This window comes from Methylovorus sp. SPW-M1, from assembly GCF_053848825.1.
Map to the genome: position 1 here is coordinate 2,585,386 of NZ_CM132626.1, position 115,343 is coordinate 2,700,728.

The following is a 115,343-nucleotide window of genomic DNA, read 5'->3' on the forward strand; positions in this document are numbered from 1 at the left end:
AAAGATCGCTGCGTCCCTCATCGGCTATTTTTGTATCGTGGCAAACGCTCATGCAAGTCGAATGGAAGTGATAAAGAGAGAGTAGGACACCTGTCACGCCCAAGGAGTTAGAGGTTGTGACATACCGCCTCAATGTTGTGGCCGTCCGGACCAATGACAAAGGCAGCGTAATAGTTCTCGTGATAGTGCGGACGCAAACCCGGGGGGCCGTTGTCTTTTCCACCTGCTGCAATTGCCGCAACATGGAACTCGTCAACCTGCCTGCGATTCTCCGCAGTAAAAGCAAGATGCATATGAGACGGCTGGGTATTGGTCTCAGAAAGCCACAGAGAAGGCTTCTTGTTTCGACCAATTCCTACGCTGGAAGGCCCTTCCATTGAGACTTCAACCCCAAGCGGCTTAAGCGCTTTAAGATAGAATGCCTTACTCTCGGCCAGACTTGTGACACCAATACCGATGTGATCGAACATTGCGGCCTCCGCATAATAAGTTTGAGATTATCTACTTCCATCCCAACCCAACGAGTTTAATCGACCAAATATTTGAGTTAGGGATATTATTAAACACCCACTTGAATGTCAGGTTAAGCATTTTCTGGCAATAGCGGGTATGCCATCGCTAACGCCCTGGCGAGCGAGGGCGCCAAAGTCATCATCAATGGCAGGACGCAGTCAGGGGTGGACAAAGCAATTGCTGAAATCAAAGCCGCCACCAATACGGATGTCCTTGGTTTCGCCGGCGACTTGAGCACGGCAGATGCCGCCGATGCACTATTCAAACAATATTCCAATGTAGAAATCCTGGTGAATAACCTGGGTATTTTTGAGTCCAAGGAATTTGAGGATATCCCTGATGCCGACTGGATACGCTTCTTCGATGTGAAAGTGCTGAGCGGTATACGCTTGTCCCGCATGTATCTGCCCGCCATGAAGCAGGCCGACTGGGGCCGCATTATCTTCATCTCTAGTGAAAGCGCTGTGCAGATACCCACCGAAATGGTTCATTACGGCATGACCAAGACCGCTCAGATCGCCGTATCAAGAGGTTTGGCTGAAACCTTGGCAGGCACCGGCATTACCGTTAACTGCATATTGCCGGGACCGACCAGAACACGCGGCGTGTTGGATTTTGTCGATGCATTATCAAAAGACGGCCAGACCTTTGAGGAATTCGAGAAAGAGTTCTTTGAAAAAGTGAGGCCAACATCGTTGATCAAGCGCTTTGCCAGCCTTGATGAAGTCGCTTCTTTAGTGGCCTATATCGCCAGCCCACTGGCATCTGCAACCACCGGCGCAGCCTTGCGCGTAGAGGGTGGATTGTTGAAAGGTGCTTTTTAAGTTTTTTAATACTTGTTTGCTTGCGAAGTCTTCTTGCCTTGCAGAGCGTCCAGCTTTGATTGGGCAAGGGGGCGGTGCTGGCAGCCAAGCCTGGCTTGTCAGGCTGCCAGCATTTCCCTTTATCAATTCACATCACAACAATGTCGCGGCTAGATGCCTGTTTATGCTTTACGGCGACGCGCTACGAACCCTGCCAAGCCCAGCCCGGCCATTAACATGGCATATGGCTCAAGCTCGGGGACGGCAGATACCTGAGGGATATCGATATCGGCGCCCTTGTAATAATGATTGGCATTGATCTGGATGTTGGAATTCCAGGCGCTGACAATCACATTGCCATTGATCTGACCGCCGCCGCCAGTCACGGTAGCAAATGGCGCAAGAATAGAGCCATAGACACCGACATTGTTGAAGCTCAGCGTGGTGGCATCATAAAAGTTAAACAGCACGTTGTAATTGCTGAAGCCATTGGGTGAGCCTCCCTGAAAACCGGCAAAGGTACCTGATACATTAACAATGATGGTTTGATCCGCCGAGAGTTGCGCGAAGTTTGAATAGTTAACGTTGTAAAGATCGTTGCCTGCTACGTTAAATACCTGCACGCCGGAACTGCCATCGCCCTTGAAGGTGACACCGCCGTATGCATAATCCACGGAACCGTTGGCATTCAATTTCGACAAGCCCGACGATAATGCCAATAGCGCGGCTTTTTCAATGGCGAACGAAACAGGCGCACTGCCATTCACTATCGCATTTACATCCAGGCCCGCCGTGGTAGCCGTGCCAGCCACATAAGCGTTTCCATGCTTGATGGAGCCATTGGTAAATCCAAGATTATCACCCACTACCAGCGCGTAACCGTTATAGGCTTTGTTGTTGGCATTGACGCTATATGAAGTGACATTCATATTACCGCCCACCGCAACAGCGCCTTCGGTATCACTCGCATTACTCGAAAAATCATTGAATACAAACGCATTGAATTTACCTGCTGTTCCCAGATCAATTGCGGCGGATGCGTTCATTGCAAAACCCACCATACTCATTGCTAGCACAACCCCGTTTACTAATTTATACATACCATTCCCCGTTTATTTGTTGCGTTAAAAATCTTTAAAATCTTATCTAAGCTTAGCTTAGAGCGTGCCTAGAACATTGACGAACCAGCCGCGACTTCGATACGAAAGGTTGGTTAAATCATCGGAATAATCGGTGAAGTTATAGCCGACGCCCGCCTTGACGCCTTTCCCCATATGCCGATAGATGGCGAACAAGGCGCCAGCCTTCGCATCCTTGGCTTCAGTCGCGCGCAGGTTACGCACTTCCACCAGCGCATCCCACTCCTTTATAAAATGCCAGTCGGCCCGCAAGATCATGAGATCGGCCCGACTGGAAAACCAGTCGCCATCAACCTTGTTGTCTTTCAGCTCACCAATACGGAAGGCATATTTGGCCCCGATTGAGAGCCATGGCTTCACATCGTAAATAGTGTCTACGGACAATACCTGACTACGCTGGGCGTAATCTGCCACGCTGCCCGATGGCGCCAGTTGTCCTGGCGAGGGCAAGTTATAAAAATTGGTGTATTTGAACAGGGTGTTCCAGCGATCATTCTGCACTGGCCGATAGGCAGCCCCGGCCACCAATTCATGATAGTCGCCATCATAAAAAGCACCGCGGCTATTATTGGAAACCGACACATTTGCCTTGCCCAGCAAGCGCCATTCTGGCGTGGACTGGTAACCCCAGGTGTTGCGCATCAGCCAGGTATTGCGTTCACCAGCCAGGTTGCTATCCTCATCGCGGAACTCAAGATTACCGGCATATTTTGTACGGTCCCGCTTATAGGCCACCGAGAAGCTGACCGCTTTTCGCTTGAGATCGCCAGCCAATGGATCAGACACCGTGCCCATTTCGCCTTTGGCACCAAAATTCCAGTAATCATTGGCCGCAAAATCCAGGCCAAACGCATTGATAAGGCTTTGCGGACCGGCGCCATTGGTCATGCGCGTTTCCCCGAACACGCGCATTTCGTCTGTTACTTTATAGCTGGAGCCATTTACAAAAGATCCTTGGCGCCCACGATACAAACTGTCAGGACGCTCAGTCTCCACAATATAGTTGGTGTAGGCATTGCTGCGATCAGACAGCCGGTAATCCGCCCCCAGCCGCAATCCTGGCCCCATATTACCTTGCGAGCCTTCCGCCAACAGCTTGATGCGCTCGGTCATCTGCCAGCTCATGCCAAGGCCGGCGCGGTTGTTGGCATCGCGCGTCTCGTCATGCACCACCGTGCCCTGCACATAGCCATAGGCCGCCCAATCTTCTTTTTCGCCGGGTTTGCCATCTTCTTTTTCCGGCGTGTAATCGAGCCGCACTTGCGTATCGGTCCTATCACCCGTCTGCGAAAGCAGGCTGCTAGCATTGGGTACATTCACATTACGATTATCCTGGCGCACGGCAACCCCGACCTGCCATTGCGGGCTCAGTTTTTCCCGCACTCCAACTTCCATGGCCACGCTGTCTAGGCTATCCGACTGGCGACTATCGCCCTTGGCATCCAGTTGAGTGGTTTCGGTCAGCTGTACATTGGCCTTGAAGCCCTGCTGTGACAGCTGCTCGCCGTTGTAAACGATCTGCCCCGGTGCCGAAAATCCGCGTTGCCGCTCCTGCACATAAGCACTGACCTTGCCCTTGTTCTTGTCGGTAATCTCGGCGAGATCAACACTACCTTCAACGCGGTAGGCATTGGCATCCATGCGCGGCGCCATCAACCCGCTAAAGGCAAAACCACCATCCAGCGAGGTTTGCGCGCCATCCCCTGCGCCTTCGGAGCGCGCCGTTTCCAGCTTGATAAAGGTGCCGGGTTTATACCGGATAGTGGTATCCAGGCCGCTGAGCTTTTGCTCGCTTAATCCTTCCCCTTGTTTATAACCGCTGACACCCACCTGCCAGTTATCGTTGATCCACTGGCTGGCCCGCCCGCCGACGGATACGTTATCTACCGAGGTCAGGCCCGGCACGTATTCGTAAGAAGTCACCAGATAAAGCGCATTGCCATTCAGCGAAGAAGTGCTGATCAGGCTGGAAGCGCCACCGGTCGAGTTGAGCGGCTGGTTAAGGGTAATGCGGCCTTGAATGTAGTTGATTTCATAATCCTGCGCCGGAGCCAGCAGCTTGCGCTCGATCACCAGGCCAGAATCACGGTCGCGGACTTCTACCCACACGCGCTCAGAACCCATGGTGAGCAGCTGATGACGCAAATAGTAGAGCGAACCGCCCGTGCCCCGGAATTCATCGCGCGCGCCCAGGGTGCCAGGGTCTGCGGCAAAGCCATCGACTTGCGTGCGTTTTTCGCCATAGGTCGTGGTCTCGGTAGAGCGATAGCGTGCATTGGCGCCATATAGTCCACGCGAGTATTGCAACAACTCGGTGCCGTTCCATGTGGTCTTAAAATTCCCCCACATGACATGCGATTCGCCTCGCGCCAGCTTGACGTAAAACTTGCCCTGGGTAGGCGCATCATCCACCGTGGTGCTGTCATCCCCATACACAGGGTAATAGAGGTCTGGGTTGATATTGCGCAACAGATAGCGCGGATCCTTGGAAGAGAAGTTGCTGAATAGGTCTCCCAAAGGTTGCTCACGCGTATCCGCCGATGCCGTAAGCAAGTACTCGCCCTTGACCTTGCCCTTGAGATAGAAGGCACCGCGACCATCTACATAGGTGGAGCCATCGTAATGCTGCTTGTCGCCGGTAACCAGCTGGGCCGGACCGCTAACGCGATTATTGCCTGCGGTGAGGTCACCCATGGCCACGTAAAACCAGTCATCCTGGGCAATATTCAGATTGCGCCGGAATGTACTGAATTCGCCAGTCGGCTCTATCAGCTTCACCTCAACCGTATTGGGGCCGCCAGGCATGATCTGCTTCATGGCAAACTTGCCAGTCGAATCGACGGGGATATTCAAGCCAAAAGCTTCGATTTGCTGGCCGGGCTTGAGGCGCGAGCCATTCACGGTGACCGTGCCACCTTTGACCGGAATATTGCGCAGGCTGAGGCTGTTTTCCCCATAGCCGATCAGCTCTTCCTTGCCGGGCTGCAGGTCAGCATTCAGCGGCGCGCGATTCAGCAGTTGCAGCGGCTTCAGCGCGCTTTCGTCGTAGCGGCCCTGCGCGTCGTATACCCGCAGCAGATACATCACCTGATCATCACCGGTGAGCGGTGTTGTATAAGTGATCGTGCCATTCCAGTTCACCGGAAGAATTTCCAACGGCGTTTCCTGCACCTGCTGCCCTGGACGGAATAGCCGGATCTCGGCTTTTTTGATCCATGGCAGATAATTTGCCCAAGCCCGGAAGACGGCTGCCTGCCCTCGCTCCACGCCGTTGGGGGTCACCCACACATTCATTTGCGGCACGGTGGAGAGATTGTCGTAACGCACCTGTATATCGGATTGCTCCAGGGCAACATCGGTACAACGCTGGCGGTCTGCCTCAATCGGCGCATCATTAATATCCACCGGCTCGCCATCCACCGTCACCCGAAACGGCAAGGCAGCACGTTTGGCATTGATGGCCTCGCATGTTCCTCTCGGCAGCACCGGCGCTGGCGGTCGCGCCGCTTCCACGGTCTGGTTAAACCATATGCGGATTTCAACGCGCCGGTTCATGGCCATGTTTTGCGGCGTATCGTTGCTGGCCACCGGCTGGCTTTCGCCATAGCCGGTCAAGCTGATGCTGGAGTTTTCTATCCCGAGCTTCTCTTTAAGATAGGCCGCCACGGCCAGCGCCCGCGCTTCAGAAAGCCCCTGATTGTTGCGGAACAAGGCACGCGCATTGGCAGAAAGCCGCTGGTTATCGGTATGCCCGGCGATATCAATCCGCACACCGGGTTTGCCTTGCAGCTCCTGCACCAGCGCATCCAGTGCCACCAATGCATTTGCCGTCAGCTCGGCTTTGCCAGAGGCAAACTGGGCGGCGCCCTGATTTTCTATCAATACGGTGCGCACTTCAGGCGCTGCCGCTGGCACATTGGCAGCGGCGGCTTTCATGGCTTCCAGCACACTACTGGTAATGCCGGAAGGCAATGGGTATGCCACCGGGCCTTCGACCTCCACCGGCGAAGTTAGCCCCAAGGTCTCAACCCGCGCATTGTCGACGCGCTTGCCGGTTTCCTGCGCAAAATCCGGGGTGGGACGTTTGGCCGCAGGCACCATGGCCACTACCTCGTCAGCCTGCACCTGCTGAATCAGCAGGCTGATGGTGACCGCAATGGCGCGGCGTTTCATGTGATGTGGTTTGTAGCTCATGGCTGACCCTCCAGCGCAGTTTCTATGACCAGCGGATACGCCGGCTCCTCCTTGTTTGCTTTGGCGCGCTGTTTCCACAGCTCACGCATGGCATTCGCCACGGCATCAAGCCTGCGCTTGGCCAATTTGCGATCGCCATCGCCAGGGTCATAGGCCAGACGGAGGATGGAAGGTCGTTGAGATAAACGCTCAGCCAGCGGGGCAAGCGATTGCTGCCACTCTGCAAGCAAGTCGGTTGAGGACGCCGCAAAGGCGGCATTGGAGAGATCAACCCGGATAACGCGGTGTATGGTCGCGCCAAAGTTGAGCTTCGCCATCTTGCCGCGGGTCACCCGGACATCGCGCGGATTTTCAGTGGTCACCCGATAGCCGGAAGGCAGCGTGCGCTCATCCAGTTTCATGACGAAATTGCTGCCGTGGTCGCTTTCAGGAATATCGGCGCAGGCCACATGGAACCGGCCTTCGGCATCGGTGGTGACCAGCAGACCGCGTACAGTGACTACCCGCACATTGGCAATGCCGGGCTCGCCTTCATCCTGGTAGCCATTGGCATTTTTATCGTCAAATACCTTGCCTATGATGTCTGAGCAATCAAAGGTAGGGTCGGGAGTCACCCGTACGGTGGCATTGGCCACATTGGAAACCAGGGTGCCAACTGCGGCATTCTGCCCCCATGCCTGATTCACATACTCACCTTCACCCACACCGGTACCCACCACCAGCATCAGCTTGTAGATTTTGCGTTCGCCGATGGCAAAGCTCTGGTTTTTCCAGGTCAGATCGCGGCCGGTGCTGATAGGCTCAAGCGAGCTGCCATTCAGCGAGGCCGATCCACTGCGGTATTTAAAGCCGGCAGGAATCCGGTCCACGATATCAATGCCGGGGATAACCGTTGCCAATGCATTGGTGACGGTGACGGTATAAGGCACCAGATCACCCTTGGCGACATTGACCAGCGGGGTGGTTTTGCTGACGATCAGTGCGCCAGCCAGGATAGGGTCCAGCGGCAGGTGATTGTTAACCACATTGGCCGAGCGGTTTGGCCCCAGGGTATTCGTGATATTGAAGCTGGCGTAATAAAGCGTAGTCGCCTGGTCTGCCGTCGAGATGGCGCCTGAATTGGCCGGGCAGCTCGCCGGATTATGCAATGTGGCCCCGGCCGCTGGCGCCGCATTTGTCGTTTGCATCAGGGCAGGGTCCGGGCTGTTATTGACGCCCAAGGTAGCCGTACAGACCGGTATCAGCGTTGACAGGCCCGGCTGGAAGCCAGCAGGCGCGGTAATCGTCAGGCTGTAAATTCCATTCGGCGCCGTCGAGGTCAGCAGGAACTGGTAGCGACCATCCGCGCCAGTAGTAACGGTGGTATTGCCGCCTACCAGATGCGTGGCATTAAAACCGGCAGGCCCGTTGATGGTGACTTGCGCGCCTGGCACTGGCGCCCGGGTAACGCTGTTATAGACCACGCCAGCAGGGTCCAGCGGCAAGCTCTGGCCGAGGATATTGTCGCCATTTTGCAGCGTCAGTCCGCTCAAAGTGCCATCCGTCATGGAGGCGCCAGCCGGATTCGCTGCCGGATTGACGCTGCCATTGGTGTAGCTTGCGCCGCTCTCGTTGGGAACCGCATTGCCATAAATGACACCCGTGGTCGGGTGGATAAAGCGCACCTGATAGCCACTGCCAGGCGTCAGGCCTGCAAACACGTAGGCACCGGTCTGATCGGTGGTGCGGCTGTCGACCAGGGATCCGTTGCGCAACAATTCAACTATCCAGCCCTGTTGCGGAACATCAATGCTCGCGCCACTGCTCATGGCACGGTCATGGTCGGAATCCAGCCACACGTGCCCGCTCAGGTTGGCGCTGCCGCTGGCGGCCGGTGGTTCGCCAAAGTTATAGCCGGTCGCACTGCTGGTCAGCGGGACAGTAAAGGTGTCGGTTCCTGCTGGCAGAACCGTACCGGATGCATGGGCAGGCGAAACATTGCCCAGCGAGCCGACCTGGTCCTTGCCGTCGGTGAATCCCGCTGGCTGGGTTTCCGTTACGGTATAACCCGCCGCATTCGCTGGCGGCAGACCGCTGAATACATAATTGCCCGATGAATCAGTCACCACGGTACAACTGGTCAGCACGGTGCAGATATCGACACCCGCCGAGGTTGTCCCGGCAATGGTCAGCGAGACCCCGGGGATTCCAGGTTCACTGACATTCTGCAGGCCGTCGTTATTGATATCGGTAAAGACGCGGCCACCCAGCGATAAATTGTTTACCGCAATGTCCGAGCGCACCGTGGTGGATTCAGTCTCCTGGTTATTGCTTGGGTTGCGGTCGGTCTCATTGGCAAACACCGTGGCAACCGTGTTGTGGATATCGCCGCCGGTGGCCGGGGAGGAAAGCAGACGCACACTCAGGTAACGGTTGCGACTGGAGGCATTCGCCAGCTGGCTCTCGCTGCCGGTGTAAACACAGGAAATAGTCAGTGTGGCCGGGCCGGTAACTTCGCTGCCGATATTGTTGCAAATGCTGCCGGAAGGAGGACCAAAGGCTGCGCTATCCCCCAGGAAGCGGATGGTTTTACCACTGGGTGGCGTAATGGCATAGGTAAAGCGCACACCGGTCGCCAGCGACGGACCGTTGTTAACCAGGTTTACGGTATAGATGACGTCGTTCTGAGCATTATTGCCACCATCCGTCGTGTCATAGCCCAGCGGATCTACATTGTCTTTGTTATTCACCAGCAGATCGACATCTGCGGCTTGTAGGGTCACGGTGGCGGACTGGCTGTTATTGCCGCCGTCAGTCCCGGCAACATTTTCCGCGGTGGTGGTGGCAATGGTGGCGGTGTTGGGAATCGTCCAGGTATCTGCCGTTTGCCCGCTTTTCCAGTTGGGTCGCACCACCATGGTAATAGTGCGTTGTTCCCCGCTATTAAGGTTGCCGCCAGCGCATGTCAATGTCGCAGTCCCCGGGCCGTAACTCTGGCCCACGGTCAAGCCACTGCAGCTGGGGCTGCCCGATGTCCAGCCTTGAGGCGTGATGGAAACCACGGTAAACCCAGGGTCGCTCGCGGCGACAGTGAATGTGTCTGTCACTGTCACGGCGGCGGCTGGTGAAGGCCCGTTATTGCGGAAGGTCAGGATGTAAGTGACATTGGTACCGGCTTCGGTATTGGCGGGCGTCGGTATCTTGGACACCATTTGCACATCGGCAATGGGGTCGATATTAATGGCGACAGAAGCGGTATTGTTGGCGGTGTTGGTATCGCCTTGCGTGGTCGAGTTCACCGTTGCCGTATTGGTAAAGCTGCCCGCATTCAGGTTGCGGGATACGGGAATGGAAAAGCTGACGGTATCGCCATTGCGCAGAATACCCGCGGACTGGGTACATTCCATCACGCCTGAGGCATCCACCGCGCAGTTGAACGTAGCGCTAGAGCCATTCGTGTAAGCAGGCGTGACGGTGACAACTGGCGTAGGCGTATCGCTGCGATAGCCAGGAATCGGATCGCGCACCACGATATCCTGCGCATCCACCGTTGCACTCAAATTGCGCACGGTCAACAGGTAAGTCATGGTGGATTCATTGAATTCCAGCCGGCTATTGGTTCCGCCAGCAGTGGAGACGGTTTTGCTTATCGCCAGGTCAACCGAGTTGGTTGCCTGCGTCACACTGACACTCGCGCCCATGGTCGGCACTGGGAACCAGCAGGTCTGCCCAGACGCGCAGCTGACCCCGGCATTATTGGTCGCGGTGTAAGCCGAACCCTTGATTTTGGACTGCGTGATGATGTTCAGCTGATTGGCGCTGGCGCCGGAAGCCACCGTTCCGCTATAGGTACAGGTAACAACTGAAGCGGCTGGATCCAGCGTGGCGCCACCAGACGTGGGGGTGCATGACCAGTTGCTGCCGCTGAAACTGACGAAGGTCTCATCGGCGGTATTGATGGTATCGGTGACGATAATGGTGTTTGCCGCGGCTGCCGTGGGGCCCTGGTTGGCCACACGAATAACGCTGGTGATGTTCTGCCCTTCAGCCACCGGGTTGGGGCTACGGGTTTTGTTGATGGAAAGACCAGCACCATCCGGAGACACATTGAGATTGACGCTAGCGCTGTTATTGCTGAGTACCGGGTCCGTGGGGTTACCCGCATTGTGCGCAATGGTGGCCGTAATGCCGTTATAGGCTTGCACACTGGTGACTGTGGGCGCCTTGGCGATAATCGTAATATTGTCGGTACGGGCGGAGGCAAAGTTGCCGGTACTCACGCAGCTGACAAGATTGCCTGCATCAACCGTGCATGCCCCCCAACCGGCCCCAATCGGAACCGCAGACACATAGGTGAAATCAGCGGGCAACTGATAAGTAACGGTGACGCCATTAGTGGCATCACTTGGCCCCAGATTCGTCGCCTGCAGGCTGAAGGTCGTGTTCTCATTGGACCTGGCCGGAGATGGAGAAGGCGAATTCTGGGTAATGCGCAAATCGGCGCCTGGATTGATGACAACACTGCTCGCCAAGGCGTTGTTATTGGGATCGGGATCGCCCACCGAGGAGCTGATGCGGGGAGCAATCTGCGCATTGCCAGACGCAGCTCCTGTCACTTTGGTCACGAGATTCAGGCCGGAAAAACTGGCGCCATTGGCCAGCGCAGGCCCATTACAAGTCACATTCTGCCCATTGGCAGAGCAGCTGAACCCGGCCCCGCTTCCCGAAACAAAGGTCAGAGATGCAGGCAACGTCACACTGACCGCACTGTCCGGCGCACTATTCGGCCCCTGATTATCCCCACTCAAGGTCCAGGTAATGTTGCCTCCCCCCGCAACAGGATCTGGGGAACCGGCCCCAGCGGTTAGGCGCAGATCGGCGCCGTTATTGATGGTGGTATTTTGCGTGGCAGTATTGTTGCCAGAATTGGTTTCAGAAGAACTGGTAGCGACCGTCGCCTGCACATCCACCGTACTGCCGGTCGATGCCGAGGTACGCAGCAAAAGACTTAAATTGGCGCTATTGCCGCCAAGCAAATTGCTGCTCAGTGAGCAGACAATATTATTGCCAGAGGTGACGCTGCCTGCCGCCGGGCAAGTGCCCCCAGCAAGCGCGCCTGACTCATAAACGACCGTGGCAGGAAGAGGAATGGAAATCGTGACGTTAGTCGCGGCTTCATCGCCATTATTACTGGCTACGATGGAGTAAGTGACGACGCCTCCGCGTACCGCAGGGTCAGGGGTATCAGTGAAGGTTGATACCAGTACATCGACAGCGGCTGTCGCTATTAATGGCATCATGAATATGAATGCCGCGACCCCACGCATAACTAATGCACAAGGTGATTTCTGCGCACACGCGCCACTCTTCAGTCCTGCCCTCCCCATACCACTCTCCCTAGCAAATACCTATAAATCAAGGACTATCCAAAACCAGAGCGGCTGAATCCAAATTCCGCTTAAGCTCTGCCGTAATGTCTTTTTTTAAAAGGAGGGTGTATATAGAGTTAACAATTGTTAACAATTGCATCGGTATTTATTTTGCTTAAGCCCTTTATTATTGTGACCGGTATCACGTTTTCTCAAATCCAGTCAGCGAGTAACAACCAAGGGATAAGGCAGGGTATGCGGTTTGCTGTGTTAGACGACAACATCATTGAGCTGGAACTCATTCAAAAATCCATCAAGGCTATCGAACACGACAGTCATGCATTCATGACAGGGGAAGACCTGATGCGGGCATTCAGAAGGGAAAGCTTTGACTTTTTGATTGTGGATTGGGAGTTGCCTGGTATATCTGGGCTTGAGGTTATCCAGTGGGTGCGCAAGGTCAAAAAAAATCACATCCCGATTCTGATGGTGACCAATCGGCAGGATGAACGTGATGTCATCAGCGGACTGTCTGCCGGGGCGGATGATTTCATGTGCAAGCCTATCCGGGTAGGCGAGCTGATTGCACGCATGCGCGCCCTTATTCGCCGCATGCAACCCGTAGCCGAGGCGCCAAGTTATATCTGGGGGAAATACATATTCACCCCAAGCTCATCCCAGGTCGAATTCAACGGCGAGCCCCTCACCTTGAAAAACCGTGAATATGCCTTGGCATTATTTTTATTTAAACATCAAGGGAGACTGTTTTCCCGTCAGCATTTGCAGGAAGAAATCTGGGGGACCAATGCCGCCGATGTGAGCTCGCGCTCACTGGATACCCACATTTCGGCCATACGGAATAAATTGAAATTAAGAGCCGAGAACGGTTATCATTTATCTTCAATTTATGGATTTGGATACCGACTGGAGAAACAAGCTCCAGATGAGTAGAGGCTGCTCGTTCCGATTCGTCTTTCATTTAATTTGCCAATAGAACCGGACCTCATCACCTATGGCCAGTTATCGCCTGAAGCTGCACATATCGAAATCGAATTTCATTCTGCTCCCGTTTCTTGCCATCGGCTGGGTGCTTCCGCAAGTGGCCCAAGCCGCCGAAGATACGCTCTATCACATCCATACGGTGCAAGCGGGTGACAATCTGTACACACTGGCCAGCCAGTATGCCGGGGCGGCAGAAAAATGGCGCGACATCCAGACCCTCAACGGCATCAAAAATCCTTTCCGTCTGGTGCCGGGCTCGACCTTGCGCATCCCCCTGCCTGAACCGCAACTGCTGGTGACGTTTGCGCAGGGCGAAGTCCACCTTGTTAAAGATAATGCGAGCCAGACACTGGCTATTGGAGATAGGCTGGCGGAAGGAGCTGTGGTCAGCACCGGCGACAATAGTTACCTTTCGCTGCAGTTTCCGGATAACTCCATGGTGCGGGTGTTATCCAGTTCTCTGGTGGAAATAAAAAAAGTGCGGCATCAGGGCAAAAACTGGATACGCGTTCTGGAACTCAAGCATGGTTATGTGGATATCAACGTTACACCACGCAGTCATTCATCAAAGCAGCAATCCCCTTCATTCGAGATCATTACACCTGGCGCTGTCGCAGCTGTCAGAGGCACGCGCTTTGACTGGGATGTGGATGCCAACAACTATAGTACGAGCGGTGTGACGGAAGGCATCGTTGCCATTTCGCCACGACGCGCAAACGCCAAAGCCCGCCAGATTCAGCTAAAGGCAGGATCGGGCCTGATCGTCTCCACCAGCGGCGATGTCGGTAAAGTTCGCCCACTGCTGGCGCCTCCCGATCTGGATAGGCTGGTGGATGGATCAAGCCCTGATTTCACCCGCATTTCCTGGCCTCCGGCAGAGCAGGCCTCAGCTTACAAAGTCCGAATTACCTCTGGAAATATTGATGATGTTATTGTCAATATGGAATCCCAGAAACCTGATATACGCCTGGCTCTTCCCGGTGGCGAGTATGCAGTCAGTGTGCGTGCTGTAGATGCCGATGGGGTAAATGGCTATGAGGCCCACCGCCCATTGAGTATCAACACTCACCCATCTCCACCACTCATTCTTGCGCCTGCGCCTGGCGCCATCCTGGAAAAGAATCATGATCTTGCATGCACCACCGTGTATGGCGCATCGCAATATCATATCCAGGTGGCAACTGATCCGGCATTCCAGACCTTGGTGGTGGATGAGTCTGAACTTCCGGTATGTCGACTCAGCTCAAGCTCTTTAGAAGATGGTATTTACTATTGGAGAATGCAGGCGAGCAAGCCCAGCGGTGAGAGCGGCCCATATAGTTTGCCCGCCCGCTTTCAAGTCATATCTGCTCCTCAGACAGCCTCTTCTGCCAGTGAGCACTCCTCACTTTACTGGGTGACCGAGAACGGCGTTAGTTATTCAGCAAAAGTGAGCAAGCAAATTGAATCGCTGGAGCTTGCGGAGGAAGTCATGCTGCCCGAACCATTACTGAACATTGGAAATCTGTCGCCGGGGCATTACTTTATGCGTCTATATGCAAGAGATGAAAACGGACTTGCCGGCATAAAAACCGAGCCTCGGGAGTTTGACGTTAGCGCCCCTGATACGCCTGAAATCGAGCGTACCTGGTTCGACAAGTCGAAATAATTGCCCCACTTACCCAGAGTGCTTACTTCGTATTGGCAGCGCTTTAAAGCTCATATCCTGTTTACCGGATTACTGGGTTTGATCGCCCTGTGGTCGCCCTATGGTCAGCTGCAGAAACTTAACCGCGTTATCCAGGATTCGGCTATTGCAGCAGCAAACAGCACTCCGGATAACGAGATCATCATTGTCGCGATTGATAACCCTAGCATTGAAAATCTCGGCAGGTGGCCCTGGAGAAGAGCCTGGCATGCTGAACTCCTCAACCGCATTGGTGAGGCCCAGCCCAAGGCCATAGGTTTTGATGTACTGTTTACCGAAAGCGACAGCCAGTTCCCGGGCGATGACTCGCTGTTTGCCGCAGCCATTGCAAGAAATCCACCTGTGGTTCTGCCGCTGTTCCTGCAGGTCCAGGGTAACTTGAGCAATACGGTCAGCCCTATCCCCGAATTGCAAAAAAATGCCTCTGGATTGGGAGTGGCCAATATTGATATTGATGATGATGGCGTCGTGCGCCGGATTCCAGTACGTAAAGCTTCGCCAAATGCCGCACCACCATTTGCTTTAGCAGTGTATCAGGCCGCTCATGGCCGTATGCAGGGAAAACCTGCAAAAAAACAATTGATTCCCTTCGCTGGTGGTGGTGGAACCTTCCCGCAAATATCTTATGTGGATGTGTTGCAAGGCAGGGTTTCTCAGGAAGTTTTCCGTGGCAAATATGTTCTCATAGGCGCCACGGCAGAGGGCATGACCGACCTCTATGCCACGCCCACCCACAGCAATTTCCGTCTTATGTCAGGAGTGGAAATAATCGCCAATATCCTGAACGCATATGTGCAACAGACGGACCTCAAACCCGCCCCTGCCTGGTTGAATATCTGCATGAATGCAGGCATCTGCCTGCTTGCCTTGTGTGCTGCATATTTTATGCGGCCGAGGCAGGCCATCCTGTTTACCTTGTTGCTGGGAATCCTGCTGTGGGTGATGAGCACGGTCGCCGTCTCGTACCTGGGGCTACTGCTTAACCCTGCGGCTGCGCTGCTGGGCTTGCCGGGACTATATATATTCTGGAGCTGGTACCGTCTGGAAGTTGCCACACGCTACCTGATCAAGGAACTGGATACCCTACATCAAAGCGGTCTGCCCTCCTTAGACACACCCATACGGCTGCAGGACTTTTTAAGTCGCCGCATTGCGGCGCTAGAAGGTGCCACCCTGCAGTTGCGTACGCTGCACAGATTTGTAAAAGATGCGGTGGATGCTCTGCCTTATCCGGTACTGATTGCGGATGAAACTGGCATTGTCAGAATTGCTAATCAGGTTTCAAGTCAGCATTTTGATAAACCACTACATACACTCACAGGTCAGCCCCTGCATGATCTTTTGCTGGATACATACCTGCTGGGTACCGACATACCCATTCTGCCTTTGCATTTGAATGGCGATGTTCCCCATGCATATGCTGGAGAAGCCATCGATCACAAACAGCGTCGGCTGATGAGTGCCTGCACGCCTATATATGCATTCAGTCAGCAACATAGCGGATGGATTGTTACACTCATCGACATTTCAGCACTGAGGCAGGCTGAGCAAATCCGCGAGGAAACATTCCGCTTTGTAGCCCATGATATACGAGCTCCACTATCGGCCATTATTTCACTTCTGGAACTACGCAAGCTGGAAGCAGGCGACCAAAATCTATCCCAAATTGAGTCCTTGGCTGAAGAGGCCCTATCTCTTGCTGACGGCATCCTGGATGTTTCAAGAGCGGAAGCGGGGGAATACCATTTTGAACTGATCAATGGAGTCGATGTGCTGGAGCAAGCCAGCCAGGATATGTGGGGGCTTGCCAGGAAAGCAGATGTTGAGCTTGTGCTGAATTACCCACCAAGCGTGCCAATATGGGCTGACCCCATCCTGTTGAAGCGGGCACTGGTAAATCTGATTAACAATGCGATCAAATATAGTCCGCCGAGGTGCACCGTGATATGTGGGATTGATGTTTCAGATAATACCGTATGCTTCTCAATTCAGGATATGGGATCGGGTATCGCTGAAGAAAACCTCGGACAGTTATTCAAGGTTTTTGGACGTATCCGCAACAAAATGAATTCTATGCCGCAAGGTAAAGGGTTGGGACTAGCATTCGTGAAAGCAGTGGCAACTAGACACAAAGGCAGAGTCTGGGTGAAAACTTCGTCTAATCAGGGTTCAATCTTTAATCTGGAAATTCCTATGTCAAGTTTAACCCCATCACCTCGTATCTGATACCCTTCATGGGACTTACTCCGTTCTGTTTTGGATGTCTCGCTCATCATTGACGCGGCGCAGTTCCGCCTTAAGGCGACGGATTTCTGCTTGCTGGTTGGAAGAATGCTGTAGTTCGTCTTCAGGGGCGCTGAATCGCTTGATCCGGGGATAAATGCTATGGCTGAGATTGTTTCGGATTTTTTGTGGCTGGCTTTTTCTAACCCACAACACAAGTCCAGTCACCGATAAAATAACAGTAACTACGCCAACGATACTTATCAATACACGTCCTGGCAGCCCTAAAACTTGACCACTATGCATCGGGAACTGCAAAGCTAAGAATCGATCTGCACACGTACCACTCTCATAGCCTCTGCGCCCTTTTAAGATGCCCGTGTCGGCGTCAATAAAAATTTGCTCAGCCTTCACTGCAAATGGCTTCACCCTATGCCCTCTTTCCTCAAACGCTACTCTGTAGACATGAAGTGCAGGCATGTACATCACGAATGAAACTTCCATCTTCTTCGCCGGTGCAGGCAAGAGATCGCTTGCATAAGCAACCGCCTGAGAAAAATCCAACCCAGGGTTTGAAACACTATTAACTTTAGGTAAAGCTTTGCGAGGATCTGGAGTCATGTCTCCAAAAAAACTAACTATCGGCCTAAATATTTCAGCATTCAGATTAAAAGAGACCCCACTCATAGCCAATATGAAAAATATTGGAAAAAACCACAATCCGCTGGCCCTATGTAAATCAAAATTGAATCTGTGCCGACTAGCATTTCGTTTAATGCCCCATGATGGCCGCCACCGCATAATCCACGACTTATGAGGATAGTCGTCAGAAGCTAAGGGCCTTGAAGACTTTATCGCAGGGGGTAACGTTAAGTAGAGTCCGACGAAACAATCCACCATCCAAATTAGAGCAATGCTGCCTAATAGCCAGAAACCCCAACGATCAGGTAAATATAGATTGGAGTGCAATCGAAACATCATTGGCACAAAGTATTTTCTATCCAATGAAAACAAACCTCGCTCTCTTGAGCCGAGTATTTGCCCTGTAAATGGATTGACGTAAACCTCAAGGACGGCGTTTGATTCTGCTTTAACATCCACCCTGATGCTCTCGTTTATATCCCGTTTTATAGCTATTGTGGAGATAACTGCCTCTGGATACCCGTTTCTAACATGAGCAGCCAGTTCGTCAAGTGACAGTGTGGGTGTTGATTGCTCGACGACATTGAATAAGTCTGGGTTTAGCCAAGAATCCAGTTCGTGATCAAAAGCGATGACACTGCCACTTAATCCAGACACGATAAGAAATAACGCTATAGTTAAGCCGACGTAGCGATGAAGCCTGACAAAAATTGGCCGGAGCTTTTGTTTTTTTTCAATATCAGGCTTCATCTTCAAACTAGAAATCTACCGTTGCCGAGAGCATGACCGTACGAGCATCTCCCAGAGTCAAACCGCTTGCTGCGGCAGATGACCAATAGCGTTTATCAAATGCATTTAGAACATTCGCGCGAATCGTTACGGGGGTTTTAATATTCTGCACTTTATATCGTGCGCCTAAGTCAAACCTTACCCAGTCGGGGATTTCTTGTGTGTTTGCGGCATTGAGATATTGTGAACTGGTATATATAGAACGCGCTGTTAATGTAAGCCCAGGAGCACTCGCAATATCCCACTCACCACCTAAATTAGAACTAACCTTAGGGGTGCCCGGAGCCGTATTGCCATCATTGGCTCCACCTGTGGTTTTGGTAAGTTCTCCGTCCAAGAACATCACACCGGCTTGTACTCTCACCCCAGAATATGGCTCACCAAACACATTCAATTCGGCACCTTTGTTTTGTTGTTCACCATCAACCGCAAATATCAGAGTCGTTGGGTTGGTAAAACCGCTAGGCTGCTTAATTTTAAAAAGACTTGCTGTCGCAATCAGCTTTCCAAAATCTACTTTTACGCCAGTTTCAACCTGTTTAGTTTTTGTTGGTGCAAAAATATCATTTAGATTGACAGCTCCTGCAGTAGGGGTTGGGCCTTGAGTCAAAGCCTCAATATAGTTTGCATACAAGGAAACACGCTCCCATGGTTTTACCAGTATCCCAACCGCCGGCGTCAATGCATCCTCATCATAATGGGATGATCTAGCGCCAGTCGTTGGGTTATAAGCATTTACCTGGACACGCTGCAAACGCCCCCCTAACGTCAACTGAACCCTCTCCTGCAAAATGGATAAAGTATCAGAGAGGGCTATACCCGACAGTCGCGTTTTATTAATAATCGGCATATGGTCGGACAAACCACCCAGAGCGGGCTCAGCTCGTTCAATTGGATTGAAAATATTAGACTGAATATTGGCAAAATTTTGTCTTGCATTGCCATATTCAAGGCGAAAATCACTCATACTGAAATTGACATGATGTTTAATGGCGCCAGTTTCGAATTTGCCATGCAAGCCTGTTTCCGCAGATAACGCATTCTCTTTATACAAATATTGGAATGGTTGAGTGGTAAAGTTGCCATTCGCATTATTAATACTGATATTGGCTCGCAGAAAGTCATAGTCGCCGCGTCGAGCGCCAATGGCGGCATAGGCACTTAGATTGGGCGAAATATCATACTCACCTCTCAATACACCATAAGTATCTCTTGAATTGGCATATGTCCATGATGGAGCAAAGTTACTATCTACACGGCTAGCCGAAGGAGCTTTCAGTGTGCTCGCTACTGCAACCCTTTCTAATGGGGCATCGACATTACGCTCCTGATGTACGAGATCTGCAAAAAGTCTCAGCGACTCCCCTCGAAAATCTAAAGCAAGCGCATTTACACTCCGTTTGACGGCTTGATGCTTAAGTGGCGTATCTCCATCCTGGTATACGCTGTTGAATCTAACTCCGACACTATTATCCGGCCCAAAACGTCGACCAATATCAACCTGCCCACCAAACTGACTGTCTGAAGCATAAGTACCAGTAACTTGCGTCAGAGGCTTATCATCAGCCCGCTTTGGAACAACATTAATCGTACCGCCAACGCCACCACTTGGTGCCATCCCATTGAGCAATGCGTTGGGACCTTTAACGATCTCAACTCGCTCTGTTGCCTCGACCGGAACAGAGTATGTAGGAACTATGCCATACAACCCACCAAAAGCGACTTCGCTATTAAGCACTGTAAAACCACGGATCGTGAATTGATCAAACCGACCTGCAGAAGGGTTAATATTTCGTACAGAGGCATCATTCAGTACAATATCGGCCACCGTACGCGCCTGCTGATCCTGAATTGTTTGCGCGGTGTAACTAGTCACGCTGAATGGCGTATCCATTAAGTCTTTGTTACCAAGCAACCCCATCCTTGCACCTCGGGCCAATTGGCCGCCAGCGTATGCTTTAGGTAATTCGGTCGGGGAAGCTTCACTAGCTGCTTTCACCTCAACGACTTGCAGCTCTTCGATTTCTTCTTTTTTTTGTACCTTATTTTCATCAGCCGACACCTCTCCCGGAATTGCACTGAATAAAGTGCTTACAATAAAACTAACTCCATAGACTCTTTTTTTCATAATATTTTCCTGATGGTAATTCACTGAAACTGTTAAACGGGGGGCTAGTTGATATGGCTATTTAGGGGAAATAAATATGCAGAGGATGGGCATGCCGTAAAAAATCATGATGCGAAATGTGCCAAGCGTATGCCCCTGCGTGAGAGAACAAGACTACGTCGCCGACACGTATTTGATCCACCATGGCATTAGTCGCCAGCACATCTTTCGGGGTACAAAGCTGCCCGACAATAGTAACTGTTCGGGCTTTAACTTCCGGCCTGGGATAAGGTTTGTCCCATGTGGAGACAGGGATTATGCTAAATGGGTGACTGTGCCCTTGCGCATATGGCGTACGAAAATGATGTGTCCCCCCCTTCACGACAACATATGCTCTATCACCGGAGGTTTTTACATCAATAACTTCTGCCGCATATGCACCACAAAATCCAGTGATGTAGCGACCAAACTCAAAACGGATTCTAGGTTGGAATAGCGAGTCTTCATTACTGGATTGAAGTTGATTGACCCCTTCAGCGAATACAGCCCAATCAAATTGCTGATCAAGTGCTCGATAATTAATACCTATCCCGCCGCCAACATTAATCTGCTTAATGGAAAGGTCAAACTCTCTCCCCCATTCTTTTGCCTGCCGGATATAAGCAGATAAGAGCAGCAAGTGCTGACGAGCATCTAACTGGTGCGAAAGAAGGTGAAAGTGAAAGCCCTGAAACACCAAATGCCCTGCATTCCGTTTTATAAGCTGCAGGCAGTGTGATAAATGCTCTATGCCAATCCCAAATTGAGTTGGTTTACCTCCCATTACCAGAGAGGTAACCTTTAACTCCTCCATGTATGGGTTTACACGTAATAAGATAGAAACTTGGCGATTTAAACTACTCGCAATATAAGAGAGCCGCTCTAATTCATATAAGCTTTCCACATGCACAGTCACATTGTTTAACACAGCCAACTCTAGCTCACTATCCAACTTACCCGGCCCACTGAATATCAATGGGATATGAGGAAAGTGTGATCGAACCCATTGAATTTCACCGCCAGAGGATGCTTCAAAACCATCTACCCATTCGGCTAGCGTAGATAAGATTGGAATGTCCGAATTTGCCTTGATCGCATAGAAAAAATCGATATTTTTAGCAAGGGTCTTCCGAATATGCGCTGCATGGCATGAAAGCGAATTCAAGTCATATAGGTAAGCACATACGGGCTCGCGCGAATTAACAAGCTCGGTAATGGCAGATGTGAATTTCAAAGCATCTAGCATCATTGGTGCATTCCCAATGGATTGGCCAGGCTCATGTATCCCGCTACTTTATCGGGTTGCTTCATGAAGCGATTGCTAAGGTTAGCCTTTGTTGGAAACGCTTCTCCGTTTAGTAGGCCATCAATGCGGGGTTTGGACTGTTCTGTTCCATAGTGCATCTGGAAATACTCCAAGTGCCCTCTAACCTCTGCCCACAATAATTGTTCCAACTGAGGGTTGCCGAAGCTTAGCTGATGAATAGCTTCGCAGAAATTATTAACAAAGAGGCAATAACTAATACGATTCCACCCTTGTTCTGCAGAATACCAAAGGCTTTCACGAGCTCGCGCACTGATTCCTGACAGCTTATGCTCGGGATATTGCTCAGGCAGTAATTTCACCCCCTCAAAATCGCGTAAAAACACCTGTGTCGGCCAGTGGTTAGAGAGGCCAATCACCACGTTCTGTAAATGCGGTTCAAAAATTACACCATATGCAAAATAGCATTCAAGTATCGGGTACATGACTTGTTGGACGTATGAAGAGAACCACCTCAGCATCACCTGTTCATAGTCTTTACCCTCATCGGAACATAGACTAGACAGAATTTGTTGAAGATATGACCGGCCAAGAGAGTGATTCCCAAACAGGGAGCCCGCCAATAAGGGCGTAACCCCATTTTTCAGATTACTTTGGCCAAATCCTTTGCGTAAGATCAGCCCGAAACCCTCCGTAACCTCTTTATTTGCTATTGCATTTGCGTCTTTAAGATCCACCGATAAGAACGCTGGCTCCTCAAGAATAGCCACTCCAGGAAATTTTGTAGCCAGCTCATCGATCAATGACGTCATGATCTGATTTACCTGCAATGCGCTTTCCAACTCATATACCGCATTTTTCCGAACGCAATTGGTTAACCGAACATGTAACGAGAATTTGAAGAAATATGGATTACCTGGCTGATATAACGTACGCACTGATGAGGTAGGGAAATATTTATCTCCCGCCACGCCTAAATCTTTCAGCTTGCCTTGATCGATAGCTGATTTGACGAGCGGATTATCAAGTAGCCACTTTGCTTGCCAAGGATGGCTCGGAACAAGGTAATACTCGCCACCATATATCAGACCTTCCGGAGCTTGCCGTGCAATGATGTCTGTGCAGGCCTCATCCAATGTTGACCTTTGATAAATAAAATCTTTATGTACGGCAAAGTAATGTAAAGAAAACCCTTGGCCAAACTCTGGCGAATAGTTATAGAGGTCGACCTCATTAAACCCCTGTCGACTTTTAGGCGCAGGATGAAATGGATGGCCATATATCAGCGACTGCTCTGAGCTTAGATACGCTAGCAATGGGTCTAAAGGCAACGCTCCTTCTCTCGTTTCCTCAAGAATGGCGGTTGTGACATTGACACTATCTTCAATTTGAGCCAACAACTCGGCATTGAATTCTTGTCCATGTTTAATGGCGAGGTCTTGAATGATGAGCTGAGCCAAGCTTCTCCAATCCAGCTGACTCCAGGGTTGTCCAGTTACTTTGCAATAAATGGAAGAGGTATATATAAAGTTCGCGGTCGGAGAGTCTTCCTCAACCGCAACAATGATTTTGGCATCTACTCTCTCCATCAAAATCTCTAACACTTCTTTTTTTGAGAATGCCGACCTTATAGAAAGTGGCCAACTCGTTGAGTCTTGCATTCGACACAACCTGATTGAATTTTCTGAAATACCAACCTCTCGGCAATAGCAATTCAAAAGTGTTTCCGCGCAGCGTTGTCCAGCGATTACATAGGAAGCTGATACGAAAGGGGATTTGTATGCAAGCGTAGCCATCATGTCTCCTGAGCCAATGTTGGTGAATCAAGGTCGAGAAAAATTAAAGAAAACCCATAACAATGAGATTGTCATGGTCGTACCAGAAATCAAAAATGGTGTTTTAATCCCAGCAATCGCTACGGAGAAATCACCCACAACTGCACCTAAAGCCATGGCACAACGACCGGTTAACTCAAATCTAAAAAATGCTTTCGTTGATCCTGTTACTCTGGCAACCCTTACTAGATAACCATTAATGCCTGTATAGGCTAAAAATGTGCCAACCCCGATTAGGACCTGCGAGCCAACGACTTTTTGCCAAGATTGGAAATACCATTGGCAAGAAAATCCAATTATCACGAGCAGAAAACCCATGCATAAAATGTTGAACTCCCTCAGCCGACGAACACGCTTTAAAAAAGGGACGCAACATAAATATGCCAAGCTAGGAATAGCGAACACAACACCAAGAAACGCATCGGAAATATCTTTGACGTCAGTCCGCAAATACTCAATAAAATGGGGAGCTGAAACTGTGACTGAAAACAAAATGAGTACTTGGGCGATATACGGCCGCCATACTGAAAATGTGAATCCCTCAGCAATTGGCTTATTATCTGTATCAGCGACTTTCGCGCTGATTTGTCCATTTCCTTGAGGGAGAAGAATTGCCAATAGCAATGCTGTAATAAAAGCGAGTGACGACAGAAGTAAGTAAACCTGGAGTGGAGATCCCAGATGAATAATCACCACTCCCAAAATGGCAGGGCCCACCACAGCAGCAACCCTGGTGATGATCTGTAACGCACTAATACCAGTAACTAACTTTTCCTCTTTGATCCAGCAAGCCAAGTAGCTACTTGAGGTAGCAAAAGTGGGAGCGACGGCCCCCTGCAGAACAAGGCCGAACAAAAACATCTCCGCATTTGGCGCCATTGCAGTAAGGAACATAATGGCAGCGACTGTCGTATAGCTGACGAGAAGAGCTCTCTTTTCACCCATCGCAGCGGTAAGCTTTGTTCTAATAGGGTATCCCGCAAATGCCGCTATTACTGGAGCTGCATAGCACAGTCCGAGAAACGACAAGCCATCCTCGAAACTCCCTTTGAGAATAGTCGCTAGAAAGGGGGGAATACTGAATGCAACAAACATGGCCGAAAAGTGACTTAGCGTAACCAGCCGTAGCAAATATCCTTCCCGATCACGGATCGCGCGTTGCATATTTAATGCGGCACTATGCAGCACGATGCCCTACATCGCTTCGCTTTAATGGGTTTTCTACTGTTTGATATGCATTCCCTACACCCGCCTCGAAAATTTTACGTCGCGCGAACTGGCTAATTCTTATACGAGGCTGGAATAAATCCAGAGAAACATATCTTTCTTCTAGGTCAGGAAAACTTAGCTGATAACGCTCAATAGTCCGCGAGACCATTCCCCAAAAATCAGTCTCGTCCAACGCGTATTTTGCATTTAGAAAATGGGCAATCTCGGCAACATGCACAAAGAAAATTGCATCATGCAAGTACCAAACCACCTCTTGGGGAGTTGCATCTAACACAGACCGCTCGCCGGGAGTGAGCCTATATTCAGGCGCGTCCAAAAGCATCGGACACGTTTCTGGAGCCTGAAGATAGTCACGTGCGAATCTAATACCCCCCGGCAAGTCTCTCACAGCCGCCCTTACAGGCAATCCATCCTGGAATATCAGAATTGTGTTTTGCGCGTGAGCTTCGAAGCCAATCCCATGGGCATACAATAAATGCATAAATGGCGTAAGAAGCACATCAAGGAGACGCTCCACCCAAGGAATTAATCCATGCTGCCTTATCCAGTCATCTGAGACGGATTTTCCTTTGGCATCTGAAAAACATAATGCCGTTGCTGGAATTGCAAATTCTTCAGGCTGAATATAGTGGTAAATGCTTTCGCGCCAGATAGTACCGATAAGCCCAAATTTTCTTTTCTCAAGAGCCTGGGGCAGATGAGACTTATCATCGTAAATTCCAGCCACCTCCTTAATAAAGGAGAAGCCAAGGTCGTCTCTCAAGTACGGGTCATTGTCCAATATGGACGCCAGCCATTGAGAAACCATCGCGCTGTTTGCAACGTTGTGAGGAGAAAGTAACCTATCCGCAGATGTGTTAATAATCGATAACGCAACTTTTACGGTGTAAGCATTCTTTCTGGTTTGATTAGACAGGGACCTTAAAGACTGCTGCGGGCTATAACTGTCAGGATGCGTGCCAAGAAATATTAGATCGCCGGCAGCAATATCATCCACATACTCAAATACTAATTTTTCTTGCCATTGCCACGGATGCACTGGCAAGAAAATGTAATCCTCAATTTTTTTCCCGGCCTGCAGAATCTGCTGATTAAAATACTCTACGCTTGGTTCTTGCAACTCACTGGCAATCAGTTGATCAATATTTACGCCATCGATGGTATAGATGCGCGCTCGGTTTCGGAGGATTGCGATCCAATTAAAATTAACCAGCGCTCCAAAATCATTCGTATAAGCTTCATTTTCCCCTAGGCTGAATCCAATCCGGGATTTATAGCAGGGGTGGTAGAGATGCCCATTGAATACCGCGCTTTCATATGCATCAAAAACATAGCGTTCGAGATTATTGAGATGATCAATGTCGAGATTTGCATTGAACTCAAGCGCAGCCGCATCCTTCGCAACCGTATTATTGAGCTCTGCAATAAATGCGCTAAATTTGGCCTCATCACAAGCAATGGTTTGGTCAACCTCAGCTAAAAATAATGCAATCGATGGAGCTTCACCTGCAGTATCTTTTGAGAGTCTAATAGTTGGACCTTGCAATCTAATTCTGCCGTAGCTCGCAGACACCACCCCCTTTGACACATATCGCACTTGGTTACCATTGGCATCGATCGCCTCAACATGGAATTCCATTTCTTCTGGTGTGATCTGTGTTTTTGAATGGGTAAGGATGTTTTCAAACAACATTGCCTCAATCAGTTGCTTGAGCGCGCGCCGGCGTGCTGCAACGTAGTACACATTTGCCGCCCGAGTCCCGATTTCTTGATCATCCATGCTGAGTCCTCTCTGTCTAACGCATTACAAGAGCAATCACATTCCGCCCTAGCGAAGCAAGACAGAATGTAAATCAATGTAAAGAATGCTAATGATAATAATTATCATTAAATGATGCAACCGAAGTTTAGCCTCAATCTGTGACAATTTAGTGAAGGAAGACACCCCAAGGAGATTCTCCTACCTGGATGTTCTTAATATTCACGTCTTTAGCCGTATCGATAACTGAAACAGTGTTTGATTTTCCATTTGCGACGTAAAGCTTACGGCCATTAGGGGTGATCGCCATATTCCATGGTCGCTTTCCCACTGGGATCGTAGCGATCACTTTATTGGTCAAGGTATCTATAGCGGAGACGGTGCCGTCACCGCCATTGGAAATGTAGACTTTGCGGCCATCGGGGGTAACCTTGACTCCATTTGATCGGACCCCGACTCCAATACGAGTAATGATTTCGTGAGTGTTTGTATCGATAACGACAACTAGATTTGAGTTCTCACAGGCGATATATGCCCGTGAACTATCAGGAAGAAATCCAATTCCCCTAGGCCTAAGTCCAACTTGTAAAAGTTTAATAGACTTTTTTTGAGCGACATCCACAATATCGACATGCTCAGCCTCCTCTGCGGTGACATACAACCATTTTCCATCAGGACTGAACTCAGCATGTTCAGGGTTATTCCCCTGCATTTTGATTTTATATATCTCTTGGTGAGATAGGGTATCGACAAGAGAAACACTGTCATCCTCCTCATTTGCAACAACAATCAACTTTCCATCAGGGGAGATTCCTACTCCTTCAGGGGAAGACGCTAATTGGGTTGAAGCAATAGGTTTATTCCTTATTAGGTCCACAATCACTAATGCATTATGTGGCTGGTCACTTACATACATAAATTTACCATCCGGAGTAATGGCTGCCCCTCTCGGCTTATCCCCCACCTGGAAAGTCAATATCACCTGGTCAATGGCAGTATCAATGACGGAGATCGTCCCATCTCGCTCATTAGTCGAGTATGCAAGAGGCGCTGTCCAGGCAGTGGTAATCCAGCAAGTGAAAAACACACCAAACACATACAAAAATCGAATAATAGAACTCACTAACAACCTCCGCGGTTAAAAGAATTACCAAGTAAATGAATAGGAAGTACTTAACACCGCCCCTCTAGCCGCGACATGGGTAACATCCCCTTCCAGAAACTGTTGCGACTGGGGTGTGTAATAGTCGCGGTTCAACAAATTTTCGATTCCGACAAACAAAGTTCCTTTTGCAAGTTTGATTGAGCTAAACCAATCTAAAGTGGTATATCCATTTACTTCATATTGGGCAAAATCAGTGCTATCGCCAAATCGACTGCGATGACCGCTTACCAACATTTGGAGTCGATTTGACCAATTCGGAAGAGTTTGATGTTCAACATATGCTGTGAGCTTAGGAGGGCGAATACGCTGATTGTTGAGGTAGATATACCCTTGACCATCATTTTCGGGATTATTTTTACCTTCTGAGTAAGTGAGCGTTCCTCCAGCTTTTACTTTTTCACTGAGAATCCAATCCAAGGTAGCCTCAACACCGTAAATTTTTTCTGGGGCTCGTAGAATGCTGGCATTGAAGCTCGGGGGAGGGTTTGCACCTAAATCGGAAACATTGTAAAAGAATGCAAGAGTGGCGCTGACTTGATTCCAATCTCCTCGTATCCCAAGTTCATAGTTATCGACGATCTCAGGCGCCATATGGAGTTGTTTTACTGAGGTGCCGCCACTTCCCGTTCTCAAGCGCTGCCGCACATCGGGCAATGAGAAACCTTGAGAGAAATTGCCATAAATATTGAGGGCATCGTTGAGATAATAAACGGCGCCAAGGTTATATAGCGAGGCAGAAAAGGAGGGAGACCCACCTTCAATCGGGCGATTCGTTAAAGTAATGTAGCTGGGGATATCAAGGCGCACCTCTTCATGCCGAACGCCGCCACGCAAAACCCAGTAATCAGATGGTTTGTATTCACCCTGTGCAAAGACTGCATAATTATTTTGGGTATACGGACAAAGCCAACATCGCTCTAAGCCTGTATTTTGAAAAACGAGTCCGCCACTGGAGGAGTAAAGGTTGAAATCTTTTTCTTTAACTGTTTGTTGAATTTTCTCATGGGACGCATCCGCGCCCCAGAGCACCGACGCTTTATTTTCAATGATAGGGGTATTTATTTCGACACGTCCCCCAGTTTTTTTGGAAGTAATGGTATCTTGATAGACAGGCCCAAATCCATCAAAAGGGACACTTCGGGCAAAGTAATCTTTATGGTAAAGCTGGACATGAAGTTTGCTACCAAATACATCTTTGTTGTTATAGTCCAGCCCGCCTGCCAGATTACGCACACCAACCTCATCATCAAGCTTAAATCCACTAACAGCGCGCGCTCTTGCACCGGTTGTCACATTGTGCTGAGTTGGGTCACCAAAATAGTTGGTATCTTGTGTATTACGAAACAGATTAAAATTGGCCGATAATTTCTGATTATCGTCAATATCAAACCCTAACTTACCAAAAAGATTGTATTGCTTGGTATCTGACAATCCACCATCTCGATGTGGATTTGGCACTATTCGGTCACCCTCTGCGTCAAACCAACCACCATTCTTTTGAATAGCAGCACTTAATAGATAAGAAAGATCATCGCGTTTACCGCTAATACTATGGTTGATATTCCCCCCTAGACTATCACCAGGATGTGAAAGGGAAACATTGGCACCGATCGTCGTATTATTTACTGGAGCACCACTGGTAGGGTTCTTGGTAATAATATTAATAACACCCCCTGTGGCGGCATCTCCATAAATTGCCGTAGATCCCCGTATGACCTCGATTCGCTCAATCATGGACGGATCAATGACCGAGAGGTTCTTTCCCGGGTCAAATAATGGATTTTGAGGCACGCCATCGACCAAAATGGATGCCTTACGACCTCGGAGATTTTGACCATACTGACTCATAGACTGATTGCCAACCGAGAATCCAGGAACAAGCTTACCTAATGCAGCACCCAAATCGCCATTTGAGAGTTGCGTTTGTGCTTGGATCTGAGCACGTTCAATAACAGTCATCGTCCCGGGGATAGATGCCAATGAAGCTTCGGTACGTGTAGCCGTGACGACTATTTCAGGCGTTTTCACATTAATAGGTGCTTCGCTATTTGTATCCACCAATGTTTCTGCATGTGCGTTGACACCTATTACAGTCACACACGTAGTGGCAAATACCATTACCTTACTTCTCATACCGTCCCCTTATTATTTTATTGCGTTATAAAATTGCCAATTGCATATGGCCAAGACAATCCATCAATTTCGCCAATTTTTTTATAAGAAATAGCATCAAAGATGGTGATGCTATTTCCTTTGACGTTTACTTGATAAATTTTGTTAGCTTCTGAAGAGTAACCAACACCTCTAGGAAATTTACCCACTTGCTGGACATGACTTACGAGATTATTTCTGGTATCAATAACGTAAAGCATGTCATCATCAACTGATGGGGAGTAAATTTCGGAACCATCAGGTTTTATACTCAATACATGGGGACGATGACCAACCTCAATGGTTGTAACCTGACGACCAAGTGTCAAATCAATAACTGAAACAGTGTTCGATCTAGAATTCGCCACGTACAATGTTTTACCATTGGGATGAATAGCAATTCCAAATGGACCTTTCCCCACTTTTATAGTCGAAATAATTTCATTGGTAAGAGTCGATATTTCGGAAACTGTATCGCTACCAAAATTTGTAACGAAAATTGTTTTTGAGGATGGGTCCACAGTAATACAGCGCGGACTAATCCCAACGGATACCGTGTTTACGACTTCATATTTAGATGTATCAATAATTGATAATGTGTTCGAATGTGCGTTTGCCACATAAGCTTGCATCCCATTTGGCAGAACAGCGATTCCTACTGGATTACGGCCTACCTCAACGGTAGCCATGACTTTTTTATCCAGCATATTGATAATACTGACATTCTCAGAATCAACATTACTAACATATGCAGTATTTGTACTTGGATGCAAAGAAATGCCCCATGGGCTAGTTCCGACTTTTATACGATGAGTAATTTGATTAGTGGCCAAATCAATAACAACGACATTACTTCGACCAAATTCCGTGATGTATGCTTCTGCAGCTAGACCTGATGAGTAAGGAATAACTAGCATTAGAGAAATCAGGAAGAATGCTGGAGTAATGAAAAATCCAAATACGGAAATTAAAGCCATTTGTATTTTCCGCATTTACTATCCATTCCGTTTTATTACATTTATTTACACCTTTTCAATTTAACCAACGAGAGGATAATTAGCAATCCAATACACCAGGATTAAATCCCTAATACATACGGGAATATTTCCCATATAAATTAAGGATGCTGGATTTGTATTTAGTTGAAGATGAAGAGTCTTGGCAGGGAAGAGTGGTAACAGATAATGAAGTTCGTACGGAATCATCTGTAAAGTCTGGCCGTTTACATAAAACTCAATTTTCGCCCTGATACGGCTTCGGAGCGAAGATTAACTAGTATGGTTGGGATAAGGTAGATAAGTAAGATAGTGACAGAATCTGGAAACCCAGACGAATTCAATGCCGCATAGTGCGGATGGTGCAACGCGCTTCTTGGAATCCATCTAACGAAAAATACTTACGGCGCAGCTTATGAATCAAACTACAGTTGTCGCTGCCTAAATAATTAGGCATTTTTTATTAAAAAAACCCAAGGATAACCATTTAAGTTCTCAGACCTTTTTAATTAATCAGCATTCCATACAAGTACTCATCGCCAGTCCCGCTTGACTGATGGGTTAGCCGCTATCATAGGCATGACCGCACCGTAATTACCTCGTTGTTCAAAGAATAACCGATACCATCAAAACCCACTTCGCTTGTTCGAACGTATGAGCTTTTTCAAATTTTGGGTGACGATCGAGCGTTGGGAATACCAATAGGTATTGGCATATAGCTTATGCTTCATGGCAAAGCTCGCCACACGCTCGTTTTCCATCATAAAAACATGACGCCCATGTAATCCTACCCAAAGTGGGTGCATAGCAATCCCGTCGTAGTGGCAAAACCTCATCAATGCTTCCTCGGCGTTAAAGGTACCAATCTCATCAAATAGCCGCCTTTGAGCAAGTATTAAGATTTCCAGCATACGGGGCTCAACTTGCCTCGTAATGTTTCCGAGATCGTGACCACATTCACCGCAAACACGAATAGAAGCTCTAATGCCAGCATGTTTCCCAAACTTCCCTGACTTACTTAAATCCACAAACTGATGACAATTGGGACATCGCTCCTCCAATATCCTGTGATGCTGAGTACAAACATACGAAAATGCATACCGCCAGGTTTTCCGAATATATGGTGTGGCATCGGCTATGAGGCACTCAGGGCAATAACGGTAGATTGGCCTGGTATTCAATGGATCAGCAAACAAACATACCACTTGTGACTCGTTTAATCCGGTAAAACTATTAAGAGTCGTATCGACCAGGAGCTCAACCGGCACATTAGTCAATGATTTGCTAATACGCTCAAAATCAATTGCATTTTTTTTATAGTCGAGTTGCCAAGGGGAATACTTGAGCTTCCACCTTTCTTTGAGATATTTGTTACTCAATCCCCCACTAGTCTGCACACGCCATACCCAGGAACTGAAAACCTCACCCGGCAAAATGTCGGGCAAGCCCAACATTCGGTAATTTTCGATTTCCCATGACTTATCGCGTTGTGCAAGTTTTGCCTGGAGTTCATGCCATTGACTGAGTACTTTGTGACGGTCAGCCATATTCAGAAGGGCAACCTGAGTTGTTGTTCGTAAATACATGCCGGGTGACGCCTGCCATAGGCAAGCCAAATTGCTTGGACATATTGTTCGTAACTTTTCGTGAGAAATCTCAGCTCAGGTTGATCAAGACTGGTGTTGAAATAATGATCGGCCGGTGCCAGAACACGATGGCAGTCAACCGCGGTGAACCCTACATTCAATCGTTCAAGCAGCAATTTTCCGATTGAAAATCCCAATATATTTGGCCATTCACTTAGATAGCCAAATGTTTTTTCGGCCATATGGGTTACGGTAATGGATGCTGGTTTCTTTCTGCCGTGCCCCGTTCCATATGCGCCCACCTCACTCAAACAATGTCCCAGAAACCAAACCGTCTTGCACATACCATCCAGGCTGAGATTCACTAGACGTTCGATCACACCGGTTGATAGAGGGATGTTCGACAATAATGTGGTATCACCGCCAGAACGGTAAGCAAGAAGCCTTGCCAGATTCACTGCAGCAGAGTTGTCGGGGATTTCATGCAAACTCGCCAAATGCTGGCCACAACCGCAATATTCCGGCCGCTTCCGATTCCATTTCAGTAAACGCCCACATTTCAGGCAACGCTCAATCAGGGCAACTCCATGCTGTGCACACACATTGTAGAGGCTGAGACTCCATATCCCCCGGAGGTATGATGACTCTCGAAGGCAAATCGGACAGACTTTTGCACCCCGATTGTCGATAAAGACAGATCGCGTAATCCATTCCTTGCCAATCTGCCATCTGGGTTCACCATGCTGCCATTTTTCGATACCGTCCAAGTGTTGGATTTCATCTAGGCTATTGCGGCAGAAATAGGCCAGTTCCTCAATGTATTGCATGTGAATATTGCGGCTTCTATCTCGCCGGATACGGAACAGAATTTCATCCGGGCCGAGCAGATGATTTTTCAGCGCTACCCTCATGAGAAATCCTGTGAGACTTTCGTCAGGGTAAGGCTCGACGCGATGCAACAGCCGATTGTGGATCATGGCAGGAAAGGATTTTTTGCTTGGGCAAATGTCCATTCATGGGCTTGGTGCAAATGTTCCAGCTGAATAGACACATGTGAATTGATCGAGGCGTATTTCACTGCCTTGCATAAGATCGTTTTCAGCAATCTGAAATTTCCCATACAAGACTTGAACATCTTTTCAGAAAGCTCAGGTGAGTCCAGTCCTGATGGATGAGCCATTGGTATCGCCTCATCCAACGCACGTAACACACCGATAAAATGATCATCGTAATCAAACGGCTTGAGTTTGAGCATACCTGGCCAGCGGGTGGAAGCCTGCGAATCAACCTCGAGATATTCATTCAAGCCTTCTGTCCCGGAAAAGATGAATGCCACCGAGGACTGATCGTATAAACGCTTCAGGAAATCCCCGATGGGACCACCAAAGCGATCCTTTGTCCTTTTGGATGAACTCAAACGAGCATCTATTGAGAACCGCCGAACGTCTTGGTATGGATCGACGAGCAGTTCGAAGACGTGCACTGAGTTTCCTCATGAGTCTTCCCAGAAAGTGCGGGGATACCGATGCTGATCGGCTTGCCTGGATTGCCTGTGTGCATGAGGAGATGGAACGACTGGGTCTGCCGCTACCGGCCGGTGTGACCGTGCGTAATTTCTTTCGGCGTCCAACCAACGGGCAATGGTCGAACCATCTTCAAATGCCGATCGATCTTGGCCTTGCGTGTGCCAATATTCACGAGGCGAAAGGCCGTGAGTACGGTGCAGTGTGCGTCGTGATTCCACCCGATCGTGCTCCTGAAAACCGGAGTGAAGCTCTTTTCGAGTCGTGGGAAGCGCGCGCCGACGCAGAGGCCAAGCGCGTGCTCTACGTTGGTTTGACGCGTGCCCAACATTTGGGTGCACTTGCTGTGCCAATCGTCTTCGCCAATCGTTGCGTTACGCTGCTGAACGCTGGGCAAGTACCATACACAAGAATGGACTTGTAATCCTTCAGGGTTTATTCACTCAGCAATCAATCTTATCTAATATCTGACCGAGCCTAATAACTCTATATATCTTAAGATCTTAATTAAAGATACATTTCTGATTAAAAATACATGGAATTTGAAGTCTTAAGTTAATCTGCAAAAATCCAAAGATAAATTGCAAACGACACAAAAAGATCCCTCCCCTCTCTTGAAAAAACCCACCCCCGCCCTTATTATTAGCACTCTATAGGCATGAGTGCTAACAGCATCCATCCCGACCCGAATTCTGATCAACCCAATGTCAAAAAATGACTTTAATCAAGGAGAGTAACTCATGGCAATTCGTCCTTTGCATGACCGCGTGATTGTTAAGCGCTTGGAAGAAGAACGTAAAACAGCATCCGGCATCGTCATTCCAGATACTGCTGCTGAGAAGCCCGATCAAGGCGAAGTGATCGCTGTTGGTCCTGGCAAGAAAGATGACAGCGGCAAGGCTATCGCTCTGGATGTGAAAGTGGGCGACAAAGTGTTGTTCGGCAAGTATGCAGGCCAGGCTGTGAAGGTTAACGGCGAAGAAGTGCTGGTACTGCGTGAGGAAGACATTCTGGGCGTTGTTGAAGCTTAATTGCGACGCATCCCTTAACCGAATCTAGATTCAGGAGAATTAACAATGGCTGCAAAACAAGTAATTTTTGGCGATGAGGCACGTGCCAAAATCGTTAACGGTGTGAACATTCTGGCAAATGCCGTTAAGGTAACGCTGGGTCCTAAAGGCCGTAACGTGGTGCTGGAGCGCTCTTTCGGCGCCCCTACCGTGACCAAGGACGGTGTATCCGTTGCCAAGGAAATCGAGCTCAAAGACAAGCTGGAAAACATGGGCGCACAACTGGTGAAGGAAGTGGCTTCCAAGACTTCCGACAACGCTGGTGACGGCACCACGACTGCTACCGTACTGGCTCAAGCCATCGTACGTGAAGGCTTCAAATATGTAGCTGCCGGTTTCAACCCAGCTGACCTGAAGCGTGGTATCGACAAGGCCGTTGTGGCGATCGTGGAAGAAATCAAGGCGATCTCCAAGCCAACCACAACCAGCAAGGAAATTGCTCAAGTGGGTTCCATCTCCGCCAACTCCGATGCTGACATCGGTCAGATCATTGCGGATGCCATGGACAAGGTAGGCAAAGAAGGCGTGATCACCGTGGAAGACGGTTCCGGCCTGGAAAACGAGCTGGACGTGGTGGAAGGCATGCAGTTCGACCGCGGTTACCTGTCGCCTTACTTCATCAACAACCCAGAGCGTCAAATCGCCCTGCTGGAAAATCCATTCGTGCTGCTGCACGACAAGAAGATCTCCAACATTCGTGACCTGTTGCCAGCCCTGGAGCAAGTAGCGAAGTCTGGCCGTCCTCTGCTGATCATTGCAGAAGACATCGAAGGCGAAGCTCTGGCTACCCTTGTAGTGAACAACATCCGCGGCATCCTGAAGACTGTGGCTGTCAAGGCTCCTGGCTTTGGTGACCGTCGCAAGGCCATGCTGGAAGATATCGCCATCCTGACCGGCGGTACCGTGATTGCTGAAGAAGTGGGCCTGAAGCTGGAAAGCGTAACCCTGAACGATCTGGGCCAAGCCAAGCGCATTGAAGTGGGCAAAGAAAACACCACCATCATCGACGGTGCTGGCGTTGAAGACACCATCAAGAGCCGCATTGACCAGATCAAGAAGCAAATCGAAGACGCTACCAGCGACTACGACCGTGAAAAACTGCAAGAGCGCGTAGCCAAGCTGGCTGGCGGTGTTGCTGTGATCAAGGTTGGCGCTGCTACCGAAATCGAAATGAAGGAAAAGAAAGCACGTGTGGAAGATGCATTGCACGCTACCCGCGCTGCTGTTGAAGAAGGTATCGTGGCTGGCGGCGGCGTTGCTCTGCTGCGTGCTCGCGCTGCCATCAAGGAACTGAAGGGCGACAACGCCGATCAGGACGCTGGTATCAAGATCGTGCTGCGCGCGATTGAAGAGCCTCTGCGCCAGATCGTGGCTAACGCTGGTGACGAACCATCTGTTGTGGTTAACAAAGTACTGGAAGGCAAGGGTAACTACGGTTACAACGCTGCCAACGGCACTTACGGTGACCTGGTTGAACTGGGCGTTCTGGACCCAGCCAAGGTAACCCGTTCCGCACTGCAAAATGCAGCTTCTGTTGCATCCCTAATTCTGACAACCGACGCACTGGTTGCAGAACTGCCTAAGGAAGACGCGCCTGCGATGGGCGGCGGCGACATGGGCGGTATGGGTGGCATGGGCGGCATGATGTAATCAAGCCCTGATGCAGAGGCTGCAAGCCTCGCCATCAAGTAAAAAGCCCCGGGAAACCGGGGCTTTTTTTATGGTCTTTGCGATGAATTGAATGCCATGTCCAGCCGCGCTATCGTCATGACATCAGCCTTGAATGGCGAAGCTGACTCAGGGCGCCGGATTTGACGATGAACTGGCCGCCCCCTGTTTCTGGATGGCAATCACCATCAGCACCCCATTCAGCCGCTCGGCGCGAAACACCACCTGATCGCCCTCTGCCAAGCCGTTCAGCATGGCTTTATCCTGCGCGACAAACACCATGGTCATGCCCGGCATCCCCAGGTTTTTGATATCGCCATGGCGTAGAGTGATGGTGCCTTGCTCCAGATTGATCTTGCGCACTTCGCCCTGGGTGGTGCTGATGTCGGCATCTGCGGCAGCAGTCGCCGGTGCATCATGCGTCATGCCCTCATGCGCGAATACCGTTAGCGGCAAGGCCATCATGCCGATCAGGTTAAAAGTCCATAAAACACGAATAACGGGTTTGCTCATAATTAACTTCCATTCAGGTTAATGCTGCATCTGGTCGCCGGGTTTGCGCACCTGTACTTCAACGCCACCGTGGGCGTCGGTGTCTGCGGGGCGCTCAACTGGCGGAAGATCGTTTTCCACTTCCCAGGCCACGGTACCGGCGGGGTGCTGGTAATGGCCGGGGTCGCGATAATCATGTTTAGCGATGCCCTTGCGGATTTTGACGGTGGTAAACATGCCGCCCATTTCCACCCCGCCAAACTGGCCCTGGCCCGACATCATCGGCAAGGTGTTGTCAGGCAGCGGCATTTGCATCTCGGCCATATCCGCCATGCCGTGCTGACCCATGGCCATGTAATCCGGCAACAAGCCTTGCAGTTGCTGCTTCAGATCGCGCTGCTCCACGCCCAGCATGGTGGGCACGTCATGCCCCATGGCATTCATGGTGTGATGGCTTTTGTGGCAATGAAACGCCCAGTCGCCCGGCGCATCCGCCTTGAATTCCAGCGCCCGCATCTGGCCCACAGCTATATCCGTCGTCACTTCGGGCCAGCGGGCGCTGGGCGGCACCCAGCCACCATCGGTACCGGTCACCATGAACTCGTGCCCATGAATATGAATGGGATGATTGGTCATGCTGAGATTGCCAACGCGGATGCGCACGCGGTCGCCCTGATTCACCACCATGGGGCTGATACCCGGAAACACCCGGCTGTTAAACGTCCACAGATTGAAATTCAGCATGGTGTTGATGCGCGGTGTGTAAGCACCGGGGTCAATATCGTAGGCATTGATCAGGAACACAAAATCGCGGTCCACCGCCATGGTGGCGGGGTTTTTCGGATGCGTGACCCAGAAGCCCATCATGCCCATCGCCATCTGCGTCATTTCATCGGCATGCGGGTGATACATAAAGGTGCCCGCCCGCTGCGCGACAAATTCATAGGCAAAAGTCTTGCCGGGCTTGATGCCTGGCTGGGTCAGGCCAGTGACGCCATCCATGCCATTGGGCAGGCGCTGGCCATGCCAGTGCATGGAAGTATGCTCGGGCAGGCGATTGGTGACGTAAATGCGCACGCGGTCACCCTCCACCACTTCGATAGTGGGGCCGGGGCTCTGACCGTTGTAGCCCCATAAATGCGCTTTCATGCCGGGCGCCAATTCGCGCACCACCGGCTCGGCCACCAGATGAAACTCCTTTACGCCATTGCGCATGCGCCACGGCAAGGTCCAGCCATTGAGCGTGACGACCGGGTTATATGGGCGGCCAGTATCCGGCATGCGTGGCGCCTGGGTGTCGGCATCGCTCACCGAGATGATCTCCGGTAACGCCGCCATGGCGACCTTGCTGACCGTGGCGGCGGTGGCCGCCATTCCCGCCAGACTGGCCCCTTTGAGAAAATCACGCCTAGACACCATATCGTTATCCTGTCCTGTTGATCACTTGCGCCTGGGTTGAGCTGGCTTTATTGGGCGACCATAGCCGGACCTGGCGCGGAAAAATCCGGCTTGCCGATCAAGGCCATTTCCATATCGCTTTGCGACAGCCAGAAATCGCGCAAGGCCTCGATGTAGCTGTTGACGCTGGCAATCTGCGCCCGTGCATCCGCCAGCAAATCAAACACGCTGACCAGCATGCCGTTATAGCGCAGCTGGTTTTCTTCGGCGATTTTCTGACGGATAGGCACCACACTATCGCGATAATGCCGGGCAATATCGTAGCTGGCACGGTAACGCCCATAGCCCTCACGCACTTCTGATCTGGCTTCCACCGCCACCTGTGCCAGCTGGTTCACGGCCTGCATGTAGGTGGATTCCGCCCTCGCCACGCGAGCACTGCCCCAGTCAAACAGGGGAATCTCCAGCGAAATCTCCACCCCATTTTTGTAGGGATCCGAGCGCCGTCCTTCCAGCACGCGGGCAGGGCCCAGCTCCAGCACATTGATAAACCGCGTGGTTTTGGTGAGGCCCAATTGCCCGGCCAGGGCTTCGGTTTGCAGCTTCATCATCTGCACATCCATGCGCTGTTGCAAAGCGGTCTGCTCCAGATTGGCCGCCTCTTCTGCATGCGCGGGCAAATCCGGCATGCGCTCGGGCAAGGTGTAATGCGGGTGATCCAGGCCCATCAAGCGGGTGAGTTGCTCGGTGGCCTGCAAGCTGGCCTGGCGGGCACGGCTTGCGCCTAAGGTCGCATCGGCATAAAAGCCCTGTTCACGCGCTTCATCCAGTGTGCTCCAGTTGCCGGCCTGCTTCATGCGCTGCGCCAGCGTGGCACTGGTCTCGGCCGCCCGCATCACCTGCTGCATGTAGCGTTCGGATTGCGCGGCAGCCAGCGCGGTGAAATACGCTTTGCGGGTAGCAGTCGCCAATCGCAATACCTCCAGCGATACCTGACGCTGGGTTTGCTCAAAGCGGCGACGCTCGATGGCGGTGGCCTTGGGCATGGTCACCAGCGAAAAAATATTGAAGGTCAGCGCCTGTTCGATCTTGTATTCGCCGTCGCGGCTGGCGCGCAGCATGGAAAAGCGCGGATTGGGCAAGCGCCCGGCCTGCACCAGATCAGCTTCTGAAATACCCAGTTCGGCATACGATGCCTGCAGGCCACGGTTATTCAGCAAGGCAATCTGCACGGCATCGTCCACGCTGATGGGCTGCTGCAACAGTTGCGCGATACGCTCATCCAGAGCGTGACGCTCGTTTTCAGACTTGACCCAGCGTATCTCCTTACCGGTTTTGGCTTTCACTGTGGAAGCCACCTGATCAAACCCGCCATCACGCGAAAACGTGGCGCAGCCGGGCAACAGGCTGACAAGCACCAGTGGCAGCAACAGCCGCACACTTGCCATGCGTATCATGTCAGCGCGGGGCGAGCGGATAGACGAGGACAATTTCATGCTGACCAGCATGGCATGGTTGACCCGACAGCCAGCTGACATCCAGATTACATTTTTGTCATCTTGCTGCCAGGCAGCATGGTTTGCGGCACAATCACTGTCTACACCACTACCTGACCACTCCATGCGAATTCTTGTAGTCGAGGATGAACACAAAACCGGCGAGTATTTGCGCAAAGGCCTGACCGAGGCAGGATTTGTCACGGACCTGGTTCATGATGGCCTGGATGGGCAGCATATGGCGCTGGCTGAACACTACGACCTGATCATTCTGGATGTGATGCTGCCACGCGCCAGTGGCTGGCAGATCATCTCCGCCCTGCGTGAGGCGGGCAAGCATACCCCAGTGCTTTTTCTGACGGCGCGTGACCTGGTGGAAGACCGGGTAAAAGGCCTGGAACTGGGCGCCGATGACTACCTGGTCAAACCGTTTGCCTTTTCCGAATTGCTGGCCCGTATCCGCACGCTGTTGCGTCGCGGCAGAACGCGCGAAGCCGATGTGCTGCAAGTTGCCAATCTGGAAATCGATGTACTACGGCGGCGCGTGCAGCGCGATGGCAAGAAAATCGAGCTCACGGCCAAGGAATTTGGACTGCTGGAATTGCTGGTGCGTCGGCGTGGTGAGGTGTTGTCGCGCTCGCTGATTGCCTCGCAAGTGTGGGACATGAATTTTGACAGCGACACCAATGTGATCGAGGTGGCCATGCGGCGCCTGCGCGCCAAGATTGATGATCCGTTCGAGCCCAAGCTGATTCACACCGTGCGCGGCATGGGCTATGTGCTGGATGTGCCCGAGGCACCATGAACATGCATACCTCCATCATCACCCGCATCACCCTGATTTTTGCGGCACTCTCCACGGTGGTCATGATCGCCATCGGGGCGATTGCCAGCTACGCGGTCGATAGCCACTTTGCCGAAGAAGACCTGATTGAAATAGAGGGCAAGCTTGAACTCATTCACCACGCATTGAATTCGGCGCCTGAGAAGGAAGAGCAACCTCTGCCACAGCGTCTGAACGACGCCCTGATCGGTCATCATGCCCTTTCTGTCATGGTGTATCGCCCGGACAAGCAGCTGGTTTACCGCTCCATGGAGGCCAGCTTCCCTCCGGAGTTACTGCTTCCGCATCCGGCGCCTTACGCTCCACACAGCGCACATCTGCAGCGCTGGCAGCAAAACGGGCACGCCTATCGCGGGCTGGTGGTGCAGTTTCCGGCAAGCGCTCAGCGCCCCTCATTGAATGTCGCGATTGCGGTGGATATTGGCCACCATGACCATTTCATCCATCACTTTCAGCGGTCCTTGTGGCTTTATCTCACCACCGGCATTCTGTTTCTGGTGGCGGTCGGCTGGATCGCGGCCCGCCGTGGCCTGCGGCCGATTCGCGACTTTGTGCGCATGGCGGGCAATATCTCGGCGAGCCGCCTGGGCGAAAGAATCGATGTCACCTCCCTACCGCGTGAGCTGGTCGAGCTGGGGGTGTCGTTCAACGACATGCTGCAGCGTCTACAGGAATCCTTTCTCCGGCTATCGGAGTTTTCATCCGATATTGCCCATGAGCTACGCACGCCGGTCAGCAACCTCATGACGCAAAGTCATGTGGCGCTCTCCCAGGCGCGCTCGGCGGGCGAATATCAGGAGATTCTCTATTCCAATATTGAAGAGTATGAACGGCTCTCGCGCATGATTGCCGATATGCTGTTTCTGGCCAAGGCAGACAATGGCCTGCTGGTGCCGCACCGCGAAACCATGGATCTGGGCGTGGAAATCGATGCCGTCATTGAGTTTTACGAAGCGCTCGCGGCTGAAAAACAGCTGTTGGTCAGCCGCCATGGCACCGCCCCCCTGGCCGGAGACCGCCTGATGATACGCCGGGCTTTCAGCAATCTGCTCTCCAACGCCGTGCGCTACACGCCGGTGGGGCAGACCATCACAATCACCCTCCAGTATGACGATAGCCATTGGATAACGGTCTGGGTGGACAATGCCGGCGAGCCTGTTCCTGAAAACGCCTTGGCGCGGCTATTTGACCGCTTTTATCGGGTGGACCCATCGCGCCAGCGCGAGAGCGAAGGCACAGGCTTGGGACTTGCCATTACCAAGTCCATTATCGAAGCGCATGGCGGCAGCATTCGTGCGCTTTACCAGGATCACACCATGCGATTCGAGCTCAGGCTACCCAGAGCTGAAATATCGCAACTCACGTAAAATAAATCCTCAGGGCCCGATGTCTTTACATGGGCTGCACAGCCCGATATCTATGCAGCTCATCCATTTCAGGCCATACTTACGCGTATAAATACAGAACGGGTGCTTGCGGGTAACTCGTCATATTTGATTGACTAGGGGTTGTTAAATTTACCGTTTCGCACCATTTCCCGGTAGGCAGTGCTACCGTCCTGATTCTTTGCTGTTGGCATGGCTGGGTTTCGCCTGCCTGCTGCTAACGAGCCAGATCAGCCATGCTGCCGCCAGCGATGACATTGCGCGCGGCAAACAGGTGGCGCAAATTGTGTACGGTATCGTCAGCTATACGCGCTGGCCGGCGCCTTTTCCTGAACTTCAGCTCTGCATTACTGGCGACACGCGATATGCCGATGCCTTGATGGCCGGTGCGCCCAACCCCATGCACCCCCGCATTACGGTACGCCAGCTGGCCCTGCATACCCCCGAAGCGGTTGCCCAGTGCCAGATTGCCTACCTTGGCACCATGGAAAATGGCGAACGTGAATCGCTGCTGGCCCAACTCATCGGTCAGCCCGTGCTCATCATCAGCGAGCCTCCACCTTCGTGTAGCGCAGGGGGCATGTTCTGCCTCTTGTTCCGTGAAGACAATGTCTACTTCGAGGTCAATCTCGATACGATCGCGCGCAGCGGTTTGCGTGTGCATCCCAATGTACTGCAGCTAGGAAAGCGCAAGGCTTCGCCATGACCACGCCTCGCTCACCACTCCCAAGGCTGGATCAGGTTCTGCGGCGCGCGCATCTCAGCGTGGCGCTGATTGCCGTCATTTCCTCCGGGCTTGCGCTGACCCTCGCTGGCATGTATGCCTTGCAGGCGTATGCCACGCAAAACATGCAGCTGGTAGCGCGCTCGCTGAGTTATACGGTGGAAGCGGCTGTGCTGTTCAACGATGAGTTGGCCGTGCAAGAGGCCCTGGATAAGGTAGGCAAGCGCGAAGATGTGGCCGAGATCCGCGTCATCGGCCGCCATGGCATCCCATTGGCCAATTGGAAACGCCCTGAGACAGGCGCCTTCTTTCACCTGGAAAGCTGGCTGGCCAACATCGTCATGCCCGAGCCCTACTACTACCCGGTCACGCACGACAATATGACCATAGGCCGTATCCGCCTGGTACCTCACAGCCGCCTGCTGCTGGAATACATGGTCACCGGGATCAGCTGCGTCTTTGCCTGCATGGCCTTCAGTACCTTGCTGGCACTGGCGCTCTCCCGCCGCATGCATGCCGGCATTTCCGGGCCCTTGAATATCCTGGCCGATACTGCCCACCGCGTGCGCCAATATCGCAGCTTCGGCTTGCGCGCCCCTGCTGCCAATATCGCCGAGCTCAATCAACTCAATCAGGACTTCAATGCCCTGATGGATGAACTTGCCACCTGGCAACGCCATGTCAAACGTGAACACGACACCCTGGCTTATCGCGCCAACCATGACAGCCTGACCGGCCTGTGCAATCGCAGCCTGCTCGAATCCGAACTGGAGCACGCCGTGCGTGATGCCAGATTCCACAGCAACGCGGTGGCGCTGATGTTCATGGACGGCGATCACTTCAAGGAAATCAACGACACCTACGGACACGCGGCTGGCGATGAGGTGCTGAAAATCATGGCGCTGCGCATCAGTGGCCAGTTACGTGAGAGCGATATTGTGGCCCGTCTGGGTGGGGATGAGTTTGCGGCGCTGCTCAAACCCATCAAGCATGCCGAAGATGCGGTGCATATCGCCGAGAAAATTGCCCATCAGATGCAATCCCCCATCACGCTACCCAACGGGGAACTGATCACCTGCTCGGTGACCATCGGCATTGCCCTCTACCCCGACCATGCGCGTACCGCAAAGGAGTTGCTCGCGGCAGCAGACGAAGCCATGTACCGGGCCAAAGACCAGGAGCGCGGCAGTTGGGCGATTGGTTTGTAATCAAGGAATTCATCAAGAGCCAGTCATAGGCTCAGCATCAAGCGTGGGATATTCAACACAGGGTTTTCCCCCACATTCCAAGTATGAGGTTTAAATTGTATTCATTATTTCGTTCTACTGTTTGTTATGCATTGCTGGCATTTACCCTATCGTTAACCCTCTCCGCGTGCAAATCCACGCCCGCGGCCCCTGCACAGGAAACCCTGCGGCAGAAGCAGATTCGTACGCTGAAAGAGCAAGGCTTTGTGCATACCGATGATGGCTGGGCGCTCAGCTTCGCCGACAAATTGCTGTTTGATACCAACCAGGCTGTACTCAATGACAGAAGCCGCGGCGCTGTTCAAAAGGTAAGCAAGGCGCTGCAGTCGGTCGGATTGAACAAGATGCGGATTGAAGGCCACGCTGACGCTACGGGTCGCGAGTCTTATAACGTCGAGTTGTCAGAGCAGCGCGCTTGGGCGGTGGCGGATGCCTTCATACAATCCGGCATGCCCAAAAGTGGCATTATTGTTCGAGGCATGGGCTCACAAAGCCCGGTAGCGAGCAATGCCACCGTAGCGGGCCGGGCAGAAAATCGCCGGGTGAGCATTATTGTGGTGACGGATTAAACCCGGAACATTGCCACGTAAAAAAAAGAATTCTTTGCCCTTGAGATTCGCCTGAAAGAAAGGCCAGTATTGAGGGCAAATTTTCTGTTACATTTTTTTACAATTTAATCTTGCCCGAGGTATAATCAGCTCCAGAAACGCTTCCGCGCCAGAATCCGCAAGGATTTACAAGAGCGACAGGCAAAAAAAACCCCGATTAAAGGGGAGTAAAATCGGGGATCAAGCAGCCTCATCAGATAAGGCTTCCCGCTCAGGGAGGAGAAGCGGGAGATGACTTGCGCCATCTGCAAAGTAAGACGAAGTCACTCGCGTTTAGTTCCGACAATTTCTAAAATTGTCAGACATGATCCCCGATTTTTCATTTTTTAACATTCCCAGCCTTCCCCTCCGGTTTTAGGTTCTCTTCCCCAGTGTGACCTGCGATAATTAGCGCATGAACGCACAACACCCCTCTACCTCTCTGCTCGAAGGCCTGAACGACAAGCAACTTGAGGCGGTCACGCTGCCGCACCAATCTGCCCTGATCCTTGCTGGCGCGGGCAGCGGCAAAACCCGGGTACTGACGACGCGCATTGCGTGGCTGATCCAGACCGGACAAGTATCGCCCAATGGTTTGCTGGCGGTGACCTTTACCAACAAAGCGGCTAAGGAAATGCTGACGCGGCTTTCCGCCATGCTACCGATCAATGTGCGCGGCATGTGGGCAGGTACATTCCATGGCCTGTGCAACCGTTTGCTGCGCGCGCATCATCGCGAAGCCCTGCTGCCTGCCACCTTCCAGATTCTGGACACCGCCGACCAGTTATCCAGCATCAAACGCCTGATGAAGCAGATGAATGTGGATGATGAAAAGTTTCCACCCAAGCAGGTCATGGGCTATATCAACAGCTGCAAGGAAGAAGGCTTGCGGGCGAATGCGGTCGATGCCTATGACGCGCACTCACAGCGCATGCGGGAGATTTTTGAAGAGTATGACCGCCAGTGCCAGCGCGAAGGGGTGGTCGATTTTGCCGAGCTGCTGCTGCGCTGCTATGAGCTGCTGAGTCGCGATGCCAGCATACGTCAGCACTACCAGAGCCGCTTCAAATACATCCTGGTCGATGAGTTTCAGGATACCAATCGCCTGCAATACCTGTGGCTGAAGCTGCTGGCCGGGGCGGACAATTGCGTGTTTGCCGTGGGCGATGACGATCAGTCGATTTATGCCTTCCGCGGCGCGCGCGTGGGCAATATGCGCGACTTTGAGCAAGACTTTAATGTGCGCAATATCGTCAAGCTGGAACAGAACTACCGCTCGCACGGCAATATCCTGGATGCCGCCAACGCCATCATCACCCATAACCGCAACCGCCTGGGCAAGAACCTGTGGACCTCGGCTGGCAAAGGCGAGCCGATACGCGTGTATCAGGCATACAACGATATTGATGAAGCCAACTTTATCGTCGACGAGATTAAATCCCTGCACAGCGAGGGCACCGAGCTGAGCGAGATCGCCCTGCTCTATCGCTCCAATGCCCAGTCGCGGGTGCTGGAGCATGCGCTGTTTTCAGCTGGTTTGCCTTATCGTGTTTACGGCGGCCTGCGCTTTTTTGAACGCGCCGAAATCAAGCATGCGCTGGCCTATCTGCGCCTGATTGCTAACCCGAACGACGACACCGCATTGCTGCGCGTGATCAACTTTCCTACCCGCGGCATAGGCGCCCGCAGCCTGGAGCAGTTGCAGGAAGCCGCCCGCGCCGAAGATTGCAGCCTGTGGCAGGCGGCCATCAACAAAGTGGGCAATGGCCGCCCCGGCAAGGGGGTTGAAGGGTTTGTCGCGTTGATCCGGCAGATGGCGGAAGTAGCCACCGGGCTCACCCTGCCAGAAATGGCCGAGATTGCCACCACGCTTTCCGGCCTGAGAACCCATTACCAGAATGAAAAGGAAGGCGAAGACCGTATCGCCAACCTGGATGAATTAATCTCGGCGGCCGTTACCTTCGTCAATAACAATCAGGATGCCGGCACTCTGACGGACTTTCTGACCTTTGCCAGCCTCGAAGCAGGCGAACATCAGGCAGAAGTCGGCCGCGATGCCTTGCAGCTGATGACCGTGCATGCCGCCAAAGGGCTGGAGTTCCGCACGGTATTTATCAGCGGCCTGGAAGAAGGCTTGTGCCCGCATGAGCAAAGCCTGTATGAAACGAATGGCCTGGAAGAAGAACGACGGCTGATGTACGTGGCCGTGACGCGCGCGCGCCAGCGTCTTTACCTGAGCCACGCGCAAAGCCGCATGCTGCACGGTCAGGTACGCTACGGTATTTCATCGCGCTTTCTGGATGAAATACCTGAGGCCTTGCTGAAGCGCCTGAATACCCGCGCCAGCCCTGGCCGGGGTGGCTATGGCGAGTCGCCAGTATCGCAAGCCGCCACCAGCAGCGAGCAGAAAAACAGCATGCCATGGAAAATAGGCCAGGCCGTAGCGCACAGCAAATTTGGGCAAGGTGTCGTGGTGAATTACGAAGGCAACGCCAACGACATGCGGGTACAAGTGAACTTTGGCAGCGAAGGCATGAAATGGCTCATGCTGGAATACGCCAAGCTGGAAAAGGTATAAAACAAAAGGCCCGCAGAGACGGGCCTTTTGTTTGAAGAGCATCGTTCAAAACGAGCTGGTTGCCACGCCTATTTTATGCAGCGGAAGGCTCCAGCGCCTTGGCATCCAGCTTCTTGGCAAAGATGTCGCGATAGCTGACATATTGCAGCCCCAGCATCAGCGAGGTGGCTAGCAGCAAAAAGGCCAGCAGTGTCAGCGAAGTCAGGATCAGGCCAACCGGTTTGATAATCGCGGTCACCAGCGCCACCACAATCCCCGTCGCCATCATGCAAAGAGCCAGACCCGCGGTGAGCAATATCCAGGCAAAGGTCAGCGACAACACGCTGGTCAGGCAGCCCGCAATACTGGACTTGATGGCTTTCCAGACCGAGAACTGGTGATGCGCCACCAGCATAGGGGCGAACCAAGTGGACATGAAAATAGGTGTCATCAACACCAGCATCTTGATCGCCAGCGGCACGGCGCGCGTAGCCAGCGCTTCGGCATCGGCCTTGGCATTCACCATGTCATCCAGTGCCTGCATATCGCCCGAGGTCACATAGCTGATGAGGATGCCATAGACCATGCAAGCGCCGCCCAGAGCAACCAGCTTGCCGATCTGCGGCTTTACCTGCGCCACGATGTCACTGAATTCGGTATCACGGCCATAGTCGGCTTCGCGGTAAAGCGTCAGCGCCAGCACCAGGAAAAACGGCCCCATGATCACCACCAGCAATTTCACGATCACCGGCAGGAACACCATGGCCGGAATCACCATGAACAGCAGCACATAGCTCAGGGCCACCAGCATCCACATGGCCGGATTCTGCCGGAAGATACTCAGACAATCCTTTACCCAGTGGAAGGCTTCTTTGGCGCTACGCTTGAACATGATGTCTTTTCCCCTTTAGACGATTGAGGGCCGCCGCCTCAGGCGGGTAGCGACCCCAGCACTGACGGCTCCGTCATGCGCTTGTGCAATATATTTCTGAAATGGTCTGGATCCTTGGCGTGCGTCAGTTCCCCGGCACTGGGGAAATGCAGGTCATGCAGGCGCGACAACCAGAACCGCATGGCCGCTGTGCGCAGCATGCCGGGCCACGCCTCAATCTCGGCGGCGGTCAATGGGCGCACGGCGTGGTATGCCTCGATAAGCGCCATGACTCTGGCCTGGTCCAGGCTGCCATCGGCATGCACGCACCAGTCGTTCACGGCAATGGCCACGTCGTAGAGCAAGGCATCCTGGCAGGCGTAGTAAAAATCAATGATGCCGCCCAGCTCGTTGCCATCAAACAGCACATTGTCGCGGAAGAGATCGGCATGAATCACGCCGCTGGGCAGATATTCCGAATCCGCCTCGGCCTCGAATTGCAGCTGCGCATCCAGCAAGGCTTTATCGGCCGGGCGCAATAAAGGAGCCACTTTGGCCGCGGTCTTCTGCCGCCAGTCGCCATCACGCTGATTTTTCATGCCGGCAGGAAAGCTCAGGCCAGCCAGATGCATGTCAGCCAGCACGCGGCCGATTGCAGCACATTGCTCAACAGACGGATACTCAAGGGATTTGCCGCGCAGGCAGCTCACCAGCGCCGCTGGCTTGCCATTCAGCTCGCCCAGGCTGGAGCCCGCGTGGTTTTTGACCGGGTGCGGACACGGAATGCCGCGCTCGGCCAGATGGGTCATAAGATCAAGAAAGAACGGCAGCTCTTCTGCCGTGTTTTCTTCAAACAGGGTGAGTACATAACGACCAGTATCGGTCGTTACGAAATAATTGGTGTTGGTAATGCCGGAAGCGATGCCCTGCAGATCCCGCAGCTGGCCCAGCGGATAAGCTTCAAGCCAATGGCTAAGCTGCTCGAAAGTAACGGTAGTGAATACGGACATAACGCTTATCGTGAGATGGCGAAGAGCTGAACTCTTCGCACCGGGATTCTAGAATCGGAACAATACCCACTTTGGAATGGAGATGGGTGGGGTTGGCCCATTGGAACGTGCCCAATCGCTTTGCTCGTCATCCTTGGTCAGATAGTAAGGCACGCCATGCGAAGGCGTCACCTTCATCATGTAAAGCTCACCGTTCATGCGGTACTCTTCAATGGTGTCCTCACCCTTCTTGGTGATGGTGACTTCTGGTTCAGGGGTGTTTTCATAGCCTGGAGGCGGTGGCGCCTCTGGCAACGGTTCAAGATTCTTGGGCAGGTCCGCGGCATGGGCGAGCCATGGCAATACCAGTGCTAAAACAACTAAATGACGAAGCAGTCGCATAATCACCTCAGGCTTTGAGCCGCCTTCACAACGAAAGCGGCGGGATGAAGGCATTCTAGCAAAAACCACCCCAAGCCGGGAAAATGGATATGCAGAACTTGTCGTACACCAATCACAGATAAAGCTGAATCTGGCGCTCGGCAGGTGACAACTCGAAGCCACGGGTTTCATAGTGCTTGAAGATGGCTTCCACCACGGCGGCGGGATCATCAATCACCTGCACCAGATCCATGTCATCCGGCGACACCATGCCTTCGGCCACCAGCGTATTGCGGAACCAGTCCAGCATGCCTCTCCAGAACGGCTCATGCACCAGAATGATAGGTATCTTGCGCGACTTGCCGGTCTGTATCAGCGTCAGCGCCTCCATCAGCTCGTCCAGCGTGCCAAAGCCACCGGGCATCACCACATAGGCTGAGGCGTATTTGACGAACATGACCTTGCGCATGAAAAAGTGGTGGAAGGTCTGGCTGATATCCTGATACTGGTTGCCCTTTTGCTCGTGCGGCAATTCGATATTGAGGCCGATGCTGGGCGAGCGGGCGTAAAACGCGCCCTTGTTGGCGGCTTCCATGATGCCAGGGCCACCGCCAGAAATCACACTAAAGCCTGCCTCGGAGAGCTGGCGCGCGATTTCTTCCGTCAGCTGGTAATAAGGATGATCCGGCGCCGTGCGGGCACTGCCGAAAATCGAGACGGCCGGGGTAATCTGTTTCAGGCGTTCGGTGGCATCGACGAATTCTGACATAATCTCGAGTGCATGCCAGGCCTCGTGCGAGGAACGTCGATGCTCGATCAGATCCGGGTCCATCAGTTTCGGGATTTTTTTTGCAGCAGACATGGGGCTTAACCTTGCGTGTTGAGGGCCTGGAAAAATGCGGGACTGGCGCATGGCATCCTGAATATCCGGCATGCGTCAGAAGTCAGTTTATGAAGGCACCTTATGAAAACATTGTTATTGGTTGACGGCTCATCCTATCTTTACCGGGCGTTTCATGCCATGCCCGATTTGCGCAACAAGCAAAACGAGCCGACCGGCGCCATTCAGGGCGTGCTCAACATGCTGCGCCGCCTGCATAAAGATTATCCGGCCGATTATAGCGCTTGTGTGTTTGATGCCAAAGGCAAAACCTTTCGTGACGACATCTACCCCGAATACAAGGCCAACCGCGCCTCCATGCCCGACGATCTGCGCCTGCAGATAGAGCCGTTGCACACTGCCATCCAGGCCATGGGCTGGCCGCTGATCGTGGAAGACGGCGTGGAAGCCGATGACGTCATCGGCGCGCTGGCGAAGCAGGCGGAGCGCGAGGGCATGCGCGTCATCATCTCCACTGGCGACAAGGATATTTCGCAGCTGGTGAATGAGCACATCACCGTCGTCAACACCATGCGCGATGCCTTCCGCAAAACCGATGAAGTGCTGGACCCGGCAGGCGTCGAAGCCAAGTTCGGCGTGCCGCCCAGCCTGATGGTCGACTACCTGATATTGATAGGCGACAGCTCGGACAATGTGCCCGGCGTGGAAAAAGTCGGCCCGAAAACCGCCGTCAAATGGCTCACGCAATACGGTTCGCTGGAAAACATCGTCGCGCATGCCGACCAGATTAGCGGCGTGGTGGGCGAAAACCTGCGCAAAGCTCTGCCATGGCTGCCGACGGCGCGCGAGCTGATCACCATACGCTGCGATGTGGGCATACAGGAGAGCCTGGAGGATCTGGCCCCACGTCCGCAGGACCGCGAAAAGCTGATCGAGCTGTTTGACCGTTTTGAATTCAAGACCCTGCGCCGCGAGCTGGACCTTGCCGTTCCCGCCGCGCAAGCACCGGTGCCTGCCATGGCAGCCCAGCCTGCAGGCACCTCGGCAGATCTGTTTGCCGCCGCTGGCGTCACCACCCGCCAGTTTGAGACCATCCTCGATGAAGCCAGCCTGCAACGCTGGCTGGACAAGATCAGCAGCGCCGCACTGGTGTGCTTTGATACCGAAACCACCTCGCTGGACCCGCTGACCGCCAAGCTGGTCGGTATGTCGTTTTCGATCAAGGCGGGCGAAGCCGCTTATCTGCCGCTAACGCATGATTACCCCGGCGCACCTGATCAGCTGCCGTTTGCCGCCACGCTGGCGCGTATCAAACCGCTGCTGGAAAACCCCGCCATCAAAAAAGTCGGGCAAAACCTCAAATACGACAAGCACGTGCTGGCCAATCACGGCATTACGCTCAATGGCATTGCGCACGACACCCTGCTGCAATCTTACGTCCTGGAAAGCCATCGAACCCATGGCATGGATGATCTCGCCATGCGCCACCTCGGTGTGCAGACCATCACCTATGAACAAGTCGCAGGCAAAGGCGCCAAGCAGGTGTCTTTCAGCCAGGTGGCCCTGGAGCAGGCCAGCGAATATGCCGCCGAAGATGCCGATGTCACCCTGCAATTGCACGAAAATCTTTATCCGCAAGTCGCCGAAGATGCCAAGCTGGAATTCGTCTATCGCCAGATCGAAATGCCGGTGCTGGACATCCTGTTCACCATCGAGCGCAATGGTGTGCTGATTGATAGCGACATGCTGAATCGCCAGAGCCATGAAATCGGCCAGAAGCTGATGGCGCTGGAGCAACAGGCTTACGAGTTGGCGGGCCAGCCCTTCAACCTGGGCTCGCCCAAGCAATTGCAGGAAATCCTGTTCGGCAAGCTGGGCATCAAGCCCCTGAAGAAAACCCCGAGCGGCACGCCTTCCACCGATGAAGATGTGCTGCAGGAGCTGGCGCTGGATTACCCCTTGCCCAAGGTCTTGCTGGAATATCGCGGCCTCGCCAAGCTGAAATCCACCTACACCGACAAGCTGCCGCGCATGATCAACCCGACCACCGGCCGCGTGCACACCAGCTATAGTCAGGCCGTGGCGGTGACCGGTCGCCTCTCCAGCTCGGACCCCAATCTGCAGAATATTCCGGTACGCACCGCCGAAGGCCGCCGCATCCGCGAGGCCTTTGTGGCGCCTGCGGGTGGGCACATCGTCTCGGCTGACTATTCGCAGATCGAGCTGCGCATCATGGCGCATTTGTCACAGGATGACGGCCTGCTGACGGCCTTTGCCGCTGGTGAGGATATTCACCGTGCCACCGCCGCCGAAATCTTTGGCGTGGAGCGCGACGCCGTCAGCAGCGAGCAGCGCCGTTACGCCAAAGTCATCAACTTCGGCCTGATCTACGGCATGAGCGCCTTCGGCCTCGCGCAAAACCTCGGCATCGAACGCCAGGCCGCGCAGAACTACATCGAGCGCTATTTCACCCGCTACCCCGGCGTGCGCGATTACATGCAAAACACGCGCGAGCGCGCCAAAGCCCAGGGCTATGTGGAAACCTTCTTCGGCCGTCGCCTGTGGGTGCCCGAGATCAACAGCCCCAACGGCATGCGCCGCGCCGGTGCCGAACGCGCCGCCATCAACGCCCCCATGCAAGGCACCGCAGCCGACCTCATCAAGCTCGCCATGATAGCCGTGCAAGGCTGGCTGGAAAGCGAAAAGCTCGCCACCAAACTCATCATGCAAGTGCACGATGAATTGGTGCTGGAAGTGCCGGATAACGAGCTGGCGCTGGTGAAGGAAAAACTGCCGCAGCTGATGCAGGATGTGGCAAAACTGGATGTGCCATTGCTGGCAGAAGTCGGGGTGGGGAGTAACTGGGAAACAGCGCACTGATCGTTCAGCACCGCAGATGTTGGTAGGCAAAGCTGGTTAAGCCCTAAGATTCCTCTGCCGGGGCCTCCGGAATATCGCCCGCGGGCGGCCCGGCGGAATCCGGCACTGCCGCAGAAACGGGCGCAGCCCCCGCGCCCTCTTCCTTCAGTTCCTTCAGATACCACTCGATATCCCATTCACAGCCGCCGCAGCCAGTCAGCGCACCCGTCCAGCGCGAGATGCCCTCCAGATCGCGCCCCTCCAGAAAAAGCTCGCGTATCTGGCCGCGTTTGGTGCCGCTGCAGTGGCATAGCACTTCGTTGTCGGGGTTGTCTTTGTCGGTGGTCATAAGCTAAATCAAGGTAAATATGCTGCCAAGTATATGACATGGCGCCCGGGTTTATGGCCTTGCATAAGCTCGTATCTTGCAAGCGCCAGCACATCGAGCCTGCATTGCCGGGCAGGATATAATGCAATTTTCGATAACGTCCACATACCATGCCAACCTTCGGTGCCTACATCATCGGCGATGAAATCCTCTCCGGCAAACGGCAGGATGCTCATCTTTCCCGGGTCATCCAGACCCTGGCCGCACGCGGCTTGCAGCTCGGCTGGGCCGAGTATCTGGGCGATGACCAGAACCATATCGCGCAAAGCCTCAAACGCAGCATGGACCGCGGCGACATCGTGCTCAGCTTTGGCGGCATAGGCGCCACGCCGGACGACTTTACCCGCCAGGCCGCTGCCGAAGCCGCGGGCCTGCCGATTGAGCGCCACGCTGGCGCAGTAGCCGAAATCGAAGCGCGCTTTGGCGAGGCCGCCTATCCCAAGCGCGTGCTGATGGCCGACTTTCCCCAAGGCGCTGACCTGATCCCTAACCCGGTCAACCGCGTGGCGGGCTTTTCACTGCGCTCGCATTATTTCATGCCCGGCTTTCCCGAGATGGCCTGGCCCATGATGGAATGGGTGCTGGATACCCACTACGCCCATCTCTTTCACCAGCAAGTGATTACAGAACAAGCAATTGTGGTGTGGGATGCCGGCGAGAGCCAGTTGATTGATCTCATGAACCACATCGTCGCCACCCACCCCGAGGTGAAACTCTTCAGCCTGCCCAAGCTGGATACGCGCCGCACCATCGAGCTCGGGGTCAAAGGCCCAGCTGAGCAGGTAGCCGCCGCCATGGCCGACATCACGCAAGGCGTGACGCAAGCCGGTTTCCCCTGGCAAGCCATGTAATGGATTGCCGCCCCGACTGCGGCGCCTGCTGCATCGCCCCCTCCATCACCAGCCCCATCCCCGGCATGCCGCATGGCAAACCAGCCGGCGTGCGCTGCATACAATTAACGGATGACCTGCGCTGCGCCATCTTCGGCCAGCCCGAGCGCCCGCACTTTTGCGGCGGCTTGCAACCGGAACCCGCCATGTGCGGCACCAGCCGCGAGCACGCCATACGCTGGCTAGGCGAACTGGAACAACTTACCCAGCCCGCGCCCTGAGCCCTAGCACGGCCAGCGCGCTCAACCCCGCCATCACCGACACATAGCCGCCTACCCAGGCTAGCCCGCCCTGCTGCACCAGCGCTTGGGAAATGGCAGGCGCCAGCGAGGCGCCGAGGATGCCGCCCAGACTATATGCAAGCCCGGCGCCGCTGTAGCGCACGGCGGCCGGGAACTGCTCGGGCAAAAATGCGCCCATGGGGGCAAAGGTCACGCCCATGAGGAATAACAGCAACGCGAGATAGGCCGTCACCAGCAACAATGAACCACTCTGCAACGCAGGTGCCAGCAGAAACCCCGCTAGCATGGCGGCCAGCGCTCCGCGCAGCAACACCGGTCGACGGCCGATACGATCACTCCAGGCAGCGGCCAAGGGCGTCGCCAGCGTCATCGCCAGAATCGCCACGCACAGCATGCCCAGAAAAACCGGGCGCGATATGCCCAGCGTGCCGGTGCCATAGCTCAGGCAAAACACCGTCGCGGTGTAAAACAGGTTGTAGCACACGCCCATCGCCAGTGCGCCCAGTAGCACGGCACGCGCATGGGTCTTCAGCAAGGCGCCCACCGGCAGGGTATGGGTGGCTTTGTGAGCCAGCACGGCGGCAAAGGCCGGCGTTTCGGCCAGCGTAAAGCGTACATACAAGCCCACCACCACCAGCAAGGCACTGGCAATAAACGGCACGCGCCAGCCCCAGGCCTTGAATTCAGCATCTGTCAGCCACAGGCTTAAACCAAGAAAACTCAAGGTCGCCAGCAAAAAGCCCACGGATGGCCCCAACTGCGGAAACATGCCAAACCAGGCACGCCGCCCCTCCGGCGCATGTTCGGTAGCCAGCAGGGCCGCTCCACCCCATTCACCGCCCAGCCCCAGGCCCTGACCAAAGCGCAACAGGCACAACACCACAGGCGCCCACACGCCCCATTCGGCATAGCCCGGCAGCACGCCTATCAGCAGCGTGCTAATCCCCATCAACAGCAACGATGCCGCCAGCGTCACCTTGCGCCCCACCCGGTCACCAAAATGCCCAAACAGCACCGCCCCCAGCGGCCGCGCCAGAAAGGCAATGCCAAAGGTCAAAAAGGCATTGAGCGACTGTGCCGCTGGCGCCTCAGCCGGGAAGAAAACCTGCCCGATCACCAGTGCCGCCGCCATGGCGTAGATGTAAAAGTCATAGAACTCGATGGCAGTGCCGATGAAGCTGGCAAAGGCGATGCGGGTGGTGGAGGGGGTAGATGTTATGGTCATGATGCATTTTAGCTTAGTTAGGAAATGGCTAAGCCGGAAACCTGATTCAACGAATGACAAAGCAAAAACATAAACTAGGCGTGACAACTTGGGTATATCAATTAGCCTCTGTCGAACATAGTGTTTAGCCGTAGATGCATTTACTTCATGCAAGCAATGATGGTGTTGTTAGAATCACTCTATATAAAAACATTTGAGGGATAGCGGCGGCATACAAGCATGGCGCACATATCACGATGGCAAACTCAACGCATTGGTCTCAAGATCAAGTAAAGCTCGCTTTTCATCTCTACTGCCAAATTCCGTTTGGAAAAATCCATAGCGGAAACAAAGACATCATCGGATTAGCCAAGTTAATTGGTCGAACGCCAAGCGCCGTTGCGATGAAAATGTTGAATATCGCCAGCCTTGACCCTTCTATTACCAGCAACGGTCGAGTTGCTCTAGGCAACGCTTCTGCGTTGGATCGTGAGGTGTGGGCTGCATTTCACGATGACTGGGAAAAACTTGCACTTGAATGCCATGGATTGAAATCCGCCCTGATTAATGACCGTGCGGATACCGACATGGATATTGAATCTGAAACTGGAGTTGAAGAAGCGGTGGATTACAGCGGCGAATCGCGCCAAGTGCTCGCCTTGCAGCGGGTAAATCAACAGTTCTTTCGACGTATGGTCTTAAGCAGCTACCAAAACCGCTGCTGCATGTCTGGTTTGTCAGTACCCCGCTTACTAAATGCCAGCCATATTGTGCCTTGGCGTGATGACACGACAAACCGACTAAACCCTAGCAATGGGCTATGCCTATCTGCGCTACATGATCGAGCATTTGATGCAGGGTTGATTACACTTTCCGATGATTACCGCATCATTCTTTCCGAGTCTATCCAACAATCAGATGACGAGTTTTGCCGGAACGTACTGCATCCATTAGCGGGAAAGATAATAGAACTGCCTCAGCGATTTTCACCATCTCCTTCTTTCATCGCTCGCCATAGAACTGAAATTTTTATAGACAACAGAGCTTCATGACCATGCCGCAAGAACAACACCATGTATTTGAATACCTCTACCGCGATGCCGCTAATTACAAGGTATATGGCCAAATATTACTTTCAGGCACTGTGCCCGAAGCCGATTGGCAAAAAGCGTTTTCACGTTTTGAAGAGGACGAATATTTCGTGCCTGAATATATAGGTCTTCCTTCACTGCAAGCGGAGTTGTGGGCTCATTCCGATGGCCCTACAGATGATGACCTGCCATGGCACAGCGTTCACTCAGTTCGGTTAGCGTCACAGCAGGATATGGATTCACTGCCTGTATGGGGGTCAAGCGAAAAACTCCTACACAACATCCACAATGCCTTGAGTTGCATTTGAGATTTGGGAGTATCGCTCCGTTTCCCATCGTAAGTACCTAGTGCCAGAAGAGCCTCCAAAAACTTCCAGCAGAAAGTAGATAGTCTTAAGGGAATCAACAAGCTAGCAGATGCATGCTTTTACTCTTGTCAAGCCCACTAATTACAATTTTTCGTTTTGCGCGCTTGCGGTTTGCATATAAAATAGGCAGCTTTTCCACAATCATCGTACGGACTTTGTCCAAGGTTTCAGCTTCAGTGCAAATCGGCCCATACAAACTCAAAAACAATCTGGTGGTTGCGCCTATGGCAGGCGTGACGGATCGGCCTTTCCGCATGCTATGCAAGAAGCTGGGGGCGGGGCTGGCTGTTTCCGAGATGGTGACGTCGAACTCGCTGCTGTATGGCAGTGCCAAGACCTTGCGCCGCGCCAACCACGAGGGCGAAGTGGAGCCGATTTCGGTGCAGATCGCCGGGGCAGACCCGAAGATGATGGCGGAAGCCGCCAAGCACAATGTGGATAACGGTGCGCAGATCATCGATATCAACATGGGTTGTCCAGCCAAGAAGATTTGCAATGTGATGGCCGGCTCAGCCTTGCTCAAGGATGAGCCGCTGGTATCGCAGATTCTAAAAGCAGTGGTGGCCGCCGTGGATGTGCCAGTCACCCTGAAAATCCGTACCGGCTGGGACAAGAACAACCGCAACGCCGTGGCCGTGGCGCGCATGGCAGAAGACATCGGTGTACAAGCCCTGGCCATGCATGGCCGCACACGGGCTTGCCTGTATAACGGCGATGCCGAGTACGACACCATTGCGGCGGTCAAGCAAGCCATCAAGATTCCGTTGATCGCCAATGGCGATATCACCACCCCGGAAAAAGCCAAGTTTGTGCTGGAATACACCCAGGCTGATGCCGTGATGATAGGCCGTGCGGCTCAGGGGCGCCCCTGGATTTTCCGTGAAATCGCGCATTTTCTGGAAACTGGCGAGCATCTGCCGCCACCCGAAGTGAGCGAAATCCATCAGGTGATGCTGGACCATGTGCAGGATCTGTATGACTTTTACGGCGAGCTGACCGGCATGCGCGTGGCGCGCAAGCATATCTCCTGGTATACCAAGGGGCTGAAGGATTCCGCGAATTTCCGCCACCACATGAATCAGTTGCAAACCGTAGACGAGCAACAGGCAGCCATCAGCCAGTTCTTCAGCCAGTTGCTGCAACACGACCAGCGTCTGCAATATGTCCCCGAGACTGAATCCTCCGACGACCAAGCGATGGCGGCCTGAATATGAGTAACAAAGACGTCGCCGCCTGTATCCGGGCTGCCCTGGATGAATATTTCAAAGACCTGGATGGCCAGCCGCCCCACGCCGTGTATGACATGGTGATGGGCTGCGTGGAAAAACCCATGCTCGAATACGTGCTGCATCGTGCAGGGGGCAACCAGAGCAAGGCCGCCGAGATTCTCGGCCTCAATCGCAACACCCTGCGCAAGAAGATGCAGCTTTACCAGATTGAATAACCGCCAGGCGGCCACGGCCGCCTCCTGCTGCGCTACATGTTTTCCTGTTTTATTTTTCCCGCTTCATTTAACGACGCATATTTACTGACCCACACAGACATCAACTGACATCATGGCCATCATCAAAAGAGCACTCATCAGCGTTTCCGACAAGGCAGGCATCGTCGAATTTGCCCAAAGCCTGCACGCCTTTGGCGTCGAAATCCTCTCGACTGGCGGCACGGCTAAGCTGTTTCGCGATCACCAGATTCCGGTGATTGAAGTCAGTGATTACACCGGCTTTCCTGAAATGCTGGATGGCCGCGTCAAAACGCTGCATCCCAAGGTACACGGCGGTCTGCTGGGCCGTCGCGATCTGCCCGAGCATGTCAGCGCCATGCAGGAAGCGGGCATCCCCAATATTGATTTGCTGTGCGTGAATCTTTATCCGTTCGAAGCCACTGTCGCCAAGGCCGACTGTACGCTGGAAGATGCAATTGAAAACATCGACATCGGTGGCCCGGCCATGGTGCGCTCTGCCGCCAAGAACTGGAAAGACGTCGTGGTGCTGACCGATGCATCGCAATACGCCGCCGTGCTGGATGAGATGAAGAGCACGGGTGGCGCCACCAGCCAGGCCACACGCTTTGCGCTGTCCGTCGCCGCGTTCAACCGCATCAGCAACTACGATGCCGCCATCAGCGATTATCTTTCCTCTATCAATAGCGATGGCACCCGCAGCGCATTCCCTGCACAAACCAATGGCCGCTTCGTCAAGGTGCAAGACCTGCGCTATGGCGAAAACCCGCACCAGCAGGCCGCGTTCTACCGCGACTTGTACCCGGCACCTGGCTCACTGGTCACCGCCGAACAGTTGCAGGGCAAGGAGCTTTCCTACAACAACATCGCCGATGCCGATGCCGCCTGGGAATGCGTGAAGAGCTTTGACAGTGGCGCCTGCGTCATCGTCAAGCATGCCAACCCTTGTGGCGTTGCCGTAGGCGCGACCGCACTCGAAGCCTACAGCAAGGCTTTCCAGACCGACACGACCTCGGCTTTTGGCGGCATTATCGCTTTCAACCAGACTGTGGATGCTGCCGCAGCAGAAGCCGTTGCCAAGCAGTTTGTCGAAGTGCTGATTGCCCCTGACTTCACGGCCGATGCGCTGGCGATTTTCAAGGCCAAGGCCAATGTGCGCGTACTCAAGATTGCATTGCCACCCGGTGGCAGCAGCGCCTGGGAGCAAGGCCGCAATTCGCACGACACCAAGCGCGTGGGCTCGGGCCTGCTGATCCAGACCGCGGACAACCACGAGCTCAGCCTGTCTGACCTCAAGGTGGTTACCCGCACACAGCCGACACCGCAACAGCTGCAAGACCTGCTGTTCGCCTGGCGCGTGGCCAAGTATGTCAAATCCAATGCCATCGTCTTCTCTGGCAATGGCATGACGCTGGGCGTGGGCGCAGGCCAGATGAGCCGTGTGGATAGCACCAAAATCGCCGCCATCAAGGCGCAGAATGCCGGCCTGTCGCTGCAAGGTTCTGCCGTGGCTTCCGATGCTTTCTTCCCGTTCCGCGATGGGGTGGACGTGCTGGCCGAAGCCGGTGCTGCTTGCGTTATTCAGCCAGGTGGCAGCATTCGCGATGAAGAAGTCATTGCCGCCGCGGATGAGCATGGCATCGCCATGGTGCTCACCGGCATTCGTCATTTCCGTCACTAAACATGCCATGCCCTGCGTATCTGGACGTGCTTTCCGATTACCCGGAGTGCGCATTGTTCAGACCGCAGGGCATTGTTCACATAGCACAGGGTTAACAACATGAAAGTACTCGTCATTGGCAGCGGTGGCCGCGAACACGCACTGGCCTGGAAAGTTACGCAAAACCCCAATATCAGCCGCGTCTACGTGGCCCCGGGCAATGCAGGCACCGCACTTAACCCGGACATGGTCAACGTTCCCGTTTCCTCGGTAGCGGATCTGCTGGAGTTTGCGCTCAAGGAGCAGATCGCCCTGACCATCGTCGGCCCGGAAGCCCCGCTTTCGCAGGGTGTGGTCGATGCGTTCCGTGCCAATGACCTGAAGATTTTCGGCCCCACCAAGGCCGCTGCCCAGCTGGAAAGCTCCAAGGACTTTGCCAAGGCCTTCATGATACGCCATGGCATCCCGACAGCGGCCTATGCCACGTTTACCGATGCCGCCGCTGCCCATGACTACGTGCGTGCGCAAGGCGCGCCTATCGTCATCAAGGCCGATGGTCTGGCCGCTGGCAAGGGCGTGGTGGTAGCGATGGATGAAGACGAAGCACACGCCGCCATTGACGCCATGCTGGCCGACAACAAGCTGGGAGCTGCCGGTGCCCGCGTGGTCATCGAGGAATTCCTGACGGGCGAAGAAGCCAGCTTTATCGTGATGGTCGATGGCAAGAACATCCTGCCACTGGCCACCAGCCAGGACCACAAACGCCTGCTGGATGGCGACCAGGGCCCCAACACCGGCGGCATGGGGGCCTACTCCCCCGCCCCCGTGGTCACCCCTGACATTCACGCCAAGGTGATGCGCGAAATCATTGCCCCCACCGTGGCAGGCATGGCAAAAGATGGCATTCCCTACACCGGCTTTTTGTATGCGGGCCTGATGATTACGCCCGAAGGCGACGTCAAGACACTGGAATTCAACTGCCGCATGGGCGACCCGGAAACCCAGCCCATCATGCTGCGCCTCAAAACAGACCTCGTGGGTCTGGCCGAGCATGCCGTCAACGGCACGCTGGATCAGGCAACGGTGGACTGGGATCGTCGCACAGCGCTGGGCGTGGTGATGGCCGCCGCCAATTACCCTGACACCCCGCGCACGGGCGATGAAATCACCGGCCTGCCGCGTGATCTGCAGGATGCCCATGTGTTTCATGCCGGCACCCGCCTGGAAGATGGCCGCGTACTGACCAGCGGTGGCCGCGTACTCTGCGTTACCGCGCTGGGCGAAACCGTGAAATACGCGCAAAGCCGTGCCTACCAGATCGCCGAAGAGATTCGCTTTGATGGCGCGCAGATGCGCAAGGATATCGGCTACCGCGCCGTTAAATCCTGAGGGTAAAAAGCAATGATGAATGCACGCGAGTTGCGGCATTACCTGCGTCATGGCGGGGTCATTGCCTATCCTACCGAGTCCTGTTTCGGGCTGGGCTGCGATCCACACAGCCGCCTGGGCGTGCAGCGCATACTGCGCCTCAAGGGTCGGCCGCAGCGCAAGGGCCTGATCCTGATTGGCGATCAGCAGACGCGCTTCAAGCGCCTGATCGCACCGTTAAGCCCCGAGCAGCAAGCGCGGGTTGCCACCACCTGGCCCGGCCCGCATACCTGGCTGGTGCCACACGCCAAAGACTGCCCCATCTGGCTGCATGGCCGTCATCCTTCGCTTGCCGTGCGAGTGACAGCACACCCGCTGTCGGCAAGACTTTGCCGCATGGCAGGCATGGCACTGGTCTCTACCAGCGCCAACAAGGCAGGCCATGCCCCGGCCAAAACCACCCGTAAATGCCGCCAGCTTTTCGGGCAGCGCGTACGCGTTATCGCCGGACTGACCGGCGGCGCCCGCAAGCCCTCGACCATACAAGACCTCATCACCGGACGCATTTTGCGCCCCTAAACCGGAGCACCGCATGAATTCCGACGCTGTATATGACTATCTGCAAGGTCTGCAAAGCCGCATCGTTGAGGCAATTGAGCTGATTGATGGCAAGAACTTCCTGAACGACAGCTGGCAGCGGCCGGAAGGCGGCGGCGGCACTTCCTGCCTGCTGGAAGAAGGTAATGTGTTTGAACGTGCCGGCGTGGGCTTTTCGCATGTAATCGGCAACAAGTTGCCACCGTCCGCCAGTGTGGCACACCCGGAAGCGGCGGGCCGCAGCTGGAAAGCCATGGGTGTTTCGCTGGTGTTTCACCCGCGTAATCCTTACATCCCCACCGTGCATATGAATGTGCGCTTTTTTGTCGCGGAAAAGCCCGGTGAAGAGCCGATCTGGTGGTTTGGCGGCGGTATGGATCTGACGCCGTATTACGGGTTTGAAGAAGACGCCATTCACTTTCACCGCCTTTGCCGCGAAGCGCTCGCGCCCTTCGGCAGCCAGTATTACCCCGCATTCAAGCAGCATTGCGATGAATATTTTCATCTCAAGCATCGCAAGGAGCCACGCGGCATAGGCGGCATCTTCTTTGATGATTTCAATGAGCTGGGCTTTGAGCAGAGCTTTGCCCTGATCCGCAATGTAGGCGATGCCTTCATTCAGGCTTACATGCCTATCGTGCAGCGCCGCAAAGACATGGCCTATGGCGAGCGCGAACGCGATTTCCAGGCCTATCGTCGTGGCCGCTATGTGGAATTCAACCTGGTGTATGACCGCGGCACGCTGTTTGGCCTGCAATCCAATGGTCGTACCGAATCCATCCTGCTTTCCATGCCACCCATCGTCAAATGGCGCTATGACTGGAAACCCGAAGCAGGCTCGCCTGAAGCCCGTCTCTACAGCGATTTCCTGATCGATAAAAACTGGCTGGGTTAGCTTGATCGGCGCGGTTTGTGCTTATAATCCCTGTAAAAAGGGAGTGATAAATGCAAACCGTTGAAAGCGTCATCGCCACATTATCCAGCTGGATCTGGGGGCCGCCCATGCTGATCCTGCTGGTGGGCACCGGCCTTTACCTGACCGTGCTGCTCAAGGGTTTGCAGTTCCGCACCCTGCCACTGGCATTCAAGCTGATTTTCAAAAAAGAAGTCGGGCACGACGGCGATATCAGCCACTTTGCCGCGCTGATGACCGCGCTTGCCGCCACCGTGGGCATAGGCAATATTGTCGGCGTTGCCACCGCCATTACCCTGGGCGGGCCAGGCGCTGTGTTCTGGATGTGGATGACTGGCCTGGTCGGCATGGTGACCAAATATTCAGAAGCCGTCCTCGCCATCAAATACCGTGAAAAAGGCCCGCATGGCATGCGCGGCGGCCCCATGTACTACCTGGCAAAAGGCGTGGGCATGCCGTGGCTGGGCGCCCTGTTCGCCTTCTTCACCGCCTGTGCCGCCTTTGGCATTGGCAATATGGCGCAGGCCAATGCCACGGCAGAAATCTTCAAATCCACCTTTCACATCCCCACCGAGCTCACCGGCTTTATCCTCATGGTGCTGACCGGCCTCGTGATCATCGGCGGCATCAAGTCCATCGGCAAGTTCACCTCTTATCTGGTGCCACTCATGATCTTGGTGTACGTGGGTAGCGGCCTGGTGGTGCTGGCCTACAACTTTAGCGAAATCCCGCATGCGTTTTATCTGATATTCCATCACGCCTTCAGCCCGGCCGCCGCCGGTGGAGGCTTTGCCGGCGCCACGGTCGCCGCCGCCATGCGTTATGGCATTGCCCGCGGCGTGTTTTCCAATGAATCCGGCCTCGGCTCGGCACCCATTGCCGCCGCCGCCGCTCGCACCAAAGACCCGGTCAGCCAGGCACTGGTCAGCATGACGCAAACCTTTATTGATACGCTGGTGGTGTGCACCATGACCGCCCTCATCATCCTCACCGCCACGGCCTGGAAGCATGGCGTCAGCGCAGGCCAGCTCACCAGCATCAGCATGGCAGAAACCCTGGGCGACACCGGCAAATACATCGTCGCCATTTCAACCGCGCTGTTTGCCTATTCCACCCTCATCGGCTGGAATTACTACGGCGAAAAAGCCGTGGAATACCTGTTCGGCTTCCGCAGTATCAAGATTTATCGTCTGGTGTTCACCCTGGCGGTCGCGGTGGGTGCCAGCATCAGCCTGGAACTGGTGTGGAATTTCTCTGATCTGATGAATGGCATGATGGCGATTCCCAATCTGATCGGCCTGCTGGTACTTTCCAAGGTGATCAAGGCGGAAACCGACCGTTACTTCAAGGCGTAGGCGACAGGCATATTTCGTGCATACTATTTTCAAAAAATAGGGGATCGCATGTTTGCACAGCTTTTTCGTACCAAGCCGATTGATACTGAAGACCGCAGCGGTCTAAAAAAATGTCTCAGCGCCTTTGACTTGGCGCTGCTGGGCATAGGATGCGCCATCGGCACCGGCATTTTCGTGCTGACCGGCATTGCAGCCGCCACCCTCTCAGGGCCAGCGGTGGTGGTCTCATTTATTTTTGCTGGCATTGCCTCTGGTTTCGCAGCGCTCTCCTACGCCGAACTGGCCGCTTCAGTAGGCGGCTCCGGCAGCGCTTATGGCTACAGTTATGTCGCCTTCGGTGAACTCATCGCCTGGATCATGGGCTGGATACTGCTGCTTGAGTATGGGGTGGGAGCGGCTGCAGTTGCCAATGGCTGGTCCGGGTATTTCATCGGTACGCTGGCGAATTTCAATATCCACCTGCCGGAACTGCTCACCAAGGCTCCCAGTCAGGGCGGCATCATCAACCTGCCCGCGTTTGGCATTATCTGGGTGCTGGCCCTGCTGCTGATCAGCGGCGTAAAACAGAGCGCGCAGGTCAATAACATCATTGTGGCAATCAAGCTCAGCACCATCGTGATTTTTGTCGGCATTGCCGCCCTGCACATTCATGCCGACAACTGGCAGCCCTTTATGCCGTTTGGCTGGTTCGACAAGCATGCAGATGGGCATACCATCGGTGTGCTGGCTGGAGCTTCCCTGGTGTTTTTTGCCTACTTTGGTTTTGATGCGGTTTCCACCGCAGCAGACGAGGCTAAAAACCCCCAGCGTGACCTGCCCATCGGCCTGATCGCTTCGCTGACCTTCTGCACCCTGGTCTACATTCTGGTCTCAGGCCTGCTGACCGGGATGGTGCATTACACCGAACTCAATGTCAGCTCCCCCGTGGCCTATGCGCTGACCAAAATCGGCTTTACCTGGTCTTCCACATTGGTGGCGACCGGCGTGCTGGCCGGCTTGATTACCGTGCTGCTAGTGCTCATGTATGGCCTCACCCGCATCCTCTATGCCATGAGCCGCGATGGTCTGATTTCCCCCGTGTTTTCCAAGCTCAATCCGGAGCGACGCACGCCGGTGCGCATCATTCTGCTTTGCGCGCTGATTATTTCCTCCATCGCCGGCTTTTTCCCGCTGGGCGAACTCGCGGAGACAGTGAACATCGGCACCCTGGCAAGCTTTGTCATGGTGTGCATAGGCGTCATGGTATTGCGAAAACGTCAGCCTGATCTCAAGCGCCCCTTCAAGAATCCATGGAACCCGCTGATTCCCCTGCTGGGCGTGATTTCATGCGGGGCATTGATGGTATTCCTGCCCAATGAAACCTGGCATCGCTTTATTATCTGGGTGCTGATCGGGATAGTGTTCTATTTTGTTTATTCCAGGCACCATAGCGTTCTCAATAAACAAGCGCGTTAATTCTTATGTCCGACCTTCAACGTTTACATCCCGGTGCCCGCTACAGCGAGGCCACCATTTTCAATGGGATGATTTACCTGGCTGGCCAGGTCCCCAACGATGGCAGTCTGGATATCCAGGGCCAAACCGCCGAAGTGCTGACCATGATCGATAACTTGCTGGCAGAAGCTGGTAGCGATAAATCGCGCATCCTGATGGCGCAGATTTTTCTGGCCGACCTGGCCGATTACGACGGCATGAACAAAGTGTGGGATGCCTGGGTGCCCGCCGGAGCGGCTCCCCCGCGTGCGACGGTAAAGGCAGCACTGGCCCGACCAGAGTGGCGGATTGAAATCGTCATAACAGCCGCCCAGCTATAGGCAGAAACATCACCTGCGACTGCGATTTCAACCTCATGCATTGAGAACTGCGAGCAACAAAAAAGCCGGTCTTTTGAACCGGCTTTTTTGTTTGAAAACTGTAATCCGTAATTACAGAGTCAGAATCCATTCAACGATAGTCTTGATGTCTTCGTCTTTTACGTGTGGGCTGTTAGGCGGCATTGGGATAGGACCCCAAACACCACTACCACCAGCCTTGACCTTGGCGATCAGCTTGGCTTCTGCTGTCTTGTCGCCCTTGTACTTGGCAGCAACGTCCTTGTAAGCAGGACCCACTACCTTGTTGGCAACACTGTGACATGCCAGACAGCCATTCTTTTGCGCCAGGGCTTCAGCGGCCTTAGCATCTGCTGCGCTTGCTTGTCCAGCCAGCATCAAAGTGCCGGCGGCTGCAACCGTCATTAATAAACCTTTCATGCTTTCTCCTTCATCTCGGTCTTGTAAAAACTACGTTAATACAACTTGTAATGATACCTAGGATTGCCTCGCCTTGGAAAGTGCTTAAGCGTTTTATTAACCCTGTCAATCTCGCGCATCACCTACACCCTATCAACGTCAATAAAGCCTGAACGTTGACCGTGTCCTGTCATGCATCACTTGCACATGCATCATTCTGACTTGCCTGACCGCCAGCCGTTCAATCCGGCTGCCAGGCGACCCCTTCGCCATGCAGGCTAGAGGTAATATTCGGTGCTGTATTCCACTTCCAGCATATGGACTTCGCCCGGTGCGACGGTGACGACATTGTCAGTCGCATTGGCAGACTCCACGCACACCATGTGGCGCCAGCCCGAATGACTGCCCAGATCGCCGATCTCGGCGGCTTTCTGTCCCCAGGGGTTCCATACCACGGTCGATTTGCTGCCGGATTTCTGCACGGTAATGCGGCGGCGCAGGCCCGGATCTTCAATCACACAGGTGCTCTCGGTATTGATATAGACCCGATCGGTTTCTTCCGTAAAGCGGATGTCGCCCTGCTGCTGCTTGACGGCATAGCCTTCCACCTTGTCCTGATACTGGGTGTTATCCAGCCCGCTGATCTTGATGACTTCAATATCGCTGACATGAAAATAGGTATGCAACGCCTCACCCAGCACAAACGGTGCAGTACCGGTATTGGTGGTGGTGAGCTGCATACGCAGGGCGGAGCCGACAATCACCGTGAGGGTGACTTCACAGTGATGCGGCCATTGCTTGCCGAGCTGCTGGGTTTCAATGAGCTGCATGATGATGCGTGTGGCGCCATCCGGATCAATGACGGTATCCACGATTTTCCACTGGGCCACGCGGGCAAAACCGTGCGGACAGAGGGATTCATCGGTGGCATGTGCACCAAACCAGGGCCAGCAGACCGGCACCCCACCGCGAATCGAGCGGCCACGAACAAAACGCGCCTGATCCGACAGCCACAATACCGGCTCTTCCGAGTGATGAGGTTGCCACTCCATGACATGCGCGCCTTGCAGGGCGATCTTGGCCGAGGCATGGGGGTTTTCAATATGAACCGTTACCAAACCATTCTGATCGGAATAGAAATGGATTTTCTGGCCAACGCCGTAACGCGCATTCAACTGCTGTATGGATTGCATCCGACTCTTGATCCTTACAATATTATTTTTCGATCTGGCTGACATCCCGCACTGCGCCGCGAGCCGCCGAGGTACTCATGGCAGCATAGGCACGCAGGGCTGGTGACACATGACGCTCACGCGCCTGTGGTTTCCAGGCATCCTTGCCGCGCGCTTCCATGGCGGCACGACGGTGCGCCAGGATTTCATCGCTCACGGCCAGATGGATGGTACGGTTGGGGATATCGATTTCGATGGTATCGCCCTCTTCCACCAGACCAATGGCGCCGCCTTCAGCCGCTTCCGGCGATGCATGGCCGATACTGAGACCCGAGGTACCGCCAGAAAAACGTCCGTCCGTAAGTAAAGCACATTCCTTGCCAAGACCTTTGGACTTGAGATAGGAGGTCGGATACAGCATTTCCTGCATGCCAGGGCCACCACGCGGACCTTCGTAACGAATGACCACGACATCGCCCGCCACGACCTTGTCACCGAGAATGCCTTCAACCGCCGCATCCTGCGATTCAAAAATGCGCGCACGCCCGGTAAATTTGAGAATGCTGTCATCCACACCGGCGGTCTTGACGATACAGCCATCCAGCGCAATGTTGCCGTACAGCACGGCAAGGCCGCCATCCTGCGAGTAAGCATGCTCCTTGTTGCGGATGCAGCCTTCCTCACGGTCCGTATCCAGCTCAGGCCACAGCATGGACTGGCTGAAAGCGATGGTGGTGGAGATGCCGCCAGGCGCAGCGCGATAGAATTTCTTCACGTCTTCGTCGGTAGTGGTGGTGATATCCCACTTCGCCAGTGCATCACCCAAGGTTGGGCTGTGCACGGTAGGCGTATCCGCATGGATATTTCCGGCGCGATTCAGCTCGCTCAAAATACCCATCACGCCACCAGCGCGGTGCACGTCTTCCATGTGGTACTTGGCAGTGGCAGGCGCTACCTTGCAGACGCAAGGCACATTGCGCGAAATGCGGTCAATATCGGCCATGGTGAAATCCACGCCCGCTTCATGCGCAGCGGCCAGCAAATGCAGCACGGTGTTGGTAGAGCCGCCCATGGCCACATCCAGGCTCATGGCATTCTCAAAGGCCTTGAAGTTGGCAATGTTGCGCGGCAATACACTTTCGTCGTCCTGCTCGTAGTAGCGCTTGGTGATCTCCACAATCAGGCGACCCGCCTTCAGGAACAGCTCCTTGCGGGCAGCGTGCGTGGCGAGTGTGGAGCCATTGCCGGGCAACGACAGGCCCAGCGCCTCGGTCAGGCAGTTCATGGAGTTGGCGGTAAACATGCCGGAGCATGAACCACAGGTAGGACAGGCCGAACGTTCAATCGCCTCGGACTCCGCATCGCTCACCTTGCTGTCAGCGCCGGCCACCATGGCATCCACCAGATCCAGCTTGTGAAAAGTGCCTTGCCAGTTGACCTTACCCGCTTCCATAGGACCGCCAGACACAAATACCACCGGGATATTCAGACGCAGTGCGGCCATCAGCATGCCAGGAGTGATCTTGTCGCAGTTGGAGATGCACACCAGTGCATCGGCACAGTGGGCGTTGACCATGTACTCAACGCTATCGGCAATGAGGTCGCGGCTGGGCAGGCTGTACAGCATGCCACCGTGGCCCATGGCAATGCCGTCATCCACGGCAATGGTGTTGAACTCCTTGGCAACCCCGCCAGCACGCTCAATTTCACGGGCGACCATCTGGCCCAGATCCTTGAGGTGGACATGGCCAGGCACAAACTGGGTAAAGGAATTGGCAATCGCAATAATTGGCTTGGTGAAGTCTTCTTCCTTCATGCCGGTAGCCCGCCACAAGGCACGGGCACCCGCCATATTGCGGCCATGGGTGGTAGTACGGGAACGGTATTCAGGCATGGCGTTAATCCGAGTGGAATCAAAAAAGTAAATTTTAACCCAGATCAACGTCGAGGACGTGAGATGTCTCTATCTTGCATCATTTGAGCGGTCCAAGCGGACCACGACGTTGCATCAACGCAACGACTGGTTGAAGGTCTCCAGCGGCACCGGACGGCCGTAGTAATAGCCTTGCACATACTGGCAGCCAAGCTGGCTGAGGAGTTCGGCCTGCTCGGCAGTTTCCACGCCTTCGGCCACCAAATCCTTGCCCAGGCTATCGGCCATGGCAATGATGGCTTTGACCAGCAGCGCCGATTCGGTATTGGTAGCAATATCGCTGACAAACGAGCGGTCAATCTTGACCTGACTCACCGGAAATTTATTCAGATAGCCCAGCGCCGAATACCCGGTACCAAAATCATCAATCGCAATGGCAATGCCGATGGAATGCAGCGCTTCCAGCGTCTGGCGTATATGGTCGCTATCATGCAGCAGCAGACTTTCGGTAATTTCAAACTTGAGCCATTGCGGATGACATCCGGTTTCCTGCAGGCAGTCGGTAATCGTGGTCAGGAAATCCTGCTGCATGAATTGCCGCGAAGACAGATTGATGGCCAGCACATAGGGCTGGCTGCGCAGCGCATTCCAGGCCACGGCGGTACGGCAGCCCTCGCGCAGCACCCAGCCGCCAATCTCGACGATCATGCCCCGCTCCTCGGCGATGGGAATGAATTTGTCCGGCCCCACCATGCCGAGGTCAAAACTGTTCCAGCGCAGCAGGGCTTCGGCGCCATACATCTCGCCTGTCGCCAGCTCCATGATGGGCTGGTAATACAGCTGCAGCTCGCCTTTTGCCAACGCCTGCCGCAGCAGATTTTCCATGAGCAAACGCTCGGCCGCATTGACGGTCAGCTCCTGGTTGTAAAACTGGAAATTGTTACGCCCCTGCCGCTTGGCGTGGTACATGGCCAGATCGGCGTGCTTGAGCAAATCATCCAGATGGCTGCTGTCCTCAGGGTAAAAAGCAATGCCCATGCTGGCTGACACAAAAAACTTGATGCTGGACACTTCAAACGGCACATTGAGCGCATCAATAATGCGGGCTGCCAGCAAGGCGGCGTCCAGACGGGACAGGCAATGTGGCAGGGAAATGGCAAACTCGTCGCCGCCCATGCGCGCCAGCATGTCATCCTTGCCCAGCAACTGGCGAATCCGGCGCGAGACTTCTATCAGCAACTTGTCGCCGACCGAATGGCCCAGGGTGTCGTTGATGGTCTTGAAGTTATCCAGATCAATAAACAGCAGGCAGAAGCCATGCTTGTTGGTTTGCGTCTGTTCAATCAGCATTTGCAGTTGCTGATTGAACAGCAAGCGATTAGGCAACTCGGTCAGGATATCGTGGTAAGCCAGCTGCTCGATCCGCTTGCGGTAACGGCTGTTTTCCGTGACATCACTCGCCACCGTCATGGCGCCAATCACCTCACCAGTTGCTGAGCGCTCCGGCACGATGCGAACCAGGTGCACCAGTTGCTCCTCGCCATACTGCGTGATCAGTTCCAGGGTATCGGACTCGCCCGTCGCCATCACCTCAAGAATACGTTTCTGGTAATCCTCGGCCGTGATATTGATGATATTTCCGCTCCAATACTCGGCCGGCGTCTTGCCCATCACCTCACTGATACGCTGCTGCAGGCTTTCGCGCATGGCGCAATACGAGTTCACAAACACACGGCGGCACTCGCGGTCATAGCGCACCACCGTCAGCGGCAGATTTTGCACTAGCATGGAATATTCATTCTCACGGCGGGCGATTTCTGCCTCCAGCCGGCGCTCTGCCGTGATGTCCCGCGCAAAGCCCACCGTCCCGATGACCTGTCCATCAATTACCACCGGCGATTTGTAGGTTTCCGCCCAATGCAGCTGGCCGTCTGGATTCATGATGGGCTCCACCAGCATCTTGGCTGCGCCGGAAGCCAGTACTTCTTGATCATCCGCCACATAACCCTCCGCCATGGCGTGGGGGAAATAGTCAAAATCCGTCTTGCCACGCATGTCTTCGTCATGCGCAATTTGCAGCACTTCAGCAAACGCCTTGTTGGTGGCCAGAAAGCGGCTTTGTTTGTCTTTCAGCCACACCATGAAAGGAAAGGTATTCAGCACGGCACGCTGATATTGCTCGCGGCGGCGGATCTCCAGCGTCTCCGCGGCATCGCGCTGGTCGGTCTGGCGGCCTATCGCCAGCACACCGATCATCTGGCCATGTTCATCTGACAATGGACTGAAGCTGATGAGATCAAATATTTCCTGGCTACCCACGGTGAAATGCGCCACGCAGCCACCCGGTCGGCCTGTTCGGATCACCTCTTCCAGCGTCTCGCGGTAATTCCAGAAAAAAGGATGCAGCACCACATCGGCGGTTCCGCCCAAGTGATCAGGCAATATCGCCTGGAGCGCGGGGTTGATATAGCGCGTCTCGGCCTTCAGGTTATAAAGGGCAATTTTTTCATTAGTGTGCTGAAACATGGCTACCGCAAAGCGGCAGAGCACTTCCAGGGTAATGGGCTGAGCTGGGATCTCCCCCGGATTCTGCATGGACGTTTCCATCCCTGAGTGTTGCATGTAACCCTCCCAAAACCGGTATCGCACATCGGCAATTTGCTTGCGCGATCCTGATTGTCATTATTTTCGGTTACCATAGCACATCATGAATACCAACAGAACCAAGGGCTAGCCGACTTGGGCAGGCCTGCTTCCACCATGCTTATACATCCAGAATTCGACCCCATCGCCATTCATATCGGCAGCTTCGGCATCCATTGGTATGGCCTCATGTACCTGCTGGGCTTTTTGAGCCTGCTGTGGCTGGGCAAGTGGCGCATACGCCGCAACCCCGACTCTGGCTGGAAGGTCAGCGATGTCGATGACATTCTGTTTTACGGAGCGCTGGGCGTCATCATCGGCGGGCGACTTGGTTATGTCATGTTTTACCAGCCCACTTACTTCAGCCAGCATCCGCATGAAATCCTTTACCTGTGGCAAGGCGGCATGTCATTCCACGGCGGGTTTCTCGGCGTACTGGCGGCCATGGCGCTGTTTGCCCGCAAAACCGGCAAGCGCTGGCTGGAGATCATGGACTTTGTGGCACCACTGGTACCGATAGGCCTGGGTGCAGGACGCATGGGCAACTTCATCAACGGCGAGCTGTGGGGCCGGGCCACCGACATGCCCTGGGGCATGATTTTCCCCAAGGTGGACAACGTCGTGCGCCACCCCTCGCAGCTCTATGAATTTGCGCTGGAAGGTGTCGTGCTGTTCCTGATTTTATGGATTTATTCGAGCAAACCCAGACCACGCGGCACGGTCTCGGCGCTCTTTCTCATCGGCTACGGCAGCTTCCGCTTTCTGGCGGAATACACCCGCGAGCCGGATAGCTACCTTGGCCTGTTATCGATGGGGCTGAGCATGGGCCAGTGGCTCAGTCTGCCCATGGTAATCGCAGGGTTGGTGATGTTTTACTTGTGCCGCCAACCACGCCCCTAGAAACTGTGGCGACCAATGGGGGGCGCTGTGTCTGAGACTTACCTAGACACCTGCCCCTGATTATACGATCTGCTCTTCCGTAAACTTTGACCTCTTCACAACACAATCTCCCTTCATTCTTGGTGAAATTGTGCCGAAAATTTCATTTTCTAATGGTACGTTAGAGGGGGGCAGGTCAGAGTTTATGATCGCTAACTTGCCTGCTATCGAGCCTTATAAATTTTCAGGGTTTGCTTCGTAGTGTTCTCGCACCCACTTAACATTAAGCTTCAAGGGAAGCAGATTCTTCTTGGCTTAATGGCCTTATGGTCTGTTTCATATGACTAACGTTCAAGGTGAGGGGCCTCGATCTTATGGGACATAGCTCAGTATGCCTAATATTAATTAAGGGGTTGGCTTTAGCCAGTCCCGCTTGAATGATGGGCTAACGTACATCAGTAGATGTCGAAGGTTGGAATATAGGCGTTGTTCTTCTTCGCGACTTCCATCAATTCATCCAGTAGTTCGACATACTGCTGACGGGTGTGCAACTGACCCGCCCGAGAGGCGTACACAATTCGCTGCTCCAGTGGCACATAGGGCGCTACAATTCGCTGAAGTTGCTCAAGATGGTTGGCTGCGCGATTGATGTAAATAAGCCTTGCGCCTTGAACTATGACAAATGCAGAGAATGCGACCCCAAACAAGATGAACACTCGTTGGTAGCGCAACAACCTCATTAGACGTTGAGGTGAACCATCTTCCCGGCGGGATCTGCCCGATATCAGCGTCCCCGTGCTTATAGTCATCAGTCCGGCAAAGATACCAATGAGGATTGAGAGCGTCTTTTCGCCTGCTCGTTCATAGCTGCCACGAGCAATTTCTTCGTAGATTGCGTCTCTCAAGCTGGTTAGGCCGAGCGTACCAATATCCAACAGAGCATTCCCTAGCCAATAAAGACCGGGCTTGAAGGCAACTTCCCACAGCCCTGAGCCTAATGCACCGATGACAAGCGTTCCAGCAAGCCACAGAAATGATTTTGAAAGATTCGAGTTCGTCATGTGTCTTGTTCGCTAACGTGTAAGTGGGGGCAGCCGGAGCGCGGAGGGCAGAGGGAACCAACAAGCGCAGCTTGTTGACTTTCCCGCTCGACTGCAGGGTTATGTTTCATATGCCTGAAATCCTCAGTTGAAGCTCTCTTTCATGACTGGAAGGTGCTACTCTTAAATCACAGTTGCCAAGCGAAGCTCTTGTAGTCCAAGCGGCGTCCTCGCCAACAATCTGAATTGACAAAAGCTCGTTTGGAAATGTAATTGGATAGATGAGCGGGAGATTCTCTATTCCTGGCATTACACGTATTTTCAGGTTCTGAACTAGCACGCCATTCGAGTAAAGCTTGTAGTAGGCCGTTTCGTGCTTTACAGCTAAGTATGCCTCGTTTGCTTTTGGCGCCTCTCCCTCTTTGACCAGTTTTACTTGTAGCTTGGCCCCCTGCATTTCGATAGCAAACTCAGTAAGCTTATCTCGATAATAGAAAAGAAGCGCAAAAATAAGCATGGGCCATGCTAGTGCCTGAGTCATTCCGGTAATGAATTCGAGATAGGTCATCGGGGGCTCACTGAAACATAACATTTGACATAAGGGGCGCGTTTTAGCGCGTCCCGCTTGATGAATGGGTGGGGCTGACTCATTGTTTGATTTTCCAATATTTTATTGTGTACGCAAGTGTTGTGACTGCAATAGATGCAACCATGATTACAGAAACAACAACTGCAAACCAAAACAAAGTACTGAGATTGTAATACTCAGCAGCCCCGAGTGCGCTAAAGCTGACAACAACACCCCAAAGGTTCTGATTTAGGTTGATTTTAAATTGTTCGGCAGCGCTCATACCGAATCCTTATCGAGATTGCCTAACGTTTGACATGAGGGGTCGCCGCAGCGGCGAAGCCGAGAAGGGCACCAAAAGCGCCGGTCCCTCTCGACAGAGTGGCTAGAGCCCGGTGGCCACATTGCTGTTTGCCTTGTAATGCTTGAGCAGCTCTTCGTTGCCGGAAAGTACTTCCAGCATCATTTGTATCATCAGCACAGGCCCGGGAACGATTCCTTCTTCATCGATCTCTTGGCCGTCAAAATCGGGATTGGTCGGGATTTCCATATTCACTACCCACCAAACCTCAATCTTCTTGAGAAGCGCCACAAGCTCTTGAAAGCGCTCGGTGTGTTTAAGATTCTTGGCCCCCATGACCATTGCCGGAAGCTCATGAGCTAATAAATTTCGAGTCGTGCGGATGCGTTCAAAAGACTCAACATCATCAGCATCAATCACTTGATTTTCAGTTAGCCAATCTAGCGATGCTTGCAGGGGATTTTTGTTTCTTGAGAGGACTGCCTTCTTGTACTTGTCGTCAATGACCATATCATTTTCATCGATTCCGATCATGTAGAATGATCTGATCCGATCAATGATTGAATCTTTGAGCAGTTCGAAAGCAGTTATGTACAGAGACACAGAAATTAGCCTCTCTTGCATCACTGCAGTCGTCAGCAATTGTTCCCATTGTTCCGCTGTCGATGACATATGCTCTAACGTTTGACGTTAGGGGCAGCCTTAGCAGCGAAGCCGCGAAGGGAATTGTTAGAGCTTAATTGCGAAGTCGCCAACTTTAACTCCCTCGAACTTCTGCAGCATGCTCTCTCCAGGCTTTATTGATTCAGTAACTGAGTCTTGTGGGCCAAAAATACTCAGTGCGCCGGATGTTTTTGTCGTTACTTTCTTTATCTCACGAACATCCGATGATTTGTAGTACTCACAAGACTCAAGCGTAGTTACTTTGTTTTGAACATGTTTTGCAATTGCCTTGCCACGAACAATTTCAAGTTGCTCAATATCCTCCCCTGAATCTGGGTCTTTGATTACCTCTCCTAAGCCGACGATTAAGAACTTGTCCCCTGACTTAACGCCGTGCTCGGAACCTTTGCTGATTATGATTGTGTAGCTATCTCTAACTGAGGCAACTTTTGAGAAATATCGGTCAGACATTTTAATTCCCCTGCGAATCTATTTGATCTAGCGCCGTAATTGGAACAACCGGCCTTATGAGAACATTCTTAAGACCTTCTAGTGTTTCCGGGATTTGATCTAGAACCTTAAAATCCTTCTTGATCTTAATCTGAATTATTTTGTCTTGGATTATGTGAACAAAACCAAGATACGCAAGCCTGTCAATTCCATCTATTTGTGCATAGCAACCCAATATAATGTTGCTTACAAAATTCTCGTTTCTACGTATAACAAAAACGTTTTCTTCTTTTATGTACTTTATCGGAGTTTCGTAAGGCGGCAGTGTTCGTCTCTCGTTATATAGGTCAAAAATTATTTTAAGAAGAATAAGAACTATTGTTCCAAGCGTAAGAACTGTAAATATGATCCATTTAATAGATATTTGGTCACTGGTATTTACGAACATAGTAACAAACGCAGATATAAAACCTGCGCACCCTATAACCATCGATAGGCCAGATATGCTAAAAAATCCACTGACAATTTTTTCTTTCATTTTTTCCGCTCAGTAATGGATTAGTGGTGGCTCTAACGTTAAATATCCCCTAATAAATCACTTACTATTTATTTGAGGATGGATGATATTAATTTACTAATTTTTAGTCCCTATATAAATCATTGAGTAGCGCATGTTTAATGCACCTTTAATTCTTATATACAACTGATCACACACCATGATGTCTACTAAAGGGAATGCCAGTCATCCACTAAAATTGTTTGAGCAGGTCTCAGCCTCGCATCCGGATGATGCACTATAGTATCAGAACCGAAAAAGCCTATGTGAACTGGGTCAAGCGCTTTATTCCCTTCCATAACAAGGCCATCCCCAAACCCTCAAGGGTGAACATGTGGTGACTTTCTTGGCGCATCTGACGGCTGAAAGGCATGTGTCGGCATCCACGCAGAACCACTTGAAGCGCGTGAAAATACGGATAGTTATCTGGGATTGTTATCGATGGGGCTTAGCCTGCCCATGGTCATTGCGGGGCTGGTGATGTTTTTACCTGTGCCGCCAGCCGCGGGCTTAAAACTGCGGCACCCGATGCCGGGCACGATGCCGCGCCACCTCGGGGCTGCGCAGGGCGGCATGCTTGGTGGCCCGCCCCTGCATGCGTTTGCGCCATAACCGGAATGCCGAAGCGCGCAGCTGCCGCCGCATGAGATCAATCACCGCAGCTTCAGATAAGCCAAATTGAAATGCAATAGCCTCGAATGGCGTGCGATCTTCCCACGCCATTTCGATCACCCGGCCAATATCCGCCGCACTGAGCTCCTGACCGGAGATGGCGGGTTCAGCGGTATCCCGAGTTAGCAGCACCGCTTCACGCCTTTCCATTTGCCATCCTGCCATTGCTTGAAAAAGGCTTCGCGCGTCAGTGGCGGCTCGTCCACGTGCTGCTCGGCGTGATGCCGCAGATAGCGCTCGTAGGCATCATCGCCAGACAGGCGGCGCACCACGCGCCAAAACGCTTTCAATTTATTCAGCATGTTCAATCCCTTGCCCATTGGGCATTCAGCGGTGCTGGTTCGTGCGGGTGCTCGGTCGATGGCCGTACCGGCTTGCCTGCCAGATAGCGCCAGCACACGCGCAGCATATCCAGTATCACCACCCACAGTATCACGACAAAAAACAGCGTCAGCCAGGCATCCAGTTGCTGGTTGAAAATCAGTTGCGGTGCCACGGCGGCTTTTTCTGGTGGCAAAGCACCTGCCGCCAGTTTGGCCGCCATATCATTGGCGGCGGCAAAAAAGCCCACGCGCACATCGTCGCTCATGATTTTCTGCCAGGCGGCGGTGCTGGTAATAATGACCAGCCAGGTGAGCGGAAGTGCCGTGACCCAGGCATATTTGAGACGGCCGGATTTGACGAAAATACCCGTGGCAACCGACAAAGCAATGGCCGCCAGCATCTGGTTGGAAATACCAAACAGCGGCCACAGGATATTGACGCCGCCATTAGGGTCAATCACGCCGATGTAAAGGAAATAGCCCCATCCGGCGACCACCAGCGCGCTGGTAAACAATACCGAGGGATACCAGGAGGTCTCGCCCAGTTTGGGCCAGATATTGCCTAGCATGTCCTGCAGCATGAAGCGGCCGACGCGGGTGCCCGCATCCAGCGTGGTCAGGATGAAAATCGCCTCGAACATGATGGCAAAGTGATACCACAGCGCCAGCAGGCCCTGGCCGAACGCACTGCCAAAAATGCTGGCCATGCCCACCGCCAGCGACGGCGCACCCCCGGTACGGGCAAACAGCGTGGCCTCGCCCATCTCGCGCGCCAGCGACTCCATTTGCGCCACGGTGACCGGGAAGCCCCAGCCGCTGATGGTGGCAACGGCATCGGCTGCTTCCTTGCCGACGATGCCCGCCGGGCTGTTGATGGCAAAAAACACGCCCGGATCAAGCACGGTGGCGGCAATCATCGCCATGATGGCAACGAAAGACTCCAGCAACATGGCGCCATAGCCGATCATGCGGATGTCGCGCTCGTTTTCCAGCAGCTTGGGCGTGGTGCCGGAGGCAATCAGCGCGTGGAAACCGGAAATAGCGCCGCAAGCGATGGTGATGAAGACAAACGGGAACAGCTTGCCGCCGAAAATGGGGCCGGTGCCATCAATAAACTGCGTCAGTGCCGGCATTTTGACTTCCGGCTGCAGCATCAGAATCGCAATCGCCAGCACGATGACAGTGCCCAGTTTCATGAAGGTGGAGAGATAATCGCGTGGCGCCAGCAGCAGCCACACCGGCAAAATGGCGGCAGCAAAGCCGTAGGCAATAATCCACCAGGCCAGGGTCAGGCCTTCGTGGTCAAACCACACGCGCAAGGTGGGATGATGATCCACCCAGCCACCGCCCGCCACGGACAGCAACAGCAGGATCACGCCCAGAGCAGAGGCTTCCAGCACCTTGCCCGCACGGAAGTGGCGCATGTACAAACCGACAATCATGGCGATGGGAATCGTCGCCGCCACGGTAGAAGTCGCCCAGGGGCTGTGCTTCATGGCATTGACCACCACCAGCCCGAGCACGGCGATGAGGATGATCATGATGGCAAAGGTGCCGACCAGAGCGGCGGTGCCGCCTATTGCGCCCAGTTCCTCACGCGCCATCTGACCCAGGCTGCGCCCATTACGGCGGGTGGACAGGAACAAGGTCACCATATCCTGCACGGCTCCCCCCAGCACGGCACCAAACAATATCCACAAGGTACCTGGCAGATAGCCAAACTGGGCGGCCAGCGTTGGCCCTACCAATGGGCCAGGCCCGGCAATCGCCGCAAAGTGATGGCCGAAGACGATCCATTTATTGGTAGGCACAAAATCGCGGCCGTTATCCAGGCGCACGGCGGGCGTGGCCCGCGAGGCATCCAGCATCAGCACCCGGGCGGCGATCCATGCCGAGTAAAACCGATACGCCAGGGCATACACACATAATGCCGCGGCAATAAACCACAGGGAGTTGATACTCTCGCCGCGATGCAGGGCGATGCCTCCCACCGCTGCCGCCCCCAGGATGGCAACGAGCAGCCACACGCTATTCTTCAGGATAGTTTTCATAATGACCGTGAGTGATGTGCAATGGGCTCACAGTATAAAACAGACCTGGGCGATATGCCGTGTCTACCTTTGGGAAGGCTGGAATGGATATGACACCTGCAGGCTGGATGCATAGAAAAGAGAATGCCTGTAACAGAAGCTATTGGAATACATAAAAAAGCCGGAGCAATCATGCTCCGGCTTTTTCTCAACATCACCACCTGGTGCCAGGCACTCGGTGGTCTCCTCCCTGCTTTTATCTATTTCTTATCTTTACCAACCTGATTGCCGATAATGCCGCCCACGGCAGCGCCACCGACGGTACCGACAGCGCTGCCACCCGTCAACACAGCGCCTGCCGCGGCACCAACACCTGCACCCACGGCCGTATTCTTGTCCCGGGCGGACATATTGCCACAGGCGGAAAGACACGCCACCGTCAACACGATGCCGGTCACCCGCCAGGTTTTATTGAGGATTTGCATGTCTATCTCCTAAAGCTGGTTAGTTATTAACTTGCTGGCACGATGGCTAAATACGGCCGGTGAGCAGCAGGATCAACAGAATGATGACAACCAGGCCCAAACCGCCACTTGGCGCATAGCCCCAGTTGCGGCTGTGCCCCCAGGTCGGCAACGCACCCAGCAACATCAGGATCAGTACGATAAGCAAAATGGTCGTGATGGACATAAATTCCCTCTTTTCTTCAAATTAGTGAACAGTTGAACTGCTCTGGTTATGGGGTAATTTGTGATGCGGCGCCGACCAAAGGCCGACGGTATTTATGCACGCGCGTGCGTGCATTTAATTTAGTGCATGTAATTTAGTGCATGAAAAAATAGATGATGATGAGCAGGAATGCCGGTACACCCAGCAGCCAGGCAATAAAATATTTAATCATCAGAATTCCCTCCTTGGTTTAAGCGTTTGTTTGTTTGACACGCAGCTCCACTGTATAGGGGCTTGCTCGCAACGCGCATAGGGGTAGGTCTGATACTGGTGTCAGTGGAGGCTTACAGTTATGCGCAGGCTTTTATCAGTCGGGGACTCTCCCGCGCCTTAAGCATTGTGCGGGCGATTTCTGGAGTACCATGCAATCCATGGAACATTCCCACCCCCAACAAGGTCTGTCGTTTACATGACAACCACGCCTGATTCCCCCGATATGAGCGCAGAAACCCCCGTGCCTGCTGCCCCTGCCAAACGCCTTTCCGCACTGAGTCGGCTCTGGCCCTTCCTCCGCCCCTATCGCTGGCAGATCATGCTCGCCCTGTTATTGCTGACACTTGCCAGTGCCACCCTGCTGGCGGTGCCCCTGGCATTCCGCGATCTGGTGGATTTTGGTTTTGACAAACCGCCGCAGCAGGGGCCGAGTGCCAATGGCGATCTCAACAGCCACTTCCTGCTGCTGTTTGGGCTGGCCTGTGCCTGGGCCATGCTGGTTGCGGCACGTTATTTCACCGTCTCATGGGTGGGGGAACGCGTCACGGCTGACTTGCGCAGTGCCGTCTACGGCCGCGTGCTGACGCAATCACCGCAATTCTTTGAAACCCTGCAGACCGGCGAGGTGCTATCGCGACTGACCACCGACACCACCCTGATCCAGACCGTGGTTGGCAGCTCTGCCTCCATGGGCCTGCGCAGCCTGTTCCAGTTTGTCGGCGGCATGGTGATGCTGGCCGTCACCAGCACCTATCTCTTTTCCATCAACCTCGGGCTGATGTGCCTGCTGGTACTGCCCATCATGCTGATCGGCCGCTCTGTCAAAAAGCTCTCGCGCGAATCGCAGGACAAGATCGCCGCCAGCTCGGCCATGGCCGGTGAAATCCTGAATGCGATGCCCACCGTGCAGTCCTACACGCAGGAGCAGCGCGAGATTGGCCGCTTCAAGCAAAGCACGGAGCTCAGCTTTGAAACCGCGATCCGTCGGGTACGTGTGCGCGCCGCACTGACTGCATTGATCATCACTGCTGTGCTGGGAACCATCGTGTTTGTGCTGTGGCTGGGCGCGCGTCAGGTCAGTGAGGGCGCCATGACCGGCGGCGAGCTGGCATCGTTTGTGTTGTATGCCGCCATGGTGGCAGGGGCGGTAGGCACCATGGCCGAAGTCTGGGGCGACATCATGCGGGCCGCGGGTGCCACCGAGCGCCTGCTCGAGCTGTTGCAGGCCGAGCCTGCCATTCAAGCACCGGCAGAACCCATGGCATTGAAGTCGACCACGGAAGCCACCATCGGCTTTCACCATGTCAGCTTTCATTACCCCTCACGCCCCACCCAGCCTGCCTTGCAAGAGCTGACACTGGAGATCGCCGCCGGCGAAAACATTGCGCTGGTCGGCCCCTCCGGCGCGGGCAAGACCACTTTGTTCCAGTTGCTGCTGCGCTTTTACGACACCAGTGCGGGCAGCATTACCATCAATGGACAGGATATACGCCAGCTCAGCCTGGAAAGCCTGCGCGGCCTGATCGCCGTGGTGCCGCAAGACCCGGTGATTTTCTCGGCCAATGCCATGGAAAATATCCGCTATGGCTACCCCTATGCCACCGATGCTGAAGTGCTGATGGCCGCCAAGGCCGCCCAGGTCGATGAGTTCATCCATCGCCTGCCCAAGGGCTACGATACCTTCCTTGGCGAACGCGGCACGCGGCTGTCGGGCGGGCAACGCCAGCGTATCGCCATCGCACGTGCAATCCTCAAAAACGCCCCTATCCTGCTGCTGGATGAAGCCACCAGCGCGCTGGATGCCGAATCCGAAATCCTGGTGCAGCAAGGCTTGCAGGCGGCCATGCAAGGCCGTACTACGCTCATCATCGCGCACCGCCTGGCCACGGTGCAGCAGGTGGACAGGATTATTGTCATGGATCAGGGGCGCATCGTGGAAACCGGCACGCCAGCAGAACTGCGTCAGATGGGCGGGCTCTATGCGCGTCTGGCCAAACTGCAGTTCCACGATACCGAAGCCTCTGGCAACGCGTCCCCTGCAGTCCCCGATATAGCCAGCCTCGCTCATGAATAAGCCCTGAAGCAATGCAAGCTGGCGCGCCTGAACTTGCGCCCGCGCTGCATGCTCCCAGTGCTCATGATGACAATGCGCCATTTCTTTTCCCGCTGGCTGCTGGCTCTGTTGCTGGCCGCCGCCCTGCCAGCCCTGGCCGAGCCTTGCGATGCGGTGCTGCAGCGCTGGCAAACGGAAGAAAATGCCGTGCTGGCCGAGCTTGCACCGGTATTTCAGCAAGGACGCGAAGATGGCACCATTCAGGTCGAACTGCGCTCGCTGCCCGACTGCGCCACCGAATTACGCCTGCAACTCCCCGCCGCCGATCTGGAACAAACCCGTCAATATCTGGAGCAGAACCCGGCCAAACGCATTCTCATGAGCGCACAAGGCTATGCCATCCCCGAGCAGACCGAAAGCGTGGTCACCATCGCGGCCAATGACACGCACCCTGCCGATCTGAAAGCGCTGAACCAGGGGCTGGAATTCATGTATCAGCTGCTGACCCAGCTGCGCGCTCATATCCCTGACGGCCAGCAAAATCAGCAAGCCTGGCCATTGGCCCTGCAGCAATCGCAGCTGCATGCCTGTCGCCAGGGCTGGCAGGCCACCGACCTGACATCCGCCTGCCAGTGCCGGCTGCAGCAGTTATCGGCCAGCATCCCCCCGCGCCAGATGGCTCTGATTATCTATCTGCAAAAGCAGCCTTATGCCACGGCTACCGGCGCACTTTCCAGCTTCAATACGCTCCAGCAATCCATCCTGCACAGCTGCCAGCTACAGCCGCGCTAATCCCCAAAACCCGCCAACTCTGCTGCAGGACGCGCCCACCAACGCGCCGGATGCCGCATCAGAAATACGGGCGGTTTGTATAGCCGCCTCGCTGAGCTACAATTCGGCGAATCATCAGCCACTTCAAGACGTCTCGAAGTGCATGCCGTTCTCTGCCCCATGCCTGAATGCATTGAGCACTGTTCTTGCTTGCACTGACTCACCATGCAGAATATTTCACCTGACAATACGATTTTATTGGCGAAAACGCGCCATATCGAAGAGCTGGAACGGCTCTCCGTCAGCATTCAGTTTGTCGAGAGCATAGGCTGGATGGTTCACCAGCTGCAGGCAGAGCGCGGTGCCAGCTGTCTTTATCTGGCCTCCGCTGGCAGCCGCTTCGCCAAAGAGCGCAGTGCCATCATTGAGCAGAACCAGGCTTCGGAGTCGGCGTTTAAAGAGGCCTTGCAACGCTACCTCCATCACAACACCTCGGCAGATGCCAAACAGCTAACCCTGGTTTCATGGATTTTGCTGGGGCTTGAGCAGCTCTTGCCCTTTCGCCACCAAGTCACCTTACTAAAAATACCCTTCAGCGACTGCATACAGTCCTACACGCGGCTGATCGGCAGTCTGATTTCACTCATTTTTGAAATTACCGACAATACCGTTAACAGCAAGATCTCGACCTATCTGGTCGCGCTCTACAACCTGGTGCAAGGCAAAGAATTTGCGGGGCAGGAGCGCGCCTTGGGCTCGCATCTGTTTGGTTCGGGCTACATGCAACTGGAACACCAGCACAAGCTCCTGGAGCTGATAGCGCAACAGGACCGGCATTTTGAGCTGTTCAGCCAGTTTGGCACGGATGCCTTGCGCGAAGCTTGGCGTACCACGCTGGAGACCGAAGCACACCACACACAGCGCGCTTACAGAAGCAAGTTGACCGCCGCCAAAGACCAGCAGGTACTCCAGCGCGCTGATAGCGATGCCTGGTTTGAAGCTTGCAGCACACGGCTCACGGAAATATGGCACATCCAGTGCCAATTGGTGGCCGCCATGCACGACACCCTGAACAGCTTGAGCGAGGAGGCGCGACGGGATCTGGAGAACACGCGCTTGCATCTGGGCGAATTGAAAGCCAGGCAAACGCCCACGGCCAATGTCGACAGCACGTTTTTCAATCTGGCGATTCCACTGGAAAGTGCATTTACCTTTCTAGCCCACGACGAGCTCACGCCCTACCCCATGGAATCCATTATTGCCTTGCTGCAACAGCAATCGCAGCAACTGGCGGAAATTGAAAACGAGCTGTCGGAAACCAAAAAATCGCTGGCGGAAAGAAAGCGCATCGAACGCGCCAAAGGCCTGCTGATGAGCAAACTGGGCTTATCCGAAATGGAAGCCTACAAAATGCTGCGCAACACGGCGATGGAGCAAAATCGCAAGCTGATTGATATAGCCGAAAACATCATTACGCTATCCGCACAAGGGCAATAGTCCACTTCATATCATGGTGCACTTGCACACAATAAGTGCGATGCATCACAAAGTCACCTCGGCTGAATTTCAGCTCTTCTATTTATAAAATCATTAAAATTCAATCGCTTAATTTTTAAAATGAAGTTGGCACACGGTTTGCTTATGTCTAGACAAAATGTCAGGCCAACGGCGGCCTAATGTTTATGCAGCAGCGCATATCCACCAGGAAATGACCTCTGCAAGTAGCAGTAACCTAGCCCAGCTGAATGCAGGCAAAGGTTAGCAAAGCAGCACATTAAACGAAGCGATTGCGCTTCCACGAATATGGACAAAGGCGTCCAGCATGTAGACAGGAAACTGTTTGCAGGCTGGACGCCTTTTTTGTTTTTGCGGTTTTGATTTTGATACTTGATGCATCATTTTTAGGGAGCAGACATGAAAAAAACACCAGATACTGCAGCAGATAACGCTACACCTGACGTCGACACCAGTCGTCGCCAGTTTTTCAAGAACGCCGCCGCCGGTGCACTGGGCGCTGCCGTCATGATGAACATGCTACCGGCAGGGTTGCGCAACCAGGCATGGGCTGCAGGCTCGGATGCTCCAGAACTCACCGAAGTCAAAATCGGCTTCATCCCGCTGACGGACTGTGCGCCTATCGTGGTGGCTGCGCAGATGGGCTTCGACAAGAAATACGGCATCAAGATCGTGCCGTCCAAGGAAGCTTCCTGGGCTGGCGTGCGCGACAAGGTGGTCAATGGCGAACTGCATGCGGCGCATGTGTTGTATGGCCTGGTGTATGGCGTGCAGATGGGCATAGGCGGTCAGCAAAAAGACATGAACGTGCTGATGACGCTGAACAACAACGGCCAGGGCATTACGCTGGCCAACCAGCTGAAGGACAAGGGCGTCACCGGTGGCGCCACGCTGAAACGCCTGCTCGACAATGAAAACCGCGATTACACCTTCGCCCAGACCTTCCCCACGGGCACCCACGCCATGTGGCTCTACTACTGGCTGGCGACTTACGGCATTCACCCCTTCCAGGATGTGAAAACCATCGTGGTACCGCCACCGCAAATGGTCGCCAACATGCGTATCGGCAATATGGATGGTTACTGCGTGGGCGAGCCATGGAATGCACGTGCCATTTACGACAAGGTCGGCTTCACCGCTGCCACCACCCAGGAAATCTGGACCGACCATCCGGAAAAGGTACTGGGCACCACCGCTGAATTTGTCGCCAAGAACCCCAATACCGCGCTGGCCATTACCAAGGCCATTCTGGATGCCTGCCGCTACATCGACGCCACCGCCAACCGCCCCGCGGTGGCCAAGCTGATTGCTGGCAAGGCTTATGTGAATGCGCCGGAAGAAGTCATCGAAGGTCGCTTCCTTGGCCATTACGACAATGGCATCGGCAAGAAATGGGAAGACCCCAACTACATGAAGTTCTTCAACGACGGCAAGGTGACCTTCCCTTACCTGTCCGATGGCATGTGGTTCCTCACCCAGCACAAGCGCTGGGGTTTGCTGAAAACCGACCCGGATTACCTGGCCATCGCCAAAAAGGTCAACCGCATCGACATCTACACCGAAGCGGCCAAATCCCTGGGCATCGCCGTGCCAAGCGACCCGATGCGCAGCAGCAAGCTGATCGACGGCGTGGTGTGGGATGGCAAGGACCCGAAAGCCTATGCCAACGGTTTCAAGATCAAGGCCTGATAAGGCGAGCGGCGGCCCGGAAGTCTGGGTCGCCAGTCACGGACATGTGATGCGAGGCAAATCATCATGAGTGCAATCGGAATAAGCAAGGAAAGCATCAAGACCATCATGCAGAATGAGCAAACCACCCCCACGGCAGTGAAAGCCGCTGTCCAGCCCGCAGCTGCGCGCATGGCACCGAGCAAGCGCCCCAGTGCGCGCGCCCTGAAACTGCGTGCGTTTTTTGAATGGCTGCTGCCGCCGGTTTTCGGGGTGTTGGCCATGATCGCGGTATGGACGCTGATCTCCTATCAATCACCCAACCTGCCTGGCCCCGTCAGCACCTGGCACTCGGCAGTGGAGCTGTTCAGCGACCCGTTCTACAACAACAGCCCCAATGACCAGGGCATAGGCTGGAATATCCTGGCTTCGCTGGAACGTGTGGGCCTGGGCTTTGGCCTGGCCGCGCTGGTAGGCATACCACTGGGCTTCATCATCGGCCGTTTCCAGTTCATGTCGCGCATGGCAGCACCCATCATCGGCATCCTGCGTCCGGTATCGCCGCTGGCCTGGCTGCCCATCGGCCTGCTGGTATTCAAGGCGGCCAACCCGGCGGCCATCTGGGTGATTTTCATCTCGGCCATCTGGCCCATGATCATCAATACCGCCGTGGGCGTGAGCAAGGTGCCGCAGGATTATATGAACGTCGCCAAGGTGCTCAACCTCTCCGAGTGGAAGATCGTCACCAAGATTCTGTTCCCCTTTGTGCTGCCATACATGATGACCGGCGTGCGTCTGTCCATCGGTGTGGCCTGGCTGGTGATCGTGGCGGCAGAAATGCTGACTGGCGGTGTCGGCATCGGCTTCTGGGTGTGGGATGAGTGGAACAACCTGAATGTGGAACACATCATCATCGCCATCTTCGTTGTCGGCATTGTCGGCCTCCTGCTGGAGCTGGCACTGACCTCCCTGGCCCGCCGCTTCAGCTACGAATAAGGAACCCATCATGGAAAAAATCCTGCAAGAAAAGTACGTGCAGCTGGAAAACGTGAACATGACCTTCTTCACCAAAAAAGGCACGTTTGAAGCGCTGAAAGATGTGAACTTCAGCATACGCGAAGGCGAGTTCATCTCCATCATCGGCCACTCCGGTTGCGGCAAATCCACCGTGCTCAATCTGATTGCCGGGCTGTTGCAACCCACCAATGGCAACCTGTTTTGCGCGGGCCGCGAGATTGCTGGCCCCGGCCCTGAGCGCGCCGTGGTGTTCCAGAACCACTCGCTGCTACCCTGGCTCACCTGCAGTGAAAACGTCTACCTAGCGGTGGAACGCGTCTTTGGCGCCACCGACACCAAGGACCAGCTGAAAAAACGCACCCAGGCCGCGATCGAGCTGGTGGGCCTGGCCCATGCCGCCGACAAACGCCCCAATGAAATCTCCGGCGGCATGAAACAGCGCGTGGGCATTGCCCGTGCGCTGGCCATGGAACCCAAGGTGCTGCTGCTGGATGAGCCGTTTGGCGCGCTGGATGCCCTCACCCGCGCCCATTTGCAGGACGAGCTGATGGCCATCATGGCGAAGTCCGGCTGCACGGCAGTGATGGTCACGCACGATGTGGACGAGGCCGTGCTGCTCTCAGACCGCATTGTGATGATGACCAACGGCCCGGCCGCCACTATCGGTGAAATCCTGGACGTGGAACTGGCGCGCCCGCGCAAACGGCTGGAGCTGGCAGAAGACAGCCACTACAACCATCTGCGCAGTGAAGTGCTGAAGTTTTTGTATGAACGCCACGCAAAGAAGGCGGCTTGAGCAGGCAATACGAGTATTTAAACAAACAGGCAAAAAAGTGGCCCGTCGGTCAGGACGGGCCGGTACAGCAAGTTACCCCTCATCAGAAAAAAAGGAGCAACACATGCAAAGTAATTCGAGTTTCACCTTGCGTCAAGCCAGCATTTGCGTACTGCTGGCCTTGGGCAGCGCACAGGCATCCATCGCCATGGCAGAAGAGACGCTGCCGGAATACACCTTCATGGATGCGGTCAAAACCGGCAAAAATCTCACCAGCTTTCGCCTGCGTTATGAAAACGTGAATCAGGACGGCTTGGGCCCGGCGGGCACGTCAGCCGCCAACAACGCGCTCAAGGATGGCGAAGGCCTGACCCTGCGCAGCCTGATCGGCTGGCAAACCGCGCCCTACAAGAATTTCAGCTTTGCGGCGCAGATGATCGATGTCGCCAAGTTTCAGGATGACTACAACGACAGCACCAACGGCACCCTGATCAACAGCGTATCCAACCAGACCAGCCATGCCGAATACGCCAAGATTGTTGACCCCGACTACACCGGCATCAACCAGCTCTATATCGACTGGACCGGCATCAAGAACAACCGCGTGCGCCTGGGCCGCCAGCAGATCAACCTGGACAATGTGCGCTTTATTGGCGACATCGGTTTCCGTCAGGTCATGCAGGTGTTTGACGGTGTCAGCCTGCTCAACAAAACCATCCCCAATACCGAAGTCTTTGTGGGGCATATGGAGCGCGTGAAGCAGATCACCACCGAAACACGTGACAACGGCGCGCTGGAAATCCTGAATGCCAAATACCGCCTGTCGCCTACCGAGTTCCTGGTGGGCTATGGCTACTTCTCCGGCTTTGATGACCTGGGCTATGGCCGTGGCTGGTTTGGCAATGCCGCCGGTACCGGTGGGGTCGCCCAAGGCAAGAATGGCAACATCAACCAGAACGCTGACCAGGGCAACAAGATCCTGGGTCTGCGGCTGGATGGCGTGCACCCGTTCAACCCCAACCTGCGTGCGCTCTACACCGCCGAATATGCCAAGCAGACCGATTACAGCGGTGGTGACTCCCGCATTGACGCCCACTACTACAAGCTGGGTGGCGGCGTCGGCATTGATAACTTCAGCATACGCGCCGATCAGGAACTGCTGTCCAGCAACAACGGCCAGTATGCCTTCCAGACCCCATTTGGCACCAACCACCTGTTCCAGGGCTGGGTCGATAAATTCCTGACCACGCCGGTAGAAGGCATCCAGGACAGCTTTGTCACCGCCACCTACAAATGGGGCGATTTCCTGTTCTTTGCCGATTACCACGTCCTGAAATCAGACGAACGCTTCAACACTGTGGGCGGTGGTTTTGGCAACAAGTATGGCACCGAGTGGAATACCGCCGTGACCTACAACGTGAACCCGCACCTGGTTACCAAGCTGGAATACGGCAAATACACCGAGGATGACCATTACACATTGCTGGCTGCAGCTGATACCACCGCTGGCAATCGCGGGCGGATTCGCGATACCGAAAAGTTGTGGCTGACCGTGATGTACACGTTCTAGGCCGATACATCCGCCAGGACTTGTCATCAACCCGTGGTATCTGCATCGCCCGATGCAGATACCGTTTAGCAACTAAAACCAGATGGATGCATGCATGAATACTGTTTTACAACATCGCCGCCCGCACCGTGCCGAGCCCAAGACCGTCAGCTCCGAGACTTTCAGCTCGCTGATCAACCTGGCCGGGCGCCAGCGCATGTTGTCGCAACGCATCATCCTCAATGCCATTCTGGCGACGCAACAGCATGAAGAAGCCGCAGACGTGGCCGAACAGGCTCTAGCCCTGTTTGAAAACAGCCATGGCGAGCTGACAAAAGGCTATGCCACACTGCCTGGTGTGTTTTTCCCTGCGCTGCAGGCCATTTATTTTGGCGAACAGCAGGCAGACAAGCGCATCCGCGCCTTCATTCTGCAAGCGCGATCCGCCATCAGCGCGCTCGGCACGCAAGCCGCCGTCGCCGAGGTGGAATCCCTGGGCAAACAGGCCACCCCATTGGTCAACCTGCTCAATCAGATCACGCAGGTATATGAGGTGGAAGCCAAGCAGCACGCCCACGCCCAGCAAAAAGAGCACAGGGCGCTGATGGGCAACATCCAGCAGATCGCCAAGCAGGCCAAGATCGTGTCGGTCAACGCGCAGATCATGGCAGCGCGTGCGGGTGAAGCAGGCAAGGAATTTTCGGTGGTGGCAGGTGTGCTCACCACCATTACGGGCGAACTGGACGAACTCATCGTCAGCGCCATGAAGTCGGCCCAGCGCTAATGCGGTGGGCCTTGAACACAATGTATCAAGATTGAAACGGTGAATGCGATGGCAGGAAAAGTGTATTTGATAGGCGCAGGCCCCGGCGACCCGGAGCTGATTACGCTCAAGGCGGTGAAGGCATTACAGGCAGCCGATGTGGTGCTGGTGGATGACCTGGTGAACCGCGCCCTGCTGGCGCATGCACCCCAGGCGCGCATTGTGGAAGTAGGCAAACGCGGCGGCTGCAAGTCGACTCCGCAGCACTTCATCAATCGCCTGATGGTATCGCTCGCCGAGCAGGGCCAGACTGTGGCCCGGCTCAAGGGCGGTGATCCCTTCCTGTTCGGCCGTGGCGGTGAAGAAATGCTGGAGCTGCGTGCAGCGGGCATTGCAGTCGACATCATCCCCGGCATTACCAGCGGTATAGCTGCAGCGGCGGCGATTGGCGTGCCGGTCACACATCGCGAGTATACGCATGGCGTCACGCTGGTCACCGGCCATACCCGCGATGGTGAGCAACCCAACTGGCAGGCACTGGCCGCCAGTGGCACCACGCTGGTGATTTACATGGGCATGAAGCATCTCGCCAGCATCGTCAGCGAGCTGCTGGCAGCAGGCTTATCGGCAGAGACAGCGGCAGCGGCGATCCAGCAAGGCAGCCTGCCGGAGCAGCAGCAAGTCGTCACCAGCCTGGGCATGCTGCCCATGGCGGTGAAGCAGGCGGGCCTGGGTAGCCCGGCCATTATCGTGGTGGGCGATGTGGTACGCCTGGCACAACTGAACCTGGACGTGGCAGCCGTTGCTGCTGCGTGATTTTTAAGAGGTAGGAGAATGAGTATGAAAAAAATGAAACTGGTCGTCGTCGGCAATGGCATGGCTGGCATGAGAACCGTAGAAGAGCTGCTTAAGATAGCCCCGGATCTCTATGAAATCACCGTGTTTGGCGATGAGCCGCACCCCAATTACAACCGCATCATGCTCTCGCCCGTATTGGCAGGCGAGCAGACCATTGATGACATCATCCTGAACACGCGCGAGTGGTATGCCGAGCACAACATCACGCTGCATACCGGCAAGCGCATTGTGAAGATAGACCGCACGCGCCGCATCGCCTATGCCGAAGATGGCACCGAGGCCGAATACGACCGCATGCTGCTGGCCACCGGCTCGACACCGTTCATGCTGCCGATTCCCGGCAAGGAGCTGGATGGCGTGATCGGTTTCCGCGACATTAAAGACGTGGATACCATGATAGAGACCGCCAAAACGCACAAGCATGCGGTGGTGATTGGCGGCGGCCTGCTGGGCCTCGAAGCTGCCAACGGTCTCAAGATTCAGGGCATGGATGTCACAGTGGTGCATCTTGGCAGCTGGCTGCTGGAACGCCAGCTGGACAAGACCGCAGGCAAGATGCTGCAAAAATCGCTGGAAGCCAAAGGCCTCAGCTTTCTCTTGGAAAAACACACGGAACAGATTCTGGGCGAAAACGGCCGCGTGACCGGCGTGCGTTTCAAGGATGGCAGCGAGATTGCCGCCGACCTAGTGGTAATGGCCGTGGGCATACGCCCCAACTATGCCTTGGCAGAGTCAGCAGGCATCCATTGCAACCGCGGCATTGTGGTCAATGACACCATGCAGACCTACGATCCGCGCATCTACTCCGTAGGCGAATGCGTGGCCCACCGTGGCATCAGCTATGGCCTGGTTGCCCCCTTGTTTGAGATGGCAAAAGTCTGCGCCACCCACCTGGCCAATTTCGGTATTGGCCTCTACAAGGGCTCGGTCACCTCCACCAAGCTCAAGGTAACCGGCATTGATCTGTTCTCGGCAGGCGACTTCAGCGGGACGGAAGGCTCCGAAGAAATTGTTTTACACGATGCAGTTGGCGGGGTTTACAAAAAACTCGTCATCAAAGATGACAAAATCATCGGCAGCGTGCTCTATGGCGACACCACCGACGGCAGCTGGTACTTCCAGCTGCTGCGCGATGGCAAGCCTATTCACGAGATTCGTGACCACCTGATGTTCGGCCAGGACAGCCTGGGCAATACCGGCCACCAGGGCCAGGACAAAGCGTCCAGCATGACCGACGAGATGGAAGTCTGCGGCTGCAATGGCGTATGCAAGGGCACCATCGTCAAGGCGATCAAGAGCCAGGGGCTGTTTACCATAGATGAAGTCAAGAAACAGACCAAGGCAGGCTCGAGCTGTGGCTCCTGCACTGGGTTGGTCGAGCAGATTCTGGCTTCCACGCTGGGCGGCGGCTATGCGCCCCCTTCCACCTCCAAAGCGGTGTGTGGCTGTACCGACTTCAACCACGAAGAAGTGCGCGATGAAATCCGCAAGCACAAATACCTCAGCATACCCGATGCCATGAAGGGCATGGGCTGGCGCACACCGAATGGCTGCGCCACCTGCCGCCCGGCGCTGAATTATTACCTGATCTCCACCTGGCCGCATGAAGCCAAGGATGATCCGCAATCAAGATTTATTAATGAACGAGTTCACGCCAATATCCAGAAAGACGGCACCTACTCGGTGGTACCGCGCATGTACGGCGGCGTCACCACGCCAGACCAGCTGCGCAAGATTGCCGATGTGGCCGACAAGTATGCCGTGCCCATGGTCAAGGTCACCGGCGGCCAGCGCATCGACTTGCTGGGGGTAAAGAAGGAAGACCTGCTGGATATGTGGAAAGACCTCGACATGCCGTCTGGCTATGCCTATGGCAAAAGCATCCGCACGGTGAAAACCTGCGTCGGCTCCGAGTTCTGCCGCTTTGGCACGCAAAACTCCACCCAGCTGGGCATTGATATCGAAAAAGCCTTTGACCATATGTGGGCACCGCACAAGGTGAAATTTGCCGTCTCCGGCTGCCCGCGCAACTGCGCCGAATCCGGCATCAAGGATGTGGGAGTGATCGGCGTCGATTCCGGCTGGGAGATTTATGTCGGCGGCAACGGCGGCATCAAGACTGAAGTCGCGCAGTTCCTGTGCAAGGTAAAAACGGCGGAAGAGGTCATCGAGTATTCCGGTGCCTTTATCCAGATCTACCGCGAAGAAGCGCGCTACCTGGACCGCACCGTGCACTGGATAGAACGCGTGGGTCTGGATTATGTGAAGAAGCGCATTCTGGAAGACGCCGAAGGCCGCAAGGCCGCCTACGAGCGGCTGATGTTTGCCTTGCAGGGCGCCACCGACCCGTGGGCGGAACGTGCCAATCAGCGCGAAACGCACAAGGAATTCGACACCATTACCGTTTAACGCACCGCGTGCCATGCGTGGCTCAGGCTTGTGATAGCCTGAGTCTGCGCTGGCACCCGGCATTGCTGAGGAGATTCGCATGCAAAAAAGTTTCTGGCAGGCCGGGCACAAGCCCACCCTGTTTTCATCCTTTCTGTACTTTGACCTGAGTTTCATGGTCTGGGTATTGCTGGGTCCGCTGGCGGTGCAGATCGCCGCCGACCTGCAACTGACCCCGGCGCAAAAAGGCCTGATGGTCGCCACCCCCGTGCTGACAGGCGCCTTGTTGCGCATTGTCATGGGCGTTCTGGTGGATCAGATCAAGCCGAAAAAAGCCGGGCTGATTGGCCAGCTGATTGTCATCGCCGCGCTACTGGTGGCCTGGTTGCATGGCATACACAGCTATCAGCACACCCTGTTGCTGGGCGTGTTTCTCGGCTTTGCTGGTGCCGCCTTTGCAGTCGCCTTGCCGCTGGCTTCGCGCTGGTATCCGCCGGAGCATCAGGGCACGGCGCTGGGCATTGCCGGCGCGGGGAATTCGGGTACGGCGCTGGCTGCTCTGTTTGCACCAGGCCTTGCCATTGCCTATGGCTGGAATAATGTCTTCGGCCTGGCGCTGATCCCACTGGCGTTTGCCCTGGTGGTGTATCTGATATTTGCCAAGGATGCGCCCGATGCCCCCGCCGCCAAGTCCATCAGCCAGTATGTGGCGGTGCTGAAAGACCGCGATGCCTGGTGGTTCATGTTTTTTTACAGCGTGACCTTTGGCGGTTTTGTTGGCATGGCGTCTTCGCTCACCATTTATTTCCACGATCAATATGGCTTGTCACCAGTGCATGCCGGCTACTTTACGGCGGCCTGCGTATTTGCAGGCTCGCTGGTGCGGCCACTGGGTGGCAATCTGGCTGACCGCATAGGCGGCATCCGCACACTGACGGTCATGTATATCGTCGCGGCGTTTTTCCTGTTCGTGCTGAGTTTTGGGCCCGCGCAGCAAGTGGCTGGCCTGGCTGTCGTCATCGCTGCCATGCTGGCACTGGGCATGGGCAATGGCGCCGTGTTTCAGCTGGTGCCGCAACGCTTCCGCAAGGAAATCGGCGTGATGACCGGACTGGTGGGCATGGCGGGTGGCGTGGGCGGATTCTATCTGGCTTCAAGCCTGGGTTACTCCAAGCAGGTCACGGGCAGTTACCAGATCGGGCTGACCGTGTTTGCCGGTCTGGCCATTCTGGCGGTGATCGGCCTTACCAGCGTCAAGAAACGCTGGCGCACCACCTGGGGCTCGGCCGCCGTGACGTCGGCCAAGGTCTAGGATTTTCATGTCGCTGCAATTGCTGCTCGGCCAAAGCACGGCCACCGGCCCGCGTGAACGCAATGAGGATTTTGCGGGCATGGTGACGCCGGTTGGCATGCAGTTGCAGACCAAGGGTGCGCTGATCGCCCTGGCCGATGGTGTCAGCGGCAATGCCGGTGGGCGCGAGGCCGCTGAAATGACCGTGCGCAGCATCTTGTCCGACTACTACGCCACACCTGATACCTGGGAAGTGCATAGCGCGCTGGACAAGGTGATCACCGCCGCCAACCGCTGGCTGCTGGCGCAAGCGGCCCAGCATAAGGATTTTGCCGGCATGGCCAGCACGCTGTCGCTGATCGTGTTTCGCGGCCAGCGCTTTTACTCGGCCCATGTGGGCGATACCCGCATCTATCGCCTGCGCCATGGTGAATTGCAACAACTCACCACCGACCATGTGTGGGAACGCCCCGACATGCGGCATGTGCTGAAACGGGCCATTGGCCTCGACCAGCATTTGTCGGTCGACTATGCCGATGGCGCTTTGCAGGTAGGCGATGTCTACGCGCTGATGAGCGATGGCGTGTGGGATGTGCTGGATCAGGCGACGCTGCATCATGTCATGGGGCTTTACGATAACCCGCAGTTAATCTGCGATGAGCTGACCCGGCTGGCGATAGCCCAGGGCGGTCACGACAATGCCACCGTGCTGGCGGCACATGTGGTGCAGCTGGGTGAGGAAACCCTCACTGACCTGCTGGCCGAACACCGCCATTTGCGGGTGCCGCCCAAGATGAAAGCGGGCGATGTCATCGACCAGTTTGAAGTGCTCAGCGTCTTGCATGAGTCACGCGCCAGCCTGATCTATAAAGTGCGCCACCGCATCACCAATCAGCTGTGGGTACTCAAGACCCTGCAACCTCTGCTGGCGGAAGACCGCGACAGCTGCCAGGCCCTGCTTAATGAAGAATGGCTGGCCAAGCGCGTGGTATCGCAATACCTGCCGCAAGTACTGCCCCTGACCGCCGAACAGCGCAGCCAGCTGTATTACGTGATGAGCTGGCATGAGGGCGCCACCCTGCAACACCGGCTGGACAATGGTCATCACTTCACCACCGCTGGCATTACCGGCATTGGCATTGCCCTGCTGCGCGGTTTGGGCGCCCTGCACCGCCTGCAGATTCTGCATCGCGATATCAAGCCCGCCAATCTGCACATGGCGATGGATCAGCGTTTGCGCATTCTGGACCTGGGCGTGGCGTTGAGCCCGGTCACCGGCCATATCGCCAGCATGGATAACCCCGGCACGCCGAGTTTCATGGCGCCCGAGCTGTTTGATGGCGCCGGTGCCTCGGTTAGTAGCGATCTTTATGCGGCGGGCGTGACCATGTATTACCTGCTGACGCGCAAATATCCCTATGGCGAGATTGAGCCTTTCCAGCATCCGCGCTTTGGCGAGCCGGTGCCGCCTACGCGTTATCGGCCGGAGATTCCACGCTGGCTGGAGAATATTTTGCTGAAAGCCGTCGCCCGCCTGCCCGAGCACCGTTTTGAAACCGCGGAAGAAATGCTGCTGGCGCTGGAGATAGGCGAAACCCGGCCGATTTTGCCGCCACCGCGCACACCGCTGATTGCACGGGCGCGACTGGTCAAATGGCAGTGGATTGCGCTGGTATCGCTGATGGTGAATTTCATGCTGCTGTACTTGCTGATCGTCTCGTAATGCGGCCGAGTTAAGGCGAGCGCAGGACAGCGGTTTATTGAGTTTGTGTTACTACGTTTTGTGTTTTTGTTGTTGCGTTGTCATCTCTTGATTTGGAGTTTTTTTTATGAGTACCTGGACCAAAATTGCCTCTTTGACTGACATTCCCAAGCTGGGCTCGCGCGTGGTGCGCACAGCCAAAGGCGACATCGGCGTATTCCGCACTGAGGATGACCGCGTGTTTGCCCTGAACAACAGCTGCCCGCATAAAGGTGGCCCGCTGTCGCAAGGTATTGTGTATGGTGACAAGGTGGCCTGCCCGCTGCATAGCTGGAAAATCAGCCTGATCGATGGCAAGGCCGAAGAGCCGGATGTGGGCGAGACTGCCTGCTTCGCCGTCAAGGTAGAAGACGGCATGGTATTCCTGGACATTCCGTCCTGAAGGCAGTCCGCCCCATGCGTTTGATCATGCAACACGGATATGGAAGATCAGCGTCACTTGCCTGGCTTGCCCGTCATGCTGGGACGCAGTCTATCCTTTACTCTCGTGTTGGCCTTAACCAGCGGTACCCAGAATCATGTTAAAAGAAACCAGATCCACCTGTTGTTATTGCGGCGTTGGCTGCGGCGTCATCATCACCAGCGAAGATGACCGCATTACCGGCGTGCGCGGCGATCCCGATCATCCGGCGAATTTCGGCCGCCTGTGCACCAAAGGCTCCACGCTGCACCTCACGGCCAAGCTGGATACGCGCGTCTTGCAACCCGAAATGCGCACCAGCCGTCAGGCCCCGCGCCAGCCTACTGATTGGGATACGGCTCTCGACCATGTGGCAGACCGCTTCGCCGAGACCATACGCGAGCATGGCCCCAACAGCGTGGCGTTTTATATCTCCGGCCAGCTGCTGACCGAGGATTATTACGTCTTCAACAAGCTCGCCAAAGGCCTGATCGGCACCAACAACGTCGATACCAACTCGCGTCTGTGCATGAGTTCCGCCGTGAGTGGGTACAAACTGACGCTAGGTGCGGATGCTCCACCCGCCTGCTATGAAGACATCGATCACACCGCCTGTCTTTTCATCGCCGGCTCGAATACCGCCTATGCCCACCCCATCATTTTCCGCCGCATTGAAGATGCCAAGGCCCGCAATCCGGACATGAAAATCGTGGTGGTGGACCCACGCCGCACCGATACCGCCACCTTCGCCGACCTGCATCTCGCCATTCAGCCGGGCACCGACGTCGCCCTGTTCAACGGCATGCTGCACATCATGCTGTGGGAAGGCATGCTGGATCAGGCTTTTATCCGTGAGCACACCAACGGCTTTGATGCGCTGAAGGAAACCGTGCGGGAATACACGCCGAAGATGGTGGCGGACATTTGTGGTATCCGCGAAGCCGATCTGGTGACTGCCGCCAAGTGGTTTGGTAGCGGTCCCTCACTTTCCATGTATTGCATGGGGCTCAACCAGTCCATCCATGGCAGCGATAAAAACGCTGCTCTTATCAATCTGCACCTCGCCACCGGGCAGATCGGCAAACCGGGCGCAGGTCCCTTTTCGCTTACCGGCCAGCCCAATGCCATGGGCGGACGCGAAGTGGGTGGCATGGCGAATCTGCTATCCGGCCACCGCGATCTGGATAATCCAGAGCATCGCGCCGAGGTGGCCGCACTATGGGGTGTGGAGGATGTACCCGCGACACCAGGCAAGACCGCAGTCGAGATGTTCGATGCCCTGAAATCAGGCGAAATCAAGGTAATCTGGATTGCCTGCACCAATCCGGCGCATTCCATGCCCGACCTCAACCAGGTACGGGCCGCGCTGGAGAATGCCGAACTGGTGGTATTGCAGGATGCGTACGGCAATACCGATACCAATATCTATGCCGATGTGGTGCTGCCCGCCACCAGCTGGGGCGAGAAAGAAGGCACCGTCACCAACTCCGAGCGGCGCATTACGCATATCACCCCAGCCGTCGCCAAACCGGGGGCAGCCCGCCATGACTGGGAGATTGTGGTCGACTTTGCCCAACGCCTTGAGCAGCGGCTGGGCAAGGCAAACACATTGTTCAACTATATGGTTCCCGAGACGATTTTCAATGAGCACCGCGAATCCACCCGCGGTCGTGACCTCGATATCACCGGCCTCAGTTATCAGCTTCTGGATACGCAGGGCCCACAACAGTGGCCGCTTAACGAGAAGGTAAGCACTGGCTTACAACGCTTATATAGTGATGGCATTTTCCCCAAACCGGATGGCCGCGCGCAATTTCATATTGCGCATTACAAACCCACCGCCGACAAAACCGATGCGCGACAGCCTTTGCATTTGCTCACCGGACGCCTGCGCGACCAGTGGCATGGCATGAGCCGCACCGGCACCGTGGCCCAGCTGTTCAACCATGTGGATGAGCCGGTGATCTCGCTCAACCAGCAGGACATGGAGCGGCGCCAGATCAAGCCGGGCGACCTGGTCAAGGTCAGCAACAAACGTGGCAGCCTGACATTGCGGGCGCAACCATCCGATGAGATCCAGCCGGCGCAGAGTTTTATTCCCATGCACTGGGGCAGCCAGTTCATGAGCGGGCTGGGCTGCAATGCGCTGATGCCATCGGCCTTTGACAAATTCTCACGCCAGCCCGAACTCAAGCACACCGCGGTCAAGCTGGAGAAAGTCGAGCTGCCATGGCAGATGACCGTGATGCGCAACTGCCACGACATGCAGTTGCTGGAGGCGATTCGCCGCCTGCTGCCCAGTTTCGACTATGCGAGTTGCGGGCTTTATGGGCGCGGCAACGGTATGGTCGTGCTGCAAGCCGCCCATCATGCGGCCCCCGATGCCGCGGTGATAGATGCGCTGGATGCACTGCTTGGTATGACAGAAGGCGCACCCATGCTGAATTATCAGGATGCACGGCGTGGTATCAGCAAGCGTATTCTGGTGGAGCCCGACGCCGCGACCGGTCGCCAGCAAGTGACTGGTGTGCGGCTGATAGGCGAAACCCTGGCCGCCGAGTGGCTGCGCGAAGTCATGACGGAAGGCCAGTTCAGCGATGAGCTCAGGCGCTGGGCGCTGGCGCCATTGAGTGCGCCACCCACCGGACAGAGGAGTCGCGGCAAGATTGTATGCAATTGTCTGAATGTGGCAGAGAACGAAATTATTGATACCATACAGATGGGCGCTGATTTCATTACCCTGCAAAACAAGCTGAAATGCGGTACGCAATGCGGTTCCTGCGTGCCCGAACTGAAAAAACTGGTACAACTGCACGGCAGAACTGCCGCTTAACCATAAGGACAATCCATGAAATTCGTTTACATCGGCCTGCTGCTGGCCGCCCTTACTCCTTTCGCCCATGCCGCCGACAGTGAGGCGCAAGACATCACCGGCACCACCGACAAGGGCGAGAAAGTCGTGCTGCACCCGAATGGCCGCTGGGAATTCGTGGATACGGCAAAAGCAGCTGAAGCCAAGGAAATCGCCAAGCAGTTCCCGGAAAACCAGGGCTGTCCATCCAATATGCAAGGCGGCTTCCTCGGCTTTGGTCGTTGCATTCCGCAAGGCGACAAGGATTACAACCGCGGCTCCATGAGCGGCAAGGGTCGTTAAGCCATTCCTGATAGGTGCTCTTTGAAATAGCGTTCATTTTTTAAAGAGCACGGTTTATTTCCTCGATCCAGCGCATACTAAAAGCCAAGTTAGCCTTCACTCCCGGTGTGCGCTGGGCTGAAGCAGTACCACGCTATTCCCCCACAGCCTGAAAACAGGCTCAGCAGTCGTTTGCTGGCATGGTTCATGCTGGTATTCATGGCCGTGGCAGGTCATGTTGGCCTGCCATCTGAATAAGTCCAAGAACGTTCGTGACCCAAAGATTCGTGACTCAAGACTCGTGAACTTAAGAACAGTTGTGAAGGATTCGCATGGCCATACGCGTTGCATTGCACCACAAGACCAGCTACACCTTTGATCGCCTGGTTAATCTCTCTCCGCATGAAGTACGGCTCAAGCCCGCGGCCCACGCCCGCACGCCGGTGTTGTCGTACTCGCTGACGGTAAACCCGGAAAAGCACTTCATCAACTGGCAGCAGGATCCCTACGGCAATTACATTGCACGCTTTGTGTTCCCGGAAAAAGTCACCCAGCTGGACTTCACGGTGACGCTGGTGGCCGATATGACGGTCATCAACCCCTTCGATTTTTTCGTGGAAAAATACGCCGAGCAGTTCCCTTTTGCCTATACCGAACAACTGGAATACGAACTCGCTCCCTACCTGAAAGCGGAACCGGCAGGCCCGAGGCTGGCCAAGTGGCTGGACGACACGCGCAGCCAGCTATTGGGCGCACCACTCAGCATTGCCAATTTCCTGGTGGCCATCAACCAGCGTCTGCAAGGCGATATCGGCTATCTGGTGCGCATGGAACCCGGCGTGCAAACGCCGGAAGAAACGCTGGAAAAACGCAGTGGCTCCTGCCGCGACAGCGCCTGGCTGCTGGTGCAGATACTGCGCCACCTTGGCCTGGCGGCACGCTTTGTCTCCGGCTACCTGATTCAGCTCACCGCCGACATCAAGGCGCTGGATGGCCCCAGTGGCACCGAAGTCGACTTCACCGATCTGCATGCCTGGACCGAAGTGTATATTCCCGGCGCCGGATGGATAGGCCTGGACCCGACCTCCGGCTTGCTGGCAGGCGAAGGCCATATACCGCTGGCGTGTACCGCCATGCCCGCCTCGGCTGCGCCGGTGACCGGCTTTACCGACATCGCAGAAGTTACGTTTCACCATGAAATGAGTGTCACGCGCATACACGAGGACCCGCGCGTCACCAAACCCTATAGTGAAGAAGACTGGGAAAAGATAGACCAGATAGGTCAGCAGGTAGACCGTGATCTGCAAAAGCAGGATGTGCGGCTCACCCAGGGTGGGGAGCCCACCTTTGTATCGATCGATGACATGGACGGCCCCGAGTGGAACACCCAGGCGCATGGCGACAAGAAACGTGAACTGGCAGGCAAGCTGGCGCTGCGGCTGAAAGAGCGCTTCAGCCAGGGCGGCCTGCTGCATTATGGCCAGGGCAAATGGTACCCGGGCGAGCCTTTGCCGCGCTGGGCCATCAATATGTACTGGCGTGTGGATGGCCAGCCCATGTGGAACGATGCCTCGCTGTTTTCCAGGGATGGTCAGCCGGAGAATTACGACGTAGCCGAGGCCAGACTGTTTGCTACCAGCCTGGTGGAAACATTGGGCCTGCCCCCGGCCTGCATGATAGAAGCGTATGAGGATGTCATGCAGCAAGCCTTGCTGGAACAGCGCCTGCCGGACAATGTTGACCCCCTGCAGGCCGACCTTGCTGCCAGCGAAGAACGCAAACGTCTGGCACAACTGCTGGAAGTAGGCTTGGGCAAAGCCGCTGGTTATGTGATTCCACTCAAGCCGGAATCCACCAGCAAAACCACCAGCTGGCGCACCAGCAAATGGCCGCTACGCCGGGAGCATCTTTACCTGTTGAGCGGCGACTCGCCCATGGGCCTGCGCCTGCCATTAGCCTCGCTGCCATGGGTATTGCCCGACGATGTCGAGCCCGAGTTTGCGGTGGATCCCTTTGAAGCCAGAGCAGACTTGCCGGAAAAACCTCTGGCCCGCAGTAAGCCCGGCAAGGCCAGCCTGAAAAAACCGGAAGCACGCGAGGTAGTGCACACCGCGCTGTGCGTGGAAGTCCGCGGCGGACGGCTGCATGTGTTCATGCCGCCCGTGTCGCGCATTGAGGATTACCTGACCCTGGTGGCGGCGGTTGAAGCCACCGCAGCCAAGCATCAGCTCAAGCTCTGGCTGGAAGGCTACCCACCTCCTCGCGATGCACGCATCAAGTCACTCAGCGTCACGCCTGACCCGGGCGTGATCGAGGTCAATATCCACCCGGCAGCGAGCTGGCAGGAGCTGGTGGGTAATGTCACCACCCTGTATGAAGAAGCCCGCCAGACCCGCCTGGGCACCGAGAAATTCATGCTGGATGGCCGCCACACTGGCACCGGCGGTGGCAACCACGCTACTCTGGGCGGCGCCACCCCGGCCGACAGTCCCATGCTGCGCCGACCGGATGTATTGAAAAGCCTGATTACCTACTGGCAAAACCACCCGGCATTGTCGTATCTGTTTTCTGGCACCTTTATCGGCCCCACCAGCCAGGCGCCACGGGTGGATGAAGCGCGCGACGACAATCTCTACGAGCTGGCGATTGCCTTTCAGCAAATGGACAAGGTATTGCCAGACACCACGGAGAGTGAGCGCCCGTGGCTGGTCGACCGGCTGCTGCGCAATCTGCTGGTGGATCTGACGGGAAATACGCACCGTTCCGAATTTTCCATCGACAAACTCTATTCGCCTGATGGCCCGACTGGCCGTCTGGGCCTGGTGGAATTCCGCGCCTTTGAAATGCCGCCCCATGCCCGCATGAGCCTGCTGCAAATGCTGCTGCTACGGGCGCTGGTGGCGCATTTCTGGCGCAAGCCCTACCAGGGCAAGCTGGTGCATTGGGGCACCGAGCTGCACGATCGCTGGATGCTGCCGCATTTTATTGCCCAGGATATTGCCGATGTGGTGGCGGACCTGCGCGAAGCGGGTTATGCCTTCGAAAAACACTGGTTTGATCCTTTTGTCGAATTCCGTTTCCCGCGTTACGGCACGGTCAATTACCACGGCGTGGAGCTGGAATTGCGTCAGGCCATCGAGCCCTGGAATGTGCTGGGCGAAGAAATGAGCGGTGGCGGCACCTCGCGCTATGTGGATTCCTCGGTAGAACGCATGCAGTTGCGCGTACGCGGTCTCACGGATGGCCGCCATATCGTCACCTGCAATGGCAGACCTCTGCCGCTGCAAGCCACCGGCATTGCCGGCGAATATGTCGCGGGCGTGCGCTTCCGTGCCTGGAGCCCCTGGTCCGCCCTGCACCCCACCATCGCGCCGCATGTGCCACTGGTGTTTGATCTGGTCGATACCTGGAGCGGGCGGGCAATAGGTGGTTGCACTTACCACGTCAGCCATCCCGGTGGGCGCAATTACGACAGCTTCCCGGTCAATGCCTTTGAGGCCGAGGCGCGCCGCTTTACGCGCTTCTGGGATCATGGTCACACGCCGGGGGCGGTATCGATTGCGGAAGAACCGCGCAACCCGAAATTCCCGTTTACGCTCGACCTGCGGTGGCAAGCTGTTTAATATTGCGCCATGCTGTCTTCGATACTGAACGAATACCCGTTTGCGGCAAACTCTCATAACGAGTTGCTGCAATCGCCCGGAACGCCCCGCCCTCACTGGCAGCCACTGATAGATTCATTAAGTGGTGAAGAGCCTGCCGAGATGCGCAAGCGCGTTGAAAACGTGCGTCGACTGGTACACGAAAACGGCCTGACCTATAACGCCTACGCCGACACTCAGGGCGGGCAGCGGCCCTGGGATCTGGACCCCCTGCCCTTTATCCTGCCGCAGGATGAATGGGCACATATCGAAGCCGCCGTCATTCAGCGTGCCACCATCCTCAACACCGTGTTGCGCGACATTTACGGTGAACAGACACTGATGGCGCAAGGCATGCTGCCACCAGCCCTCATACACGGCAATGCCGGTTTCCTGCGCCCGTGCCATGGCATTCCGCAGCCGGATGGCGTCGCTTTGCACATGTATGCCGTAGACCTCGCCCGCTCAGCCGATGGCCGCTGGTGGGTAGTGTCGGACCGCACGCAGGCGCCTGCGGGCACAGGCTATGCGCTGGAAAACCGTATGGTGATTTCCAGCGTGTTTCCCGATCTGTTCCGTGACCTTAACATCCAGCGCCTGAGCGGATTTTTTGCCAGCCTGCGCGATAGCCTGGCCCATTGGGGACGTGAGTGTGCCTATCGGCAATCGCAAGCAAACCCCAACATCGCCCCGCTGAGCCCCAGCGAGCAGCCGCTTACCGTGATCCTGACGGCGGGGCCCTTCAATGAAACCTATCACGAGCAATCCTACCTGGCAGGCTATCTCGGTTTTCCGCTGGTACAGGGTAACGACCTGACCGTGCGCGAAGGCGTGGTCTGGCTGAAAACACTGGCAGGCCTCAAGCCTGTGCATGCCATCCTCAGGCGGCTCGACGATATTTACTGCGACCCGCTGGAGTTGAATGCCGAATCGCTGCTGGGCATTGCCGGGCTCACCGAAGTCGCGCGTCGCGGCCATGTGCTGCTGGCGAATAGCCTGGGCAGCAATGTGCTGCAATCGGGCGCGCTGATGGGCTTTTTGCCCGCGCTCAGCCAGCATCTGCTCAAGCAACCCTTGATGCTGCCCTCCGTCGCCACGTGGTGGTGCGGCGAGCCACAGGCGCTGGAGACCGTGATTGCCAATCTGGATCGCTTGCTGATCAAGAACGCCTTTTTGCACACACGTGAAATCATGATTTACGGGCAGGACCTGGATGGCGCAGCACGTGAGGAGCTGATTGCGCAACTGCGCGCCAATCCGGAAAACTACCTGGCGCAGGAGCTGGTCAAGGTATCGCAGGCACCGGTCTGGAATAGTCAATTGCAGCAGATGCAGGCGCAATCGGTGGGGCTGCGGGTATTTGCCTGTGCCACGCCCAATGGCTATATCGTCATGCCAGGCGGCCTGACACGGGTTGCCAGCAATGCCAGCAAGCGTGTGATCACCATGCAGGGCAGCGGCTGCAGCAAGGATACCTGGGTGATCACGCCCGAGTTCAAGCCGAATACCCCCAGCCTGCTGCGCAAGACCACCTCCAGTGCCGGGCTGGTGCATGACAACATTCACCTTTCCAGCCGCGTCATTGAAAACCTGTTCTGGTTTGGCCGTCATTCGGTGCGCAGCTACCATGCCACCCGACTGCTGCGCACGGCCATTCATTACCTGCTGGATTTCTCGCCCGAGCATCGGGCTGTGGAATGGCCTACCGTCAAAGCCATGTGTGTCTGGTACAACCTCATGCCGCCTGAAGATGAGGAGTCTGACGGCAATTACCCCCTGTTTGCCGAAGATGAAAACGCCATTGAGTGTCTGCTGATTGCGGCCATTTTTGCCAACGACAGTTCCAGCCTGGCCAATCACATTTCCCAGTTTTTCCAGTTGGCATTCAGCCTGCGCGAACGCTTGTCGGGCGACCATTGGCGCCTGATCAACCAGCTGCATCTGCGTTTTGCCGAGCGTGATGCCCAAGCCTCCCTGAGCGAGGCGCTGGCGGTGCTGGATGAAACCAATACCTCCCTGGTCACCATCTCCGGCTTTACGCTGGACAGCATGACGCGTGACCAGGGCTGGCGCTTCCTGTCCCTGGGGCGCCGCATCGAACGCCTGCAGTTTCTGTGCATCCTGTTGCAAAAGGCGTTGGCGATGCCGGCCGAAAGCAGCCTGGATTGGCTGCTGGAACTGACCGATTCCATCGTCACCTATCGCGCACGCTATGCGGCGCAGCCAGAGTGGTTGCCAGTGCTTTATCTGTTGCTGATTGATGAAAATAATCCGAATGCGATGATGTTCCAGTTACGCGGACTGGTGAAATACCTGTCGCAGATATCGTCCACCTACAACGGCGGTGGCGGCGAAGGACGCATGATGGAGCGCATGGAAAGCCTGCGCGCGTTTGATGTGGATGCATCGTTCCATCACAACAGCCCGGAGTTGATGGTATGGCTGAGCGACACCTATCAAGCCAGCGTGGATATTTCTACGCAGCTGGGGCATCGCTTTTTCAGCTTCTCGGACACCACCGCCAACTAAACCGCCATGCGCTATCACATCCAGCACCAGACCGAGTATCAGTACGATTTTGATGTGACCTTGTCGCAGCACATGCTGCACATGACGCCGCGACTCCTGGCATGGCAAACCACGCTGGCGCATCAGATCACCATTTCGCCCAATCCCAGCGAGACCTCGCAGCGGCTGGATTATTTCGGCAATTCTCGCCTGTATTTTTCCATTTACAGCCCGCACCAAACCTTGTCTGTCATCTCGGAATCCACCGTGGAGGTGCTGCCGCGCGTATTGCCCGCTTCACTAAGCCAAAGCCCGAGCTGGGAGTTTGTGAAAGAAGAGCTGATCCAGCACTACAACACGCATATCGAGGCGCAGGCGTTCCTGTTCAGCTCGCCCAAGGCGGGTCGCCACCATACGCTGGCAAATTACGCCGCGCCCAGCTTCACGCCCGGCAGGCCCTTGCTCGAAGCCGCGCTGGACCTGACCCAGCGCATCTACCAGGATTTTGAATTTGATGATCAGGCCACCAGCATTTCTACGCCTTTATCCGACGTGCTGGCCGGGCGCCGTGGCGTATGCCAGGATTTTGCGCACCTGATGATTGCCTGCCTGCGCAGCCTGGGCCTGGCTTGCCGCTATGTCAGCGGTTATATCCTCACCACCCCACCGGAAGGCCAGGAGCGTATGATCGGTGCCGATGCCTCGCATGCCTGGGCCTCGGTTTACTGCCCGGATACGGGTTGGGTGGATTTTGACCCGACCAACAACTGCCTGGTGCAGACGGATCACATCACCGTCGCCTGGGGACGCGATTTCAGCGATATTTCGCCCATGCGGGGTGTAGTACTGGGCGGTGGGGCCCAGCAGCTGGATGTCAGCGTCACCGTGACCCCCATCGAGCAGAGCTGATCGAGCAGAATTAGTCGGCTTCAGCGAGGCGCCATCCTAGAGCAGGCCGCGTTCCGCAAACGACAAGGTGGTATTGCCCGCCACGACAAAATGATCCAGCACGCGCACATCTACCAGATCCAGCGCCGTCTTCAGCTGAGCCGTGATCATTTCATCGGCCCGGCTGGGCTCGGCAACACCGGAGGGATGGTTATGGGCCAGGATCACCGCGCCCGCGTTGTAATACAGCGCCCGCTTGACGATTTCCCGCGGATGCACGCTGGTCTGTGTCAGCGTACCCGCAAACATCTCCTCATGTGCCAGCACGCGGTTTTGCGCATCCAGAAATATCACCAGAAACACTTCGCGCGGCAGTCCTCCCAGCTTGAGGCTGAGAAAATCGCGCACCTGTTGCGGCGAACTCATGACATCGCGCGCCTGCATTTCTTCAGTGAGCGCACGCCGGCTCATCTCAAAAATCGCCTGCAGCTGCACATACTTGCTGCTGCCCATGCCCTTGATCCGGGAAATCTGTTCCAGGCTGGCGGCAAAAATACCATTCAGGCTGCCAAACACCTGCAATAGCTCGCGCGCCAGATCGACTGCGCTTTTGCCAGTCACGCCTACGCGTAAAAAAATCGCCAGCAATTCAGCATCTGACAATGCGCTACTACCCTGCGTCAGCAGCTTTTCGCGCGGGCGCTCCCCTTCCGGCCAATCGATAATTGCCATACGTTATGTTTCCTCATGGTTGCCATCCGATTTCCCTGGCTGTGAGGTCCCCCACCAACGTCTGTGACAGATTTGCCGGAATATGCGCGCCATGCTGGCTGTCTGGTATACGTCCAGCCATGAGTTCAGCGAAGCGTTGCGGATACAAGGGCTGCCGGTCCGGCTCGGCGTATCCCTCTGGGTAATGCGGTTGTGTGGTCGTCAGATCATATTTGTCGCGGGCACCCACGGTGTGCAGCAGCTCATGGGCAATCACCACATTATTCTGCGCGGTTTGTCCGGGATCGGCATATACGTTCACCAGCCCGACGCGGCCTTTGCTGAGGGCGGTGGAATGCGGCAAGGTGGGATGCCCCGCCACATCAAAATAGAGCAGATAAAGGCGAATATCGGCTTTTATCGGCGTGGGCGGACTATGCCGCCAGGTCCACCAGCGAAAATGCAGGCTCCAGGTCATGGTAGACAGCATGCCGGCATTGCGCGGCGGGGGCGGTGGAATATCCGCAACCACAGGCCCAAGATGCACGGCAAATGGCTGTGCCTGCGCGAGATGGTATCGTTTGCCCTGCTCGGCAAAATATTCTTCAATTTGCGTCAGTTGTGCCTGATTCAGCCGGCGGATTGCCACATTGGAGGCTTCACTTAGGTCGGCATTCACCGGGTATAGCGTGACATACAACGTGCGGTGCCAATCGGGCTGCCCGTTTTTCAGCCAGGCTTGCTGGGCCACGGTCACCAACACAAATAGCAATACAAATATCCTGAGTTTTCGCCACATACCCTGCATCCCCGTTTAAATCGTGCAATCGGCAGACTGGCGCTGCCGTAATTTGTATTAAAATGAGTCCACTAATTCAAGAATTTATCATGACTCGTCCAATTCAACATCTGGTTGTCGGCATGACGGGCGGAATTGCCGCCTATAAAACCGCCGAACTGGTGCGCCTGCTGGTCAAGCAAGGCATACAGGTAGACGTGGTAATGACGTCGGCAGCCACGCGCTTTATCACCCCACTGACCATGCAAGCCCTATCTGGTCGCCCGGTATACACCGACTTGTGGGATGAGCGCATTGCCAATGGCATGCCGCACATCGAGCTTTCACGCCAGGCGGATGCCATTCTGGTCGCCCCTGCCAGTGCTGACTTCATGGCAAAACTGGTGCATGGTGCTGCCGATGACCTGCTTTCCACCTTGTGCCTGGCACGCGATTGTCCTTTGATCGTAGCCCCGGCCATGAACCGCCAGATGTGGGAACATCCGGCGACCCAGCGCAATGTCGCACAACTGAAACAAGACGGCGTTCGCCTGATTGGCCCCGATAGCGGCGAACAGGCCTGCGGCGAAACCGGCCTGGGCCGCATGCTGGAACCGCAATCCATAGTGGATGCGCTGCAAGTTACATGCCCAAGCAACTTGCTGGCAGGCAAACGTATTCTTGTCACGGCAGGGCCCACCATCGAAGCTATTGATCCGGTGCGTGGCATTACCAATTTCAGCTCTGGCAAAATGGGCTATGCGATTGCCCAGGCGGCCATTGAGATGGGTGCGGATGTTACCCTGATCAGCGGGCCGACAGCCCTGGCGGCACCAAGGCACTGCACTACTATTCAAGTCACCAGCGCCCAGCAAATGCATGAGGCCGTGATGGCGGAAGTGCGCGGTCAGGACGTCTTTATTGCGGTGGCTGCCGTTGCCGACTATCGCCCGCGAGAAATTCAAAACCAGAAGATCAAGAAACATGCTGATACCCTGCAGCTCGAATTAGTGCGCAATCCGGATATCCTGGCCGCGGTGAGCAGCCTGCCTGACCGGCCATTCTGTGTCGGCTTTGCTGCCGAGAGCAATCAGTTGCTGGAACATGCTCGCAAAAAACGGCTGCAGAAAAATGTCCCCTTGCTGGCGGCCAACCTGGTCAGTGAAGCCATGGGGGGCGACGATAGCCGTATCGTGCTGATAGATGATCATGGTGAACATCCGCTTCCTTCTGGCTCCAAAACCATGCTGGCGCACATGCTGTTGCAACATATGGCCGGCATGCTGCCTCCTTCAACCACTTCTGACGCGAGTATCCCTGAATGAGCTTACAAGTTGACTTGAAAATCCTTGATGATCGTTTGCATCACATGATGCCAGGCTATGCCACCCCGGGTTCTGCCGGGCTGGATTTGCGGGCGTGTATTGAGCATACCCAAACCCTGCATCCAGGCGAGACCACCTTGATACCGACCGGCATGGCGATCCACCTCGCTGACCCGGGATATGCGGCCATGATCCTGCCACGCTCGGGTCTGGGTCATAAACATGGCATTGTGCTGGGCAATCTGGTCGGACTCATCGATTCGGATTATCAGGGCCAGCTGCTTGTCTCCTGCTGGAACCGTGGCAAGGAAGCTTTTCTGCTGAACCCGATGGAGCGCATCGCCCAACTGGTGATCGTGCCTGTCATGCAAGCCAGCTTTAATATCGTGCAGGACTTCACCTCAAGTGAACGTGGCGAAGGTGGCTTCGGCAGTACCGGAAAACATTAAAAACTAGCAATTTAACTTGAATTGCCGCTTCGTTTCATGGTATAAATGCGGTCTTTTCGAATTTCGGAGTCCGCCATGGCACGCGTATGTCAGGTAACCGGCAAAAAGCCGATGGTTGGGAATAACGTTTCCCACGCAAATAACAAGACCAAGCGTCGTTTCTTGCCTAACTTGCAAAACCGCAAGTTCTGGGTTGAAAGCGAAAACCGCTGGGTTAGCTTACGTATCACCAACGCAGCCTTGCGTACAATCGACAAGAACGGCATTGATGCTGTTCTGGCCGATCTGCGCGCCAGCGGCGAAAAAATCTAAGGATTCATCATGCGTGAAAAAATCAAACTGGAATCTAGCGCTGGCACTGGTCACTTTTACACCACGACCAAGAACAAGCGCACCATGCCTGAAAAGATGGAAATCAAGAAGTTTGATCCTGTCGCTCGCAAGCATGTGATGTACAAGGAAACCAAGCTGAAGTAATTCGGCAAGGTTCTCAATAAAAAAGCCCGCTTATGCGGGCTTTTTTATTGACTGGCGCATTTAAACCATCAGTCGGCGTTTTATTTAGCGAGCCTCATTATATGGCTTTGGAAGGGCAACAATGATGGCACCCCACCACATCTACGCCATGCGATAGCAACGCAGGCGCCGTGAGAACTCTTCCAGCGCCGCTATGCCACTTTTCTCGGCGCGCTGGCACCAGTCCTCAAGCCCCTTCAGCAATTGCTCCTGCGAGGCTGTGGAGCGTGCCCACACTTGCGCCAGCTCCTGCTTGAGCTGATAGATGGTTTGCAACCGCACGCTATGCGTCAGGGCCTGCTCCAGCGCTTGCTTGTCCTGCACTTCGAGATCCTTGGCATCCAGATGCAGCCAATGACGCAAACGCTCAAGTACGGTCGTTTCGTGGCCGTGCTGCTGATAAGCGAGACGAATCTTGCTGATCTCTTCCTTGTAAGCCTGCTTGAGCATCACGCCATACTTGCCCATGACATCGAAGCGGTGGGTAATGACGGCTTGCAAGGTATCGAGATCACAACGCGTCTTGGCCCAGTCAAATTTGACCTTGGGCGCTATTTTCTTGACCTTGGCCAGGCGACTCATCTGCATGAGGCGGATATACATCCAGCCTATATCAAACTCATACCACTTGCTGGATAAACGTGCGGAACTGGCATAGGCATGGTGATTGTTATGCAGCTCTTCACCACCGATGATGATGCCCCAAGGAACGAGATTAGTACTGGCATCTGCCGCTGCAAAATTACGATAACCCCAGTAGTGGCCCAGCCCATTGATAATGCCTGCGGCGGTTAAGGGAATCCAGGCCATCTGCACCGCCCAGATCGTGAGTCCGAGTGGGCCAAACAGCAGCACGTCGATGATCAGCATCAAACGTATGCCAAGGCCACTGTGACGACTGTAGACATGACGCTCCATCCAGTCATCGGGTGTGCCACTGCCATATTTCTGCAGGGTTTCCTCATTGGCCGCTTCTTTGCGGTAAAGCTCGGCACCCTCGCACAACACTTTCTTGATACCGAGGATCTGCGGACTGTGAGGATCATTCACCGTCTCGCAATGCGCATGATGCTTGCGATGAATGGCGGCCCACTCCTTGGTCACCATGCCGGTGGTCATCCATAACCAGAAGCGGAAGAAATGGCTCACGATGGGATGCAAATCCAGCGCACGATGGGCCTGGCAACGATGGAGGTAAATGGTGACGGCAGCAATCGTAATATGGGTGAGACCCAAAGCCACCAGAATGTAGCCCCACCATGGCAAGTCAAACATCCAGAATGTCATGAGGATTTCCTTTATATAACCAACTAGCGAACGGACGAGAACTTATCCTTGAGCAGCAGGGATTGTCGGCGTCCCAGCATTCAGTATACGCACTTCGCGCTGCGGATATGGAATACTGATGTTGTTCTTCTGGAATGCGCGCCAGATATCCAGGTAAATATCGGATTGCAGCCGCCCAGAGCCCTCTTCAGGATCGGGTATCCAGAACGTCAGGGTGAGATCAATGCCACTCTCGCCAAAGCCGGCAATCTTGACATCCGGCAGCGGGTCTTGCATCACGCGATCTTGTGCCATGGCAGCATGTTGCATGATCTCCATGGCTCTTTCCAACGGGCTCTCGTAACTCACCTGCAAAGGCATTTTGACCTGCGCCTTGCGTTCGCTATAAGAGTGATTGATAACCGCACTGGTGATCAGTGTTTCATTCGGAATCACCACCTGGGTGCCATCCAGCTTGCGCAGCACCATGTAACGGGAGCGCATTTCACTCACCACGCCATAATGGGCATCCACCGTAATCACGTCACCCATGTGCATGGAGCGATCAAGCAAAATGATAAAACCGCTCACGTAATTGCTGGCGATTTTTTGCAGGCCGAAACCGAGGCCAACACCAAGCGCGCCGCCAAACACCGACAGCAATGTGATATCCAGCCCCACCGCTGACAGCGCCATCAGGATAGCGATAAACGAAAGTCCTATCCTGATCAGCTTGCTCAATACCACGCGCACATTCATATTGATCTGCTGAGCCCGCATCAGGCGATTTTCCAACCAGCGACTTAACCAGAGCGCGATAAACAGGGTGATCAGTACGGTTAGCAAGCCTTGTATCAGCAGCAGCAGATTCATTTTGCTCTTGCCGATATTGAAACTGACATCTTCAAGCGTGTGCAGTATTTCAGGCAGAATGCCACTGACATGGAGCGCCAGAACCAGCCACACTGTGCTCGAGATTGCATTTTCCATGGTGCTTACCCAGGCACTGGGGGAAAACACATAACGCAAGGCATAGACCACCAGCCGGATAACGGCCATGGCCACCAGCAGATTCATAGCGATCAACAGCATGCTGGTATGCTGCCAATGCTTCAAAATCAATTCGCTAATATAGATGAAGATGAGGGAAGTCAGCGGGAACAGCACTCTGTTGATACCGCCAATGCCGACTTTCCAGGTTTCAGGGGCCTTGCGCATGACGTAAGCCCGCAGGGCTCCATTCATGGACCACGCAAAAAGCAAGCCGGCAATGATGATCCCCACTTGCCAGGTAAATGCCGGAGTCGCCAGATCGGCAAGAAACTCCGTCCAGAGTTGCTGCATGTCACTATTCATAACAAGAAAATCGTCGCGAGTCCCAGGAAAATAAAGAAGCCACCGCTATCGGTCATGGCAGTAATCAATACGCTTGACCCCACTGCGGGATCACGGCCAACCTTGGTCATGACCAGAGGAATCATGACACCCATGATGGCAGCCAGTAATAGATTCAAGGTCATCGCCCCGGTCATGACCAACCCGAGCGCAATGTTGTGATAAAGCGCATACGCCACCACGCCCAGCACACTGCCCCAGAGAAGACCATTGAGCAGAGCGACACCCAACTCTTTCTTGAGCAATGACTTCATATTGTGTGAAGCAATCTGGCCCAACGCCAAGCCGCGCACAATCATCGTCGTTGTCTGATTGCCGGAGTTGCCACCTATACCAGCCACGATAGGCATGAGAGCCGCCAAGGCTACGATTTTCTCAATGGAATCTTCGAACATGCCAATAACGCGCGAAGCTACAAACGCTGTGACGAGATTGATGGCCAGCCAGGTCCAACGGTTTTGCACCGACTTCCACACGGACGAGAACAGATCCTCTTCCTCGCGCAAACCGGCCATCGAGAGCATGTCGCTTTCCGCTTCTTCACGGATGTAATCCATGACAGTATCCACCGTTAAACGCCCAACCAGCTTGTTATTGGCATCCACCACGGGCGCGGTGACCAGGTCATAGCGTTCGAAC

General features: G+C 54.5%; 96 protein-coding genes and 2 pseudogenes (2 of these 98 only partly in view). 52 read left to right on the forward strand and 46 right to left on the reverse strand.

The genetic code is table 11. The features are described 5' to 3' along the window. Positions 1-2: a 2-nt sliver of an oxidoreductase gene (locus ACWWD9_RS12205; RefSeq protein WP_455867172.1), read on the forward strand. Its footprint begins 889 nt before the window's first position; just 2 of its 891 coding nucleotides fall inside the window; its start codon lies beyond the left edge, outside the window; its stop codon straddles the left edge of the window (only 2 of its three bases are visible, at positions 1-2). Positions 3-107: 105 nt separating this feature from the next. Here ACWWD9_RS12205 and ACWWD9_RS12210 read toward each other — a convergent pair whose 3' ends face one another. Next, on the reverse strand, positions 108-470 hold the full coding sequence (locus ACWWD9_RS12210; protein ID WP_455867173.1) for a VOC family protein: 363 nt from the start codon (positions 468-470) through the stop codon (positions 108-110). Between the two features lie 183 nt (positions 471-653). Between ACWWD9_RS12210 and ACWWD9_RS12215 the strand changes: the two genes are divergently transcribed. After that, positions 654-1,337: an SDR family NAD(P)-dependent oxidoreductase gene (locus ACWWD9_RS12215; protein WP_455868160.1), complete on the forward strand. Its 684-nt coding sequence runs from the start codon at positions 654-656 to the stop codon at positions 1,335-1,337. Positions 1,338-1,498: 161 nt separating this feature from the next. On the opposite strand, the gene ACWWD9_RS12220 is transcribed toward ACWWD9_RS12215, so the two are convergent. The 3 genes from ACWWD9_RS12220 to ACWWD9_RS12230 form a co-directional block, all read right to left on the reverse strand. Then, entirely contained in the window at positions 1,499-2,362 is an 864-nt protein-coding gene (locus tag ACWWD9_RS12220) for a choice-of-anchor A family protein (protein WP_455867174.1), read from the reverse strand. Positions 2,363-2,473: 111 nt separating this feature from the next. Continuing rightward, entirely contained in the window at positions 2,474-6,649 is a 4,176-nt protein-coding gene (locus ACWWD9_RS12225) for an OmpA family protein (RefSeq protein WP_455867175.1), read from the reverse strand. Next, complete coding sequence (locus ACWWD9_RS12230) at positions 6,646-11,928, reverse strand: SdrD B-like domain-containing protein (RefSeq protein ID WP_455867176.1); 5,283 nt, start codon at positions 11,926-11,928, stop codon at positions 6,646-6,648. The genes ACWWD9_RS12225 and ACWWD9_RS12230 overlap by 4 nt, the downstream gene beginning before the upstream one ends. A 213-nt stretch (positions 11,929-12,141) precedes the next feature. On the opposite strand from ACWWD9_RS12230, the gene ACWWD9_RS12235 reads away from it, so the two are divergent. From ACWWD9_RS12235 to ACWWD9_RS12245, 3 genes are all read left to right on the forward strand, one after another. Next, positions 12,142-12,948, forward strand: coding sequence for a response regulator transcription factor (locus ACWWD9_RS12235; protein WP_455867177.1), 807 nt, complete (start codon positions 12,142-12,144; stop codon positions 12,946-12,948). A gap of 61 nt (positions 12,949-13,009) precedes the next feature. Continuing rightward, on the forward strand, positions 13,010-14,647 hold the full coding sequence (locus ACWWD9_RS12240; protein WP_455867178.1) for a FecR domain-containing protein: 1,638 nt from the start codon (positions 13,010-13,012) through the stop codon (positions 14,645-14,647). Positions 14,648-14,725: 78 nt separating this feature from the next. Beyond that, the gene (locus ACWWD9_RS12245) at positions 14,726-16,912 is read left to right on the forward strand and encodes a CHASE2 domain-containing protein (protein WP_455867179.1); all 2,187 of its coding nucleotides are present in this window, start codon (positions 14,726-14,728) and stop codon (positions 16,910-16,912) included. 33 nt (positions 16,913-16,945) lie between these two features. Here ACWWD9_RS12245 and ACWWD9_RS12250 read toward each other — a convergent pair. The 13 genes and pseudogenes from ACWWD9_RS12250 to ACWWD9_RS12310 form a co-directional block, all read right to left on the reverse strand. Beyond that, positions 16,946-17,077 (reverse strand): annotated as a pseudogene (locus ACWWD9_RS12250) (IS3 family transposase); the annotation flags it as partial. A gap of 42 nt (positions 17,078-17,119) precedes the next feature. Continuing rightward, positions 17,120-18,301: pseudogene (locus tag ACWWD9_RS12255) on the reverse strand (PepSY-associated TM helix domain-containing protein); the annotation flags it as partial. 7 nt (positions 18,302-18,308) lie between these two features. Continuing rightward, on the reverse strand, positions 18,309-20,468 hold the full coding sequence (locus ACWWD9_RS12260) for a TonB-dependent receptor (RefSeq protein WP_455867180.1): 2,160 nt from the start codon (positions 20,466-20,468) through the stop codon (positions 18,309-18,311). A 61-nt stretch (positions 20,469-20,529) separates the two neighbouring features. Further along, complete coding sequence (locus ACWWD9_RS12265) at positions 20,530-21,735, reverse strand: type III PLP-dependent enzyme (protein ID WP_455867181.1); 1,206 nt, start codon at positions 21,733-21,735, stop codon at positions 20,530-20,532. Beyond that, positions 21,732-23,549, reverse strand: coding sequence for an IucA/IucC family protein (locus tag ACWWD9_RS12270; RefSeq protein ID WP_455867182.1), 1,818 nt, complete (start codon positions 23,547-23,549; stop codon positions 21,732-21,734). Before ACWWD9_RS12270 ends, ACWWD9_RS12265 begins: the two co-directional genes overlap by 4 nt. Positions 23,550-23,573: 24 nt before the next feature. Continuing rightward, positions 23,574-24,749: an MFS transporter gene (locus ACWWD9_RS12275; RefSeq protein ID WP_455867183.1), complete on the reverse strand. Its 1,176-nt coding sequence runs from the start codon at positions 24,747-24,749 to the stop codon at positions 23,574-23,576. 13 nt (positions 24,750-24,762) lie between these two features. Beyond that, positions 24,763-26,595: an IucA/IucC family protein gene (locus tag ACWWD9_RS12280; protein WP_455867184.1), complete on the reverse strand. Its 1,833-nt coding sequence runs from the start codon at positions 26,593-26,595 to the stop codon at positions 24,763-24,765. Between the two features lie 148 nt (positions 26,596-26,743). Then, entirely contained in the window at positions 26,744-27,697 is a 954-nt protein-coding gene (locus ACWWD9_RS12285) for a beta-propeller fold lactonase family protein (RefSeq protein WP_455867185.1), read from the reverse strand. A 24-nt stretch (positions 27,698-27,721) separates the two neighbouring features. Continuing rightward, a complete protein-coding gene (locus ACWWD9_RS12290; protein ID WP_455867186.1) occupies positions 27,722-29,872 on the reverse strand; it encodes a TonB-dependent receptor in 2,151 nt (716 codons plus the stop codon). 17 nt (positions 29,873-29,889) lie between these two features. Further along, positions 29,890-30,882: a YVTN family beta-propeller repeat protein gene (locus ACWWD9_RS12295; protein WP_455867187.1), complete on the reverse strand. Its 993-nt coding sequence runs from the start codon at positions 30,880-30,882 to the stop codon at positions 29,890-29,892. A gap of 629 nt (positions 30,883-31,511) precedes the next feature. Next, on the reverse strand, positions 31,512-32,471 hold the full coding sequence (locus ACWWD9_RS12300; RefSeq protein WP_455867188.1) for a TniQ family protein: 960 nt from the start codon (positions 32,469-32,471) through the stop codon (positions 31,512-31,514). Then, positions 32,435-33,484 carry a TniQ family protein gene (locus ACWWD9_RS12305; RefSeq protein ID WP_455867189.1) on the reverse strand — a complete coding sequence of 350 codons (1,050 nt, stop codon included), beginning with the start codon at positions 33,482-33,484 and terminating at the stop codon, positions 32,435-32,437. The genes ACWWD9_RS12300 and ACWWD9_RS12305 overlap by 37 nt, the downstream gene beginning before the upstream one ends. Then, a complete protein-coding gene (locus ACWWD9_RS12310; protein ID WP_455867190.1) occupies positions 33,445-33,954 on the reverse strand; it encodes a hypothetical protein in 510 nt (169 codons plus the stop codon). Before ACWWD9_RS12310 ends, ACWWD9_RS12305 begins: the two co-directional genes overlap by 40 nt. A gap of 11 nt (positions 33,955-33,965) precedes the next feature. Here ACWWD9_RS12310 and ACWWD9_RS12315 point away from each other — a divergent pair, with 11 nt between their 5' ends. From ACWWD9_RS12315 to groL, 3 genes are all read left to right on the forward strand, one after another. Then, complete coding sequence (locus tag ACWWD9_RS12315; RefSeq protein WP_455867191.1) at positions 33,966-34,418, forward strand: 3'-5' exonuclease; 453 nt, start codon at positions 33,966-33,968, stop codon at positions 34,416-34,418. Between the two features lie 316 nt (positions 34,419-34,734). Beyond that, entirely contained in the window at positions 34,735-35,025 is a 291-nt protein-coding gene (groES, locus tag ACWWD9_RS12320; RefSeq protein WP_013441226.1) for a co-chaperone GroES, read from the forward strand. A 45-nt stretch (positions 35,026-35,070) separates the two neighbouring features. Then, complete coding sequence (gene groL / locus ACWWD9_RS12325; protein WP_013441225.1) at positions 35,071-36,714, forward strand: chaperonin GroEL; 1,644 nt, start codon at positions 35,071-35,073, stop codon at positions 36,712-36,714. Positions 36,715-36,861: 147 nt separating this feature from the next. Here groL and ACWWD9_RS12330 read toward each other — a convergent pair whose 3' ends face one another. From ACWWD9_RS12330 to ACWWD9_RS12340, 3 genes are read right to left on the reverse strand one after another with little or no spacing between them, the layout of a single operon-like run. Then, entirely contained in the window at positions 36,862-37,245 is a 384-nt protein-coding gene (locus ACWWD9_RS12330) for a copper-binding protein (protein WP_455867192.1), read from the reverse strand. 18 nt (positions 37,246-37,263) lie between these two features. Next, positions 37,264-38,643: a multicopper oxidase domain-containing protein gene (locus ACWWD9_RS12335; protein ID WP_455867193.1), complete on the reverse strand. Its 1,380-nt coding sequence runs from the start codon at positions 38,641-38,643 to the stop codon at positions 37,264-37,266. A 47-nt stretch (positions 38,644-38,690) separates the two neighbouring features. Further along, entirely contained in the window at positions 38,691-40,079 is a 1,389-nt protein-coding gene (locus ACWWD9_RS12340; RefSeq protein ID WP_455868161.1) for a TolC family protein, read from the reverse strand. Positions 40,080-40,242: 163 nt separating this feature from the next. Between ACWWD9_RS12340 and ACWWD9_RS12345 the strand changes: the two genes are divergently transcribed. From ACWWD9_RS12345 to uvrD, 6 genes are all read left to right on the forward strand, one after another. Beyond that, complete coding sequence (locus ACWWD9_RS12345; protein ID WP_455867194.1) at positions 40,243-40,923, forward strand: heavy metal response regulator transcription factor; 681 nt, start codon at positions 40,243-40,245, stop codon at positions 40,921-40,923. Between the two features lie 2 nt (positions 40,924-40,925). Further along, positions 40,926-42,329, forward strand: a complete 1,404-nt coding sequence (locus ACWWD9_RS12350; protein ID WP_455867195.1) for a heavy metal sensor histidine kinase — start codon at positions 40,926-40,928, stop codon at positions 42,327-42,329. Between the two features lie 205 nt (positions 42,330-42,534). Beyond that, on the forward strand, positions 42,535-43,053 hold the full coding sequence (locus ACWWD9_RS12355) for a YfiR family protein (protein ID WP_238525329.1): 519 nt from the start codon (positions 42,535-42,537) through the stop codon (positions 43,051-43,053). Then, positions 43,050-44,279: a diguanylate cyclase domain-containing protein gene (locus ACWWD9_RS12360; protein ID WP_455867196.1), complete on the forward strand. Its 1,230-nt coding sequence runs from the start codon at positions 43,050-43,052 to the stop codon at positions 44,277-44,279. Before ACWWD9_RS12355 ends, ACWWD9_RS12360 begins: the two co-directional genes overlap by 4 nt. A gap of 95 nt (positions 44,280-44,374) precedes the next feature. Next, complete coding sequence (locus ACWWD9_RS12365) at positions 44,375-44,887, forward strand: OmpA family protein (RefSeq protein ID WP_013441217.1); 513 nt, start codon at positions 44,375-44,377, stop codon at positions 44,885-44,887. 433 nt (positions 44,888-45,320) lie between these two features. Continuing rightward, positions 45,321-47,483 carry a DNA helicase II gene (gene uvrD / locus ACWWD9_RS12370; protein WP_455867197.1) on the forward strand — a complete coding sequence of 721 codons (2,163 nt, stop codon included), beginning with the start codon at positions 45,321-45,323 and terminating at the stop codon, positions 47,481-47,483. 73 nt (positions 47,484-47,556) lie between these two features. On the opposite strand, the gene ACWWD9_RS12375 is transcribed toward uvrD, so the two are convergent. From ACWWD9_RS12375 to ACWWD9_RS12390, 4 genes are all read right to left on the reverse strand, one after another. Then, positions 47,557-48,354 carry a BPSS1780 family membrane protein gene (locus tag ACWWD9_RS12375; protein ID WP_455867198.1) on the reverse strand — a complete coding sequence of 266 codons (798 nt, stop codon included), beginning with the start codon at positions 48,352-48,354 and terminating at the stop codon, positions 47,557-47,559. A gap of 38 nt (positions 48,355-48,392) precedes the next feature. Next, positions 48,393-49,343, reverse strand: coding sequence for a homoserine kinase (gene thrB, locus ACWWD9_RS12380; RefSeq protein WP_455867199.1), 951 nt, complete (start codon positions 49,341-49,343; stop codon positions 48,393-48,395). A 48-nt stretch (positions 49,344-49,391) separates the two neighbouring features. Then, a complete protein-coding gene (locus tag ACWWD9_RS12385; protein ID WP_041361949.1) occupies positions 49,392-49,724 on the reverse strand; it encodes a DUF2782 domain-containing protein in 333 nt (110 codons plus the stop codon). Positions 49,725-49,836: 112 nt separating this feature from the next. Then, entirely contained in the window at positions 49,837-50,565 is a 729-nt protein-coding gene (locus ACWWD9_RS12390) for an LOG family protein (RefSeq protein ID WP_041361948.1), read from the reverse strand. Positions 50,566-50,667: 102 nt separating this feature from the next. Here ACWWD9_RS12390 and polA point away from each other — a divergent pair, with 102 nt between their 5' ends. Then, positions 50,668-53,424, forward strand: coding sequence for a DNA polymerase I (polA, locus tag ACWWD9_RS12395; protein ID WP_455867200.1), 2,757 nt, complete (start codon positions 50,668-50,670; stop codon positions 53,422-53,424). A 43-nt stretch (positions 53,425-53,467) separates the two neighbouring features. Here polA and ACWWD9_RS12400 read toward each other — a convergent pair whose 3' ends face one another. Beyond that, entirely contained in the window at positions 53,468-53,752 is a 285-nt protein-coding gene (locus ACWWD9_RS12400) for a (2Fe-2S)-binding protein (RefSeq protein WP_455867201.1), read from the reverse strand. A gap of 149 nt (positions 53,753-53,901) precedes the next feature. Here ACWWD9_RS12400 and ACWWD9_RS12405 point away from each other — a divergent pair, with 149 nt between their 5' ends. Both ACWWD9_RS12405 and ACWWD9_RS12410 read left to right on the forward strand, forming a co-directional pair. After that, positions 53,902-54,642 (forward strand): competence/damage-inducible protein A, encoded by a 741-nt coding sequence (locus tag ACWWD9_RS12405; protein ID WP_455867202.1) that lies wholly within the window; start codon positions 53,902-53,904, stop codon positions 54,640-54,642. Continuing rightward, positions 54,642-54,902, forward strand: a complete 261-nt coding sequence (locus tag ACWWD9_RS12410) for a YkgJ family cysteine cluster protein (protein ID WP_013441208.1) — start codon at positions 54,642-54,644, stop codon at positions 54,900-54,902. Before ACWWD9_RS12405 ends, ACWWD9_RS12410 begins: the two co-directional genes overlap by 1 nt. Here ACWWD9_RS12410 and ACWWD9_RS12415 read toward each other — a convergent pair. After that, positions 54,883-56,148, reverse strand: coding sequence for an MFS transporter (locus ACWWD9_RS12415; protein WP_455867203.1), 1,266 nt, complete (start codon positions 56,146-56,148; stop codon positions 54,883-54,885). The two genes, ACWWD9_RS12410 and ACWWD9_RS12415, sit on opposite strands and share 20 nt — an antisense overlap. A gap of 236 nt (positions 56,149-56,384) precedes the next feature. On the opposite strand from ACWWD9_RS12415, the gene ACWWD9_RS12420 reads away from it, so the two are divergent. The 11 genes from ACWWD9_RS12420 to ACWWD9_RS12470 all read left to right on the forward strand — a co-directional run bounded on the left by ACWWD9_RS12420 (position 56,385) and on the right by ACWWD9_RS12470 (position 66,755). Further along, the gene (locus tag ACWWD9_RS12420) at positions 56,385-57,179 is read left to right on the forward strand and encodes an HNH endonuclease (RefSeq protein ID WP_455867204.1); all 795 of its coding nucleotides are present in this window, start codon (positions 56,385-56,387) and stop codon (positions 57,177-57,179) included. Then, the gene (locus ACWWD9_RS12425) at positions 57,176-57,526 is read left to right on the forward strand and encodes a hypothetical protein (RefSeq protein WP_455867205.1); all 351 of its coding nucleotides are present in this window, start codon (positions 57,176-57,178) and stop codon (positions 57,524-57,526) included. The genes ACWWD9_RS12420 and ACWWD9_RS12425 overlap by 4 nt, the downstream gene beginning before the upstream one ends. Positions 57,527-57,762: 236 nt before the next feature. Further along, positions 57,763-58,794 (forward strand): tRNA dihydrouridine synthase DusB, encoded by a 1,032-nt coding sequence (gene dusB, locus ACWWD9_RS12430; protein ID WP_013441205.1) that lies wholly within the window; start codon positions 57,763-57,765, stop codon positions 58,792-58,794. 2 nt (positions 58,795-58,796) lie between these two features. Continuing rightward, a complete protein-coding gene (locus ACWWD9_RS12435) occupies positions 58,797-59,030 on the forward strand; it encodes a Fis family transcriptional regulator (protein ID WP_013441204.1) in 234 nt (77 codons plus the stop codon). A 112-nt stretch (positions 59,031-59,142) separates the two neighbouring features. Further along, positions 59,143-60,729, forward strand: coding sequence for a bifunctional phosphoribosylaminoimidazolecarboxamide formyltransferase/IMP cyclohydrolase (gene purH / locus ACWWD9_RS12440; RefSeq protein WP_455867206.1), 1,587 nt, complete (start codon positions 59,143-59,145; stop codon positions 60,727-60,729). 99 nt (positions 60,730-60,828) lie between these two features. Beyond that, the gene (gene purD / locus ACWWD9_RS12445; RefSeq protein WP_013441202.1) at positions 60,829-62,097 is read left to right on the forward strand and encodes a phosphoribosylamine--glycine ligase; all 1,269 of its coding nucleotides are present in this window, start codon (positions 60,829-60,831) and stop codon (positions 62,095-62,097) included. Positions 62,098-62,109: 12 nt separating this feature from the next. Beyond that, complete coding sequence (locus ACWWD9_RS12450) at positions 62,110-62,655, forward strand: Sua5/YciO/YrdC/YwlC family protein (RefSeq protein WP_455867207.1); 546 nt, start codon at positions 62,110-62,112, stop codon at positions 62,653-62,655. A 13-nt stretch (positions 62,656-62,668) separates the two neighbouring features. Next, positions 62,669-63,568 carry an oxygen-dependent coproporphyrinogen oxidase gene (hemF, locus tag ACWWD9_RS12455; protein ID WP_015829304.1) on the forward strand — a complete coding sequence of 300 codons (900 nt, stop codon included), beginning with the start codon at positions 62,669-62,671 and terminating at the stop codon, positions 63,566-63,568. Positions 63,569-63,618: 50 nt separating this feature from the next. Further along, positions 63,619-64,941: an alanine/glycine:cation symporter family protein gene (locus ACWWD9_RS12460; RefSeq protein ID WP_455867208.1), complete on the forward strand. Its 1,323-nt coding sequence runs from the start codon at positions 63,619-63,621 to the stop codon at positions 64,939-64,941. A 48-nt stretch (positions 64,942-64,989) separates the two neighbouring features. Continuing rightward, positions 64,990-66,396 carry an APC family permease gene (locus ACWWD9_RS12465; protein ID WP_015829302.1) on the forward strand — a complete coding sequence of 469 codons (1,407 nt, stop codon included), beginning with the start codon at positions 64,990-64,992 and terminating at the stop codon, positions 66,394-66,396. 5 nt (positions 66,397-66,401) lie between these two features. After that, positions 66,402-66,755 (forward strand): RidA family protein, encoded by a 354-nt coding sequence (locus ACWWD9_RS12470; protein ID WP_455867209.1) that lies wholly within the window; start codon positions 66,402-66,404, stop codon positions 66,753-66,755. 111 nt (positions 66,756-66,866) lie between these two features. On the opposite strand, the gene ACWWD9_RS12475 is transcribed toward ACWWD9_RS12470, so the two are convergent. From ACWWD9_RS12475 to ACWWD9_RS12490, 4 genes are all read right to left on the reverse strand, one after another. Then, positions 66,867-67,193, reverse strand: coding sequence for a c-type cytochrome (locus tag ACWWD9_RS12475; protein WP_013441196.1), 327 nt, complete (start codon positions 67,191-67,193; stop codon positions 66,867-66,869). Positions 67,194-67,450: 257 nt separating this feature from the next. Then, positions 67,451-68,365, reverse strand: a complete 915-nt coding sequence (locus ACWWD9_RS12480; RefSeq protein WP_455867210.1) for a D-hexose-6-phosphate mutarotase — start codon at positions 68,363-68,365, stop codon at positions 67,451-67,453. 22 nt (positions 68,366-68,387) lie between these two features. Next, positions 68,388-70,238 (reverse strand): dihydroxy-acid dehydratase, encoded by a 1,851-nt coding sequence (gene ilvD, locus ACWWD9_RS12485; RefSeq protein ID WP_455867211.1) that lies wholly within the window; start codon positions 70,236-70,238, stop codon positions 68,388-68,390. Positions 70,239-70,352: 114 nt separating this feature from the next. Beyond that, positions 70,353-72,839 carry a sensor domain-containing protein gene (locus ACWWD9_RS12490; protein ID WP_455867212.1) on the reverse strand — a complete coding sequence of 829 codons (2,487 nt, stop codon included), beginning with the start codon at positions 72,837-72,839 and terminating at the stop codon, positions 70,353-70,355. 138 nt (positions 72,840-72,977) lie between these two features. Between ACWWD9_RS12490 and lgt the strand changes: the two genes are divergently transcribed. Further along, a complete protein-coding gene (lgt, locus tag ACWWD9_RS12495; protein WP_455867213.1) occupies positions 72,978-73,760 on the forward strand; it encodes a prolipoprotein diacylglyceryl transferase in 783 nt (260 codons plus the stop codon). Positions 73,761-74,194: 434 nt separating this feature from the next. Here the strand turns inward: lgt and ACWWD9_RS12500 are convergent, their stop codons facing one another. The 6 genes from ACWWD9_RS12500 to ACWWD9_RS12525 all read right to left on the reverse strand — a co-directional run bounded on the left by ACWWD9_RS12500 (position 74,195) and on the right by ACWWD9_RS12525 (position 77,299). Next, positions 74,195-74,800 (reverse strand): hypothetical protein, encoded by a 606-nt coding sequence (locus ACWWD9_RS12500; RefSeq protein WP_455867214.1) that lies wholly within the window; start codon positions 74,798-74,800, stop codon positions 74,195-74,197. A gap of 106 nt (positions 74,801-74,906) precedes the next feature. Further along, a complete protein-coding gene (locus ACWWD9_RS12505) occupies positions 74,907-75,347 on the reverse strand; it encodes a hypothetical protein (RefSeq protein ID WP_455867215.1) in 441 nt (146 codons plus the stop codon). A 79-nt stretch (positions 75,348-75,426) separates the two neighbouring features. Beyond that, complete coding sequence (locus ACWWD9_RS12510) at positions 75,427-75,630, reverse strand: hypothetical protein (protein ID WP_455867216.1); 204 nt, start codon at positions 75,628-75,630, stop codon at positions 75,427-75,429. A 102-nt stretch (positions 75,631-75,732) separates the two neighbouring features. Next, positions 75,733-76,182, reverse strand: a complete 450-nt coding sequence (locus tag ACWWD9_RS12515) for a hypothetical protein (protein ID WP_455867217.1) — start codon at positions 76,180-76,182, stop codon at positions 75,733-75,735. A 195-nt stretch (positions 76,183-76,377) separates the two neighbouring features. Next, positions 76,378-76,782 carry a hypothetical protein gene (locus ACWWD9_RS12520; RefSeq protein ID WP_455867218.1) on the reverse strand — a complete coding sequence of 135 codons (405 nt, stop codon included), beginning with the start codon at positions 76,780-76,782 and terminating at the stop codon, positions 76,378-76,380. A 1-nt stretch (position 76,783) separates the two neighbouring features. After that, positions 76,784-77,299, reverse strand: a complete 516-nt coding sequence (locus ACWWD9_RS12525; RefSeq protein ID WP_455867219.1) for a hypothetical protein — start codon at positions 77,297-77,299, stop codon at positions 76,784-76,786. A 221-nt stretch (positions 77,300-77,520) separates the two neighbouring features. On the opposite strand from ACWWD9_RS12525, the gene ACWWD9_RS12530 reads away from it, so the two are divergent. Next, on the forward strand, positions 77,521-77,658 hold the full coding sequence (locus ACWWD9_RS12530) for a phage integrase N-terminal SAM-like domain-containing protein (protein WP_455867220.1): 138 nt from the start codon (positions 77,521-77,523) through the stop codon (positions 77,656-77,658). A gap of 169 nt (positions 77,659-77,827) precedes the next feature. Here the strand turns inward: ACWWD9_RS12530 and ACWWD9_RS12535 are convergent, their stop codons facing one another. From ACWWD9_RS12535 to ACWWD9_RS12555, 5 genes are all read right to left on the reverse strand, one after another. Further along, positions 77,828-78,139: a TIGR03643 family protein gene (locus tag ACWWD9_RS12535; protein WP_455867221.1), complete on the reverse strand. Its 312-nt coding sequence runs from the start codon at positions 78,137-78,139 to the stop codon at positions 77,828-77,830. Next, entirely contained in the window at positions 78,112-78,291 is a 180-nt protein-coding gene (locus ACWWD9_RS12540) for a YbdD/YjiX family protein (RefSeq protein ID WP_190274883.1), read from the reverse strand. The genes ACWWD9_RS12535 and ACWWD9_RS12540 overlap by 28 nt, the downstream gene beginning before the upstream one ends. A gap of 2 nt (positions 78,292-78,293) precedes the next feature. Continuing rightward, positions 78,294-80,363 (reverse strand): carbon starvation CstA family protein, encoded by a 2,070-nt coding sequence (locus tag ACWWD9_RS12545; protein WP_455867222.1) that lies wholly within the window; start codon positions 80,361-80,363, stop codon positions 78,294-78,296. 239 nt (positions 80,364-80,602) lie between these two features. Next, entirely contained in the window at positions 80,603-80,827 is a 225-nt protein-coding gene (locus ACWWD9_RS12550; protein WP_455867223.1) for a glycine zipper 2TM domain-containing protein, read from the reverse strand. A gap of 46 nt (positions 80,828-80,873) precedes the next feature. Continuing rightward, complete coding sequence (locus ACWWD9_RS12555) at positions 80,874-81,032, reverse strand: DUF3309 family protein (RefSeq protein WP_013441183.1); 159 nt, start codon at positions 81,030-81,032, stop codon at positions 80,874-80,876. A gap of 448 nt (positions 81,033-81,480) precedes the next feature. On the opposite strand from ACWWD9_RS12555, the gene ACWWD9_RS12560 reads away from it, so the two are divergent. The 18 genes from ACWWD9_RS12560 (at position 81,481) to ACWWD9_RS12645 (ending at position 108,285) form a co-directional block, all read left to right on the forward strand. Next, positions 81,481-83,358 (forward strand): ABC transporter transmembrane domain-containing protein, encoded by a 1,878-nt coding sequence (locus tag ACWWD9_RS12560; protein ID WP_455867224.1) that lies wholly within the window; start codon positions 81,481-81,483, stop codon positions 83,356-83,358. 63 nt (positions 83,359-83,421) lie between these two features. Next, positions 83,422-84,129: a hypothetical protein gene (locus ACWWD9_RS12565; RefSeq protein WP_455867225.1), complete on the forward strand. Its 708-nt coding sequence runs from the start codon at positions 83,422-83,424 to the stop codon at positions 84,127-84,129. Positions 84,130-84,333: 204 nt separating this feature from the next. Then, complete coding sequence (locus tag ACWWD9_RS12570; protein ID WP_455867226.1) at positions 84,334-85,605, forward strand: nitrate- and nitrite sensing domain-containing protein; 1,272 nt, start codon at positions 84,334-84,336, stop codon at positions 85,603-85,605. 417 nt (positions 85,606-86,022) lie between these two features. Then, on the forward strand, positions 86,023-87,312 hold the full coding sequence (locus ACWWD9_RS12575) for a CmpA/NrtA family ABC transporter substrate-binding protein (RefSeq protein WP_013441178.1): 1,290 nt from the start codon (positions 86,023-86,025) through the stop codon (positions 87,310-87,312). A 66-nt stretch (positions 87,313-87,378) separates the two neighbouring features. Beyond that, on the forward strand, positions 87,379-88,287 hold the full coding sequence (gene ntrB / locus ACWWD9_RS12580) for a nitrate ABC transporter permease (RefSeq protein WP_013441177.1): 909 nt from the start codon (positions 87,379-87,381) through the stop codon (positions 88,285-88,287). Between the two features lie 10 nt (positions 88,288-88,297). Continuing rightward, positions 88,298-89,104, forward strand: a complete 807-nt coding sequence (locus ACWWD9_RS12585; RefSeq protein ID WP_013441176.1) for an ABC transporter ATP-binding protein — start codon at positions 88,298-88,300, stop codon at positions 89,102-89,104. 103 nt (positions 89,105-89,207) lie between these two features. Continuing rightward, positions 89,208-90,653, forward strand: coding sequence for an alginate export family protein (locus ACWWD9_RS12590; RefSeq protein WP_013441175.1), 1,446 nt, complete (start codon positions 89,208-89,210; stop codon positions 90,651-90,653). A 94-nt stretch (positions 90,654-90,747) separates the two neighbouring features. Continuing rightward, positions 90,748-91,416 (forward strand): type IV pili methyl-accepting chemotaxis transducer N-terminal domain-containing protein, encoded by a 669-nt coding sequence (locus ACWWD9_RS12595; RefSeq protein ID WP_455867227.1) that lies wholly within the window; start codon positions 90,748-90,750, stop codon positions 91,414-91,416. Positions 91,417-91,464: 48 nt separating this feature from the next. After that, positions 91,465-92,211, forward strand: coding sequence for a uroporphyrinogen-III C-methyltransferase (gene cobA / locus ACWWD9_RS12600; protein ID WP_013441173.1), 747 nt, complete (start codon positions 91,465-91,467; stop codon positions 92,209-92,211). Positions 92,212-92,235: 24 nt separating this feature from the next. Continuing rightward, positions 92,236-94,662, forward strand: a complete 2,427-nt coding sequence (gene nirB / locus ACWWD9_RS12605) for a nitrite reductase large subunit NirB (protein ID WP_455867228.1) — start codon at positions 92,236-92,238, stop codon at positions 94,660-94,662. Between the two features lie 79 nt (positions 94,663-94,741). Beyond that, positions 94,742-95,953 (forward strand): nitrate/nitrite transporter, encoded by a 1,212-nt coding sequence (locus tag ACWWD9_RS12610; protein WP_455867229.1) that lies wholly within the window; start codon positions 94,742-94,744, stop codon positions 95,951-95,953. Between the two features lie 7 nt (positions 95,954-95,960). After that, positions 95,961-97,655, forward strand: coding sequence for a protein kinase domain-containing protein (locus tag ACWWD9_RS12615; protein WP_455867230.1), 1,695 nt, complete (start codon positions 95,961-95,963; stop codon positions 97,653-97,655). 106 nt (positions 97,656-97,761) lie between these two features. After that, a complete protein-coding gene (gene nirD, locus ACWWD9_RS12620) occupies positions 97,762-98,076 on the forward strand; it encodes a nitrite reductase small subunit NirD (RefSeq protein ID WP_455867231.1) in 315 nt (104 codons plus the stop codon). Between the two features lie 136 nt (positions 98,077-98,212). Next, complete coding sequence (locus ACWWD9_RS12625) at positions 98,213-100,927, forward strand: nitrate reductase (RefSeq protein WP_455867232.1); 2,715 nt, start codon at positions 98,213-98,215, stop codon at positions 100,925-100,927. A gap of 15 nt (positions 100,928-100,942) precedes the next feature. Continuing rightward, complete coding sequence (locus tag ACWWD9_RS12630) at positions 100,943-101,248, forward strand: hypothetical protein (protein ID WP_013441167.1); 306 nt, start codon at positions 100,943-100,945, stop codon at positions 101,246-101,248. Positions 101,249-101,559: 311 nt separating this feature from the next. Continuing rightward, positions 101,560-104,850, forward strand: a complete 3,291-nt coding sequence (locus tag ACWWD9_RS12635; RefSeq protein ID WP_455867233.1) for a transglutaminase family protein — start codon at positions 101,560-101,562, stop codon at positions 104,848-104,850. A gap of 9 nt (positions 104,851-104,859) precedes the next feature. Further along, positions 104,860-107,397: a circularly permuted type 2 ATP-grasp protein gene (locus ACWWD9_RS12640; RefSeq protein ID WP_013441164.1), complete on the forward strand. Its 2,538-nt coding sequence runs from the start codon at positions 104,860-104,862 to the stop codon at positions 107,395-107,397. Between the two features lie 6 nt (positions 107,398-107,403). Beyond that, the gene (locus ACWWD9_RS12645) at positions 107,404-108,285 is read left to right on the forward strand and encodes a transglutaminase family protein (protein ID WP_455867234.1); all 882 of its coding nucleotides are present in this window, start codon (positions 107,404-107,406) and stop codon (positions 108,283-108,285) included. 36 nt (positions 108,286-108,321) lie between these two features. On the opposite strand, the gene radC is transcribed toward ACWWD9_RS12645, so the two are convergent. Both radC and ACWWD9_RS12655 read right to left on the reverse strand, forming a co-directional pair. Next, positions 108,322-108,996, reverse strand: a complete 675-nt coding sequence (gene radC / locus ACWWD9_RS12650) for a RadC family protein (RefSeq protein WP_455867235.1) — start codon at positions 108,994-108,996, stop codon at positions 108,322-108,324. Positions 108,997-109,009: 13 nt separating this feature from the next. Then, positions 109,010-109,738 (reverse strand): hypothetical protein, encoded by a 729-nt coding sequence (locus ACWWD9_RS12655; RefSeq protein ID WP_455868162.1) that lies wholly within the window; start codon positions 109,736-109,738, stop codon positions 109,010-109,012. A gap of 125 nt (positions 109,739-109,863) precedes the next feature. Here ACWWD9_RS12655 and coaBC point away from each other — a divergent pair, with 125 nt between their 5' ends. The 4 genes from coaBC (at position 109,864) to rpmG (ending at position 112,004) form a co-directional block, all read left to right on the forward strand. Next, positions 109,864-111,078, forward strand: a complete 1,215-nt coding sequence (gene coaBC / locus ACWWD9_RS12660) for a bifunctional phosphopantothenoylcysteine decarboxylase/phosphopantothenate--cysteine ligase CoaBC (RefSeq protein ID WP_455867236.1) — start codon at positions 109,864-109,866, stop codon at positions 111,076-111,078. Further along, on the forward strand, positions 111,075-111,527 hold the full coding sequence (gene dut, locus ACWWD9_RS12665) for a dUTP diphosphatase (protein WP_015829270.1): 453 nt from the start codon (positions 111,075-111,077) through the stop codon (positions 111,525-111,527). The genes coaBC and dut overlap by 4 nt, the downstream gene beginning before the upstream one ends. Positions 111,528-111,602: 75 nt before the next feature. Further along, complete coding sequence (gene rpmB / locus ACWWD9_RS12670; protein ID WP_011478680.1) at positions 111,603-111,839, forward strand: 50S ribosomal protein L28; 237 nt, start codon at positions 111,603-111,605, stop codon at positions 111,837-111,839. A 9-nt stretch (positions 111,840-111,848) separates the two neighbouring features. Continuing rightward, a complete protein-coding gene (rpmG, locus tag ACWWD9_RS12675) occupies positions 111,849-112,004 on the forward strand; it encodes a 50S ribosomal protein L33 (RefSeq protein ID WP_013441158.1) in 156 nt (51 codons plus the stop codon). 141 nt (positions 112,005-112,145) lie between these two features. Here the strand turns inward: rpmG and ACWWD9_RS12680 are convergent, their stop codons facing one another. The 3 genes in view from ACWWD9_RS12680 to mgtE are tightly spaced (at most 42 nt apart) and all read right to left on the reverse strand, a layout consistent with a single transcriptional unit that may run on beyond the window. Further along, positions 112,146-113,330: a DesA family fatty acid desaturase gene (locus ACWWD9_RS12680; RefSeq protein WP_455867237.1), complete on the reverse strand. Its 1,185-nt coding sequence runs from the start codon at positions 113,328-113,330 to the stop codon at positions 112,146-112,148. A 42-nt stretch (positions 113,331-113,372) separates the two neighbouring features. Further along, positions 113,373-114,665, reverse strand: a complete 1,293-nt coding sequence (locus ACWWD9_RS12685) for a mechanosensitive ion channel family protein (RefSeq protein WP_455867238.1) — start codon at positions 114,663-114,665, stop codon at positions 113,373-113,375. Next, positions 114,662-115,343, reverse strand: partial view of a magnesium transporter gene (mgtE, locus tag ACWWD9_RS12690; protein WP_013441155.1) — the end only. Its footprint extends 755 nt past the window's final position; 682 of the gene's 1,437 nt are visible here — the last part of the coding sequence; its start codon lies off the right edge, out of view; its stop codon occupies positions 114,662-114,664. The genes ACWWD9_RS12685 and mgtE overlap by 4 nt, the downstream gene beginning before the upstream one ends.

Bases quoted from the DNA above. Each gene is read 5' to 3' on its own strand.
- ACWWD9_RS12645 (WP_455867234.1), top strand. From the start codon at position 107,404: ATGCGCTATCACATCCAGCACCAGACCGAGTATCAGTACGATTTTGAT.
- ACWWD9_RS12260 (WP_455867180.1), bottom strand. From the start codon at position 20,468: ATGAAAAAAAGAGTCTATGGAGTTAGTTTTATTGTAAGCACTTTATTC.
- ACWWD9_RS12615 (WP_455867230.1), top strand. From the start codon at position 95,961: ATGTCGCTGCAATTGCTGCTCGGCCAAAGCACGGCCACCGGCCCGCGT.
- ACWWD9_RS12480 (WP_455867210.1), bottom strand. From the start codon at position 68,365: ATGCAATCCATACAGCAGTTGAATGCGCGTTACGGCGTTGGCCAGAAA.
- ACWWD9_RS12585 (WP_013441176.1), top strand. From the start codon at position 88,298: ATGGAAAAAATCCTGCAAGAAAAGTACGTGCAGCTGGAAAACGTGAAC.
- ACWWD9_RS12520 (WP_455867218.1), bottom strand. From the start codon at position 76,782: ATGTCTGACCGATATTTCTCAAAAGTTGCCTCAGTTAGAGATAGCTAC.
- dut (WP_015829270.1), top strand. From the start codon at position 111,075: ATGAGCTTACAAGTTGACTTGAAAATCCTTGATGATCGTTTGCATCAC.
- ACWWD9_RS12335 (WP_455867193.1), bottom strand. From the start codon at position 38,643: ATGGTGTCTAGGCGTGATTTTCTCAAAGGGGCCAGTCTGGCGGGAATG.
- ACWWD9_RS12470 (WP_455867209.1), top strand. From the start codon at position 66,402: ATGTCCGACCTTCAACGTTTACATCCCGGTGCCCGCTACAGCGAGGCC.
- ACWWD9_RS12270 (WP_455867182.1), bottom strand. From the start codon at position 23,549: ATGATGGCTACGCTTGCATACAAATCCCCTTTCGTATCAGCTTCCTAT.
- ACWWD9_RS12280 (WP_455867184.1), bottom strand. From the start codon at position 26,595: ATGGATGATCAAGAAATCGGGACTCGGGCGGCAAATGTGTACTACGTT.
- ACWWD9_RS12525 (WP_455867219.1), bottom strand. From the start codon at position 77,299: ATGAAAGAAAAAATTGTCAGTGGATTTTTTAGCATATCTGGCCTATCG.
- thrB (WP_455867199.1), bottom strand. From the start codon at position 49,343: ATGTCCGTATTCACTACCGTTACTTTCGAGCAGCTTAGCCATTGGCTT.
- purD (WP_013441202.1), top strand. From the start codon at position 60,829: ATGAAAGTACTCGTCATTGGCAGCGGTGGCCGCGAACACGCACTGGCC.
- cobA (WP_013441173.1), top strand. From the start codon at position 91,465: ATGGCAGGAAAAGTGTATTTGATAGGCGCAGGCCCCGGCGACCCGGAG.
- ACWWD9_RS12635 (WP_455867233.1), top strand. From the start codon at position 101,560: ATGGCCATACGCGTTGCATTGCACCACAAGACCAGCTACACCTTTGAT.
- ACWWD9_RS12685 (WP_455867238.1), bottom strand. From the start codon at position 114,665: ATGAATAGTGACATGCAGCAACTCTGGACGGAGTTTCTTGCCGATCTG.
- ACWWD9_RS12500 (WP_455867214.1), bottom strand. From the start codon at position 74,800: ATGACGAACTCGAATCTTTCAAAATCATTTCTGTGGCTTGCTGGAACG.
- lgt (WP_455867213.1), top strand. From the start codon at position 72,978: ATGCTTATACATCCAGAATTCGACCCCATCGCCATTCATATCGGCAGC.
- ACWWD9_RS12360 (WP_455867196.1), top strand. From the start codon at position 43,050: ATGACCACGCCTCGCTCACCACTCCCAAGGCTGGATCAGGTTCTGCGG.
- hemF (WP_015829304.1), top strand. From the start codon at position 62,669: ATGAATTCCGACGCTGTATATGACTATCTGCAAGGTCTGCAAAGCCGC.
- ACWWD9_RS12565 (WP_455867225.1), top strand. From the start codon at position 83,422: ATGATGACAATGCGCCATTTCTTTTCCCGCTGGCTGCTGGCTCTGTTG.
- ACWWD9_RS12425 (WP_455867205.1), top strand. From the start codon at position 57,176: ATGACCATGCCGCAAGAACAACACCATGTATTTGAATACCTCTACCGC.
- ACWWD9_RS12420 (WP_455867204.1), top strand. From the start codon at position 56,385: ATGGCAAACTCAACGCATTGGTCTCAAGATCAAGTAAAGCTCGCTTTT.
- ACWWD9_RS12400 (WP_455867201.1), bottom strand. From the start codon at position 53,752: ATGACCACCGACAAAGACAACCCCGACAACGAAGTGCTATGCCACTGC.
- ACWWD9_RS12465 (WP_015829302.1), top strand. From the start codon at position 64,990: ATGTTTGCACAGCTTTTTCGTACCAAGCCGATTGATACTGAAGACCGC.
- ACWWD9_RS12210 (WP_455867173.1), bottom strand. From the start codon at position 470: ATGTTCGATCACATCGGTATTGGTGTCACAAGTCTGGCCGAGAGTAAG.
- ACWWD9_RS12570 (WP_455867226.1), top strand. From the start codon at position 84,334: ATGCAGAATATTTCACCTGACAATACGATTTTATTGGCGAAAACGCGC.
- groL (WP_013441225.1), top strand. From the start codon at position 35,071: ATGGCTGCAAAACAAGTAATTTTTGGCGATGAGGCACGTGCCAAAATC.
- coaBC (WP_455867236.1), top strand. From the start codon at position 109,864: ATGACTCGTCCAATTCAACATCTGGTTGTCGGCATGACGGGCGGAATT.
- ntrB (WP_013441177.1), top strand. From the start codon at position 87,379: ATGAGTGCAATCGGAATAAGCAAGGAAAGCATCAAGACCATCATGCAG.
- ACWWD9_RS12450 (WP_455867207.1), top strand. From the start codon at position 62,110: ATGATGAATGCACGCGAGTTGCGGCATTACCTGCGTCATGGCGGGGTC.
- ACWWD9_RS12230 (WP_455867176.1), bottom strand. From the start codon at position 11,928: ATGATGCCATTAATAGCGACAGCCGCTGTCGATGTACTGGTATCAACC.
- purH (WP_455867206.1), top strand. From the start codon at position 59,143: ATGGCCATCATCAAAAGAGCACTCATCAGCGTTTCCGACAAGGCAGGC.
- ACWWD9_RS12475 (WP_013441196.1), bottom strand. From the start codon at position 67,193: ATGAAAGGTTTATTAATGACGGTTGCAGCCGCCGGCACTTTGATGCTG.
- ACWWD9_RS12225 (WP_455867175.1), bottom strand. From the start codon at position 6,649: ATGAGCTACAAACCACATCACATGAAACGCCGCGCCATTGCGGTCACC.
- ACWWD9_RS12545 (WP_455867222.1), bottom strand. From the start codon at position 80,363: ATGAAAACTATCCTGAAGAATAGCGTGTGGCTGCTCGTTGCCATCCTG.
- ACWWD9_RS12345 (WP_455867194.1), top strand. From the start codon at position 40,243: ATGCGAATTCTTGTAGTCGAGGATGAACACAAAACCGGCGAGTATTTG.
- ACWWD9_RS12625 (WP_455867232.1), top strand. From the start codon at position 98,213: ATGTTAAAAGAAACCAGATCCACCTGTTGTTATTGCGGCGTTGGCTGC.
- ilvD (WP_455867211.1), bottom strand. From the start codon at position 70,238: ATGCCTGAATACCGTTCCCGTACTACCACCCATGGCCGCAATATGGCG.
- ACWWD9_RS12265 (WP_455867181.1), bottom strand. From the start codon at position 21,735: ATGATGCTAGATGCTTTGAAATTCACATCTGCCATTACCGAGCTTGTT.
- rpmB (WP_011478680.1), top strand. From the start codon at position 111,603: ATGGCACGCGTATGTCAGGTAACCGGCAAAAAGCCGATGGTTGGGAAT.
- ACWWD9_RS12610 (WP_455867229.1), top strand. From the start codon at position 94,742: ATGCAAAAAAGTTTCTGGCAGGCCGGGCACAAGCCCACCCTGTTTTCA.
- ACWWD9_RS12275 (WP_455867183.1), bottom strand. From the start codon at position 24,749: ATGCAACGCGCGATCCGTGATCGGGAAGGATATTTGCTACGGCTGGTT.
- polA (WP_455867200.1), top strand. From the start codon at position 50,668: ATGAAAACATTGTTATTGGTTGACGGCTCATCCTATCTTTACCGGGCG.
- ACWWD9_RS12415 (WP_455867203.1), bottom strand. From the start codon at position 56,148: ATGACCATAACATCTACCCCCTCCACCACCCGCATCGCCTTTGCCAGC.
- ACWWD9_RS12315 (WP_455867191.1), top strand. From the start codon at position 33,966: ATGAGTCTTCCCAGAAAGTGCGGGGATACCGATGCTGATCGGCTTGCC.
- ACWWD9_RS12305 (WP_455867189.1), bottom strand. From the start codon at position 33,484: ATGGACATTTGCCCAAGCAAAAAATCCTTTCCTGCCATGATCCACAAT.
- uvrD (WP_455867197.1), top strand. From the start codon at position 45,321: ATGAACGCACAACACCCCTCTACCTCTCTGCTCGAAGGCCTGAACGAC.
- ACWWD9_RS12220 (WP_455867174.1), bottom strand. From the start codon at position 2,362: ATGAACGCATCCGCCGCAATTGATCTGGGAACAGCAGGTAAATTCAAT.
- radC (WP_455867235.1), bottom strand. From the start codon at position 108,996: ATGGCAATTATCGATTGGCCGGAAGGGGAGCGCCCGCGCGAAAAGCTG.
- nirB (WP_455867228.1), top strand. From the start codon at position 92,236: ATGAAAAAAATGAAACTGGTCGTCGTCGGCAATGGCATGGCTGGCATG.
- ACWWD9_RS12510 (WP_455867216.1), bottom strand. From the start codon at position 75,630: ATGAGCGCTGCCGAACAATTTAAAATCAACCTAAATCAGAACCTTTGG.
- ACWWD9_RS12680 (WP_455867237.1), bottom strand. From the start codon at position 113,330: ATGACATTCTGGATGTTTGACTTGCCATGGTGGGGCTACATTCTGGTG.
- ACWWD9_RS12290 (WP_455867186.1), bottom strand. From the start codon at position 29,872: ATGAGAAGTAAGGTAATGGTATTTGCCACTACGTGTGTGACTGTAATA.
- ACWWD9_RS12300 (WP_455867188.1), bottom strand. From the start codon at position 32,471: ATGTATTTACGAACAACAACTCAGGTTGCCCTTCTGAATATGGCTGAC.
- ACWWD9_RS12590 (WP_013441175.1), top strand. From the start codon at position 89,208: ATGCAAAGTAATTCGAGTTTCACCTTGCGTCAAGCCAGCATTTGCGTA.
- ACWWD9_RS12640 (WP_013441164.1), top strand. From the start codon at position 104,860: ATGCTGTCTTCGATACTGAACGAATACCCGTTTGCGGCAAACTCTCAT.
- ACWWD9_RS12630 (WP_013441167.1), top strand. From the start codon at position 100,943: ATGAAATTCGTTTACATCGGCCTGCTGCTGGCCGCCCTTACTCCTTTC.
- nirD (WP_455867231.1), top strand. From the start codon at position 97,762: ATGAGTACCTGGACCAAAATTGCCTCTTTGACTGACATTCCCAAGCTG.
- ACWWD9_RS12460 (WP_455867208.1), top strand. From the start codon at position 63,619: ATGCAAACCGTTGAAAGCGTCATCGCCACATTATCCAGCTGGATCTGG.
- ACWWD9_RS12555 (WP_013441183.1), bottom strand. From the start codon at position 81,032: ATGTCCATCACGACCATTTTGCTTATCGTACTGATCCTGATGTTGCTG.
- ACWWD9_RS12515 (WP_455867217.1), bottom strand. From the start codon at position 76,182: ATGATCGGAATCGATGAAAATGATATGGTCATTGACGACAAGTACAAG.
- ACWWD9_RS12410 (WP_013441208.1), top strand. From the start codon at position 54,642: ATGGATTGCCGCCCCGACTGCGGCGCCTGCTGCATCGCCCCCTCCATC.
- ACWWD9_RS12575 (WP_013441178.1), top strand. From the start codon at position 86,023: ATGAAAAAAACACCAGATACTGCAGCAGATAACGCTACACCTGACGTC.
- ACWWD9_RS12435 (WP_013441204.1), top strand. From the start codon at position 58,797: ATGAGTAACAAAGACGTCGCCGCCTGTATCCGGGCTGCCCTGGATGAA.
- groES (WP_013441226.1), top strand. From the start codon at position 34,735: ATGGCAATTCGTCCTTTGCATGACCGCGTGATTGTTAAGCGCTTGGAA.
- ACWWD9_RS12550 (WP_455867223.1), bottom strand. From the start codon at position 80,827: ATGCAAATCCTCAATAAAACCTGGCGGGTGACCGGCATCGTGTTGACG.
- ACWWD9_RS12350 (WP_455867195.1), top strand. From the start codon at position 40,926: ATGCATACCTCCATCATCACCCGCATCACCCTGATTTTTGCGGCACTC.
- ACWWD9_RS12390 (WP_041361948.1), bottom strand. From the start codon at position 50,565: ATGTCTGCTGCAAAAAAAATCCCGAAACTGATGGACCCGGATCTGATC.
- ACWWD9_RS12340 (WP_455868161.1), bottom strand. From the start codon at position 40,079: ATGATACGCATGGCAAGTGTGCGGCTGTTGCTGCCACTGGTGCTTGTC.
- rpmG (WP_013441158.1), top strand. From the start codon at position 111,849: ATGCGTGAAAAAATCAAACTGGAATCTAGCGCTGGCACTGGTCACTTT.
- ACWWD9_RS12405 (WP_455867202.1), top strand. From the start codon at position 53,902: ATGCCAACCTTCGGTGCCTACATCATCGGCGATGAAATCCTCTCCGGC.
- ACWWD9_RS12560 (WP_455867224.1), top strand. From the start codon at position 81,481: ATGACAACCACGCCTGATTCCCCCGATATGAGCGCAGAAACCCCCGTG.
- ACWWD9_RS12540 (WP_190274883.1), bottom strand. From the start codon at position 78,291: ATGCTGAATAAATTGAAAGCGTTTTGGCGCGTGGTGCGCCGCCTGTCT.
- ACWWD9_RS12595 (WP_455867227.1), top strand. From the start codon at position 90,748: ATGAATACTGTTTTACAACATCGCCGCCCGCACCGTGCCGAGCCCAAG.
- ACWWD9_RS12375 (WP_455867198.1), bottom strand. From the start codon at position 48,354: ATGTTCAAGCGTAGCGCCAAAGAAGCCTTCCACTGGGTAAAGGATTGT.
- ACWWD9_RS12240 (WP_455867178.1), top strand. From the start codon at position 13,010: ATGGCCAGTTATCGCCTGAAGCTGCACATATCGAAATCGAATTTCATT.
- ACWWD9_RS12385 (WP_041361949.1), bottom strand. From the start codon at position 49,724: ATGCGACTGCTTCGTCATTTAGTTGTTTTAGCACTGGTATTGCCATGG.
- ACWWD9_RS12295 (WP_455867187.1), bottom strand. From the start codon at position 30,882: ATGCGGAAAATACAAATGGCTTTAATTTCCGTATTTGGATTTTTCATT.
- ACWWD9_RS12505 (WP_455867215.1), bottom strand. From the start codon at position 75,347: ATGACCTATCTCGAATTCATTACCGGAATGACTCAGGCACTAGCATGG.
- ACWWD9_RS12490 (WP_455867212.1), bottom strand. From the start codon at position 72,839: ATGCAACACTCAGGGATGGAAACGTCCATGCAGAATCCGGGGGAGATC.
- ACWWD9_RS12535 (WP_455867221.1), bottom strand. From the start codon at position 78,139: ATGGAAAGGCGTGAAGCGGTGCTGCTAACTCGGGATACCGCTGAACCC.
- ACWWD9_RS12330 (WP_455867192.1), bottom strand. From the start codon at position 37,245: ATGAGCAAACCCGTTATTCGTGTTTTATGGACTTTTAACCTGATCGGC.